Raw genomic sequence first — 104,814 nt, 5'->3', positions numbered from 1 at the left:
TCCCCGCGCGAGGTCCGCCGCCGTCCCCCGGGCGCCGCGCGCGGCGACCGGCCGGCGTTGCCGAAGCGCGTCCGGCAGGAGAACATGGCCGCTCAGCTGCGCGAGGAGCAGGGCGCCCGGCCCGCCCCCGAGCCCGCGCCGCGCGCCGGCCGCACCCCCGAGGAGCTGCGCTCGATGATGTCGTCCATCCAGCAGGGCACCCGGCGCGGGCGCGCCGAGGCCCTCGATACCGAGGACTCGTGAGCCCGCATGAGCGGTCCTGGGAGCGAATGGCTCGATGACGAGGCCGGGCCGATCGTCCGGTCGTACGCGCTCACCCGCGGGCGCGCCAGGCCCGCCACGGCCGAGGCGTTCGACATGATCACGATCGTCGCGACCGCGGCCCGGCCGCGCTCCGGGTCGCCCGGCATCGGCCCCGAGCACCTGGACATCCTGGAGATGTGCCTGCAGCCGCAGCCCGTCGCCGAGATCGCCGCCCGGATCCGGCTGCCGCTCGTGGTCGTCCGGGTGCTGCTCGGCGACCTGCTGCACCACCGGCTCATCACCGTCACCCGCCCGCAACAACAGGAGAGCACGCTCTCCAAGGAACGCCTGCTCAGGGAAGTGCTGCATGGTCTCCAAGCCCTCTGAAGCCGCGGGTCCGGCGCCCGCCGCGCCCATCGCGGTGAAGATCCTCGTCGCCGGCGGTTTCGGGGTCGGCAAGACGACGCTCGTCGGCGCCGTCAGCGAGATCCGGCCGCTGCAGACCGAGGAACTGCTCACCGACCGGGGCATCGGCGTCGACGACACCGAGGGCGTCGAGCAGAAGACGACCACGACCGTCGCGATGGACTTCGGCCGCATCACCATCCGCGACGGCCTCGTCCTCTACCTGTTCGGCACCCCCGGCCAGGACCGCTTCTGGTTCATGTGGGACGAGCTGTCGTACGGGGCGCTCGGCGCGGTCGTGCTCGCCGACACCCGCCGCCTCGCCGACTGCTTCCCCGCCGTCGACTACTTCGAGAACCGCGGGCTCCCGTTCGTCATCGCCGTCAACATGTTCGACGACGGCTACGACTACACCGAGGACGAGATCCGCGAGGCGCTCGACCTCGGCGACGCCACCCCGATCGTGCTGTGCGACGTCCGCGAGCGCGCGTCCGGCAAGGAGGTGCTGACCACGCTGGTGAAGCACCTGCTGGCGGTGCACGCGGCGGAGACGGCGAACGCCGGGGCCCTGTAGGCTGCGGGCGATGCACCGGACACGCGCGCGGCTCTCCGACGGCCGCGAACTCGTCTACTACGACGAGTCCCCCGGACGGGTCCCCGTTCCCGACCCCCGCGGCCTGCCGCCGGTCGAGCCGGTGTGTGAGGTCCGCCGCGACCCGCTGACCGGCGACCACGTCACGGTCACCGCGCACCGCAACACGCGCACGTTCCTGCCGCCGCCCGACCAGTGCCCGCTGTGCCCCGGCGGCCCCGCCTCGGAGATCCCCGACGACTCCTACGACGTCGCCGTCTTCGAGAACCGGTTCCCCTCGTTCGACACCCGGACCCCGGCGGTGCCGCCCGCGGTCGACGGCGCGGAGGTGTTCGCCCGGTTCGCCGGCGCGGGGCGCTGCGAGGTCGTCTGCTTCACCGACGACCACGACGCCGCGATGACGGACCTGCCCGTGTCCCGCGTCCGGACGGTCATCGACGCGTGGGCCGACCGCACCGCCGAGCTGTCGGAGATCCCGACCGTCCGGCAGGTGTTCGCCTTCGAGAACCGCGGCGTCGAGATCGGCGTGACGCTGCACCACCCGCACGGGCAGATCTACGCGTACCCGTTCGTCACCCCGCGGACCGAGCGCGTGCTCGCCATGGCGTCCCGGCACCCCGGCCTGTTCGACGACGTGCTGAAGGCCGAGCGGGCGGGGACCCGGGTGGTGCTGTCGGGCGAGCACTGGACGGCGTACGTCCCCGCTGCGGCGCGCTGGCCGGTCGAGGTCCACCTGATGCCGCACCGGCACGTCCCCGACCTCGCCGCGCTGGACACCGCCGAACGCGACGAGCTGGCCGTCCTCTACCGCGACCTGCTCCGCCGCTGCGACGCCCTGTACGGCACGCCGCTGCCGTACGTCGCGGGCTGGCACCAGGCGCCGACCGGCGAGGGCCGCGACCTCGTCCGGCTGCACCTGGAGCTGTTCTCCATCCGGCGCGCCCCCGACAAGATCAAGTATCTGGCGGGATCGGAGTCGGGCATGGCGGCGTGGATCAACGACGTGCCGCCGGAGGCCGCCGCCGCGCGGCTCCGCGAGGTCACTGCCGGCTGAGCGTCCGGGTGATCCCGGCGGCGATCGTCGTCGCGAGCACCCAGCCCGCGATGACCAGCGCGTAGGCCAGCCACTGGTGCCAGCCCGCGGGCTTGAACGCCTTCTCCTGCCCGAAGTCGATGATGGGCAGCAGCAGGTCCAGCGTGTAGAACAGCGCGTTGAACGGCGGATGCTCGTCGGCCTTCAGCGGCGCGGGCGGATGCGGCCCGAACACCGCCGTGCCCACCGCCAGCAGCCCCGCGAGCCACGCCGCCGCCCACACCGGACGGAACCCGTACCCGACCGTCACGTCCTGCAGATACCCCCACAGCCGCGCGTACCGGGGCCGCGTCGAGCGGTGCCTGCGCTGCTTGGCCAGCAGGACGTTCCGCGCCGCCCGGTCGTCGCCCGCCTGCCGGTACGCGGCGGCGAGCTGCTCGTACGCGTGCGGGACGTAGCCCTCCTCGTCCCGCTCCAGCATCGCGATGCGGACCTTGGCGGGGAGCCGCGGCGTGAGCGAACCGTACGTCAGGCCGTCCAGCCAGACCGTGCCGCCGAGCGCGCCGGGCGCCGCGTGCAGCAGCCCGAAGCGGCCGCGCAGCAGGTTCACCGGGCCGTCGACCCGCGCCTCCCGCAACCACACCTCCCCGATCACCGCGCTCGTCGCCCGCAGCGCGCAGGACGCGTCGGACAGCCGCGCGCTCGTCAGCACCAGCAGCCCGGGGATCGCGGCGCCGCGCAGGCTGACCTCGCCCTCCATGCGCGCGCCGGTGGCGACCAGATCCGATGCCACGGTGAGGTTCTCGCCGTCGAACGCCCGCCCGCCCGGGGTCAGCAGCACGGCGCCCCTGAGGTTCAGCGTCCCCGCGACGGACGCGCCGTTCAGCCGGATCTCCCCGCGCGCCTCCAGGCCGGGCGCCCAGAAGTCGTCCTCGATGACGGAGTGGTTGAGGTGCAGGACCTCCTTCCGCGCGCCGTCCTCCCCGAGCCGCGCGCGCTCCAGGAAGAAGGCGCCGGCCAGCCGCGCCCCGCCCAGGCGGACCTGCCCCGGGACGCGGCAGTCGGTCATGCGCAGCACCCCGTCCACCTTGAGGGTCTGCGCCACCAGGCCCGGCAGGAAGGAGCCGCTGAGGTTCAGCTGCCGCAGGTGCGCGCCGTACAGCTCCGGCGCCTCGTCGAAACGGCAGCCCGCCATCCGCACCGGATGCGCGACCGACGCGTACCGCAGGTCGAGCCGCCCCGAGATCCGCGCACCGCTCAGCCGCAGCGCTGCGATCTCCCCGTCGGCCGCCGGCCCCAGCAGCAGCTTGCGCAGCACGCCCGCCCGGACCGTCCGCTCGGCTCCCCACGCGGCGCCGTTCTCCGGATCGTCGTCGCCGTCGCGCAGGTCGACGGGGCGGCCCGTGGGGAACGCCCGCCACACGCGCCGCTCGACGGGGGTCAGATCGATCGGCTCCACAAGCCAGGAACCTACCGGCATCATCCGGTCCTTCGCCGAACGACCGGGCGAGAACGGTCACGCGCGGCACGCGGCCGCGTTCGCTGCGTTTTCGCGCACTTCGCGGAACGATCTCACCCCGGTGCCCTAGCCTCCCAGGCATGCCCGAAAGCGTGCTGGCGCAGGGAGCGTTCGACGGCGTCGCCGCCACGGCCGCCGGGCCGCCGCTGGCGTTCGCCTCGCGGACCGGCCAGGGCGCCAACATCGGCCAGGGCTGGGATCTGCGCACGCGCGCCGCGCTGGGCCCGCCGATCCCCGACTTCCCCGACCACCGCGCGGAATGGGCGTTCGGGCTGCTGCCGGACGGCGCGCCCGTGGTGGCCTGGACGCACCGCGACCGCGTGCACGTCCTCGACCTGTCCACCGGCGCCGAGGTCGCCGTCGACGGGCAGCCCGACCTGCTCGGGCTCGCCGTCCACGGCGGCCGCGGCGCCGTCGTCGCCGTGTTCGGCCCGGCCAGCGACGCCCGGGTCGCCGTGCTGGACGCCCGCACCGGCGACCTGCGCACCGAGTTCGGCGTCTGGCTCGGCCACTGGACGGCCATCGACCGCTGGATCCTGCACGCCGCACCGGCGAGCGGGCCCCTCGTCGGCCTCGCCTGCGACACCGAGCGGACCATCGGCCTCCTCGACGTGGAGCGGGAGGAGGAGGCCGCGTCGCTGCCGTCCTCCGGCTCGCAGGCGGTACTCGCGCCCGGCCCGGACGGCCCGCCGCTCCTCGTCCAGCCGTCCGGCGCCGAGGTGCTCACCCGGACCCTGGACGGCGACGCCGCGATGGCGCTGCCCGCCCCGGGCGGCATCGGCGCGGTCGCCGCCGCCGTCGCCGGCGGCCGTCTCCTGGTGGGCGCCGACGTCGGCGGCGAGCTGCTGGTGTGGGACGCCGCGTCCGTCACGCCGCGCCGCCGCGTCCCCCTGCCGGCCCGGGTGAACGACCTGGCGCTGAGCACGGACGGGACGCTGATCGCCGCCACGGACACCGGCCTCCGCCTCGCGTCCGCGTGACCACCCGCACTGCCGCCCGCACCGGTGGCCGCGCCGTCACCCGCGCTCGGCGAACGCGGCGGCGACGCCGTCCCTGCCGGCGCCCGCGGCGAGCATGACCCGCAGCAGGACGCGGGCCTTGTAGGGGTCGAGCATCCCCGCGTTGATCAGCCCGCGCCGCTGGAGATCGGTCTCGGAGCCGGCGGCGCCGTAGGTGTCGCGCAGCACCGGCCCGGCCCCCGTCCGCGACGCGAGCACCACCGGCACGCGCTGCGCGAGATCGCCCAGTACCGGCGCGAACGAGGCGGGCACGTGCCCCACCCCGAAGCCCGCCACGACGAACCCGTCGCACCCCTCCGCGTTCATCATCGACGGATCGTCGTCCAGCACGACGGTGTGGAGCCCCACCCGCACCCTGGCCAGCGCCGCCGCGTCGACCTCGACGGGCGCGCGGCGCGGCACTCCGCCGTGCACGCCGACCCGCCCCTCGTGGACGAACCCGATCGGACCGGCGTTCGGTGACGTGAACGCCCCGGTGCTCGTGCTGTGCGCCTTCCGCACCCACCGCGCCGCGTGGATCTCGTCGTTCATGACCACCAGCGCGCCGAGCCCGCGCGCCTGCGGCGCCGCGGCCACGTGCGCGGCCGCGAGCAGGTTGGCGGGGCCGTCCGGGCCCGCCAGCGTCGGGTTCCGCATGGCGCCCGTCATCACGAACGGCTCGTCATGGGGCCAGAGCAGGTCGGCGAGGAACGCCGTCTCCTCCAGCGTGTCGGTGCCCTGCGTGACCACGATGCCGAGCGCGCCGTCCCGCACCGCGTCCGACGCCCGCCGCACCAGGTCGAGGATCCGCGCGAACGTCAGCCGGGCGCTCGGGACGGCCTCGATGTCCCGCACCTCCAGCGGCACGCCCACGCCCGCCAGCCGGGGGACGGCGGCCATCAGGTCGGCGCCGCTCAGCCGCGCCACGACCGTCCCGCCGTCGCGGCCGGGACCGTGCCCCGCCATCGCGATCGTCCCGCCCAGCGTGAACAGCGCGACGCTCATACCGGCCTCCTCATTAAGATCAACTCGCCCGGCCCACGCTAGGGTCGCGCCCGCGCCGGGAAGAGGGCGGAGAGCCGGGGAAGGCGCCGGGCGATCTCCGCCGGGTCGTCGAAGTCCCAGGACGGGTCGGCGGGCGCGGTGTCGTACGGCGTCTCGTGGCCGCGGGCGAGCAGGGCGTCGCCCAGGCCGTCCTCGTCTCCGGTGACGCGCTCGTAGGCGGTGGCGGCCAGGTAGTTGAACGACTCCCATTCCGGCCATTCCGCGTCCGACCATCCGCCCATCGGGCGGCCCGCGAGGCGCCGGATGCCGGGCAGCTCCGCCAGCAGGTCGGGCGCCGCGGTGACGAGGTGGAACGTCCGGCGGCCCTGGCCGATCAGCCAGGGCTGGAAGTACCAGAAGGCGTCCATCGAGCACAGGCCGCCCATGATCCGGTACGCGGCGCCCCAGAGCGCGTAGGTGTCCGACCGCAGGCGGGTCTCGTCCTGGCGGACCTGGAAGTCGGCGATCTCCGCCGGCGGCAGGCGGACGAGCCGCTCTTCGAGCCAGGCCAGCCGGCGGCCCGGGTCGGGGGAGTGGCCGCGGGACCGCTCGACCAGGTCCCAGAACTCGTCCTCGGTCATGCGGCGCAGTCTGGCAGCCGGGTACGACAGGGCCGCCGGGTACGACAGGGCCGCCGGGTACGACAGGGCCGCCGGTGCGCGGAGCGCACCGGCGGCCTCGGGGTGGGGCTCAGCGTTTGGCGATGCGGTACTGAAGGCGCGCCTCGGCCGGGGTGATGGCCCGGTCGAGGAACATCAGGCCGTCCATGCGGCAGTTGCAGGGGTTCGCCTCCCGGGTGTTCTGCGGGAAGCTGCCGCCGATCTTGATGCCGCGCGGGTCGGTGGCGGAGGCGAGGTGCGGGCTCGGCGTGCCCTGGAGCTTCCAGGGGTCGCCCGAGACGGTGTAGAAGCCGTCGAGGGGCTCGCCGTCCTTGTAGAGGGCCATCTTGCCGGTGTCGTAGTCGAACGTGGCGGCGAGGTGCACCCAGGTGTTCTGCGGCAGGAGGGTGCGCCAGTCCGCGTTCGCGGCGAACGTCTGCGAGCTGCCGCCGTCGATGCGGCGGCCGAGCGCGACGAGCCGGAGCGTGCCGGAGACGTCGATGATCTCCAGCAGGGCGCGGACGGCGTGGCCGTCGGAGTCCCCGGTGAGGACGCCGATGAGGCCGACCGCGTTGTACACGTCGTCCGGGTTCGCGGTGCCCGAGTTGGGCGACGGGTTCGTGCCGGTCATCTTGAACCAGCCCGCGACGGTCGCGCTGCGCGCGGCGTTGAACGCGTGCAGGGACGGGACGCCGGTCGCGGAGTAGACGCCGGCCTTCCAGTCGTCGTTGCCCGCGGTGGACGGGTTCACCTGGCCGAGCTGGATCGCGTGCCGGCGGGCGCCGTCCCGGACGCGCATCGCGGCGCCGCCGTTGATGAGGCCGATGGTGGTGCCGGAGGGGCCGAGGTCGCGCTCCTGGGCCGCGTCGCCGCGGACCGGGTGCTCGAAGTCGTAGTACGAGACGAGGTTCTTCTTCAGGGACGGGGCGACGCCCGGGGCCGGGGACGCCTGGGCCGGGGCGGCCAGCGAGGCGGCGACGACGGACGCGCCGAGCAGGGCGGTCGCGGCCGTGACGCGGCGGCGGAGCAGCATGGAGGGTCTCCTTCTGGTGCCCCCGGGGCGGGCGGGTGAGGCCCGCCCGCCCCGGGGAGGCCGGTTACCGTGCCGGGTTCGCGTGGACGGTCAGGTCGCGGAGCCGTCCGATGTTGTCGAACGACCCGAAGCCGACGCGTCCGGACGTGAACGTCTTGTCGAGGGCGGTCATGGCGGGACGGGTGGAGCCGTCCACGTAGACCGCGATCTCGCCGGTGTCGGCGCAGTGCGCGACGCGGACGCGGTGCCAGTCGGCGTCGGTGATGGTCGGCGGGGCGCCGTGCGAGCGGTTGGCGTTCCACTGCTGGTCGATGCGCAGCCGGTCCGCGCCGTTGACGACGAAGATGCCGTTGTGCGGGTAGATGCTGTTGTCGGTGGACAGGTGCGCGTAGTAGAAGTGCGTGTCGTCCTGGTAGCCGAAGACGATGATGACGTCACGGTTGATGATGTCGACCGGGGTGTCGAGCCGCACCTCGGCGTCGATCTTGGACGAGCCGAGCACCGGGCCCGACTTCAGCACCGCGTACTCGAAGGGGCGCCGCGGGCCGGGCCGCTGGGTCCCCTCCTCCGCGAGGACGACCTCGTTGCCCGGGAACCGCCACTTCGACGGCGTGACGGGCGCCCAGTTGTCCGCCGCCATGAGGCGGCTCTCGCGGATGTCGTTCGGACGGCAGCCGGCGTAGCTCTTGGTGCCGACGACCTTCCAGATCTTGCCGTTGGCCTTGGAGAGCAGGTAGGGCTCGCCCTTGGCGTCCGATCCGTAGCGCAGGTCGACCCGGTTGTCCCCGGCGAGCTGCTTCATGGTGACCGGGTTGCCCTTGGTGTCGTAGGCCGCGAGCGAGTAGATCTGCGCGCGGTGCTTGCCGGCCGAGTCCCGCTTCATCTCCGACTCTTCGGTGTACATGAGCCGGCCGTCGACGATGTCGGTGAACAGGTACTTGCCGCGCAGGGCGGGGAGGGCGGCGCCGCGGTAGACGTAGCCGCCGGAGATCGCGTGCCCGGTGTCGCTGGAGCAGTCCCAGTTCGCGGGCGGGTCGTGGTCGTAGGCCGCGACCGGGTAGTCGTAGTTGTTCTTCGCGTCGTCCGCGGGCAGCGGGTACAGGTGGCAGCGGTCGTCCTTGCGGAAGGTGAACGCGCCCTCGCGCTCGCTCCAGCCGATGTTGTCGCCGGCCTTCACCTCGTGGATCGACTCGATCTCGTGCTCGCCGATGTGCGCGAGGAACATGCGGTGCGTGCCGCCCGTGTCCCAGCTGAACCGGTGCGGGTCGCGCATGCCGTAGGCGTAGATCTCGCCGACCTTGCCGGACTGGCCGGCGAACGGGTTGTCGGCCGGGATGCCGTACTTGCCGTTCGCGGAGTTGTTGCCGGACGGGTCGATCCGCAGGATCTTGCCCTGCGGGACGCCGAGGTTCTGCGGGTCGCCGCCGTTGTCGCCGACGTTGCCGTTGCCGCCGTCGCCGACGGACAGGTAGAGCTTGCCGTAGTCGGCGTCGCCGCGCTTGGCGTTGGGGTTGAAGTCGATCTGCTGCAGGTTGTGGATGCGTCCGGCGAAGCCGATGCGCAGCAGCTCGCGGTGGGTGCCGTGGAAGGTCTGCGCCTTCGGGTCGTCGGCGGTCCACTCGTCGACGACGCCGTGGTAGCCGGTCTTCGGCTGGGGCGTGAGGTCGGGCGTCTTCGTCTTGAGCGCGTCGCCCGACTCGACGTGCGTGGTGTAGAACTTCCCGTTCTTCTTGAAGTCGGGGTCGAACGCGACGAAGCCGAAGCCCTGGCCGAGGCCGGCGGCCGAGAAGAAGTCGGGGAAGGCGGCCTTGACGTCCAGGTAGACGTGCGACTTCCCGGACTTCTTGTCGAGGAAGTACAGGTTGCCGTTCAGGTCGGGGACGTAGAGCCGGCCCGAGTGGTCGGGCAGCTCACCGACGTGGTTGATGCGGTTCCAGCGCTGCAGCCGCGGGTCGGTGGGCGGTGCGGAGGGCTCCGACTTGGGCAGCTGGGCGACCTCCTTGAGGACGAGGCCGAGTCCGGACGGGGCGGGGTCGTCGGGGATGGGGTCGAGGATCGGGGCGTCGTCGCGCGCCTGCGCACCGGCCGGGAGCACGGTGATGAGGGCGGCGAGCATCGCCAGGGTCGTCAGCAGGCACCATCTCAGTTTTTTCATTCCGACCGTCCAAGGTGGGGGGGATGGGTGGGGGACGGAGTGGATTGGAAAGCGCTTTCTGGAAGCGCTTTCCCGAACGTACGACCGGCTCTCGCCCGCCGTCAAGAACGAATTCGGAGCCGGATCGGGAGGCCGGAGGCCGGCCGGGCGCGCCCCGACCAGGCATGCGCCAGCGTCGCGGCGGCCGACACCGCGAGCCCGACCGGAGCCGCCGCCGCGTGCCCGGCCAGCGTCAGCCCGACGGCCAGCACCGCGCCCGGCGCCCAGATCCACGTCCGGACGGGGCGCGCGGGACGTCCCCGCCGCCGCCGCGCCGCCTCGGCGGCCATCGGCGGGACGAGCGCGGGCAGCGCGGCGGCCAGCACCGTCAGCCAGTCGAGCAGCATCCGGTCGACGCGCAGCGCGGCGAGCACCGCGCCGGGCACCGCGACCGCCAGCACGCCCCACACCCGCGCGCCGGGCGGGCCGTCCGGCCCTCGTCCCGCGGGGAGGAAGCGGCGCACGGCTAGCGCCCCGGAGTGCACGGCGGCGAACGTCGGGGCGATCACCGACGCGGCGACGAACAGGTTCGCGGCGGGCAGCCCGTCCGGCCCGGCCAGCACCGCCACCACGTCGGTGGACCCGCTCGCCGCCGCGACGCCCGCCCCGACCACGGACGCGGCCAGCGCCGGGCCGACCAGCAGCGCGACGCACGCCGCGAGGTCGCGGCGGCCGCGCAGCCCGGCGGTGAAGTCCGGCGCCCGCACCGCGAACACCGACACGTAGCCGATGTAGCCGGCCAGGTCGGCGGCCAGCCCGGTGAACGGGCCGTCCCGCGCGAACGACACCGGCGACGCGGGCGGCGGCAGCCGCACCGCGACGATCCCGATCAGCGCGATGGCGGTCAGCGTGGTGGCGACCGCGATCGCGTTCCAGCGCCCGCCGCCGGCCAGCAGGACCGCGACGATCGGGACGGTCAGCAGGACGGCCCCGGCCGCGTCCGGCAGGCCGGTGAGCGCGGCGAGGGCGGCGCCGCCGAGCCCGACGTTGAAGCCGAACCAGCCGGCCATCGCGACCGCGAGCAGCGCGGTGAACGCCCGCTCGGCGACCGGCGGCAGGTAGCGCGGGGCGAGGACGGTCATGCCGGCCCCCTCGCCGGCGGGCGGGCGCAGGCCGAGCCGTCCCTGCGCGGCGAGCAGCGCGGTCATCACGACGCCGCCCGCCGCGAGCACGGCGACGGGCAGCGCGCCGCCGTGCCGCCCGCCGACCTGCGCGCCGAGGACGAGCGCGCCCGGCGCCGTCCCGATCCCGAGCCACGCCCCGGACGCGGCCCGCCACGTCCGCCCCTCGCCCTCCCCGCCCGCGGGCTCGCGGCGAGCGGCCGTCCCGCGCGCCGTCATGGCGACGGCTCGCCGCGGGTGAACGCCGTCCGGGGCGTCATGCCACGTGCTGGGCGAAGCGGGACAGGGCGAGGTCGAGGGCGGCGGCGCCGGGCATCGCCCAGAGCGCGTCGTTGAAGATCTCGACCTCGATCGGGCCGGTGTAGCCGGTGGCGTCCACGGCCTCGCGGAACCGGCGCAGCTCGATGCGGCCGTCGCCGAGCATGCCGCGGCCGGTGAGGACGCCCTCGGGCAGCGGCGTCACCCAGTCGGCGACCTGGAACAGCGCGATCCGGCCCTCCGCGCCCGCGCGCGCGATGCCGTCCCACACGTCCGGGTCCCACCACAGGTGGTAGGTATCGACCATGACGCCGACCTGCGCGGCCGGGAACGGCGCGGCCAGGTCGAGCGCCTGGGCGAGGGTGGAGACGACGCACCGGTCCGAGCAGTACATCGGGTGCAGCGGTTCCAGCGCGAGCTGGACGCCGTGCTCGCCCGCGTAGGGCGCGAGCTCGGCGAGCAGGTCCGCGACCCGCGCCCGGGCGCCGTCCAGGTCCCGGGAGCCGTCCGGCAGGCCGCCGCTGACCAGGCACAGGACCGGGGTGCCGAGCGCCGCGGCCTCCTCGATCGCGCGGCGGTTGTCGGCCAGGGCGTCCGGGTTCTGGAAGAAGCCGCCCCGGCACAGCGACGTGACCGTGAGGCCGTGGTCCCGGACGAGCTTGGCGGTGCGGCTCAGGCCGTACTCGGCGACGGGCTCGCGCCACAGGCCCACCCCGGCGCCGGCGGCCGCGCACCCGGCGAGCAGGTCGGGCACGGGCCAGTGCCGGGCCGTCCACTGGTTGAGGCTGAACCTGGTCATGCGGCTCCTTGGACGGTCAGCCAGGCGCGCATCCGGGTCGCGGCGAGGTCCGGGTCGGGCAGCAGCCCGGCCGCGTCGGCGAGCCGGAACAGCCGGGTCAGGTGCGGGACGGACCGCGCCGACTCCAACCCGCCGACCATCCGGAAGTGCCGCTGGTGGCCGGCCAGCCAGGCGAGGAACACGACGCCGGTCTTGTAGTAGAAGGTGGGCGTCTCGAAGAGGTGCCGGGCGAGCGGCAGGGTCGGCGCGAAGATCTCCTCGTACTCGTCCGAGCCCCGGTCGAGGGCGTGCAGCGCGGAGGCGGCGGCCGGGGCGATCGGGTCGAAGATCCCGAGCAGCGCGTCGCTGTGCCCCTCGGCGTCGCCCTTGATCAGCTCCGGGTAGTTGAAGTCGTCGCCGGTGTAGAGCCGGACGCCCGCCGGCAGCCGCCGCCGGAACGCGATCTCCCGGCCGGCGTCCAGCAGCGAGATCTTGACGCCGTCGACCGACGCGGCGTGCTCGCGGATCAGCGCCAGCACCGCGTCGGCGGCGGCGTCCAGGTCGGACGAGCCCCAGTAGCCCTCCAGCGCCGGGTCGAACATCGGGCCGAGCCAGTGCAGGACGGCCGGGTTCCGCAGCTGCGGCAGCAGCCGCCCGTACACCGCCGCGTAGTCCTCCGGCCCGCGCGCGGCGGCGGCGAGGTGGCGGCTCGCCATCAGCACCGGGACGGCCCCGGCGCCCTCGATGACGCCGAGCTGCTCCTCGTAGGCGGCGGTGATCCGCTCCAGGGTCGCCGGGCCGGGCGGGAGCTGGTCGGTGCCCGCTCCGCAGACGATCCGGCCGCCTGCTGAAAGCGCTTCCTCGCTGCTGCGCACGATGAGCTCCCGGGTCGTCGCCCAGTCCAGCCCCATCCCGCGCTGCGCCGTGTCCATCGCCTCCGCGACGCCCAGCCCGTACGACCACAGGTGGCGGCGGAACGCCAGCGTCGCGTCCCAGTCCAGCGAGTCGCCGAACGGATCGGCGACGACGTGCGCCGCCGCGTAGGCGACCCGCGACGACGGCGGCCCGGACGGCCGCGGGTAGGCGCGCGGCTCGCCCATCGTGTACGGGACGAGCGTCCCGTCCGGCTCCGGCAGCTCGATCTTCATCGCCGCAGCTCCGGCACCTCGAGGCGGCGCCCCTCGCGCCACGCCTGGAGCCCCAGCTCCGCGAGCTGCACCCCGCGCGCGCCCGCGTAGAAGTCCCAGGCGAACGGCGCGTCCTCGGTGACGTGCCGCAGGAACATCTCCCACTGCGTCTTGAAGCCGTTGTCGAACTCGGTGTTGTCGGGGATCTCCTGCCACTGCGAGCGGAAGTTCTCCGTCGCCGGCAGGTCCGGGTTCCACACCGGCTTCGGCGTCATCGACCGGTGCTGGACGCGGCAGCGCCGCAGCCCCGCGACCGCCGAGCCCTCCGTCCCGTCGATCTGGAACTCCACCAGCTCGTCGCGGAACACCCGGGTCGTCCACGACGAGTTGATCTGCGCGACGATCCCGCCGTCCAGCTCGAAGATCCCGTACGCGGCGTCGTCGGCGGTCGCCTCGTAGGGCTTGCCGTCCTCGTCCACCCGCTCGGGGATGTGCGTCGCGCCGAGCGCCTGCACGGACCTGACCGGCGCGATCGCGTCGAGCACGTACCGCCAGTGGCAGAACATGTCGAGGATGATCCCGCCGCCGTCCTCGGCCCGGTAGTTCCAGGACGGCCGCTGCGCCTCCTGCCAGTCGCCCTCGAACACCCAGTAGCCGAACTCGCCGCGCACCGACAGGATCCGGCCGAAGAAGCCGCCGTCGATCAGCCGCTTCAGCTTCAGCAGCCCCGGCAGGAACAGCTTGTCCTGCACGACGCCGTGCTTGATGCCCGCCTCGTCGGCGAGCCGGGCGAGCGCGAGCGCGCCCGCCAGGTCGTCGGCGAGCGGCTTCTCGGTGTAGACGTGCTTGCCGGCCGCGACCGCCGCGCGGATCGCCTCGACGCGGGCGCTGGTGACCTGCGCGTCGAAGTAGACCTCGGTGTCCGGACGGGCCAGCGCCTCGTCCAGGTCGGTCGTCCAGGCGTCCAGCCCGTGCCGTGCGGCGAGGTCCCGCAGCTTCGCCTCCGACCGGCCGACCAGCACCGGCTCCGGCCACAGGTCGGTGCCGTCCGCGAGCCGCAGCCCGCCCTGCTCGCGGATCGCGAGGATCGAGCGCAGGAGGTGCTGCCGGTATCCCATCCGGCCGGTCACGCCGTTCATGACGATCCCGATGGACTTGCGTGCCATCCCGTTCCTTCCCAGCCTTCGTGATGTGGGCAGTGTTGAGAGAGCCGGCGTCGGAAGAGCCGGCTCGTCGGTTGGAGGGGCCGGTTAGTCGAGCGCCGCGCCGGCGCCGAGCAGCTTGCGGATCCGGCCGGTGACGCGGGCGAACTCGGGCTGCGCCATGGTCTCGGCGTAGTCCCGCTCCGCGGGCAGGTCCACGTCGATGACCTCGGCGATCGTGCCGGGCCTGTCGGTCATCACCACGACCCGGTTCGCCAGGTACGCGGCCTCGGCGACCGAGTGCGTGACGAGCAGGACGGTGGTGCCGGTCTCCCGCCAGATCCGGTTCATCTCGATGTTGAGCTGCTCGCGGGTAAGCGCGTCGAGCGCTCCGAACGGCTCGTCCATCAGCAGGACGGGCGGTTCGTGCAGCAGCGCCCGGCACAGCGCGACCCGCTGCTGCATGCCGCCCGACAGCTCGTGCGGCAGCGCGTCCTCGAAGCCGGTGAGCCCGGTCATCTCCATCAGCTCGGCGGTGCGCCGCCGCGCCTGCTCGGCGGGCATCTTGCGCATCTCCGCCTGGAGCAGGATGTTCTTGCGGGCGCTGCGCCACTCCAGCAGCGCGGCCCGCTGGAACACGTAGCCGATGTCGGCGCGCGGCCCCGCGACCTGCTCGCCGCGCAGCCGGACGGTCCCGGTGGACGGCTTGAGCAGCCCCGCGACCAGCTTCAGCAGGGTCGACTTCCCGCATCCGGACGGCCCGACGATCGCGACGAACTGCCCCATCGGGACGTCCAGCGACACCTCGCGCAGCGCGGTGACGTCGCGCTTCTTGCTGCGGAACCGGACGGCCACCTCGTCGATCCCGACGGCGGAGGCCTGCTCCGCCGCGGCCTTCCCCGGTTGGCTCATGGTCTTCATCGCCCGTCCGCTCATCCCTGCGCCGCCAGCTGCGGCGACCAGTACTTCGACGGCTCCTCGGCCTTGCCGATGACCCCGGTCTGCTGGAACAGCGTGATCGTCCGCTTCCAGTCGTCCTCGGTGTTGACGCCGGGCGCCTTGCCCTGCGTCGCCTGCGTGTGCAGCAGTGTCAGCGTGGTCTTGAACTGCTCGGACACGACCGGGGTCGGCGGCAGCTGCTCGGACGCGCCGGCCATGCTCGCGACCGCGCCCTGCGGGTCGGACTCGGCGGCGCTCCACGCCTCGCTGGTGGCGGCGACCATGTCCTTGACCAGGTCGCCGTCGCTCTTCAGCTTCCGCTCGCCGACCAGCAGGCCGTTGGAGAAGAAGTTGACCCCGAAGTCGGAGTAGCGCAGGTACGACACCGGCTTGCCGGACTTGTTCGCGACCGTCGGGCCCTGGTCGTTGGCGAACCCGACGAGGCCGTCCGCCTTGCCGGAGATGACCGCGGCGATCTTCCCGGCCGGGTCGGTGTTCTGCAGCGGGACGTCGCTCTCCGACAGCCCGTTCTTCTTCAGGAACACCGGGAAGGTGCGCGACAGCGCGTCGCCCGCCGTGATGGCGATCTTCTTGCCCTTGAGGTCGGCGGGGGCCTTGAGGTTCTTGCTGCTGAACGCCTGCACCGACGCGGGCGTGGTCTGCAGGAACACCCCGATGCTCTTGATCGGCATGCCCTTGTCGACGGCGGCGAGCAGCGCCGGGGTGTCGGCCCAGCCGAAGTCGGTCTGCCCGGCGCCGGTCGCCTGGACGGTCTTCTGCGAGCCCTGGCCCGCCTTGATCTCCAGGTCGATGCCGTGCTTCTCGTAGATGCCCTTCTTCTTGCCGTAGTAGAACGGCGCGTGCTCGCCGTAGGGATACCAGTTCAGCGTGAGGGTGACCTTCTTCAGCTTCTTGCCCGAGGCGCCGGTGGTCTCGTCGGAGCCGCCGCCGCAGGCGGCGGCCGCGAGGGCCACGGCCGGGACGAGGACGGAGGCGGCGAGGATGCGGAGTTTCATGGGACGGTCCTCCATGGGTGGGGTGAGCTCCCGGCCGGACGGCCGGTTTCGTGGAGGCGGGTTCGGAAGGCGCCCGTCGCGGGACGGGCACCGGGTCAGTAGGTGGTGGTGACCGCCTCGCCGCGGCGGCTGGCGTGCCAGGGGAGCAGCAGCTTCTCGGCGATCTCGACGGCGACGAACAGCACGACGCCGATGGCGGACATCACCAGCAGCCCGGCGAACAGCATCGGGGTGTCGATGTTGCCGTTGGCCTGCAGGATCACGTAGCCGAGGCCCTCGTTCGCGCCGACGAACTCGCCGACCACGGCGCCGGTGACGGCCAGCGTCACGGCGACCTTCAGGCCGGAGAACAGGTGCGGCAGCGAGGCCGGGAGCCGGATCTTGCTGAAGGTGGCGAACGCGCTCGCGCCCATCGTGGACGACAGCTGCAGCATCTCCGGGTCGACCGCCTTCAGGCCGGCGACCATCGAGATCACCACCGGGAAGAACGCGATCAGCACCGCCACGACGATCTTGGGGCCGATGCCGAAGCCGAGCCAGACCACGAACAGCGGGGCGATGGCGATCTTGGGGATGACCTGCGCGAACAGCAGGATCGGGTAGAGGGTGCGCTCGACCGTGCTGGAGTACACCATGAGCACCGCGGCGAGGACCCCGATGACCACCGCGAGCGCGAAGCCGATGAGGGTCTCGTAGGTCGTCACCCAGGTGTGGTGCCAGATGTAGCCCCACTTGTCGCCCATGAGCTTCAGCGTCGTCCACGGCGAGGGCACCAGGTACGCCTCGACCAGCTTGAACGCGGTGATCGCCCACCAGGCGGCGAAGCAGGCCACGAGCAGCGCGACCGGCCGCCAGGCCGACTCCAGCGCGCCCGCGATCCGTTCGCCCGCGCCCGGCCGGGCGCGCTCGACGACCCCCGCGGCGTCCGCCGCCGGCTTCTCGTCCGACGTGCCGTGCCCGCGCGGGGGCCGGTTCGCCGAGCGCGGGGGGTCGTCCCCCCGCGAGAGGTGCTGACTCACCATGGTTCCTCCGGGACCGTGCCGAGAAAGCGCGTTCAGAAAGCGCTTTCTGAGGTACCGTAAGAACCTGCGCCGGGCGCGGTCAAGGGGGTCTTTCCGAACGGGCCCGCCGCGCGGCGGCCGGCGAGGGGCCGCGGGACGGCCGCGGTTCCCGCACGGGGGGCGCGGAGGACGGCTCCCACGAGGAGGACGCATGACCGAGGCGGCGGACGAGCCGCGCACCGGCGACCGGGCGTACGTGACGCTGCAGGACGTCGCCCGGCAGGCCGAGGTGTCGCTGGCCACGGCCTCCCGCGTGCTCAACGGGACGTCGCAGGTCAGGGCCGATCTGCGGGAGCGGGTGCTGGCCGCCGCCGCCGAGCTCAGCTACACCCCGAACGCGCACGCCCAGGCCCTCGCCAGCTCCTCCAGCAAGGCCGTCGGGGTGATCTGCCACGACGTCAGCGACCCCTACTTCGCCGCCGTCGCCCGCGGCGTGATGCGCACCGCCGCCGAGCACGGGATGCTCGTCATGCTGGCCAGCACGTTCCGCGACCCGTCCCGTGAGATCGAGTATGTGGCGATGCTGCGCGCGCAGCGGGCCCGCGCGATCCTGCTGATCGGCTCCGGCTTCGAGGACCGCGACTGGGAGCGCTCGATGGCCGGCGAGCTGGAGCCCTACCAGCGCACCGGCGGGCGCGTCGCGGTGCTCAGCCGGCACCGCAGCCTCAAGGTCGACGCCGTCCTGCCGCAGAACCGGGAGGGCGCCGGGGCGCTCGCCCGCGCGCTGCTCGACCTCGGCCACCGCGACTTCGCCGTCCTCACCGGGCCCCGCGCGCTCACCACCGTCTCCGACCGGCTCGGCGGGTTCACCGAGGCGCTCGCCGAGGCGGGGGTGCGGGTGCGCGAGGAGCACATCGTCGAGGAGTCCTTCACGCGCGACGGCGGGTACCGCGCGGCGACCGAGCTGCTGCGCCGCGCACCCCGTCCGACCTGCGTGTTCGCGGTGACCGACGTGATGGCGATCGGCGCGCTCGCCGCGCTGCGCGACCACGGCGTCGCGGTGCCCGGCGAGGTCTCCCTCGCGGGCTTCGACGACATCCCGATCGTCCGCGACCTGGCGCCGCCGCTCACCACCGTCGCGCTGCCGCTGGAGGCGATGGGCGAGCACGTCATGGGCCTCGCCCTCCGCGAGCCGGCCGCCCGCCGCAGCCGCATCGAGCGCGTCGCCGGCCACGTCATCCTGCGCGAGAGCACCGCCGCCCCGCGCTGACCCGCCCTCCTCCCGCAGCGGGCGCTTGTTCAGGGGTTGAGGACGGCGAAGACGATCTTGCCTGCCTTGCCGGCGACCGGCCGGACTCCCCAGCAGCGGCAGAACTGATCGACGATGAACAGGCCCCGCCCCGCCTCGCTGATGGTGTCGGCCCGCTGGACGCACGGCAGGTCACACGAGGCGTCCTGCACCTCCATCCACAGCGCGCCGTCCTCGTCCCGCCCGATCCGGAACGTCACATCGTCGTCGGACGCGGAGGCGTACCGCAGCGCGTTGGTGACGAGCTCGCTGGCCACCAGGCACGGCACGAAGTCGTCCATGCCCACTGACCGGTGACCAGCCGCACGAACCGCCGTACCTCAGCCACGACCGCGAGATCCTGCTTCACCGCCATCTCGCCCTCACCCCGCGCCGCCTCACCCATGATCCTTCTCCTCACTACGTGTGATGAACGCAACACAAGTAGCAATGTTGCGCAGTATCGTGGGGTTGCCAGATCACCTTGGAAACGACTGGCGACAGGCGTGTCCTCCTGGCGAGGTACCAAGGAAGGAAACTTCGCGTCATGCCCCCGAAACGGCAACGTCCCAAGGAGTCCCCCGCGCTAATCGCCTTCGGTGGCCAGATGCGCCGGATGCGCGAAGCGAAGAACATCACGCAACAGTCCATCGCCGATCACACGAAGATCAGCAAAGGCCAGGTGAGCCGCATCGAGAGCGGCACCAGGCGCGCTACCCGGTCCTTCGTCGAGGCTGTAGACCGCCTACTCGAAGCCGACGGAGCACTCATCAAACTCTGGGAGGACCTGAACAGGAATGGCCATCCGGTGCCGGTCTGGTTCGACTGGCCCAAGATCGAGGCGGACGCGGCAACGCTGGTCTCCTGGGAGCCCATGCTGATCGCCGGGCTGGTCCAGACCCCGGCCTACGCCTCAGCTCTCCTGCGCGGCAACCAGGAAGCGGTAGAGGCGCGACTCAGCCGTCAGTACATCCTCAAGAACAACGAGGAGCGGGTGCCGCCGGATCTGGTCCTTCTGGTGGATGAGCAGGCGCTCTACCGTCCCGTGGGCACACCCGAGACGACCAGGGGACAACTCGAGCACCTCATCGAAATGAGCATGTTGCCCAACATCACGGTTCAAGTAGTGTTGGCAAGCGGCGAGCATGACGGCAACATGGGCGCGTTCGTGGTCGCAACGATGGACGACCGCAGCGAAGTCGCCTACATCGAAACGGCCATACGAGCGATCACGACGGACGACCCCACGGACCTGTCGATGCTCACCCGGACCCTGATCGCGCTTCGTTCGCGGGCGCTCACCGAAGACATGTCGCGCGACCTGATGAGAAAGGTCATTCAGGAGAGATGGACCTGACGAACGCGAAGTGGCGCAAGAGCAGTTATACCGGCTCCAACGGTGGCAATTGTGTTGAGGTAGCCGGACTCGTGTGGCGCAAGAGTGCGCGCAGTGGCGAGAACGGCGGCAACTGCGTCGAGTTGGCGGACGCGGCCGGGGCGGTTGCTGAGGCGGTGGCGGTGCGCGACAGCAAGGACCCGGGCGGCCCCGTCCTGCTGGTCACCCGCGTGGCCCTGCGCAGCGCCGTGAACTCCGCCCGCGCGACCCGCTGACCGTCCCGCCACGCGTCCTTCTCCTCCACAGGCCGAGTCGGACGGGGCCGTCCGCACCGCCAGGCCGGGTACGTCCGCCTACCGGCTCGTTGACTTGCGGCGAGTCGCGGTCATGGACGCCGCCATAACAACGACTCGCCGCGACTCACCGGAGCGGGTGGGCGTGCAGGTCGGTGAACTCGAACTCGCAGTTGTCGGCGCGCAGGCCGATCGAGCCGGGCCGGACGATCGGCGGGCCGTGCCGGCCGTCGTCCACGGCCTCCAGCAACTCGCGCCCGTTCTGGCGGACGGCGACGGTCACCAGCGACCGCCCGTTGGAGATGATCCGGACGTCGAAGAACTGCCACGCGCCGGGCCGGAACGGGTGCCGGACCTGGGCGAGCGTCGTGTAGGTGCCGCCGTTCTCGGTGCCGCCGGCCAGCTTCTTCTTCACCACGAGCAGCCCGTCCCGCCGGGCCAGCGACGCGACGTACAGCTCTGTCTGGTCCTGGCGGCGCAGCATCAGGTGGACGCCGTCGGTCGGCTCGGTCGGCGCCCGGCCGCCGCCCGGCACGAGCCGCAGCACGCGGACCCGCAGCGTCACCCGGACGTCGCCGAAGTCGGCGCGGCGGGTGTTCATCCGGAACACGCTCGACCCGGTGCCGGTGGACGACCGGGCGTCCGGAACCGCCCGGTCGGGCGGCCCCGACCAGCCGGCGCCGTCCCGGACGAAGAGGGACCCGCTGGTCACGTCCCAGTCGGCGGACCGGTGCGCGTCGGGCGCGCGCGGGTTCCAGTGCGCGTACTCGTTGGTGACCAGGCGGTCGTGCCCGGACGTGCGGGACGTGAAGTCGCCCGTCCCGCCGCGCCCGGCCAGGGACCAGACGGCCGGGGGGATCGCCGCGACGGCGACGGCGCCCGCGATGAAGGTCCGCCGGGAGGCCATCGGCTACCCCGCGTCGGGCGCCGTGCACAGGCCCCGCGCCCGGAGCCCGGTGATGATCGCCGGAAGGGCCCGGATGGTGGCGGCGGAGTTGGCGACGCCGTCGTGCATCAGGACCACCGAGCCGGGGCCGGCCTGCGTGAGGACGGTGGCGGCGATGTCGGCGGGCCGGCGCCCGCGCCAGTCGTTGGTGTCGACCGACCAGCGGACGACCCGCAGCCCCAGCGCGCGCGCCTGCCCGTCCACGACGCCGTCGGTGTTGCCGAACGGCGGCCGGAACAGGGTGGGGCGCGGCGCGCCCGCCCGCATGATCGCGGCGGTCGTGTCGGCGAGCTGGCGGCGGATCGCGGGGGCGTCGAGATCGGCCATGTGCGGGTGGTCCCAGCTGTGGTTCTCGGCGAGGTGGCCGCCCGCGACGACCGCGCGGACGAGCGCGGGGCGCGCGGCGGCCTTCTTCCCCATGATGAAGAACGTGGCGCGCACGCCGTAGGCGCGCAGGACCTCCAGGATCTGCGGCGTGTAGACGTCGGGGCCGTCGTCGAAGGTGAGGGCGACGCGCCCGCGCCGGCACGCGTTGCCCGTGCCGGCGTGGCTGAGCATCGCGCGGGTGACGACGGTCTCGGCGCGCCCGGTGCCGGCGCTGCCGCGCCGCGGGACCAGCGCGTCCAGCGCCGGCGGGACGATCGCGGCGAGCGCGAGGACGCCGAAGGCGAGCTCGGTGAGGTGGCGGCGGAACCGCCGCGAGCGGCGGGCCGGGCGGCCGGGCCCCGCGGGCCCGGCCGCCTTCGTTTCCTCGGTCATGCGCCCTGGTCCGTGAGGGAGAAGTCGTCGACGACGAGGGTCCCGACGCCGGGCAGCGCGACACCGAAGCTGATGTTGGTGGCGCCCGCGGGGACGGCGGGGGTGGTGACGAGCGTCTGCTGCCAGGTGCTCGTCTGCGCGAGCGTCGGGCCGTTCGTCCAGAACGTCCAGGCGCCGGTCGCGCTGCGGTAGTAGATGCTCATCTTGGTGGTGACGCCGGCCGCCCAGGTGCCCTTGTACCAGACCCCGAGCTGGTAGGCATGGCCCGGTGTCGCGGCGGGCGCGCAGGTCCCGGCGTCCTGTTTCGTGACGAGCTTGCGGTCGCCGTCGGTCCGGGCGGTGACGTCGACGCGTTCGGCGTACTGCCCGGTGTGCGAGTCGTTGGTCCGCGTCCAGGTGAAGGTGTTCGTCCCGTAGCCGCCGAGCTGGAAGCAGTCGGGGACGCCTCCGGTCGCCGCCTCCAGCGACGGGTTCTGGACGGTCGCGGGCGACGGCGGTCCGTTGACGGGCGGCTGCAGGCTGCCGCCGATGACCTGGCCGACGGTCTTCACCGTCGTCCCGATCGCCGCCCGCGGCGCGAGCCAGGTCAGGAACGACGACAGCGTGGCCGGGCTGACGGCGTAGGTGTCGTCGCAGCCGTTGCAGACGTGGTGGATGACGAGCTGCACCCAGCCGCCGCCGTGCGTCTCGGCCTGCGTCACGTAGCCCTGGAGCTGCGCGAGCGTGGTGCCCGTCTTGACGGAGTCGGGGGTCTGGGTGAAGTAGGCGTCCGCCGGCGGGATCGTCTCGGCGTAGCCGCAGCCGCCGCAGTCGCCGGGCGACACGACGCCGCCGACGGTCCGGGCGCTGTTGTAGCCGCAGTCGTGCACGACCTGCTCGGACGTGCTGCTCGCGTTCCCGTACGGGTAGGCGAAGTTCTTGACGGTGAAGCCCATGTTCAGCAGCGCCACGCGGTCGTCGCAGACCTGCCGCTGCTGCTCGGCGGTGGAGAGGGTGGGCAGGTCGGCGTGCGTGATGGTGTGCCCGCCGATCTCGTTGCCGGCGGACTCCAGCGACGCGATCTCCGCCTGCGTCATGTAGCCGGACGTGCCGACCCGGGCGCTGTTGATGTAGTACGTCCCCTTCATGCCGTGGCTCGCGAGGGCCGGGCGGGCGTTGTCGTACTGGTCCTGCGACCCGTCGTCGAACGTCAGCGACACGACCGTGCCGGTGTCGGCGCTCGCCGGCACGGCGGCGAGGACGGCCGCCGCGCCGATCAGCGCGGCGGTGAGGAGGCTGAGAAGTCTTCGTGGAGACATCGGGGTACTCCGTGGGGGAGTCGTGGGGGTGGATTCAGCGCGCGAGCGGGACGAGCGCCGGATCGCGGAAGACCAGCGTGCGCTGGTCGCGCGCCGCGATCTCGAACGTGAGCCCTCCTTCGTTGAGCCGCGGGTCGATGGCGGCGCGCAGCGGCGCGCCGCCCGCCACGGTGACGGTGAGCCGGTGGCCGCGCGCCTCGATCCGGACGGGCCGGGCCCCCGCGCGCGCGGCGATCCGGGCCCGGCCGAGCACGACCGGGCCCGCGTCGCCGATCTGCTGCCGGACCAGGACGGACGCGGCGCCGACGACGATCTCGACGCGGCCGCGGTGGCCCGCGCCCGCGCCGTCGCGGATCGCGATGACCGCGCTGGTGCGCGGGTCGATTCCGGTGACGGAGGTGCTGACCCGGTAGTCCGTCCACTGGCTCGTGTTGACGCCGGTGAGCAGGCAGCTCCCGTAGACGTCGCTGGTGACGCGCAGGTCGGACGCGCGCCGCCGGCACGTGGCGAGGTCGCCCGTCCAGGGCAGCGCCGCCAGGTCGCGCGGCGGCGCGGTGGGGACGGCGGCGCGGATCATCTCCAGCAGGTCCGCCACCGACGTGGTGGACCGGACGCCGATCCGGCCGAGCGTCCAGCGCGGCGACCCGGCGGTGAGCGCGTCGACGTGGTCGGTCGGGACGTTCTCGCCGGTGAACGCCTCGCTGAACCCGGCGTGCCGGATCAGCACGGGCAGCTCCGCCGCGATCCGCGGGTCGTTGCCGGTCCCGCCGGACGCGCCGAACGGGTAGGAGAACGCGGTGGCCCGGCGCCCGAGCGTCCGCTCGAAGAACCGCTGGCTGCGGTCCAGGTCGCGGCGGACGCGGGCGCGCCAGTGCCCGATCGTCTCCGTCCGGCCGCGCACCTGGACCAGGTTCGGCATCGGCGCGGCGACGTCCCCCGGCACCCGGGTGAGGTCGTGCAGGTCGTCGCCGTGCGAGCCGAACTCCCACCGCCCGGTCGCGGCCAGGCCGCGGACCTGCCGGGTGGACAGGTAGTACGACGGCGTCCCCGGCTGGACGATCCTCCCGGTGGTGAGGAACCCGGCCGCGGTGAAGCCGTGCGCCTTCAGCACCGGGTCGGCGGTCGTCCAGTCGGTGAGCTGCCCGTCGTCGAAGGTGAGCAGCAGGGCGCGCGGCGGCAGCCGGACCGGCCGGTGCGCGAGCAGGTCCTCCACGTCCCGCAGCCGGACGGTCCGGTACCCGGCCGCCGCGAGCGCCGCCATGTGCTCGCCGAACAGCCGGCGCGACAGCGTGCCGCCGGAGTGGTCGCTGTCGGACACCCCGTGGTAGGTCAGGACGAGCACCGACCCCGGGTACCGGGGGAGCGCCGCCGCCGTCCGCGCCGACGCCGTGTCCAGCCGGACGGCGGGCGCCGCCTTCTGGCCCGGGTCGAACGGCCGGCTCAGCGTCACCCACGTCGTCAGCGCGAGGGCGAGCGCGCACAGGAACACCAGGCCGGTGACCGCCCGGACGGCCCTGGTGGACCGGCCGGGCGGCGGCCTTTCCCAGGGCGCGGGCTCCTCCCGGTCAGCCATCGCTCGCCGCCGCGCTGTAGAGCCGGACGGGGCGCGGCGCCGGCGGGGGCGGCGACGCGTCCCGGGTGCCCCACTTCCCGTCCCGGATCCGCGCCACCGCCCACAGCAGCTGCGGGGAGAACGCGACGTAGAAGAACGTCCCGACGAACGCGTAGATCCACATGCCGTCGTCGCGCAGCATCCGGTACGTCAGCGCGTACCCCATCGACACCAGGTAGAGGCCGAGGAAGTAGATCATCGGGAAGCGGCCGCCCGCGAGCGGGACCGCGAGGCTGTACAGCACCACGACCGGGCTGAGCAGGCCCGCGATGGTCTGGACGGCGATGGACGGCAGCGCGCGCGTCCGGCTCCGCCACACGTGCGCGAGCAGCAGCGGCCCTTCCCGGCTCCACGACTTCTTCCACCGCAGCTGCTGCCGGAAGAACTTGCGGTACCGGTCGGGCGCGTCCGTCCACGCCTCCGCGCGGGCGTCATAGCGGGTCGTCCAGCCGGACTTGATGACCCGGTTGGTGAGCGCGCGGTCGTCGCCGTAGGTGCATTCGACGCCGAGGAACCGCTGGTGCTCCCAGGCGTCCAGCAGCGGCGCGATCGCCGCCCGCCGGTACGCGGCGAAGCAGCCCGAGCAGCAGGTGACCGCGCCGAGCACCGACTCGGCGCTCTTGAGCAGCTGGAACGACACGTAGTACCGGGCCGCCTGCATCCGCGTCAGCACGTTGCTCTCGGCGTTGCGGACGTAGGTGAGGCCGGAGATCGCGCCGACCCTCCCGTCCGCGAACCCCTGCACGAGCAGCCGGACGGAGCCGGGCGCGGGCATCGAGTCGGAGTCGACGAACACCAGGATCTCCGCCGACGTCGCCCGGATCCCGGCCGCCATCGCCGCGCGCTTGCCCTTGTTGGCGCCGAGGTCGACGCAGCGCACCCGGCCCTTCGGGTAGCGCGCGGCGGCCTCGCGCATGTGGTCCCAGGTGTCGTCGGTGGAGCCGTCGTTGACCACGACGATCTCCAGCTTGCCGGCGGGGTAGTCCAGCCCCAGGCAGGAGTGGATCGTCCGGGCGACGGCCTCGCCCTCGTTGTAGGCGGGCACCACGATCGCGACGGACGGGGCGATGCCGGCGTCGCGCGGCGGGCGGTAGAACGCCGCGAGCACGAACCGGCTGATCACGTAGCTGCTGACGAGCACCGTGTACGTGGGGAGCAGCAGGTCGCCGCGCATGTACGCGACCTTCACCCCGACGTGCCAGACGATGACGCCGCAGATGACGGCGACGCCCGCCAGCGCCCCCAGCGAGACCAGGCGGGCCCGCCAGGGCAGGCCGCCGAACGGGACCGGCGACCTGCGGTCACGGCTCACAGCGCCACGCGCCGGGCCGGCCCGGAGAAGCGGTACGTCGCGTCCAGCAGCAGCTGGTCCTCCCGCAGCCAGTCCAGGTCCAGGCCCTGGTGCGGGGTGTGCGCGATCACCAGGTCGGCGGGGCCGGGCTCGGCGCTCGCCAGCTTCGTCCCGCCCTCGGTGACCAGCTCGGGGACGCGCGGGTCGTGGTAGCGGACGGCGGCGCCCGCCGCCAGCAGCCCGTCGATGATCTCCAGTGCGGGCGACTCGCGCAGGTCCTCGACGTCCGGCTTGTAGGCGACGCCGAGCACCAGCACGTCCGCGCCGGCCAGGCCGCGCCCGTGGTCCGACAGCACCTGCCGGGCGCGCTCCACCACCTGCCCCGGCCGCATCGCGATCGCGTTCATCGCCGCGGAGACCAGCGGCGTGTGCAGCCGGTCCCGCTTCAGCTGCCACAGCAGGTAGTGCGGGTCGCAGGGGATGCAGTGGCCGCCCGCGCCGGGGCCGGGGAAGAAGGGCATGAAGCCGTACGGCTTGGTCGCGGCCGCCTCGATGACCTCCATCACGTCCAGCTCCAGCAGCCGGCTCGCGTCCGCGAACTCGTTGACCAGCGCGATGTTGACCGCCCGGAACGTGTTCTCCAGCAGCTTGGTCATCTCGGCCGCCTCCGCCGAGGAGACCCGGTGCAGGTCGCCCGCGTACCGGCCGAGCAGCGCCATGGCCCGCGCCGCGCAGCGCGGCGTCACGCCGCCGACCACCCGCGGGACCTCCTCGTGCGGGTGCCGGTCGTTGCCCGGGTCGATCCGCTCCGGGCTGAACGCGACGAAGACGTCCGTGCCGACCCGCAGGCCGCGCGCGGCCAGCGGCCGGACGAGCAGCTCCCGCGTCGACCCGACGTAGCTGGTGGAGGTCAGCACGATGGTCTGCCCGGCCCGCGCGTGCGCGGCGGCCGTGGCGCACGCCTCCGTCAAAGCGCCGAGGTCGGGGACGAGGTGCCGGTTGACGGGCGTCGGCACGCAGATGATCAGGGCGTCGGCCCGGGCCGCGTCGGCCGGGTCGGCGGTCACGGCGAGGCCGTCCCGCGCCGCGCGCAGCCGGCGGTGGTCGCTGTCCAGCAGGTCCACGCGGCCGGCCCGGATCGCCTCCAGCCGGCCGGGGTCCCGGTCGACGCCGAGCACCCGCAGCCCGGCGGCGTGGAAGGCGAGCGCGGTCGGCAGCCCGACGTAGCCCAGCCCGATGACGGCGACGTCGTATGTGGATGAATCCGTGCGCCGGGCCCCGAGGGGCGAAGCAGCGGAGGACATGGCTCAGTGATCTCCCCGTGTGAGCTCCGGTCCGATGGCCGGAGTCCATCAGCCAATGGCAAAGACGGGGTAAAGCGTCTTTGGCAGCTGATTGACGGGGGACCGCACTTCAGCGGAGGTCATCTACGCCCGATGGCGGACGACATCTGTCCACCGGTTGGCGATCATGCCGGTGATCAGGTGAAAAGAGCAGGACCCGCCCGGTATGCGAGCGGGTCCTGAGCGCGGCCGAATCCGGCCGGTCAACGTGCGGCGAGGTCGTCCTCCGAGGAGGCCGCCTCCGCGTCCAGCGGACGCTCGGAGTCGCCGTCCGCGGGGCGGCGCTCCGGCCACGAGTTGATCCGGGTGCGACGAGGGTTCGCCAGAGCGTTGTCCATTTCTACTGCTGTCCTCCCGTTGACGACGGCCCGTGATTCTCGGCATCCGGGCCGACCGAAATAAGAAGATCTTCCCCGATGACCCACCCGGTTTAGCAAAATGGTCTAGACCGCGCGGCCCACCGGGTGACAACGCCCCGCCCGGGCGCCGCATTCCGCCCGCCCGAAACGGGCTCGCGCCGCGGGCCCGGCCCTGCCACCATCGTCGGCATGGACGTCCAGCAGCTCATCCGCCTCCACGAGGAGGGCACGCCGCCGAAGTACCTGTTCTTCTGGGGCCACCGGACGCCGGGCCCCGGCTATCTCAGCCAATGGTGGCCGTCGCCTTTCACCGTGGACGGAGTGACCTATGCCACGGCGGAGCATTACATGATGGCGGAGAAGGCCCGGCTGTTCTCCGACGAGGAAACGGCCGCCGCCGTCGTCGACGCGCCCCACCCGGGCGCCGCCAAGGACCTCGGCCGCCGCGTCCGCGGCTTCGACGAGGACGTCTGGACCGCCCATCGCACGTCCCTCGTCGTCGCCGGGAACCGGGCGAAGTTCACCCAGAACGCGGAGCTGCGCGACTACCTCGCCGCCACCCGTTCCCGCGTCCTCGTGGAGGCCAGCCCCCTCGACCGCGTCTGGGGGATCGGCCTGGCCGCCGACGACCCGCGGGCCGCGAACCCCGCCGAATGGCAGGGCGGCAACCTCCTGGGGTTCGCGCTGATGACCGTCCGCGACTCCCTCGGCGACTGACCCGCGTCCCCGACGTCAGCCGCCCGAGGCCCGCGCGGTGCGGCGCGCGGCGAGGGCGGCTTCGGTGAGGTCGGCCATCCGGCGGCACGCCCGCCGCTGGTACTCGAGCTGCGTCGGACGTCCGAACAGGGCGAACCCGAGCCGGACGACCGGGTCGCGGATGTCGGCGGCGCACGAGAAGGCGCGCAGGCGGAACTCCACCTCCCCGGTGTCGAGCCACTTGCGGACCTCCTGGTCCATCTGGCCGCGCTCCAGGTGCCCGTCCAGCGTCCGGTAGTTCCAGCCCCACACGCGCACCTGCCGGCCGTCCTGCTCGACGACCGTGTCGACGACGTCGCCGACCCGGACGCCGAGGTGGAAGCGGAGCCCGAAGAACCGCGCCTCGAGCAGCATGTCGGCGCCGGGCTCGGGCCCGCCCGTCCGGTACGCGCGCCGGATGATCCGCGGGTCGGCGAACTCGTAGTCCCTGACGAGGCGGCGCGCGACCTCCCAGCTGCCCTCCGGCTCCGGCGGGCCGGGGCGCTCCAGCGGGAGCGGCTGGCGGCGGTCGTCGATGCGCCAGCCGGACGGCCCGGCGCCCTCCGGCCGGTCCCGGACCTCGAAGTTCACGGGCCGGTCCCGCAGCCCCTCGAAGAGCCGCTGGAGCCGGCGGTGCTTCCGCGGACCGCTGGGCCGCGCGGTGCCCTTCCGGCGGCCGGTCGGGCTCGTGCCCCCGCCGGCCTCCTGGACGGCGTCGTAGGAGCGGCGCCGCACCTGCTGGAGCGGACCGGCAGGCCGCAGCCCCGGGATCGGATGCCGCGCCGGGTTGAAACGCACCGGCACGGGGTCGTCGGTGCGCACGGGCTGCGTGAGGACCAGTTCCCCGAACCGCTCCCACGGGCCGAGCTCGGTGGCCACGACCAGATCCATCGGGATCGGGCCCTCGCCGGCGACACGGGCCAGCGCGGCGGGGTCGCCCGGGAGGGCGCGCCGCGCGACCGCGCCCAGCAGGACGTGGCGGTCGCCCGCCGTGTACGGCAGCAGGCAGCCGTAGAAGCCCGGCCCCCAGCGCGCCGCCGGGCGGAGCAGGTGGCGGCCGAGCCGTCCATGGCCCGTCGTGGCCAGCAGCAGCTCGGCGGTCGCCGGTTCGCCGCCGTCCGCGCCCGCGGGCTGCCGCCAACGCAGCGCCAGCCCGAGGATGTCGGGGAACGGGGACGGCAGGCCGATCGCCCGGGACAGGCGCGCCACGCCCCGCAGCTCCGCCGTGTCGTCCAGCAGCGGGACGCCCCAGAAGCGGGAGGTGCCCGACAGCCGCAGCGTGGCGTCGAGGACGAGCCCGCGGGGATGCAGCGGCCGGCCGCCGCGCGCCTTCGCCAGCGCGGTGAACGCGCGGGCGAGCGCGCCGGCCACCGGTTCGGCGAGATGGCGCCCGTCGATCCGCGAGGAGTCCCCGGCGAGCTCGGTCCGCTCGGTGAGGACCTCGACGTCCCCCGCCGGCCGGCCCCCGGCCAGCTCGGCCACCCGGCAGCAGAAGTGCGTCCACATGTGGAGCTGCATCTCCTTGGCCATGCGCACCCGGTCGTAGAGCACGTCCGCCAGCCGGTCGCCGCTCCGCGTCCACGACTCGATGGTGAACCGCAGCCCGCCGTCCTCGGTGTCCTTCGCGCGGAACTCGATCTCGCCGGCCTCGATGTGCCCCTGGAGGGTCGCGAGCCGGAAGGACCGCGGCGTCCGCTCCACCACGCGCACCGGGAGGTTCCACGGGCCCGGCATGTGGACGTCGTACTCGTCCCCGAGCTCCAGCCGGGGCGAGGACCCGGAGGTCTTGTCGAAGACCGCGAACTCGACCGGCGACGCGGTGTTGACGTCGGCGCGCAGCCGGTCCATCAGCGCGGGCGCGTCCAGGTCGCTGCCGACGATCCGGACCGTGTAGCGCCGCTGGTAGACGGGGCCGACCCCCTGGCGCAGGCCCTGGACCCGGTCGCCGCCGTGCTGCGGGAGCCGCGCCGGGTCGAAGCCCGGTCCCGTCCGGAGCCGCTCCCGCCGCGCCGTGCGGGCCGTCCGGAGCCATCGCCAGAACGCGATGCCCGCCCCCGCCGGCCAGCGCGCGGTACGCGCACGCTGCCGCCACCGTCTCCGCACGGCGCCCCCCGATGACTCGCGCCTCCGTCGCCACGCCCTCACCGCGCGTGCCTACGTGCTGGTCAGGCCCTACCCGCGCCGCCGGTGCCCAACCAGCGCCCGCCGCCGGGACGCGCGTCCAGGGCCTCAGAGGGCGAGCATCTCGGCGAGGGTGCCGCCGAGGACCCGGTCGCGGACCTCGCCGGGGGACGTGACCCGCTCGACGGTCATGCGCGCGAGCACGGGATCGCCGTAGGGCGCGTTGGAGCCGAACAGGGTGCGGTCGGGGATCTCCGCGATCGCCACCCGGACCGCGAAGACGATGGACGCCGTGGACAGCTCCAGGTACATGTTCGGCGTATCGCGGACCAGCTCGATCGCGCGCATCCAGTGGGCCCCGCCGAGCTGGCTCACCACCAGCGGGACGCGCGGGTACCGGCGGGCGAGCCCCGCGAGCGTCTCCAGGTCGTCCCCGGTCGCGGGCGCCGACCCGTGCACCACGACGGGCAGGCCGCCGTGGTCGCGGGCGGCCCGCAGCACCGGTTCCACGAGGTCGGCGCGGCCCGGCGGCGGCGTCAGCTCGCCGATGCCGTGCAGGCCGGCCGCCACCACGTCGCGTTCCACGATCGCGGCGATCTCCTCGCCGCCCATGCCGAGCGGCACCGACAGGAACCCGATGAAGCGGTCCGGGCGCGCCGCGAGGGCGGCCGCGTGCTCCGCCCAGGCGGCCCGGTAGGAGTCGAGCGTGTTCGCCTGTCCGCCGAGGTTCCTGCCGAGGACGTCCATCTCCCGGCGCAGCGACGCCAGGTCGGCGGCCCGCTCGGGATGCGGGCGGGTCGCGAACAGCACGGCCCGGTCGGCCCCGGCGTCGTCCAGCAGGGCGATGTGGTCCTCGACGGGATCGTGGACGTGCCCGTGCGCATCGATGATCATCTTTTCCTCCGGTGCGGAATAGGGCCCCACTGTCGCTCCTTGACACCGTTGGAAGGTCAAGCCGAGGAGGACGCCCGTGCTGATCGGAGAGCCGTGCTGATCGGGGAGCTGTCGCGGCGCACCGGGGTGAGCGAGCGGCTGATCCGCTACTACGAGGACCAGGGCCTGCTGGAGTCGCGCCGCCGCGCCAACGGCTACCGCGAGTACGGCGACGACGCCGAGCTGACGGTGGCCCGGATCCGGGCGCTGCTCGCCGCCGGCCTGCCGACGCGGTCGATCGCGCGCCTGCTGCCCTGCGCCGCCGGCGTCGACGCCCTGCGCCCGTGCCCCGGCACGCTGGAGGTGCTGCACGAGCGGCTCGCGGAGCTCGACCGCCGCGCCGCCGAGATCGCCGAGGCCCGCGCCCTGCTCACCCGCACCATCACCCGCACCGAGGCCGTCGCAGCGCCGGACGGAGACACCGCGGGCTGACGGGTTCACGCCGGTCGTAGCGGGCGGTCTCGCGGTGCCATTTGAGGATGCCGGCCATCCAGTCGCGGAGTTCGGCCACGTAGGCGTCGAGGGCGGCGCGGGTGCCGGCGTCCAGGCCCATATCGTCGGCCAGGGCCGGGAGTTCCTCGGTGGCGAGCCGCTCGAACTGGCGGCGGCGGGACGCCATGAGGTCGTTGACGATCGGCAGGGCCTCGTCGCGTCCGCAGTCGAGGAAGTGCTGCACGGCGAGGACGCCGTTGTTCAGCTCGCCTTCGTACTCGATCTCCTTCTGGTAGGAGAAGACGTCGTTGAGGAGGCAGGCGTAGTCCATCGCGGACGCGTCGATCTCCTGGAGGGTGCGGGTGGCGAAGACCTCGGCGGGGATCTCGCGGAAGAGGCCGATGCGGGTCAGGGCCATCGTGAGCTCGGACCCGAAGGTGCGCCGGCGCATCTCGATGTAGTCGACGGGGTCGGGGACGCGGGACTGGAGGTGGTTGTGCAGCTCCCACAGCCAGCTGCCGACCATGTGCTCGACGGCGGCGCGGAACTCCCGGCGGCCCCGGCCGTTCATGGGGGACGCGGTGCGGTGCCAGAGGTCGATGAGGCCGGTCTCGAAGGGGTTCTCGGGGACGGGCGCGGGGCCGCAGTCCAGCGGCATGAACCCGGGGACGCGCGAGCAGAACCGCTTCGCGCCGGCGAAGTCGCGGTCGCGGTTGAAGACGGCGGGGAAGTAGTCGTCGCCGAAGGTGCCCCAGGCCAGCCACTGGGTGGCGAGGTCGAGGGCCTCGGGCGCGGAGTCGGGGTCGATGGACGCCGCGCAGACCGCGAAGTCGAACCCGGCGAGCTTCTCGGCCGTCCAGAGCGGGACGGGATGCCGGGGGAGCGGCGCGAGCATGCCCATGGCGGCGCACCAGGCGATGACGCTCTTCCGCGCCCTTTCCCGATGCGGGTTCACGCGGGCCTGGTACGGCATGTCGAATTCCGGGAGGGGCGTCGGCCCCACCTTCTGGTACGGGACGTGGGGACGGCTGAGGCGGGCCGCTCGGACCAGGGCGGGGACGCGCGTCGCCGACATTCCGATGGACTTCTCGTTCATGTAGCGGCTGGAGCGCAGGTGCCATTCGTGGCCGCCGGACTGCCAATCCTGCAGGCCCTTGGCGTAGGCGGTGACGGCGGCCCTCTCCGCGGGGGTGAGCGCGTGCTCCTCGTAGAGCGGGGGGAGTTCGGTGAGGGCGGTGTTCTCGAACTGGCGCAGCCGCGAGGTGAGCAGGTCGTTGACGGTGTCGGCGGCCTGCTGGGGCGCGACGCCGAGGAAGTGCTCGACGACCAGGACGCAGTTGTTGACCTCGCCTTCGGTCTCCGTCTCGCGCTGGTAGGAGAAGATGTCGTTGCGCAGGTGGACGCCGTCGGCGAAGGCGTCCTTCAGCACGCGCAGCGGGCGGGTGCCGACGACGCGGGCGGGGACCTCCGCCCCGGCGGCGTGCTCGACGAGGTCCGCCGACCAGGGGGCGCCGCCGACCTTGCGGCGCATCTGGACGTACTCGACGGGGTTGGGGACGCGTCCGGTGCTGATGTTGGACAACTCCCACAGCGACTCGCGCAGCAGCGCGCCGGTGCTCTCGGCGAAGCGGCGGCGCCAGGCGGGCGAGCGGGCGGGGACGGTGCGGGCCCACAGGTCGGCGAGGCCGCGCTCGACGGCGTTCTGCGGCTCGGGCGGGTCGAGCGGGTCGAGCGACATGAACGCGGGGAGCCGGTCGAGGTAGGCGCGGGCGCCCGCCTGGTCCCGCGGCCGCTTGAACACCTCGAGGAAGTGGTCGTCGAAGTAGAAGACCCAGACGTACCAGTCGGTGACGAGGTCGAGTTCGGGGCCGTCGCAATCGGGGTGGGTGTAGGCGCACAGCAGCGCGTAGTCCATCGCGTCGAGCGCGGCCTCGTCCCAGATCTCGGGGGTGCCGGGGTCGCGGGCGTCGTCGAGCATGCCCATCGCGCGGGCCCAGGCGGTGCTGTGGGCGCGCGCCCGCTCCAGGTGCGGGTTCAGCCGGGCCGGATGAGGGACGTAGAAGTCGGGCAGCTCGAACGGTTGCATCGACCGGACACGCCTTCCTGCTCGGGGACGCTTCGCAACCTACAGCACCCGTAAAGTCGCGCACAGTGACATCTTTCTCTCCTGAATCCTTCGCAATGCAACGGGTAAGCCGAGGTCATGGCGAAGTCGCGAGCCGCGGCGAAGATCAAGGACGATCCGGTGGAGGAGAACCTGGCACTCGTCCGGCAGGTCATCGATGCCGCGCAGGAGGAAATGATCACGAAGGCGCGCAAGCGGGTGCCCGCGCTGCGGTTCGGCGCGCTGGCGGGGGCGCTCGGGGTCATGGCGACCGCGGCGTCCTACCGGATGAACGTGCAGCTGCTGGAGCGCAAGCTGCCGCCGGAGCTGGCGTCGTTCGTCGCGGCGCTGGCGTACGGGGGCGGTGCGGGCGCGGCCGCGATGGCGGCGTCCCGCAAGTGGAAGGGGCTGCCCGCGCCGCTGCCGACGGAGACGGCCCGGCAGGTCGCGGAGATCATCACCGACTCCGGGTGAGCCGCCGCGCGCAACCCTGCCGACGGTGCCCGGCCAGCGGCGCCCTGCCGGCGGCGCCCGCGATTGACAGCCCGCCATGATCGTCAGCAGACTCGGCGGAATGCGCATCGGCGAGCTGACGGACGTCCGGGCCGCGCGGCCGGAGGCGGTCGCCGAGGCGGCGGCCCGCCGGGTCCGGCCCGCGTCCCTCCCCGACCGGCCGATGATCATCGCGGCGGACCATCCCGCGCGGGGCGCGCTGGCGGCGGGCGGCGACCCGGTCGCCATGGCCGACCGCGGCGACCTGCTCGAACGGCTCTGCACGGCGCTGGAGCGGCCCGGCGTGGACGGCGTGCTCGGCACACCCGACGTCATCGAGGACCTCGCGCTGCTGGGCGTGCTCGACGGCAGGCTCGCGATCGGCTCGATGAACCGGGGCGGGCTCGCGGGGACGGCGTTCGAGATCGACGACCGGTTCACCGCCTACGACGCGGACGCGATCGCGGCGTCCCGGCTCGACGGCGGCAAGATGCTGCTGCGCATCGACGACGCCGACCCGGCGACGGCCCGGACGCTGGAGGCGTGCGGGCGCGCCGTCACGGGCCTGGCGGGGCACCGGCTGATGGCGATCGTCGAGCCGTTCGTCGCGCACCGCGTCGAGGGGCGCCTCCGCAACCTGCTGACGCCGGAGGCGATGATCCGCGCGGTGTCGGTCGCGTCCGGGCTCGGCGCCACGTCGGCGTACACGTGGCTTAAGGTGCCGGTCGTGCCGGGGATGGAGCGGGTCGCGGCGGCGACGACGCTGCCGCTGCTGCTGCTCGGCGGCGACATCGGCGACGATCCGGGCCCCGTGCTGGACGGGTGGCGCCGCGCCCTGCGGCTGCCCGGCGTGAAGGGCCTGGTCGCCGGGCGCTCCCTGCTCTACCCGCCGGACGGCGACGTCCGCGCGGCCGTGGACGCCGCCGTCGAGCTCCTCTGACCCCGCCGTGGCCCGCCGCGGCCCGGCGCGGCGGCGGAGGTCACGAGTCGCTGAACTTCACGTTGCGGCCGGTCACGTGGAGCCCGACGCCGGCGCCCGAGACGGTGACGCTCTGGAACGTCAGCCCCATCGGCAGGCCGCTCACCGGGACGGTGAAGTCGAGGTCGTTGCCGATGTCGGAGCGCGAGAACCCCTCGATCGACTGGGTCCGCACCACGATGCTGTTGCCCTGCTTGGTGACGGTCGCGGTGGCGGTGGCCTCCGTGATGCCGAGGTCCATCTTCGCCTTGACCAGGTTGTTCCCGGCGGCCGTCAGCACCAGGTCGGGGTTGTCGCTGGCGCTCGCCAGGTCCTTGAAGCTGACGAACGCGGTGCCGTCCACGCTGCCGAGCGTGCCGCTGCTGAAGCCGGAATCGACCCGGACGTCCCGAGCGCGCACTTTGAGGTTCGTGATGCGCAAGGGGCCCTCGGTGATTCTGCTCGCCTCGAGCCGCACATCGCCGAAGTGGCGGGACACGACCTGGGTGAGGAAGGGGAATCCCTTGATCGTCACTTTCGGCGTCGCCGGGAATCCCTCCTTTTTGATCTGCACGGCCATCTCGTGCTGCGCGAAGACCACGCCGCCGCGGTCGGCCGCCACGAGGAGCAGCGCGAGCAGCACGACGGCGCAGATCAGGACGGTCAGCCACCGAGGCCGCCCGCGCCGCGGAAGGCGTTCGACACGGGTGACGGCAGCCGCGCCCGGCGGATTCGCCATGGCGTTCACTCAATTCCGTCGCCCGGACCATGTCAATGGGACCGGTGTCCCGTGAATGCCGGGCCCGAAAAACGGGCCGCGACATTTCCGGGGCGAGGACTTACACTCCCCGCATGACGGCCGGACCTTCCGCCGAATCGCTCGCCGCGCCCGTTCTCGTCGTCCGCACGCGGGACCGGGTGCACCGGCTGCGTCCCGGGGGCTCCTACCGCATCGGCCGCGACCCCGCGTCCGACATCGCGCTGTCGGACCCGCGCGTCTCGTGGTGGCACGCCGTGCTGCGGACGGGCCCCGACGGCTGGCTCATCGAGGACGTCGGCAGCAGCAACGGCACGTTCTGCCAGGGCGGACGCATCGAGCGGATGGAGATCGGCGGGCACCGCACGTTCCTGCTCGGCCACTCCACCGAGGGCGAGAGCCTGGCCTGCTTCCCGGAGAGCCCGCCGCCGAGCCGCCGGCAGGTGTACCCGCCGGCCGCCGGGCACGGAACGCCGCGGCCGGTTCCGGCCCCGCCCGGCCGCCCGGCCGGGAACCCGCGCCCGCCGTCGGGCACGGCGCCGCCCGTCCCGCAGCGGCCGCCGCTGCCCCGCACGGTGCCGCCGCCGCGGCCGGAACCGGCCGCGGCGTTCCGGCCGAGCGTCGACCGGAACCCGAGCCAGATCATCCGGGTCGCGCCGAAGACGCTGCGGATCGGCCGCGCCGCCGACAACGACATCGTCGTGCCGGACCTCGTGGTGTCGCGGCACCACGCGGAGCTGCGCAGCCTCGGCCCGGGACGGCACCGGATCGTCGACCTCGGCAGCCACAACGGCACCTACGTCAACGGCAACCGGGTCGAGTCGGCGGAGTTCACCGAGAACGACCTGCTCGGCATCGGGCACGCGACGTTCCAGCTGGTCGGCGAGGAGCTGCGGGAGTACGTCGACACCGGCGACGTGTCGCTGTCGGTGGAGGACCTCATCGTCCGGACGCCCGAGGGCAAGGTGATCCTGGACGGGGTCGGCTTCCCGATCCCCGAGCGGTCGCTGGTCGGGGTGATCGGGCCGTCCGGCGCGGGCAAGTCGACGCTGCTCGGCGCGGTCACGGGGACCCGGCCCGCGACGGAGGGCACGGTCCGCTACGACGGCCGCGACCTGTACTCCGACTACGACGAGCTGCGGCACCGCATCGGGCTCGTCCCGCAGGAGGACATCCTGCACACCCAGCTCGACACGCGGAAGGCGCTGCTGTTCGCCGCCGAGCTGCGGTTCCCCGGCGACACCCGCAAGCAGGAGCGCGAGCAGCGGGTGGACGAGGTGCTGGGCGAGCTGGGCCTGACCGCGCACGCCTCGACCCGCATCGACCGGCTCTCGGGCGGGCAGCGCAAGCGGGTCAGCGTCGCGCTGGAGCTGCTGACCAAGCCGTCGCTGCTGTTCCTGGACGAGCCGACGTCCGGCCTCGACCCGGGCCTGGACAAGACGGTCATGGAGATGCTGGCGGAGCTGGCGCACGACGGCCGGACGGTCATCGTCGTCACGCACAGCGTCGCGAACCTGGACGCCTGCGACCGGCTGCTCGTGCTCGTCCCGGGCGGGCGCCTCGCCTACTACGGGCCGCCCGCGGAGGGGCTGGAGCACTTCGGGAAGAAGTCGTGGGCGGAGGTGTTCCAGGCGTTCGACCGGGAGCCGGACCGGGACTGGGCCACCGAGTTCCGCGGCTCGCCGCGCCATGCCCGGTACGTGCAGAGCGGCCGGCAGGGCGGCGCCGTGCAGGCCGACACCGCGGTGCCCGCGCCGCCGCCCCGGCAGCAGTCCCGGTTCGCGCAGCTCAGCACGTTGTGCCGGCGCTACCTCGCGGTGATCGCGTCCGACCGCAGCTACCTGGTGCTGCTCGGGGTGATGCCGCTGATCCTCGGCGGGCTGAGCGCCGCGATCCCGGCGCCGAAGGGGCTGACGGGGCCCTCGCCGAACGCCGACGCCGCGTCCAAGCTGATGGTGCTGGCGTTCGCGGCGTGCTTCGCCGGCACCGGCAACGCCGTCCGCGAGCTGGTCAAGGAGCGGACGATCTACAGCCGGGAGCGCGCGGCGGGCCTGTCGGCGGGCGTGTACCTGATGTCGAAGCTGCTGGTCCTCGGGGTGATCACGGCGCTGCAGGCGGTGGTGCTGGCGCTGATCGGGACGATCGGGGTGAAGCTGCCGTCCTCCGGGACGTTCACGGCGGTGCTGCCGGAGCTGATGCTGGCGATGGCGCTGCTCGGCGTGGTGTCGATGACGCTGGGGCTGCTGGTGTCGGCGTCGGTGAACAGCTCGGAGAAGACGCTGCCGCTGCTGATCGTGCTGTCGATGGGGCAGCTCGTGCTGTCCGGCGGGCTGGTGCGGCTCGCGGGCAAGCCGGGCCTGGAGCAGCTGGCGTGGCTGTCGCCGTCCCGCTGGGGGTTCGGCGCGGCCGCCGCGACCATCGACCTCGACTCGATCATGCCGCACGCGGGCGGCGCCGACCCGGCGTGGAAGCACGCGGTGAGCGCCTGGGGGATGGACCTCGGCGTCGCGGCGGGTCTCGGCGTCCTGTTCTCCCTGCTGGCCTGGTACCGGCTGTACCGGCTGCGTCCCCGGCGCCGCCGCTGATCACGTGACGGCCGCCACGGGTTGGGCCTGGTGGGGCCGGGCATGCGGGCGGTATGAGCGTGAGGGGGATCGATCATGTCGGGGTGACCGTCCCGGACCTGGAGGCGGCCACCGCGTTCTTCGGCGCCGTGCTGGGGGCGCGGCCGCTGTACGACACGCTGCGCCGGGAGGACGGGCCGGTCACCGGGCCGGAGACCGAGCGGCGCCTGGGCGTGCCCGCGGGCACCGAGGAGGTCGCGATGCGGATGCTGCGGCTGCCGAACGGCCCGGGCCTCGAGCTGTTCGAGTTCCGCGGCACCGAGCGCCGGCCGCCCGCGCTGCCGAGCGACTTCGGCTGGCAGCACGTCGGCTTCTACGTGGACGACCTGGACGGGGCGGCGCGGAGCGTGGCGGACGCGGGCGGGGTGCTGCTCGGCGAACCGCAGCGGCTGCCCGGCCCCGAGACCGGCGACCGCAACCGGTACCAGTACGCGCGGACGCCGTGGGGCAGCACCTTCGAACTGCTCACCTACCCCGATCCGCAGCCGTACGAGAAGGACACCGCCGACCGCCGCTGGACCCCCTGACTGCCTGCGCCGATCCGGGGTAGGGCCCCGGGCATGGACAGCGAAGTCACTCCGGTACACGCCGAGATCGCGCTGGTCGTGAACGGGACCGAGCACCGGCTCCGCGTCGACACGCGCGCGTCGCTGCTGGACACCCTGCGCGAGGACCTCGGGCTGACCGGCTCGAAGAAGGGCTGCGACCACGGGCAGTGCGGGGCGTGCACCGTCCTGCTGGACGGCCGCCGGGCGAACGCGTGCCTGGCCCTCGCCGTCGCGCACGACGGCGCGGAGGTCGTCACCGTGGAGGGGCTCGCGCGGGACGGCCGGCTCAGCGCGCTCCAGGAGGCGTTCATCGAGCACGACGGGTTCCAGTGCGGCTACTGCACGCCGGGGCAGCTCTGCTCCGCGACGGCCGTCCTCGACGAGGCGGACAAGGGCTGGCCCAGCGCGGTGACCGAGGACCTCAGCGCCGACCCCGTCCTCGACGACGACGAGATACGCGAGCGCATGAGCGGCAACCTGTGCCGGTGCGGCGCGTACACGGGCATCGTCAAGGCGGTCCGGGAGGCGGCGCGCAAGACCGAGACGGAAGAGGCCAGGGCATGAGGCCCTTCGTGTACGAGCGCGCCGCGAGCGCCGACGACGCCCTGCAGATGCACAACGACGGGGCCTTCTACCTCGGCGGCGGCACCAACCTCGTCGACCTGATGAGGCTCGGCGTGGAGAACCCGGCGCGCCTGGTGGACGTGTCCCACCTGCCCTACGACGAGATCGAGCTGCGGCCCGACGGGAGCCTGCTCATCGGCGCCGCCGTCAGCAACAGCGCACTCGCGGCGGACCGGACGGTGCGCGAGAGCCACCCCATGCTGGCGCAGGCCGTCCTGGCGGGGGCGTCCGGGCAGATCCGCAACCTCGCGACCGTCGGCGGCAACCTGCTGCAGCGCACGCGCTGCTCCTACTTCCAGGACACCGACAAGCCGTGCAACAAGCGCGACCCGGGCAGCGGCTGCCCGGCCCGGGAGGGCGAGCACCACAACCTCGCGATCCTCGGCCACTCCGAGGCGTGCGTCGCGACCCACCCGTCCGACATGGCGGTGGCGCTCGCCGCGCTCGACGCGACCGTCCACGTCCTCGGCCGCGACGGCGAGCGGACGATCCCGCTCCGGGAGCTGCACCGGCTGCCCGGCAACGAGCCGCAGCGCGACACGGTCCTGGAGAACGGCGACCTCATCACGGCCGTGGAGGTGCCGCCGCTGGACATCCCGTCCCGGTACCGCAAGGTCCGCGAGCGCGCGTCGTTCGCGTTCGCGCTGGTGTCGATCGCGGCCGCGCTCGACGTCGAGGGCGGCACGGTCCGCGACGTGCGGATCGCGCTGGGCGGCGTCGCGCACAAGCCGTGGCGGGCGCGCCGCGCCGAGGAGGCGCTGCGCGGCGCGCCGGCGGTCGGCGAGGAGTTCCAGCGCGCCGCCGAGGCGGAGCTCGACCTCGCCGAGCCGCTGCGCGACAACGCCTACAAGGTGCCGCTCGCGCGCAACCTGATCGTCCGGACGCTGACCGAGCTGGGGGAGCAGTCATGACCGACCGGCTGGAGAGCCGCGAGAAGGTCACCGGGGCGGCCCGCTACGCCTACGAGTACCCGCTGGAGAACCCGGCCTACGCCGCGGCCGTGCAGTCGACCATCGCCAAGGGCGAGATCACGGCGGTGGACGCGGACGCCGCGCTGCGCATCCCGGGCGTGCTGGCCGTCCTGTCCTGCGAGAACGCGCCGCACCTGCACGAGGTGCCGGACAGGGAGCTGGCGCTGTTCCAGTCCCGGACGGTCGCGTACCGCGGCCAGTTCGTCGCCGCCGTCATCGCCGAGACGCTCGACATCGCGCGGGAGGCGGCGCGGCACGTCCGCGTCGACTACGTGTCCGAGCCGTTCGAGGCGCGGCTCAGCGCCGACGACCCGCGCCTGTACAAGCCCGACAAGGTGAACCCGGTGTTCCCCGCCGACACCGAGCAGGGCGACCCGGAAGGGGCCTTCGACGGCTCGGCCGTGCGGGTGGATGCCACGTACACGACGCCGGCCGAGCACAACAACCCGATGGAGCCGCACACGACCGCGGCCGAGTGGCACCCCGACGGCACCCTCACGCTCTACGACTCCACCCAGGGCTCCTCGCCGGCGCAGCAGACGATCGCCCAGGTGTTCGGCCTCGACCCCACGCACGTGCGCGTCATCGCCCCGCACGTCGGCGGCGGGTTCGGCTCCAAGGGCTCGCCGCGCCCCAACTCGGTCCTCGCGGCGATGGCGGCGGGCGCGGTGGGCCGCCCGGTGAAGTTCGCGGTGCCGCGCCAGCAGATGTTCGCCACCACCGGCTACCGGACCCCGACGATCCAGCGGTTCCGGCTCGGCGCCGACGCCGACGGCACGCTGAACTCGATCATCCACGAGGTGTTCGAGCAGTCCTCCACCGTCACCGAGTTCGCCGAGCAGACCGCGACGCCGACCCGCGTCATGTACCGGGCGGCCGACCGCCGCACCTCGCACCGGCTGGCCCGCCTCGACGTCCCGACGCCGTCGTGGATGCGGGCGCCCGGCGAGACGCCCGGCATGTTCGCGCTGGAGTCGGCGATGGACGAGCTGGCGTGCGCCGCCGGGATCGACCCGGTCGAGCTGCGGGTCCGCAACGACACCGACCGGGAGCCGGAGAGCGGGCTCCCGTTCAGCTCCCGCAACCTCGTCCTGTGCCTGCGCGAGGGCGCCGACCGGTTCGGCTGGGAGCACCGCGACCCCGCGCCCGGCGCCCGGTGGGAAGGGCGCAAGCTCGTCGGGACGGGCGTCGCCGCGGCCACCTACCCCGCCTACATGCGGCCCAACAAGGCCACCGCGCGCGCCGACGCGGACGGCACGTTCACCGTCCGGATCGCCGCCGCCGACATCGGCACCGGCGCCCGCACCGCCCTCACGCTGATCGCCGCCGAGGCGCTCAAGGCCGACGCCGACCGGGTGACCGTCGAGATCGGCGACAGCGCGCTGCCGCAGGCGACCGTCGCGGGCGGCTCCGCCGGCACCGCGAGCTGGGGCACCGCCGTCGTCCGCGCGTGCGAGTCGCTGCGCGGCAAGATGAACGGCTCCGTCCCGCCCGGGGGGCTGGAGGCGTCCGCCGACACCACCGACGAGATCCAGGCGCGCGACGAGTACGCCCGGCACGCGTTCGGCGCGCAGTTCGCCGAGGTCGAGGTGGACGCCGACACCGGCGAGGTCCGGGTCCGGCGGATGCTCGGCGTGTTCGCCGCCGGGCGGATCATCAACCCGAAGACCGCGCGGTCGCAGTTCATCGGCGGCATGACGATGGGGATCGGCATGGCGCTGATGGAGGAGAGCGTCATGGACCCGCGGTACGGCGACTACGTCAACCGCGACCTCGCCCAGTACCACGTCCCGGCCTGCGCGGACGTCCGCGACATCGACGCGGCGTGGGTGGAGGAGTCCGACCCGCACCTGAACCCGATGGGGACCAAGGGGATCGGCGAGATCGGCATCGTGGGCGCCGCCGCGGCCGTCGCGAACGCCGTGCACCACGCGACCGGCGTCCGCGTCCGCGACCTGCCGATCACCCCGTCCCGGCTGCTCCCGCTGCTCTGAGCGGCCTTCGGGCGGCGGCCCAGCGCGTATGGGGGCCGCCCCCGGAGGAACGCCGACTGATTGAAAAATTCACTATCAGATGTGAGGCGGGACACACCACGGGGTATTGATCGTCCAACTCGGGGGCCGCTCCTAACCGCGAGGTGATCTCGTGTACCGACAGGTCCTCGATCCCGTGGCCGACTCGCTCGGCTGGAGCTCGCTGGTCGCCGCGCTGCCGCTGGCGGTGCTGTTCGTCCTGCTCGGCGCCCTGCGAATGCGCGCCTGGCTGGCGTCCCTGATCGCGCTGGCGGTCTCCCTGGCCGTCGCGATCTGGACGTACGGGATGCCGGCCGGGCAGGCGTTCCTCGCCGGCGGCGAAGGCGCCGCGTTCGGCTTCTTCCCCATCCTGTGGATCGTCATCAACGCGCTGTGGGTCTACAACATCACGGTCGCGACCGGCCACTTCGACGTGCTGCGCCGGACGTTCGCGCGGGTCAGCGACGACCAGCGGCTGCAGGCGATCCTGATCGCGTTCTCCTTCGGCGCGCTGCTGGAAGCGCTTGCCGGGTTCGGCACCCCGGTCGCGGTCACCTCGGTGATGCTGATCGCGCTCGGCTTCGAGCCGCTGAAGGCCGCCGTCCTCGCGCTCACCGCGAACACCGCGCCCGTCGCGTTCGGCGCGATGGCCACGCCGATCCTCACGCTCGGGAAGGTCACCGGCCAGTCCAGCGACACGCTCGGCGCCATGGTCGGCCGGCAGACCCCGATCCTCGCCGTGTTCGTCCCGCTGATCCTGGTGCTGATCGCCGACGGACGGCGCGGCGTCCGCGAGACGTGGCCGACCGCGCTGCTCTGCGGCGCCGCGTTCGGCGTCGCGCAGTACGCCACCGCCAACTTCCTCTCGGTGCCGCTCGCCGACGTCGTCGCGTCGCTGGTGTCGGCCGCCGCGGTCGTCCTCGCCGTCCGGCTGCGCCGCCCGCACGCCCCGGCCCGCCCGGTGATCGCCGGCGGTGCCGCCGACGAGCCCACCCCGGAGTTCGCCGCCCGCGCCGGCCGCGGCGGAACCGCCGGCGCGGCCCCCGGCGACGCGCGGGCCGACGTCGTCCGCGCCTACGCCCCCTACGCGATCATCATCGCGGTGTTCGTCGTCTGCCAGATCGACCAGGTGAAGGAGTGGCTGAACGGCGCGACGCAGACGGTCGGCTGGCCCGGCCTGCACATCACGAGCGCGTCCGGCAAGCCGTCGACGCTGCCGACCTTCACCCTCAACTACTTCACCACGCCCGGCACCCAGATGCTCGCCGCGGGCCTCATCACCATGATCGCGCTGCGCGTCGGCGCGGCCCGGGCGCTGCGCGCCTACGGCACCACGCTCGTCCAGCTCCGCTGGGCGATCGTCACCGTGATGGCGGTGCTGGCCCTCGCGTTCGTGATGAACGCCTCCGGCCAGACCGTCACCCTCGGCACCTGGATGGCGGGCGCCGGCGGCGCCTTCGCCGTGCTGTCCCCGGTCCTCGGCTGGCTCGGCACCGCCGTGACCGGCTCGGACACCTCGTCCAACTCCCTGTTCGGCGCCCTGCAGATCACCGCCGCGAACAAGGCCGACCTGTCGCCCGTCCTGATGGCCGCCACCAACAGCTCCGGCGGCGTCCTCGGCAAGATGGTGTCCCCGCAGAACCTCGCGATCGCCGCGGCCGCCGTCGGCCTGGACGGCCGCGAGGGCGACATCTTCCGCCGCGTCGTGCTGTGGAGCCTGCTGTTCCTGGCCGGGATGTGCGTGCTGTCGGGGCTCCAGTCCACCGGGGTGCTGTCGTGGATGGTGCCGTGACGGCCCTACTGGCGGTAGCCCTCGACCTCGCTCGCCGGGCGCACGTGCGCGTCCTCGGGGTTCTGCCCCGCCTCGATCCGGGCGCGCCGCTGGCGCAGCAGGTCCCAGCACTGGTCGAGGGCCACCTCCAGCTCCCGCAGCCTCCGTCTCGCGTCCTCACCGGTGGTCTCGGAGCGTTCATGCGCCTGCCGGAGGGCGTGCTCCTCGTCGATGAAGTCGTTGATGCGGTCGAGGATCGCCTTCTCGTCCATGAAAAGCCTCCCGATGGCGGTTTTCCCGCGTGGTGGGGTCCACAAGGTGTCAACAGGTGAGATCGTGGCATATACGGGCGTCCCCACGGTAGGCGGCGCCCCGGTCCCGAAGGGCGAGGAGCGGATGACGGTCTGGCGGATCACCGGCGGCGAGGGCGGTCCCGGCGGGGCGCGCCCGGAGCGCACCGCTCCCCGTTACGACGTCGTGGAGCTCGACACCCCGCTGCTGCGCATCGAGGGCGCCGCGGACGCCCCGTGGCTGCGGATGGCGGGCGAGGTCGACGTCTCCAACGCGAGCGACCTCAAGCGCGCCCTGCGCGCCGCCCGCTCCCGGGTCGACGGGGACCTGCACCTCGACCTCGCCCGCGTCGACTTCATCGACGTCGCGGGCCTGCGCGCCCTCACCCTCGCGGCCCGCGACCTCGCCGAACGCGAGGGCCTGCTGATCCTGCACTCGGTCACCGCGCACATCGACAAGCTCGTCCGCCTGATCGGCTGGGACGCGGTGCCCGGCCTGGAGCTGCACTGCCGCCTGCGCCCCTGACCGGGCTCGTCCCGGCTCAGGAGTCCGCGAGGCGGGCTATGGCCGCGCGGCGCTCCGGCGGGACGAGGGGCGGCTTGCCGGTCGTCCACGTGACGTCGAGGGCGACGGCGCGGAATCGCCAGCCCTCGGGCGTGCGGACGGCCTCCGCGTCGTAGTGCCCGCCGGACACGAACGTCTCGCCGAGGCGGTCGGCGCGGGCCTCCTGCGTGGACGCGAGGTGCACATGGGTGTGGACGGCGCTCCAGCGCACCGCGGCCCGGTCGCCGTCCAGCGCGATCTCCGGGATGCCGGCGAGGTGCTGGGTCCGGCCGAAGTTGTCCATGGCCAGGTCCATCCCCTCGGAGGCATGGCCCTTGTACGCGCCGACGGGGTAGCGGAACTCGACGTCGTCGGTGAAGAACGCCCGCGCCCACGCCGCGTCGAAGGGGTGCGCCTCCGGGTCCCGCTGGCGGTCGTCGATCGAGCCGAAGAACCGGGCGACCAGCTCGGTGAGCTCCGCGCGGTCGGCCAGCGCCGACACCCGGTCCGCCAGTTCCTTGTCGTTCATCGTCTTCTCCTTCGTCCGGGAACACGATCGACGTTAGGAGCGGGCCGACCGGGCGGGCATCCGTCACCCGACCGGTCGGGCGGGGGTCACGCGGGTCCCGCCGGCCCCGTCGCCGCGCCCCGGTTGGGAGCCGGTGCCGGGCGGGCGCCGGGGCGCCGCGCGCGTGCGGGGGAGCGGCGCGCCGCCGCGGCGGACGCGAGCGGGACGGCCGGGACCGCGGGCGCCTCCGCCGCACCGGGCCCGGTCGGCAGCGACCGTACCCAGGCGGGCGTCCGCGTCTCCTTGACCGAGACGCGGACGCGCCGGTAGGCGGCGGCCTCGCAGGTGCGGTTCTGCGCGATGACCTCCCGGTAGAACCACTCCGAGGCGATCAGGGCCAGGGCCCCGGCGGAGCCGCGCAGGGCCTCCTTGAGGGCCCCGGCCTCCAGCAGCCGGAACGGCAGGTTGACCGCGCTGCCCGCCACGCCATGGCGGTCGTAGTGCACCTCCCCGGCGTGCACCGCGGCCCGCAGCCGGAAGCGGGCGCCGGGCGCGGCGGCGCCGTTGTGCCGTTCGAGGCACGCCGCGAGCCGCGCCGGGAACGGCCCGGCGAGGTGCTCCTTCGGCACCGCGGGGTCGACGAGGACCAGGGCCCCGTCGCCCCGGTCCTCGCAGGTGAAGTGCTCCTCGGGCACCCGCGACTCGGCCAGGGCCGTCTCCAGGGCGCGGAACATGGCGTCGCGGACGGTGAGCTGGTCCCAGTTCGCCCGGCCGCCGAACTTCTCGACGTCCACGCAGACGATGGACCGGTGCAGCGCGAACGGCACCTCGCGAGTACCGTGCATGTGCTCATGCTGATGCACAGTCTTATGCACGTGCATGAGGAGCATGGTAGGGCACGCGGTGCCGTCCGGCCCAGGGTTACCGGCGGGTCAGGACGCCAGCAGGGCGGTGAGGAGGCGGGCCCGGATCCCGTCGTCGCCCTCCCGCGCCGGATGCCACGGGCAGGCGATGTCGAGGGCGGCGAGGCGGCCGGTGGCCTTGACCCGACTCACGGCCGCCACGACGGCGTCGAACGACGGGCCGTTCCCGACCGGGAACCGCAGCCCCGGCAGCTCCGCCTTGTCGATCACGTCCACGTCGATGTGCAGGACGAGCGGGCCGTCCGGCAGGTCGACGTCGTCCACCGGGCAGCGGCGGACCCGGGACGAGGCGAGGAACTCGGCCTCCGCCGGGTCGAGGTCGCGGGCGTCCACGAGCACGGCCCGGTCCTCCGGCAGCGGCCGCAGCCCCAGCGGCGACGACAGCAGCTCGGGGTGGTCGCCGAGGATCTGCCGCAGCGGCATCCCGCCGATGTACCCGGAGGTGGTGGTCTCCGGCGTCTGGACGTCGCCGTGCGCGTCGAACCACACGATCGAGGCGTCCACGCCGGCGCGCTGCACCCCCGCGAGGACGGCCTCGGAGACCAGGCAGTCGCCCGACACCACCGACGGGACCCCGCCGTCCGCGACCTGCGCGGCGACCTTGGCGGCGACACGCTCGTACAGCGCGCCGATCCGCGCCCAGATGTCGCCGCCGGGAAGCTCCCTCGCGACCGTGACCACCTCGGCATCGGGGAGCGGGTACGACGTGCCGGGGAGGCGTTCGTCCTGGTGGTAGGGAACCAAGGTAATCGTCATGCGCACACAGTAGAGCGGCCCCGCCCGGAGAACCGGGCGGGGCCGTGGCCGGGGGCCGGCGCGTCAGCGCTTCTTGCCGCCGGCGGTCGCCTTCAGGTAGTCGCGGTTCAGGTTCCCGATCACGTCGAGCTTGATGCCCTTCGGGCAGACCGCGACGCACTCGCCGGTGTTGGTGCAGCCGCCGAAGCCCTCGTCGTCGTGGGTGTCCAGCATCGACACGACGCGGTCCCAGCGCTCCGGCTGGCCCTGCGGCATGAGGCCGAGGTGGGTGACCTTCGCGCCGAGGAACAGCGACGCCGAGCCGTTCGGGCAGGCCGCGACGCAGGCGCCGCAGCCGATGCACTCGGCGGCCTCGAACGCGCGGTCCGCGTCCGGCTTCGGCACGGGCGTGGAGTGCGCCTCCGGGGCGGTGCCGGTCGGCGCGGTGATGTAGCCGCCCGCCTGGATGATCCGGTCGAACGCGGACCGGTCCACCACCAGGTCCTTGACCACCGGGAACGCCTTGGCGCGCCACGGCTCGACGTCGATGACCTCGCCGTCCTTGAACTTGCGCATGTGCAGCTGGCAGGTGGTGGTGCGCTCCTCGGGGCCGTGCGGGGTCCCGTTGATGACCAGCGAGCACATGCCGCAGATGCCCTCGCGGCAGTCGTGGTCGAACGCCACCGGCTCCTCGCCGTCGGCGATGAGCTTCTCGTTGAGGACGTCCAGCATCTCCAGGAACGAGGCGTCCGGGGAGATGTCGTCGAGCTTGTACTCGACCATCTTCCCCTTGTCCTGGGGGCCGCTCTGGCGCCAGACGCGCAGTGTGAGCTTCATGATTACTTGTACGACCTCTGCGTCGGGTGGACGTATTCGAAGTTCAGTTCCTCCTTGTGGAGGACGGGCTGCTCGCCCTCGCCGGCCCATTCCCAGGCGGCGACGTAGCCGAAGTTGTCGTCGTCGCGCTTGGCCTCGCCGTCCTCGTCCTGGCTCTCGGCGCGGAAGTGGCCGCCGCAGGACTCGGTGCGGTGCAGGGCGTCGATCACCATCAGCTCGGCGAGCTCGAAGAAGTCGGCGACGCGGCCGGCCTTCTCCAGCTGCTGGTTGAGCTCCTCGCCCTTGCCGGTGACCTTGACGCGCTTCCAGAACTCGTCCCGCAGCGCCGGGATGAGCTCCAGGGCCTTGCGCAGGCCCTCCTCGGTGCGCTCCATGCCGCAGTACTCCCACATGATGTGGCCGAGCTCGCGGTGGAAGGAGTCGACGGAGCGGTCCCCGTCGATCGACAGGAACTTCTCGATGCGCGACGTCACCCGCTCCTCGGCCGCGGCGATGCTCTTCTCGTCGACCGGCGGGAGGGCGTTGCGGGCGATGTAGTCGTTGATGGTGTTCGGCAGCACGAAGTAGCCGTCGGCGAGGCCCTGCATCAGCGCGGACGCGCCGAGCCGGTTCGCGCCGTGGTCGGAGAAGTTCGCCTCGCCGATCACGAACAGGCCGGGGATCGTCGACTCCAGGTCGTAGTCGACCCACAGCCCGCCCATCGTGTAGTGCACGGCCGGGTAGATGCGCATCGGCGTGTCGTACGGGTTCTCGCCGGTGATGCGCTCGTACATCTCGAAGAGGTTGCCGTACTTGGCCTCGACCTTGTCGCGGCCGAGCCGCTCGATCGCGTCGGCGAAGTCGAGGTAGACGCCGAGGCCGCCGGGGCCGACGCCGCGTCCCTCGTCGCAGACGTTCTTGGCGGCGCGGGAGGCGATGTCGCGGGGGACCAGGTTGCCGAAGGACGGGTAGATGCGCTCCAGGTAGTAGTCGCGCTCGTCCTCGGGGATGGCGGACGGCTTGCGGGTGTCGCCGGCCTTCTTCGGCACCCAGACGCGGCCGTCGTTGCGCAGCGACTCCGACATCAGGGTCAGCTTGGACTGGTGGTCGCCGCTGACCGGGATGCAGGTCGGGTGGATCTGGGTGTAGCACGGGTTCGCGAACAGCGCGCCGTGCCGGTGCGCGCGCCAGGACGCGGTGACGTTCGAGCCCATCGCGTTGGTGGACAGGAAGTACACGTTCCCGTAGCCGCCGGACGCCAGCACCACCGCGTCGGCGGTGTAGTGCTTGATCTCGCCGTTGATCAGGTTGCGGACGACGACGCCGCGCGCCCGGCCGTCCCCCATGATCAGGTCGAGCATCTCGTGCCGCGGGTACAGCTCCACGTTCCCGGCGTCGACCTGCCGCATCAGCGCCTGGTAGGCGCCGAGCAGCAGCTGCTGGCCCGTCTGGCCGCGGGCGTAGAACGTGCGGGACACCTGCGTGCCGCCGAACGAGCGGTTGTCGAGCAGGCCGCCGTACTCGCGGGCGAACGGGACGCCCTGCGCGACGCACTGGTCGATGATCTGCGTGGAGATCTCGGCGAGGCGGTGCACGTTGGACTCGCGGGAGCGGAAGTCGCCGCCCTTGACCGTGTCGTAGAACAGCCGGTGCACGCTGTCGCCGTCGTTGCGGTAGTTCTTCGCGGCGTTGATGCCGCCCTGGGCGGCGATCGAGTGGGCGCGGCGCGGGCTGTCCTGGAAGCAGAACTGGATGACGTGGTAGCCGGCCTCGCCGAGGGTGGCTCCGGCCGAGCCGCCCGCCAGGCCCGTGCCGATGATGATGATCTTCTTCTTGCGGCGGTTGGCCGGGTTGACCAGCTTCGCCTCGAACTTGCGGGTCGTCCAGCGGTCCTCGATCGGGCCCTTGGGCGCCTTGGCGTCGGCGATCGGCTCGCCGGACTTGTAGAAGCTGTCGCTCATGTCAGCTCACCCATCCGAAGGTGACGGAGATCGGGACGGCGATGAAGCCGAGGGTCACGACCCCGGCGACGCCGCCGGCGAGGAGCCGCAGCGTGCCGTTGCTGCGGGGGCTGCGCAGACCCAGGGTCTGGAACGCGCTCCAGATGCCGTGGTTGAGGTGCAGGCCGACCAGCAGGACCGCGAGGACGTACCAGACGGTGATGTACCAGCGGGAGCCGTCGAAGTCGGCGATGACCCGGTCGTAGGGGGTGGCGTCGGACCCCAGCGGGTTCACCGCGAAGAAGGTGAGGTCCAGCAGGTGCCAGATGACGAACAGCGCGATGATGACGCCGCCGTACCGCATCGTGTGGGTGGCGTAGCCCTGCGCGTGCGACTTCTTCTTCGCCTGGTACTTGACGGGCCGGGCGCTCCCGGCGCGGCGGGCCAGCGACACCGCCGACCAGATGTGCAGCACGACCGACACCGTGAGCACGATCTCCAGGATCGTCAGCAGCGTCCGGTGCGGGACGGCGGGCTCGCCCATCGTGCGCAGCCAGTGCGCGTAGTGGTCGAAGTCGCTCTCACCGAGGAAGATCTTCAGGTTCCCGATCATGTGCGCGATCAGGAACAGCACCAGGATTGCGCCGGTCACGGCCATGACGGCCTTCTTGCCGACGGTCGATCGGTAGATCGCAGGTATCGCTATAGCCACGTCGCGAACGGTATGTCCAATTTGGACAAGAGCGCCAAGTCATCAGCGCACTCAATCCGATAGCCGCAGGCTATGAACCGAGCCGGGACGGGCCTCCCCGTGCCGCGGGCCCTCCATGATCGTGAGTGACGTCACAGAGAGTTCGGGAACCGGGCCGCGCAGTGACGCAGACGACATTGACCCCGGCGCCGCCGGTGTGCGGTCAGGACGCCGCCGTGGCGCGGATCACGACGCGGTGGCCTGCCGGGACAGCAGCAGCACCGCCAGGTCGTCGGTCAGGGCGTCCCCGTTGAGGCGCTCCACCTCGGTCACCAGCTCGTCGATCAGCGACCGCCCGGTGGCGCCCCTGCCGCGTGCCCCGCGCGCCAGCTCGACGAGGCCGTCGGTGCCGAGCCGGGTGGAGCCCGCGCCGACCCGTCCCTCGATCAGGCCGTCGGTGTAGAGCATCAGCCCCCACGACTCGCCGAGGTCGATCTCCGTCGTCGGCCACTCCGCGCCCGGCACCAGGCCGAGCGCCGGGCCGTGCGCGTACTCCGGCAGCGCCGCGACCTCGAAGCCGCCGTCCGGCTCGTCGCGGAACAGCAGCGGCGCGGGATGCCCGGCCAGGTGCATCCGCGCGGTCCGCCGGGACGGCGCGATCGTGATCATGCAGAGGGTGGTGAAGATCTCCTCGCTGCGCCGCTCGTGCCCGAGGACGGTGTCGAGGGTGCCGAGCAGCTGCTCGCCGGTGTGCCCGGCCAGCACCAGCGTCCGCCACGCCATCCGCAGCTGGACGCCGAGCGCCGCCTCGTCCGGGCCGTGCCCGCACACGTCGCCGATCATCAGGTGGACGGCGCCGCCCTCGGTCTGCACCGTGTCGTAGAAGTCGCCGCCGAGCAGCGCCCGCCGCCGGCCCGGACGGTAGCGGGTGTGGTGCCGCAGGGCGGGGTCGTCGATCAGCGGGACGGGCAGCAGCCCGCGCTCCAGCCGCGCGTTCTCGCGGCCCAGGATGCGCGCCTCCACCAGCCGCCGCTCGGTCTCCTCCGACCGCTTGCGCTCTATGGCATAGCGCACCGCGCGGGCCAGCAGCGGGCCGTCGACCTCCTGCTTGACCAGGTAGTCCTCGGCGCCGGCGGCGACCGCGCGGACGCCGAGGCCCGCGTCGTCCAGACCGGTCAGCACCACCACCGCGGCCGTCCCGGACATGTCGAGCACCTGCCGCAGCCCGTCCAGCCGGTCGATCCCCGGCGCCGACAGGTCCACGACGATGCACTGCGTGCGGCGGGTCAGCCGGCGCCGCGCGGTCGGCAGGTCCGCAGCGACGGTGATCAGCGCGTCCAGGCCGCTGTCGGCGAGCATCTTCTCGACCATCAGCACGTCGGCGGGGTCGTCGTCGATGAGGAGCAGGTCGACCCTGTCCTCGGCCCCTGGCGTGAAGGGATGCGTCTGGTGACTGATAGTGCTCACTAAGCTTCCGGAAAAGTCGGGGCTGGCGACGGCACTGGCAACGGCCGGACCGTTCCGGTTATTCCTGCGGTGGCAGGACGCAAGGACCGGACCGCACCGGGGGAGCGGCATCTGCCTAGCCGCCGCGGTCCCGGCTCGGGGAGCCGAGGAACCTCGCTCCCATGCCCTCCGACCTTAGCGTGTCCCCGCGTTCCCGCGCACCCCTGTGATCGTCCGCGAGGCGGGTCCCGGACGGCCCGGAACCCCTCCCCGGCGCGCTGACCCCGGGTCCCGCCGGACCCCGGCGCGGGCAGAAAATCGTTCGAACTTCCGGGGGGTCGCCGCATATCTTCGTCCGGTGAAACCGTTGCCGGAGAAAGATCCAGGCAGCCCCGACCACCGATCTCCCGCCCGCTACCTGCTCTGGCTGCTGCGCGCCGAATGGCGCGGCGTACTGGCCGGGGGCCTGCTCGGGGTCGGCTGGATGCTCAGCCAGGCGCTGATGCCCGCCGCGATCGGCCGCGCCATCGGCGAGGGCGTCGCCGGCCGCGACGACCGCGCGCTGCTGGTCTGGACGGCGGTGCTGCTCGCCCTCGGCGGCGCGCAGGCCGCGACCGGGATCCTCAGGCACCGGCGCGCGGTCTTCCTCTGGCTGTCGTCGGCGTACCGGACCGTCCAGATCGTCACCCGGCACGCGACCCGGCTGGGCGCGACGCTGCCGAGGCGGCTCGGCGCGGGCGAGGTCGTGAGCATCGGCCTGTCCGACGTCGCGCACCTCGGCGACGTCGTCGACATCGTGTGCCGCGGCTCCGGCGCCGTCGTCGCGATCGTCGTGGTGGCGGCCGTGCTGCTCGCGACCGCGCCGCAGCTCGGCCTGGTCGTGCTGGTCGGCGTCCCGCTCGTGCTGCTGCTCGCGGCGCCGCTGCTGCGCCCGTTCCGCGAGCGCGAGGAGGCGCACCGCGAGCTGGTCGGCGAGCTGAACGGCCGCGCCACCGACCTCGTGGAGGGCCTGCGGATCCTGCGCGGCATCGGCGGCGAGCGGCTGTTCTCCGGCCGGTACCGCGCCCTGTCCGGCCGGGTCCGCGACGCCGGCGTCGCCGCGGCCCGCGCCGAGTCCCGGATCTCCGGGGCCGAGGTGCTCCTGCCCGGCCTGCTGATCGCCGCCGTGACCTGGGCCGGCGCGCACTACGTGGCGCGCGGCGAGATCGGCGTCGGCGACCTGGTGGCCTGCTACGGATACGCGGTCTTCCTGATCGTCCCGCTGCGGACGATCGGCGAGGCCGCCGGCAAGATCACCAAGGGGCTGGTGGCGGCGCGGCGCGTCGTCCGGCTGCTCGACCTTGAGCCCGCGCCGGACGGCGGCACCGTCCGCCCGGCCGGGCCCGCCGAGCTCGTCGACATCGCGTCCGGCCTGGTGGTGCGGCCCGGGCGGGTCACCGCGATCGCCGCCGCGCAGCCCCGCGACGCGCAGGCGATCGCCGACCGGCTCGGCCGGTACGCGCCCGGCGACGTCGACTTCGCCGGCGTCCCGCTGCGCGAGGTCGCCGGGATCCGCCGCCGCGTGCTCGTCGCGGTCAACGAGGACCGGCTGTTCGCCGGCACGCTCGCCGAGGCCCTCGCGCCGCCCGGCACGCCCGCCGCCGCGCTCGACGGGGCGCTGCGCGCGGCGTCCGCCGAGGACATCGCCGCCGCGTCCGGCCTGGACCGGCACGTCGCCGAGGCGGGCCGGGAGTTCTCCGGCGGGCAGCGGCAGCGGCTCCGGCTGGCCCGGGCGCTCGCCGCCGACCCCGAGGTGCTGGTCCTCGTGGAGCCGACCAGCGCCGTCGACGCGCACACCGAGGCGCGCATCGCCGAACGGCTCGGCGAGGCGCGCGCGGGCCGCACCACCGTCGTGTGCACGACCAGCCCGCTGATGCTGGACCGCGCGGCGCACGTCGCGTTCGTCGAGGACGGGCGGGTCGTCGCCGAGGGCACCCACCGCGACCTGCTGCGGACCGAGCCGCGCTACGCCGCGGCCGTCACCCGCGGCGAGGCCGCCCCGCGCCACTGACCGGACGCCCCCCCACCGACACCCACCGACCACCCGACCACCGGACCGCTGTACGGAAGGGCCCGAGAACCGTGAGCACCGAGATCCTGCCGGTCGCGGAGCCCGCGCAGGTGCGGGCATACGCGCGCCGCGTCGCGCTGCGGCACCCGCGCGCCCTCGCCGGGACGCTGGCGCTGCACGGCCTCGCCGCCGTCGCGGGCCTCGTCGCGCCCCGGCTGCTCGGCGAGCTGGTCGAGGGCGTCCGCGACGGGACCGCCCACATCGACACCACCGCGCTCGCCATCGCCGGCTTCGTGATCGTCCAGGGCGTGCTGACCCGGTACGCCTACTTCACCTCCGCCCGCCTCGGCCAGCGCGTCCTCGCCGAGCTGCGCGAGGAGTTCGTCGACCGGCTGCTCGGCCTGCCGCTGTCGGCCGTCGAGCGGGCCGGCACCGGCGACCTCGTCACCCGCGCGTCCCGCGACGTCGACACGCTCGGCACCTCGCTGCGCGAGGCCGTCCCGGAGACCCTCGTCGCGATCGTCGTCGGCGCGTTCACCTTCGGCGCGCTGCTGGTCAACGGCCCGCTGGTCGCGCTGCCGTGCCTGGTCTCCGTCCCCATCCTGTGGGGCGTCATGCGCTGGTACCTGCCGCGCTGCCGGGACGGCTACCTGCGCGAGAACGCCTCGTGGGCGCTGATCGCCGACGGCCTCGCCGAGACCGTGCACGGCGCCCGGACCGTCGAGGCGTTCGGCCTCGCCGAGCGCCGGCACGCCCGCGGCGACGCCGACATCGCCCGCTCCTACGCCGCCGAGCGGTACACGCTGCGGCTGCGGACCGTGCTGTTCCCGGTCGCCGAGTTCGGGTTCGTGCTGCCGGTCGCGACGACCCTGCTGTTCGGCGGCCTGTTCTACGCGCACGGGATGGCCTCGCTCGCGCAGGTGACCGCCGCGACCCTGTACGTCCAGCAGCTGATCGAACCGGTCGACATGCTGCTGTCCCGGCTGGACGAGCTCCAGCTCGGCGGCGCGTCCCTGGCCCGGCTGCTCGGCGTCGGGAGCGTCCCGCCGGACCGCGAGGCGGGCACCCGCCGCCCGGACGGCGAGCGGCTCACCGCGCGGGACGTCCGCTACTCCTACCGGGCGGGCCGCGACGTCCTGCACGGCGTGGACCTCGACCTGCGGCCGGGGGAGCGGCTGGCGATGGTCGGGCCGAGCGGCGCGGGCAAGTCGACGCTGGGCCGCCTGCTCGCCGGGATCGACGGGCCCCGCTCCGGCGCGGTCACGGTCGGCTCGGACGCGCCCGTCCCCCTCGTCGAGCTGCCCCTCGACGAGCTGCGCGGCCACGTCGCGCTCGTCACGCAGGAGCACCACGTGTTCCGGGGCACGCTCCGCGAGAACCTGGCGATGGCCCGCCCGGACGCCTCCGACGCGCGGATGCGCGAGGTCCTCGCGACCGTCGACTGGGACGGCCCCGGCCTGGACGCCGAGGTCGGCGAGGGCGGCGCGACGCTGTCGCCCGCGCAGGCGCAGCAGCTCGCGCTGGCCCGGCTCGTCCTCGCGGACCCGCACACGCTGGTGCTGGACGAGGCGACGTCGCTGCTCGACCCGCGGGCCGCGCGGCGGCTGGAGAGCACGCTCGCCGCCGTCCTGGACGGCCGGACCGTCGTGGCGATCGCGCACCGGCTGCACACCGCGCACGACGCCGACCGCGTCGCCGTCGTCGAGGACGGCCGGATCACCGAGCTCGGCACCCACGACGAGCTGCTCGCCGAGGACGGCTCCTACGCCGCCCTCTGGGACTCCTGGCACGGCCCGGAGTCCCGCACCCGCACGCCGTGAGCTCGCGGCGGGCCGCCGTCATGGCCTGCCCAAGACGGCGGCCCGCCGCGGCTCAACCAGCCAGGGCGGACTTGAGGTACTCGACCTGGACCAGGAGGAGGTTCTCCGCCACGACCTCCTGCGGGGTCATGTGGGTGACGCCCGACAGCGGCAGGACGGTGTGCGGGCGGCCGGCGGCCAGCAGCGCCGACGACAGCCGCAGCGTGTGCGCGGCGACCACGTTGTCGTCGGCGAGCCCATGGATGATCATCAGCGGGCGCCGCAGCTCGCCGGCCATCTCGATCAGCGAGTGCGCGGCGTACGCCTCCGGCTCCTCGTCCGGGTGGCCGAGGTACCGCTCGGTGTAGTGGGTGTCGTACAGCCGCCAGTCGGTGACCGGCGCGCCCGCGATGCCCGCGTGGAACACGTCCGGGCGGCGCAGCACCGCCAGCGCCGCGAGCCAGCCGCCGAACGACCAGCCGCGGATGCCGACCCGGTCCAGGTCGAACGCCGCCGGATGCAGCCGCGCCGCCTCGATCAGCGCCGTGATCTGGTCCTCCAGCACCGGCTCGACGAAGTCGCCGCGGACCGCGCGGTCCCAGACCGGGCCGCGGCCCGGCGTGCCGCGGCCGTCCGCGATCACCACGGCGAAGCCCTGGTCGGCGAGCCACTGCGCCTCGCAGTACGCCCGCTGGACGGCCAGCACCCGCTGCGCGTGCGGGCCGCCGTAGGGGTCCATCAGGACGGGCAGCCGCCCGTCGCCGGGCTTCCAGCCGGTCGGCAGCACCACGGCGGTGCGGATCTCGCGGTCCCCGGCGCGCAGCAGCTCGACCCGCGGCGTGATCACCGGGGTCTCGGCGAGCGACGCGACCGGGTGGATCCCGGACGGCCCGCGCACCTCCACCTCGGTCCCCGGACGGTCCAGCCGCGCCCCCGTGACCACCGTCACACCGCCGGCCCGCGCCCCGCCGAACACGCCCTGCCCCTCCGTCAGCCGGAGGACCTCCCCTGCGTCGTAGGAGTACAGGTGGACCTCGGTGGGCTCCTCCGACGCGGTGAACAGGATCGACTCGCCCTCGACGCCGAGGATCGAGCGGACCTGCAGCCCGCCCGGCGTGACCGGCTTCCCGCCGATCGTGATGCGGCGCGTGTCGGTCTCGCGGTCCTCGGTGACCCAGACCAGCTCGCCCGTCCCCGTGTGCGCGGGCAGGCCCGGCACGATGTCGGTCCACACCGGGTCGTGCTCGTTGTGCACCAGCGACGTCTCCCCGTTCGACGGGTCGACCCGCAGCACCCGCTGGGACCGCTGGTCCCGCGGCTGCACGACGATCAGCAGGCCGTGCCGGTCCCAGGACGCGGTGACGACGTAGGGGAACATGCCGCGGTCCCAGGCGACGCCGAGCCGGCCGCCGTCCACCTTCACCAGCGCCAGCGACACCAGCGCGTTCGGCGTGCCCGCCGCCGGGTAGGCGATCTCGGCGGGCGTCCGGTCCGGGTTCGCGGGGTCGGCGATGTGCCAGCGCTGCACCGGCGTCTCGTCCACCCGCGCGACGAGCAGCGTCCCGCCGTCCGGCGACCACCAGTGGCCGCGCATCCGGCCCATCTCCTCGGCCGCGACGAACTCGGCGAGCCCGTAGGAGATCTGGTCCGACTCCGGCTGCACGACCGCCCGGTCGTCCGAGCCGTCCATCTCGATCACCCGCAGCGTCCGCCCGGACACGTAGGCGACGCGGCGGCCCGCCGGGTCGGGGCGCGGGTCGAACACCGGCGCCTGCGCGGGCAGCTCGCGGACCAGCCCGCCCTCGATGTCGGCGACGTAGAGCCGTCCGCCGAGCGTGAACACGGCCTGCCGCATGTCCCGGTCGGTGGCGTACCCGACGATGCCGCCGGCCTGCTCCCGCGCGCGCTCCCGGCGGGCCCGCTCCTCGGCGGGCAGGTTCTCCTCGCCCGGGACGTCCAGCGCGGCCGGGTCGGCGACGAGGCGCTCCTCGCCGGTGCCGGTGTCCAGCGTCCACAGGCAGGTCACCGGATCGTCGCCCGCCCTGGTGCGCAGGAACGTCACGCGCGTCCCGTCCTGCGCGATCTGGAAGGCGCGCGGGACGCCGAGGCTGAAACGGCGGGTGCGGGCGCTCTGCCGCGGATAGCTGATGCTCATGGCATCCGAGTCTGCCAGCCCGCGAGCCTCCCCGAACGGCGGCGCGGCGCCGTTGCCTGCCCCTATGATTCCGGGCGGTCATCGCGGCCGGGGAACGGCCCTTGGGCATGGCCCCGCTCGCGTAAGCTCAAGACCTCCCCAAGCTTTTGTCTCGCGGGCGTTGAAGGAGTGGTCCATGCCGGAGCTGCAGCCGGGCGATCCCCGGCGGCTGGGCTCGTACGAGATCGTCGAACGGCTCGGCGAGGGCGGCCAGGGGGTCGTCTACGCGGGCGTCGACGCCTCGGGTAACAGGGCCGCCATCAAGCTGCTGCGCACCGATCTCGCCGCCGACGCCGGCGCGCGCAACCGGTTCGTCCGCGAGGCGCAGGCCGCCAAGCAGGTCGCCCGCTTCTGCACCGCGCAGGTGCTGGAGGCGGACGTCGCGGGCGACCAGCCCTACATCGCCAGCGAGTACGTGCCGGGCCCGTCGCTGTACAAGCAGGTCACCGAGACCGGGCCGATCACCGGCGCGGCGCTGGACCGGCTGGCGATCGGCACCGCCACCGCGCTGGTCGCGATCCACCAGGCCGGGATCGTGCACCGCGACTTCAAGCCGCACAACGTGATCATGGCGCCGGACGGCCCGCGGGTGATCGACTTCGGCATCGCGCGGGCGCTGGACACCGGCCAGACCAACGCGACCAAGGCGATCGGCACCCCGTCCTACATGGCCCCCGAGCAGGTGGCGGGCGCCACCCTCACCGAGGCCGTGGACGTGTGGGCGTGGGCGACCACGATGGTGTTCGCCGCGACCGGGCACCCGCCGTTCGGCGACGACACCGTGGTCGCGGTGATCAACCGGGTGATGAACGAGCCGCCGTACCTGGAGGGCGTGCCCGCCGACCTGCACCGGCTGGTCGCGGCGTGCCTGGTGAAGGAGCCGGAGCGGCGGCCCACCGCGCAGCAGCTGATGATGGCGCTGATCGGCAGCGGGCCGGGCGGCGCCGGCCAGACCCGGATGGACGACCCCGGGCAGGCGACCACGATGCTCGCGGAGGGCTCCACGCTCGCCGCCGGCGCGGGCGCCGCCGCGGCCTTCGGCGCGCACCAGGGCGGGCCCCACGGCGGGCAGACGCAGCGGGTCTCGCCGGCGAACTACACCGGCACGCTGCCGCCCGTCCAGCAGCCCCCGTACCGCGGCGGCGGCCGGCACACCGGCTACGACGACTTCGAGCCGGAGCGCCGGTCCAAGTGGCCGATCTTCGCGGGGATCGCGGCGATCGCGGTGCTGGCGCTCGTCGTCGGCCTGTTCATGGCGAACCGCGGCGGCGACGACACCCCGGGCACGGGGACGTCCCCGACGGTCTCGGACTCCTCGTCGGTCTCCGACAGCCCGACCGAGGACCAGCCCACGCAGGACCAGCCGACGTACACCCGCCCGACCCGGCCCCGGCACACGGCGCCCACGCGCCTCCCGACGAGCGAGGCGCCGACCAGCGAGGCGCCGACCAGCGAGGCGCCGACCAGCGAGGCCCCCACGTCGCACTCGCCGACCACCAACCCGACGCACACCTCGGGCGGCGGCGGTGGCGGCGGTGACGGCTCCGGCGGTGGCGGCGGCGGTGGCGGCGGAGCGGGGACCGGCGGCTGACGGCCGCCCGCCGCGGCGCCGTGCCCGCGCGGGCAGGGCGGTCATCGCCGTGCCCGCGCCCCCTGAGTAGGCTCGTGACCATGAAGGAGCCGCGGATCCTGTTCGTCCATGCCCATCCGGACGACGAGTCCATCGGGACCGGGGCGACCATGGCCAAGTACGCCGCCGAGGGCGCCCACGTCTGTCTCGTCACCTGCACGCTGGGCGAGGAGGGCGAGGTCATCCCCGATGAGCTGCGCCACCTGGCGTCCGACAAGGAGGACCGCCTCGGCGAGTACCGGATCGGCGAGATGGCGGCGGCCGCCGCGGCGCTCGGCGTGCGCGACCACCGCTACCTCGGCGGTCCCGGCCGGTGGCGCGACTCGGGCATGATGGGCACCGCCACCAACGACGACCCGCGCAGCTTCTGGCAGGCCGACGTCGAGGAGGCCGGCGCGGAGCTCGCGAAGATCATCCGGGAGGTCCGGCCGCACGTCATCGTCACCTACGACGAGCGCGGCAACTACGGCCACCCCGACCACATCCAGGCGCACCGCGTCGCCTGGCGGGCGTTCGAGATGGCCGCCGACCCGTCGTTCACCGGCGGCGGCGAGCCGTGGCGGGCCGCGAAGTTCTACGCCTACGCCACCCCCCGCACCGTGCTGGCGCGGGCGATCGCGGTGATGCGCGAGGCGAAGCTGCCGTTCGCGCGGGTCGCCGGGCTGGACGAGCTGGGCTCCGGCGTCCCGGACGGGCAGGTCACCACGGTCGTGGACGCCCGCGCGCACCTGCCCGCCAAGCTGGCGGCGCTGCGCGCGCACCGCACCCAGATCACGGTGGCGCCGGAGGAGGCCGGGCCGTTCTTCGCGCTGTCGAACAACCTCGGGCAGCAGGCGTTCGGCACCGAGTACTTCATCCTGCAGGCGGGCGAGCTCGGCCCGGTCGGCCCGGGCCGCCGCGAGACCGACCTCTTCGCCGGTCTGGACGACGCGGAAGGCTGACCGGCTGGATACGCTGAGGCCGTGGACGAGGACGACGAGGCGCGGGTGAGCCTGGCCAAGGACGAGCTTCCCGCCGACGCGGCGGGCGGCGCGTCCGCCGCCGGCGGCGCGGGAGGCCGCGGCGAGGGCCCGCTGGAGGCGCTGGTGACGGGCGCGGCGTACGCGGCGCTCGGGCTGCTCGGCGGGGTCTTCGGCCTGGTCGGCTCGTACGCCCAGGAGTGGACGGCCGGGGACGTGCCGGTCACCTCGATCGTGCTGGTGCCGCTGGTGTACGCCATGGTCCGGCTGGCGGGCCTGGGCATGGGCGGCAAGATCGGCGCGGCGGTGCCGGCGGTGGTGTGGGGCGCCGCGGTGATCGTGATGTCGATGCAGCGGCCGGAGGGCGACCTGGTCGTTCCGGGGACGCTCGCGGGGTATGTGTACATCGTCGGCGGCATGGTGGCCGCGGGAATCGCGGTGGCGCGGGTCCCGTCGCCCGGCCCGAGCGGGCAGTGGCTCACCGGGAGGGCGGCGCGCACCCGCGGGTAGGGGGATCGCTAGGGTGTGCGCGTTGTGAGCGGCGACCGTGTGGACCCGAGCGTGGATCCGGAGCTCTTCCGCCGGGTGGCGGGCAGGTTCGCGACGGGCGTCGCGATCGTGACGAGCGTGGTGGACGGCGCCGACCACGCCATGACGGTGAACGCGTTCGCCTCGGTGTCGCTGGACCCGCTGCTGGTGATGTTCTGCCCCGAGAAGATCGCGCGCTTCCACGACCTGGCGCTGGACGCCGGCGAGTGGGCGGTGTCGGTGCTGTCGGAGGAGATGCGGGACGCCTCGCAGTGGTTCGCGACCCGCGGCCGGATGCTGGACGGCCAGCTCCAGGGCTGGGACCACACGCGGGGCCCGGTCACCGGCGCCGCGATCTTCACCGACGCCGTCGCCGCCCTGGAATGCCGCACCCACGCCGTCCACGACGCCGGCGACCACAGCATCGTCGTCGGCGAGGTGCTGAGCCTGCACGTCCCGTCGCCCGACGCCCGTCCCCTGATCTTCTACGGCGGCGGCTACGGCCGCCTCGCCCGCTGACGCGGCGAGCCGCCGTCATGGGCACTGCCATGACGGCGGCTCGCCGCGAGTGAGCGTGCTTCGGGTCAGCTCTGCACGGTGGCGGGGGCGGGCTCGGCGGTGCCCGGCGCCGGGGTGGAGCGGTAGCCCTTCACGCCGAAGCAGGCGGCGGCGCTGGCGAGGACGACGGCGATCGGCAGGATCATCGTCGGCTTCATCGCGTGCACGAAGCCGTGCGAGAACACCTGGCCGGCGACCTGCTGGATCTGGTGCGCCACGCTCTGCGGGACGCCCGGCGGCAGCTTCTGCTGGGTGCCGGTCTGGCCCGCGCCGACCTCAAGGCCGCCCTTGGCGGCGCCGGCGAAGCCCTTGACGAACCCGGGCCGCACGTCCGGCGGGAGCGCCGCCGCGCGGGTCGCGGCCTGGTCCTTGAGCGACGAGGCGAGCTGGTTCTGCAGGACGGCGCCGACGGCGGCGCTGCCGAGGACGGAGCCGATCTGGCGGACGGTGTTGTTCACGCCGGACGCGGCGCCGGCCAGCCGGGGCGGCACGTTCCGGGTCGCCTCGGTGGCCATCGGCGCGAACACGCCGCCGATGCCGAACCCGGCGACGACGAGCGCGGGGATGAACGCGGTCCAGTCCGTGCCGACCTCGGCGACCAGCACCAGCCACAGCATGCCGAGCGCGTAGAGGGTGAGGCCGCCCATCAGGATGAACTTGCCGCCGATGCGGTCGGACAGCTTGCCGGCGACGGGCGCGAGGAACATCGACACGACCGAGGACGGCGCCATCACGAGGCCGGCCTTGAGGGCGCTGAAGCCGAGGACGGACTGCATGTAGATCGTCATCGGCAGGAACATGCCGATCATGCCGATGGAGACGGCGGCGCCGACGAAGTTGAGGATCGTGAAGTTGCGGTCGCGGAACAGCGAGAACGGCACCAGCGGCTCGCGGTCCTGCTGCGTCCGCTGGTAGACGTAGAAGATCACGAAGAGGCCGAGGCCGGCGGCGATGAGGCCCCAGATGCCCTCGTTCCAGTCGTACTTCTGGCCCTCGGTCAGCGCGAACGTCAGGCAGAACAGCCCGGCGGAGGCGAGGCCGACGCCGGCGATGTCGAAGCGGTGCTTCACGGTGGGCGTGTGGCCGGGCAGGATCGGCACGGCGAGCGCCAGCACGATGATGCCGATCGGCAGGTTCACGAAGAAGATCCACCGCCAGTCGAGGCTGGTGACCAGCAGCCCGCCGATGGTCGGGCCGGCGATGGTGGACACGCCCGCGACCGCGCCCCAGACGCCGAGCGCGGTGCCGCGCCGTTCCGGCGGGAACACCCCGATGATGATCGACATCGTCTGCGGCATCAGCAGCGCGGCGCCGAGGCCCTGCACGGCGCGGGCCGCGATCAGCTGGGCCGGGTCCTGCGAGATCCCGCACGCCAGGCTGGACAGGGTGAACAGCGCCACACCGGCGATGAACAGGTTCTTCTTGCCCCACAGGTCGCCGAGGCGGCCGGCGGTGATGAGCAGCACGGCCAGCACCAGGATGTAGGCGTTGACCACCCAGAGGACCTCGTCCAGCGAGGCGTTCAGCTTGTCGATCATGCTCGGGATCGCGATGTTCACGATCGTCAGGTCGAGCAGCGTCATGAAGAAACCGAGCGAGAGCGTCAATAGGATCGCCCACGGGTTCCCGCGCCACTTGCTCATGGTGCCCCCTTGTCGTTACGGCTTGCGTGGTAGTCGGTGCGGTGGTCGTGCTGGTCGGGCGGGTGGCAGGAGGTCACCCCGGTCTCGCCGGTCCAGGTGATGCGCCCGGTCTCCAGGTCGTCGGCCAGGTTCTGGACGAACTCCAGCTCGCCGCGGAACCGGGCGATGGCCCATTCCTGGTCGAGCAGCTTGTGGCGCTCCAGCCCGCGCTTGCGGAGCGAGTCGTTGACCGCCTGGTTCCCGACGAGCAGCGCCTCCAGCGCGATGGCGCGGTGCCGCAGCTGCCGGGCGACCTCCGCCTCGGGCAGCAGGTTGATGAACGCCAGGCCCGTGCCGAACAGCGGGAACTCCTCGACGGGCTTGGCGAGCAGCTCGGCGAGGCGGATGTGCGCGGCGTCGCGTCCGGCGCTGGTGACCGCGTAGACGGTCCGCTCCGGGCGGCGGCCCTCGCGCGCGGTCTCGAGCGGCTCGATCAGGCCGGCGGCCGCGAGCCGCTCCACCGAGTGGTAGAGCGAGCCGTGCGTGACCTTGACGGCCTGGTCGTAGGCGTGGTCGCGGATCCGCTGCTGCATCTCGTACGGGTGCATGGGCCCGCCGCACAGCATGCGCAGGACGGTCAGCGCGAGCGGTGTGAGGGGTCGGGACATGGAGCGACCTTCGTGGTCGACGTCGATTAGTCCACTTAGACTAATCCATCTAGACCTCTGTCGTCACATTCTTTTGATGCCCGACTTATCCGTACAGGTCACACCCGGTTTCAGCGGACGGTGCCGACGCTGTTCGCCGCGCCGTTGCGGGCCACGAAGTCGCCGACCCGGTCGCCGCGGACGTCGGCGAACAGCTCGTCGCCGGCGGCCGCGTCCAGCAGCACCACGCTCTGCCCGCCCCGCGACGCGAACCGGTCGACCGGGGCCGTCAGGTACTCCATCAGCGGCGTCTTCAGCAGCCGCGCCGCCAGGCCGCGCAGCGTGCCCGCGGTCACCGAGTCGTCCACGGTCACCGAGTGCGTCGCGGCCCGGATGAACCGGTCGATCTTCAGCGGGTTGCGGGTGTCGAGGGCCTTGTCGGCCAGCGCGTGCAGGAACGCCTGCTGCCGCTTGATCCGGTCGAGGTCGCCGCCGGGCAGGTTCCACCGCTGCCGGACGAAGTCGAGCGCCTCGACGCCGTTCAGGTGCTGGTGCCCGGCGGGCCAGGTCCGCTTGTGCATCGGGTCGTACGTGCGCTTCTCGACCGTCACGTCCACGCCGCCGAGCGCGTCGGTCATCTTCACGAACCCGCCGAAGTCCAGCGCGGCGTAGTGGTCGACGCGCACCTTCGTGAGCTGCTCGACCGTCCGGATCAGCAGCTTCGGGCCGCCGTAGGAGAACGCCGCGTTGATCTTCCCGGCGCCGTGCCCGGGGATCGGCACCCAGCTGTCGCGCGGGATCGCGATGACCGACACCCGGCCGTCCCGCCCGGACAGGTGCACCAGCATGATCGTGTCGGACCGGGCGCCCATGGACGGCATGTCCGAGCGCCGGTCCGACCCGATCAGCAGCCAGTTCTCGCCGCGTCCCGTCGACACCGGGCGGCCGCTGCGCTCCGGCATCGCGCCCGCGATCCGCTTCACGCCGTCGTTGTAGGCGTTCTCCAGCAGGTAGGCGCCGCCGCCGAGCAGCACCAGCGCGCCGGCCGCGAGCACGCCGCAGCCGATGAGGACCCGCCGCCGTCGGCGGCCGGTCGGCTTCTCCTGCTCCGGGCTGTCCTGCGGGGACGGGTTGCGCTGCATGCGCACACCCTCTCCCCGGGCGCGGCGCGCCCCGCGCGGACAGGCGGGTCGCGGGTAACTCTTTACCGGCCGGGGCTCAGCCCTTGAGAGCCGCCTCCAGCTGGTCCAGCGCCCAGTCGAGGTCCTCCCGCTCGACGACGAGGGGCGGGGCCAGCCGGAGCGTCGTCTCGTGCGTCTCCTTGGCCAGCACGCCGAGCTCCATCAGCCGCTCGCTGACCGGACGGGCCCGGCCGTACAGCTCGACGCCCGCCCACAGGCCGCGGCCGCGCACCTCGCGGACGAGGTCGCCGGGCAGCCGGCCGAGCCGGTCGTGCAGGTGCGCGCCCAGCGCCCGGGACCGCTCCTGGTACTCGCCGGTCCGCAGCATCGCGATCACCTCGCGGCCGATCGCGCAGGCCAGCGGGTTGCCGCCGAAGGTGGAGCCGTGCTGGCCCGGCTTGAACACGCCGAGCACGTCCCGGTCGGCGACCACGGCGGACACCGGCATGATGCCGCCGCCGAGCGCCTTGCCGAGGATGTAGACGTCCGGGACCACGTTCTCGTGCTCGACGGCGAACGTGGTGCCGGTGCGGCCGAGGCCCGACTGGATCTCGTCGGCGATCATCAGCGTGCCGTTCGCGGTGCACAGCTCCCGCACCGCGCGCAGGAACCCGCTCGGCGGGACGTTCACGCCGGCCTCGCCCTGGATCGGCTCGACCAGCACGCCGACGGTCGAGGAGTCCATCGCGGCCTTCAGCGCGTCGACGTCCCCGTACGGCACGGTCCGGAACCCCGGCGTGTAGGGGCCGTAGGAGTCGCGGGCGTCGGGGTCGGTGGAGAAGCTGACGATCGTGGTGGTGCGGCCGTGGAAGTTGCCCTCGAACGTGATGATGTTCGCCTCCCCGGAGGGGACGCCCTTCACCTCGTAGCCCCACTTGCGGGCGGTCTTCAGCGCCGTCTCGACGGCCTCGGCGCCGCTGTTCATCGGCAGCACCATGTCCTTGCCGCACAGCTCGGCCAGCTCGGTGACGAACGGGCCGAACTGGTCGTGGTCGAACGCGCGGCTGACCAGGGTGACCCGCTCCAGCTGCCGCTGGGCCGCCGCGACGAGGCGCGGGTTGCGGTGCCCGAAGTTGACCGCCGAGTAGGCCGCCAGCATGTCCAGGTAGCGGCGGCCCTCGACGTCGGTGAGCCAGGCGCCCTCGGCGTCGGCGACGACGATCGGGAGGGGGTGGTAGTTGTGCGCGCTGTGCTCCTCGGACATCGCCCGCAGCTGTTCGGTCGCCGTCACGACGCTCCTTCTCGCGTTCGGGTCCGGCCGGTCGGGCCGGGCATCGCCGGGACACCGGACGGGGGTGCCCGGTGCCGAGGGGGGAGGAGCCGGGAGCGGCGGGTGGCCGCCCGGTCCATATCCAGCGTATGTTCGGGTGTTACGGGCGACCAATGACGAAAACCGACTTTGGGGGTGCTGTTTGTTGCGTCTTGACGATCTGGACCGTCGAATCGTTGCGCGGCTCCTGGAGGACGGCCGCGCCTCCTACGCGCAGATCGGCGACAAGGTGGGGCTGTCCGCGCCCGCAGTGAAGCGGCGGGTCGACCGGCTGCGCGCGGACGGTGTGATCAACGGGTTCGCGGCGGTGGTCGACCCGGCCGCGCTCGGCTGGACGACCGAGGCGTTCATCGAGATCTTCTGCACCGGGGCGACGTCCCCGGAGGAGATCTACTCCAGCGTCCGCGGCCACCCGGAGGTGGTCGCGGCCTACACGATCAGCGGCGACGCCAGCGCCCTGGTGCACGTCCGGGCCCGCGACATCCAGCACCTGGAGCAGGCCCTCGAACGGCTGCGCCGGGAGGAGAACATCACGGCGACGAAGACCGCGATCGTCCTGTCCCGCCTGATCGGCCGCCCCACCGACGCCCCCTCGGCCTGACGCCCGGGCGCGGACGGCGGGCGCGGGGCGGGCAACCGCGAACCGATGGTTACCGGGCAGTAGGCTGCCGGGCATGGACTTCGCGACCGCTGACCTCATCGACGACTTCGGGGACGAGCTGCGCAGCTGCGAGACGCAGTTCCGGCAGTACGGCGGCCGGACGGTGTTCGCGGGGCCGGTGTCGACGGTGCGCTGCCACCACGACAACGGCCTGGTGAAGCGGGTGCTGAACGCCCCCGGCGAGGGCCGGGTGCTGGTCGTGGACGGTGCCGGGTCGCTGGCGTCCGCGCTGATGGGCGACATGATCGCGGCGTCCGCGGTGGCGAACGGGTGGGCCGGCGTGGTGATCAACGGGGCCGTCCGCGACGTGGTGGCGCTGCGCGGCCTCGACCTCGGCGTCAAGGCGCTCGGCTCCAACCCGCGCAAGAGCGCCAAGGACGGCGCCGGCGAGGTGGACGCGCCGGTGGCCTTCGGCGGCGTGGAGTTCCGCGCGGGCGACTGGCTCTACAGCGACGAGGACGGCATCGTCGTCGCGACGCGTTCGCTGCTGTAAGGACCGTCGCAGCTAGACGAGCCTGTAGCGAGCGGTACGGAACAGGCCACGGCGTGACATGCCAGGGCGAACGCCGCAAGGTCGTATAAGTAGGCCGTAGCGCGGCGGAACGGTGCTCCTTACGTTCTCAGTGACCACCTGAGACAGGGGAGACATGCGCGCCAAGAAGACGCTGCTGGTGCCCGTGACGGCGACGGTGCTGCTCGCGGGACTCGCGGCCGTGCCGGCCGCCGCGCAGACCAAGCCTCCGATCCCGAAGCCCACCGCGAACCCCTGGCAGATGCGCCACTGGCCGCAGACGCAGCCGTGGCAGCGGAGCCGGCCGTCCGCCCGCACCTACGCGGCCGGCGGCCCGCGCCCGATCGACCCGCAGAACTACGAGCTTCCCGACACGATGACCTGGGACGACTACGCCTCGGTCCCCGGCACCTCGTGGGCCGATCCGTCCCACCAGGGCTCGATCAAGAACTTCAAGGGCGCGGTCGTCCTGGTCGACTACCCGAACCAGCCGTTCGTGGTCACGCAGCCGAAGAACTCCACCATCTTCGGCAACCCGAACGCGGTCGGCGACGTGCCCCGCGACCGGGTCGCGAAGTTCTACCAGGACTTCCTCAACAAGCCCGAGGACCTCAACCACGGCCACACGCTGCACGAGTACTGGATGGAGGACTCCGGCGGCCGCTACGGCGTGGACCTCACCGCGTTCGGCGCGTACCGGATGCCCGCCAAGGACCACGAGTACGGCGTGGACGGCATGCAGGGCGGCACCGGCTGCCCGGCGGGCGACACCTGCAACCGCGACCTGCGCACGGACGCGCGCGCCGCGTGGATCGCGGACGTCGGCGAGGAGACGGCGAAGAAGTTCGACTTCGTCTTCTTCCTCAGCGCCGGGCAGGACGAGTCGTCCACCTGGCAGGAGTTCGGGCAGATGAAGTTCCAGACCAAGGAGGACGTCCCGGCCGAGTGGGGGCCGGGCGACCCGGCCCTGCCCAACTGGGTGAAGACCCGGTACGTGGACTGGACGTCCTGGCAGGCGGGCGCGACGATCTGGCCGAACGCGATCACCGGCAGCTCCACGCAGGCGGAGAGCTCCGGGATGGCCGTGTTCGCGCACGAGTTCAGCCACATCCTCGGCATCGGCGACAACTACAACAACCCGTACGGGGTGCCGCCGCGCCGCTCGTACAGCGGTCCGTGGGACATGCTGAGCCGCGGCAGCTTCAACGGCCCCGGCGGCCCGCACAGCCGCTGGACGATCCCGGCGGTCGGCGGCGCGTCCATGGGCGCGGAGCACATGCTGCGCAACAAGCTGAAGCTCGGCATCGTCGACGCGGCCAAGGTGCTCCAGCTCGACCGCGACACGCTCCCGCAGGACGGCACCGTCGTCGCGACCATCACGGCGCGGTCCGCCGAGCCGGGCGAGGGCGGCCTCGCGGGCGTCAACCTCAAGCTCGGCACGGGTGGCGACAAGGAGCCGGCCTGCGACACCGGCGCCGACCCGCTGTGCGACGGCGGCAAGTTCGACAACTACACCCTCGAGGTCGTCGACCGGATGGGCATGGACTCGTTCACGCCCGACTCCGGGGTGCTGCTGGCGAAGACCAAGGACCAGGACCGGGCGCCGTTCATCTGGGTCCAGGACGCGAACCCGCAGGACATCGACAAGACCGACTTCGTCCTGCCGGACGGCACGCCGCAGAAGATGACGATCGGCGACTACCGCCAGCTGTCGGACGCGCTGTTCCATGCCGGGACTGATTCCGGAAGCGAGTTCGAATACGTCGACAAGGCGAACCGGCTGCACTTCTACGTGCTGAACCTCAAGCGCGACAAGAAGGGCGTCCTGGAGTACACGGTCGCCATTCGGTCGCTGGACGGGTCCGGCCCGCAGCGGCGCGGGGTGAAGGTCGACTCCGGGAAGGCCGTGCCGGCCGGATCCGGCTGGATGAAGTGCACGATGCGCGTCGGCAACCGCGGTAAGGGCGGCACCGGCGTCTACGGCTCCGACGTCTTCCGCCTGAAGGCGACCGTCGACGGCGCGGGCTGGACGACCTGGCTGCCGAACGAGCTGGCCACCGCGAAGGCGGGCGGCGGCACCGACGTGGTGGTGTGGGCGAAGGCCGGGCCGGGCGCCGAGCGCAAGGCGAAGCTGAAGCTGACCGGCACCTCGGAGAGCGACCCGTCGAAGTCCGACTACGGCACCTGCCGCCTTCCGTAATACCGATATCCCCGCAGACGGGACGGTTTCCTGTGAGGAAGCCGTCCCGTCCGCTTCGGGTGGCCGGACGCCCGCGGCGCGGTTCCGGTTCACCCGGCCGGTGCAATGGTCATTTGCCTTTCCGTCGACGGTGCGGGGGGTTTTCCGCGATACGGCGCCGGAAAGGAGGGGCGTCGTGATGATCATGAAATGGAGAGCGAGCGGGCGGCGGCCGGCCGCCGCCGCCCTGGCGGCCGGCGTCCCGCTGGCCGCGCTGGTGGCGTCCGTCCCCGCCGTCGTCGGACCCCAGCCCGCGGCGGCGTCGACCTCGGCGCGGGAAGCGGCGCCGCGCAAGGCGGACTTCGGCCTGCGGCGCGGCGCGAACCTCGACCGTCCGCTGCGCGCGCTCGGGCAGAGACTGACCAAGAGCGGCGTCCAGGCGCTGATCAACGGCTCGGGGCAGCGCCGCCTCACCGGCGGCTGCGCCGCGGCGGCCAAGGTGCCCGCCGGGGCGCGCGCCTACTGCTTCGACAAGCAGGACTCGGCGACCCGCAAGTGGTACCCGCAGGGCGTCACGACCGTCTCGGACGCGGCGGTCGACGGCCGGTGGGGGGCCGGCCGCCCGATCCTGGTGTCCTGGCACAACGACGGCGCCGTCCGGCTCACGTTCGTGAACCCGGACCGGCGCACCTACCGGCACGTCCTGCTCGTCTACCCGGCGATGCGGGACGGGAGGGTCTCCTACGGCGACATCGACCTGCACGCCGGCGGCATCGCCTGGTTCGGCGACAAGCTGTACGTCGCCGACACCCGCGCGGGCCTGCGCGAGTTCGACATGCGGCAGATCTACGACCTCGGCCGCAGCCGGAACGGGTCCACGGACCACGCGGAATGGGTCGGCCTGCGCGGCGGCAAGTACTACGGGCACGGGTACCGGTACGTCATGCCACAGACGGGCAACTGGCAGTACGCCCACGGCTGGGCCGGCGCCAGGTGCGCGGGCCACGGCGCGCCGCGCGTCTCGTGGATGTCGGTCGACCGCACCACCCGCGGCCCGTCGCTCGTCGCGGGCGAGTACTGCAAGGAGCGGGAGCCGCGCGGGCGCGTCGCGACGTGGCCGCTGCGGAACGGCACCGGCCTGGTCGCCGGGTCCGGCGGCGTCGCCTACCCGAACTGGGTCGCGAGCCTTCCCGGCGACCGCGTGCAGGGCGGCGTCCGCGCCCACGGCCACTGGTGGTTCACGCAGAGCCACGGCTCCGAGCGCGGCACGATGCTCCAGGCCGACCAGCGCGGGCACGGCTGGAGGCACTTGTCCAAGCGGACCATCTCCTATGGTCCCGAGGACCTGAGCTGCTACCGCGCCGAGCACCGCGTCTGGACGCTCGCCGAGTACCCGGACAAGCGCGCTCTCTGGGGCCTGCACGCCCCGCAGTGCCGCTGGTAGCCGACGTATGCGGGACGGGCCGGCGCGGACGCCCGCGCCGGCCCGTCCCGTCCCGTCCGGCTCACGCGTTGACGGCGACCTTCCGCTCCTCCTGCCGGACCGTCCGCCGGCCCGCCCGGCCCAGCGCCACCGTCGCGAGCGCCGCGACGCCGAGCCCGGCGCCGATCCACGCGGTCGACGCGTATCCGGCCCCCGCGTCCAGCGCCAGCCCGCCCAGCCACGGCCCCGCGGTGATGCCGACGTTGAACGCCGAGGTGTTCGTCGCCGCGACGAGCGTCGGCGACCCGTCCGTCAGGGCGAACACCCGAGAGTTCAGCGCCGGGTTGGTCGCGAACCCGAACGCGCCGAGCAGGAACACCAGGGCGACGGCCGGCGCCGGCGAGCCGAGCGTCAGCGCCAGCGCGGCCGACACCGCGACGAGCCCCGCGATCCCCGCGTACAGCAGCGGGACGGTCCGCGCGTCCGCCAATCGCCCGCCCAGCGTGATCCCGATCAGCGAGCCCGCCCCGTACAGCGCCAGCACGCCCGGCACCCACCGCTCCGGGATGCCCGTCGCGTCCTCCAGCATCGCCCCGAGGTAGCTGAACACGACCAGCAGCGCGCCCGTGGCCAGCGCCGTCGTCGCGTAGGCCAGCCACAGCCGCGGCCGCGCCATCGCCCGCAGCTCGTCCCGGACGCGCGGCGCCGTCCCGGTCCGGGAGCCGCCCTTCACCGTCGCCGCGACCGCGGCCATCGCCGCCGCCGACATCGCCGCGACCGCCCAGAACGCCGACCGCCAGCCGAGGTGCTGCCCGAGCACCGTCCCGGCGGGCAGCCCGACGATCGTGGCGAGCGTGAGCCCGCCCGCGACGATCCCCATCGCGCGTCCCCGCGCGTCCGCCGGCACCAGCCCGATCGCCGTCGCCGCCGCGACCGCCCAGAACCCCGCGTACACGAACGCGCCCGCGACGCGCGTCGCGAACAGCACCCCGTACCCGGGCGTCAGCGCGCCCGCCGCGTGCATGACCGCGAAGACCGCGAGGAACGCCAGCAGCGCCCGCCGGTGCGGCCACCGCAGCGTGAGGACGGCCAGCACGGGCGCCCCCACCAGCATCCCGGCCGCGAACGCCGAGATCAGCAGCCCCGCGTCGGGCACGGACACGCCGAGGTCCGCCGCCATCTGCGGCAGCAGCCCCGCCAGCATCATCTCCGAGGTGCCCTGGGCGAAGATCGCCAAGCCCAGGACATAGACCGCCAGTGGCATCGCACGCCCCTCTTTTGGATTGATCAGTTCAAAATTCGGCCGAGAAAAAAGGCGGCACCGCCGCCGCCTCCGTCAGATCGCCGCCATGGCCGTGTCGGCGATCGCCCGCAGCGTCCGCCCGTCCGCGCCGCCGCGCGCCGCGACCCGCATCCCGGCGATCGCCGCCACCACGAAGTGCGCCAGAGCGCCCGCGTCCTTGCCCGCGTCGATCTCCCCGGACCGCTGCCCGGCCTCGATCGCGCCCCGCAGCGCCGCGAGCCGCTTCTCCTGGTCCCTGCGCAGGTGCCCGGCGACGTCCTCGTCCCGCGGCGCCATCTCGATCATGGTGTTCACCACGAGGCAGCCGACCGGATCCTCCGCCGGCGCCTCCACGGCCCACCCCAGCACCGTCCGCAGCCGTTCCCGGACGGGCCGCCCCGCGTCCTCCAGCACCTCCACGGCGTTCGCCGTCCGGACGTCCATGTACCGCGTCAGCGCCCGCGTGAACAGGTCGTGCTTGCTGCTGAAGGTGTTGTAGATGCTGCTGCGCCCGAGCCCGGTCGCCTCGCACAGCTCCTGCGTCGACGTCGCCTCGTACCCGCGCTCCCAGAACGCCCGCATGGCGGCCTCCACCGCCCGCTCCTCCTCGAACTGCCTCGGTCTCGCCATGCGCCGACCCTAACACGTTATGGACAGCTCGATCCAATACCCCTCACGGCGCCTCCGCGACCTGCACGATCACATGGTCGGCGCCCTGGCCCAGCACCCCGCGCCCCGGGACCGTCCGCCCGGCGGAGTCGGCCACTCCCATCCGCAGGGTCGCGAATCCCGGCTGACCCAGCATGAGCAGCGGGTCCGGCTCCTCTCCGGTGCGCACGTCCGTACGGGCGAGCACGAGATGCAGCCGCGGCCTCCGCCGGTCGAGATGGGGGTGGAGCGCGACGAACATCTCCGCGGACAGCAGGTCCTGGTCGTCGACGACCAAGTACGCCTCCTGCCCCCGCTCCTCCTCGTCCAGCAGTCGCGCGACGCCCAGCACCAGGTCCCTGCCCTGCGAGGACGTGGTGGCATACGTCTCCGGCAAGGGCCGTCCGGCGCTCCGCTGGGACAGCACGGTCTCGCGCAGCCCGCCGGCCGGGTCGATCACGAAGCACGGTGTCCGCCGCTCTCGCCCGAGCGCCTCCAGGATGAGGCGCAGAACGTTCGTCTTCCCCGTACCGGCGCTTCCGTAGACGGCCAGGTGCGGCCGAACGTCAAAGTCCAGCGCGACCGTTTCCCGTCCGTCGCCCTGCACGCCGATCGGAATGCGCCCTCCGGACACCATCCCCAGTTCGTCCCGCCCGAGACGCTCCGGCAGCCCACCGCCTGCGGAAGGCGGGGCCGCCGGTCGGGCCCACGCGGCCGCCTGCTCGGCGAAGGCGGCGATGGCGCGTTCGGGCGGCAGGGGGGCCGGGGTGAACCGGCGCGGTGCGTCGCCGGTCGCCACGAAGTAGGCGTCGCCGTCGGGGAAGGGAAGGCTCGCCCGGCCGAGGACGGTCCGGAGTTCGGCGGGCGGCAGGCGGTTCGCGGCTATCCGCCAGTCGAGCAGCGGCAGGAACCGGTTCCAGATCGTGGTGTTCTCGACGGTGGACGACGCCAGGATCAGCTTCACGCCGAGCGTTCTGCCGCGCTGCGCGAGCTGGAGGAGCGTTTCCCCTAGCTCGCGCTTGCCGGACGGGAACGTCAACGACAGGTCCGCCATCACCACCAAGTGCGGCAGCTCTTCGGGTGACGCATGGCCCCTGCGCGTGTCCAGCTCGGCCGACAGGAAGTCGAGGAACTCCTGCAACTCGCGCGGCCTGCCCAGCAGCTCCTCTTCGGAGTGGAGAACGTGCGGGAGGGGGAGCACGTCGCCCAGCGGATGCTCGCCCAGCCCGGCGAAGGCGAACGTCATCTGGGAGGGCGGGTACTTGGCGGCGAGCGCGAGCGCGATCACTCGCAGGACATGCCGCCGGGCGTGGACGTCGCCTACGACCAGGCCCGAGCCGCCGGCCGCGAGATCGAGAGAAGAGGCAGCGAACTCGTTCCCCTCGGGGTCATGCCCGATGCGCGGCGGCCTGGGGACCGAGACGGGCAGTCTCCATGCGTTGGTGAACGCCGCCCCAAGGCCGGCCCCGTTCAATGCGAGGACGTCGTCCGCTGCGGAGAGCTGGGGCGGCGAGGACGGTCCGGCGCCGGAAGGCGGCTCCGCGGGTGCGGGGGGTACGGCGGGTTCGTCGGGCCAGGGGAGGCGCGGGGGGCGGGGGCCGCGTCGGCGCATGCGCTCGACGATCGGGTCGCTGTCGGAGAGCGGGATGTGCGCGGGGCGGAAGGTCACCGGCGTGATCCCGTCGTGCGTCAGGGACGCCGTGCCGCCGCCTTCCGGGCCGGGGACGGTGATCCGCCATCGCGGCGGGAAGGGGAGATCGGTTTCGTCCGGCGAGCAGAACACGAACCGGATTCCTTGGGACGGCCCCTCCTCGCACAGGCGGAACAGGGGGTCCTGCAGCTCGGGGCGTGCGCCGAGGAGGGGCCCGGCGTTGTCGATGACCACGACGAGGACGGGGAACGCGGCGGGGGCCTCGTCTCCCCGCGTTCGCGACCGCAGGGCCTCGCGGCGGGACCGCTCGGTTTCCAGGGCGGTGAGCAGGCGGGGGAAGAGCGGGGAGTCGATCGACATGCTGTGGACGGCGGTGACGACGTGCGGGAGGCTCCCTAGCCCGACAAAGGACGCGCCGCCGGAGAAGTCGGCGAACGCGAGGGCGGCCGTGGCGGGGGAGTGGCCGAGAGCGAGGCTGAACAGCAGTGTCCGGAGGACGCGGTCGCGTTCGGCGCGGGGGCCGACGATCGTCCCGTGCGGCGTGCCCCGGCCGTCGCGCAGGAGGTCGACCCAGACCGTCCTGCCGGTGCCGTCGACGCCTACGGCGGTGGGGTGCCGGGGGCGGTCCCAGTCGTCGCCGATCAGGTCGTCCACCGGTGTTCCGAGGACGTCCAGGAGGTGCGGAGCGGGCGAGGCCGGCGCCGGCGGGGCCGCCGGCGCGGGGGTGGTGACCAGCGCGAAGTGGGGGGTGTCGGCGGTGAGGGCGAGCGGGCCGTCGGCGGTGGCGAGGAGGGCGCGGAAGGTCTCGGCGGTGCCGCCGGCGCGCCGCTCGATCTCGGCGGAGACGGCTTCGAGGACGCGGCGGGTGTGCTGGGCCTCGGGGCGCGGGAGGGTGTCGAGGAGGGCCTCGCGGGCGCCGGGGACGAACTCGTAGCGGACGTCGTCCAGCGGCCGGAGCAGCCCGCTGAGCAGGACCTCGGCGAGGCGGCCGGGGTCGGAGCCGCCGAGGACGCCGTGCTGGATGAGCCGCATCACCGGCAGGGACGGCACGGAGACGGCGACGTGGGCGGCGAGCTCGGCGGCGTCGGCGGAGGCGGTGCGCAGGAAGCGGCGGACGCGTTCGGCGACGGGGACGTCGCGGTCGGAGGGGGCGGGGCCGGACGGCCCGGACGGCAGGGCCGCGATCGCGGCGGGCTGCGGGCCCGCGCCGGAGACGAGCCGGGCCCAGGCGCCGAACCAGCGGGGCGCGACCTCCAGGACGGGGACGGGCACGCCGGGCGGCGGGGCGCCGTCGAGGGGCGTGAAGCGCAGGCCGGTGTTGGGGCCGCCGGGGCGGGGCAGGACGGCGACGCCGGGGGTGGTGGGGGCGGCGGTGCGGCGCCAGAGGCTCTCGGCGAGGGGCTGGAGGATCGCGGTGGGGCCGGCCTGGGCCCAGCGGCGGACGGCGGGGGCGGCGCGCCCGTTCCACCAGTGCGGTCCGGAGCAGTCGCTGAGGAGGAGGACGGCGTGCCGTCCGGACGCGTCCTGGAGGGTGCCGGGGGCGCGCGGGGACGACCCGGGGGCGGAGGAGACGCGGCCGGTGGCGGTGAGATAGGCGACGCCGACGTTCTGGAACGCGCCCTGCCTCAGCAGCGCCTCGGTGAGCTCGCGGGCGAGGGGGCGCCACAGCCGCATGGTGGGGCCGGTGTCGACGACGAGGGTGAGCGTCAGCCAGCGTTCGGACTCGGGGACGAGGACCGGCGTCCACAGGCGGGTGTCGGCGATGCGCTCGGCGGTGGCGTCCTCGTCGAGTTCGCGGCGGTGCCGGGACGGGACGCGCCGCTTGACGGGGCGGAGCGCGCGCTGCACGCCGAGGGGGTCGGACAGCATCGGCGCGGTCGGGACGAGCACTTCGGCGGCCGTCCCGGCGGGCGGCGCGGTGCCGGTGGCGGGACGGTGGTGCAGCGCGGTGCGGGGTTCTTCCGGTGCGGGTCCGGGCGGCTTCGCGAGGCCGTCGGGCCCGGCCGGCGGCGGATCGGGCACCGCGGGCGGGACCGGATCCGGGGCGGGGTCGGCGGGCTCGTCCGGCGCGGGCGCGATGTGGGCGGCGAGCCACAGCAGCTCGCTCAGCTCGCGCGCGTCGGGCGCGCCGTGCGGGGAGACGGCGCCGAGGACCTCGCGGAGCCGGTCAATCATCGTCGAGGGGACCGCCGAGCCGCCGCATGATCCGGTCGGCGAGGGCGGCGCGGTCGGCGGCGCCGGCGTGCCGGCACAGGTAGACGGCGTTGAGGAGCTGGTCGGTGGCGAGGGTGCCGGACGCGGAGCGCTCGAAGAACCGGCGGACGAGGTCGTCGCTGCGGTCGGCGAGGTCACCGAGGTGCTCGCGGACGATGGCGGACAGCTCGGCCTCGTCGGCGGGCTGGCGGAGCTCGACGGTGACGCAGCGGCGCAGGAACGCGGGCGGGAACTCGCGCTCGCCGTTGCTGGTCATCACCACGAGCGGGAACGCGTTGCAGCGGACGGTCCCGGCGGTGACGGCGACCCGGGAGCCGGGGCCGTCGGCGGTCATGACGTCGGCGGACGGGTCCGCGCGCCGGGTCAGCTCGGGGATCTCGTACTCGCCCTTCTCGAAGATGGTGAGCAGGTCGTTGGGCAGGTCGATGTCGCTCTTGTCGATCTCGTCGACGAGCAGGACGCGCGGCCGGGCGTAGGGGAGCAGCGCGGTGCCGAGCGGGCCGAGCCGGATGTAGCGGCCGATGTCCTCGTCGGTGGCGGGCGCGTCGCCGTCGCGGGCGGCGTACAGGCGGGTGAGGGGGTCGTACTGGTAGAGACCGTCGCGGAGGGTCGTCCGGCTGGTGATGGGCCAGTGCAGGACGGGTCCGAGGCCGAGTTCGTGCGCGACCGCGTACGCGAGCGTCGACTTGCCGGTGCCGGGCGGGCCGGTCACGAGCAACGGGCGCCGCAGGTACAGGGCGGCGTTGACCTGCTGGACGGCGTCGTCCGAGGGCCGGTAGGTCGTGGCCTGGTGGGCGTTGCCGGAGCCGCCGGACGGCGGGGGCAGCAGCGGGCCGCCGTCGAAGGCCCGCCAGGGCGGGGGCGGCGGCAGCCTGTCGATGCCGTCGTGCCGGCTTCGGCTACCGGTGTAGAGCAGCCAGTCGGGCATCTATTCCTCCATGGCGAGCCGGGGGTCGGCGGGCAGCCGGGACGGGTCGTCCCACAGCAGGGTGAGGTCGCGCCCGCAGTGCGGGGCGTCCTTCGGGGCGCCGAGGGCCTTGCGGCGCAGGTCGAGCGCGATGTGGGGGAGCTCTTCGGGGCGGGCGTCGCGGACGGCGGCGGCGAGCGCCTCGCCGAGGCGGTGGCCCTGGCAGTCGTCGTGCGCGGGACCGCTGCAGGTGGTCCGCGTCCACAGCATCACGGGGACGCCGTTGCCGAGCGCGGCGGCGAGCCGGGCCTTGGACGGGGACGTCGTGTAGACGAGGGCGCAGTGGTCGGGGTTGGCCTCGAGCCAGTCCTGGAAGGCGGCGGCGCCGCGGTGGTCGTCGCACCCGATGACCCGCGGGTCGGTGCGGCCGCGCTCCTTCAGGACCCGCCAGCGCTGGTGGGCCTGGTCGCGCCGGATCGAGCCGGGCCGCAGCCGTTTCACGTCCCGGACGACCAGCGGGTACCGCCGCATGGGCGTCCTGTCCTCGACGTCGATGTACCACCGTTCGAACGGCTTGCCGAGCCAGCCCTCCGGGACCGCGAACTCGATCATCCAGCGTCCGCCGACGAGGGCGCGGCTCGCGAGGGCCACCGCGTCCTGGACGGCGCCGCGGACCTCGCTCTCCGGGACGCGGACGGTGGCCTGCGCGGTCTGGTCGGCGTCGTTGAACCACGTGTGGACGGTGAGGTCGTACTCCTTGGGGAAGGTGGCGTGCTCGAGCCGGACGATGACCGAGGCGGGCGCGGGCGCCTCCCGCGCGGGCTCGACGCCGGGGAGGTGCCACCGGGCCCAGGCGGCGAACCGCCGCCGGTGCGGTTCGGGGAGCCGCCCGCCGAGGGCGCCGAGGTAGCCGGCGAGCCGCTGCTCCGGGAAGCCCTCGGCGACGTAGCGGACGGACGCCCACGCGGAGCCGAACCGTTCGCGGGGGCGGCGGCCGACGGCGCGTTCGAGGTCGGCGGTGAGCGCCTCGGTGAACGGCACGTCCTTCAGCAGCGCCCGCAGGTCGCTCCGGGCCGTCCCGGTGAGCCAGCGCAGCGGCAGCAGGTCGTCGAGCGGCTCCCAGTGGGCGCGGAGGCGGGAGAGGGGGAGCATCCAGCCGATCCCGGCGCGGCCGCCGCGCAGCTCGGCGTCGGTGACCATGCCGATGACCTCGCCGGTCGCGATGTCGTACACGGCGGACCCGCTGTACCCCTTCTCCAGCGGGACGCCGTGGACGGTCCGGATCTCCCACCACTCGTTGCGGGTCAGCAGGTGCGGACCGGTCGTGACGGTGGCGTGCCGCTCGTTGTCGTCCTTGCGCGCGGGGAACCCGTACACGCCGAACTCGCGGCCGCCCGCGGCGAGCCCGCCGGCGTCGTCGGGGTCGGCCAGTGCCGCCGGCTCGAACGGGACGGGCTCCTCCAGCTCCAGCACCGCGACGTCGCCGACGTCGCCGGGGCCCCGCCAGCCGCCGGACGCGACGACCCGGGCGGGCAGGTCCTCGGCGAGGCCGGGGAACCCGACGCGCGGGTCGTCCAGGCCGGTGACGGTGTGCGCGCAGGTCAGCAGCCGGGTCGGGGTGACCAGGAACGCCGCGCCGAGCTTGCCCGCGCCGGGCGTCCCGACCCAGGCGCGCCACTGCCAGTCGCCCACCTACTCCTCCCCGGCGGCGGCCTTCGGCTCGCCCCAGGTCATCTTGACCTTCAGGTGGCCCTCCACGGTCGTCTTCGCGATGACGGCGCCGGCGGCGGCGTTCAGCTTGACCCCGAACTCCAGCTCGACCGAGTCGGGCTTGAGGTCGCCGCCGCGCAGCGCGGCGAGCGCCGCCTCCGCCGCGTCCCGGACCTGCTGGAACGAGTCCTCGAGCTTGGCGGTGGCGGTGCCGATCAGGTCGCCGCCGCGGGAGACGGCGTCCATGCCGGGGTCGTCGTCGTCGCTCTCGACGACGATGCTGCCGTGCTCGGTCTGCCAGCGCACCAGTTCGCTCACGTTCCCCGTCCCCTCGCCGTCGGGCGTCGCGCCGCCCCGCCAATGTAACAAGATCATCAAGTGCGGGGCGGGGGTCGGTGATACTTTTCCGGCGATGGCCATGGGAGGTCAACGTGATCACGGTCGGGCAGGTGCGGGCGCTGGCGGTGACGCTGCCCCGCACGTCGGAGCACCTCATCAGGGACCGGGTGAAGTTCCGCGTCGGCTCGATCGTCTACGTGGCGTTCTCGCGGGACGAGACGGTGATGGGGTTCGCGTTCCCGAAGGAGGAGCGGGCGGCGCTGGTCGCGTCCGAACCGGGCAGGTTCCGGCTGCCCGGCGAGTCTGACCTTCGGTTCAACTGGGTCGAGGCGTGGACGGCGGCGCTGGACGAGCCCGAGATGCGCGAGCTGGTCATGGAGGCGTGGCGGATGGTCGTCCCGAAGAAGGTCGCCGCCGCCCGCCTCGGTTCATGACGTGACCGAAGCGCCGAGCGGCGTGTCGAGCGGCGTGTCGAGCGGGGCCGCGAGCGCGGTGCGGAGCGCCGCGAGCCAGTGCCGGGTGGTGCGCCGCGCCAGGCCGGTGTCCGGTGCGGACGCCTCGAACAGGTGCCACGCGCCCGGCACGTCCTTCACCTCGACCGGGACGCCCGCCTCCATCAGCCGCCGCGCGTAGTCCAGGCCCTCGTCGCGCAGCGGGTCGAGCCCGCAGGTCAGGACGTAGGCGGGCGGCAGGCCGGACAGGTCGCCGGCCCGCGCCGGTGCGGCGTAGGGGGAGACGGCTCCGGGCGGGAGGTAGGCGTCCCACATCGCGCGCAGCTTGGCGCGGTTGGTCAGGCGCGGGTCGGTGATCCGGTGGGCGGACGGGGTGTCGAGCCGGTCGTCCAGGCAGGGGATCAGCAGGGTCTGGAACGCGAGGGCGGGGCCGCCCCGGTCGCGGGCCGCGAGGGACAGCGCGGCGGACAGGCAGCCGCCCGCCGACGCGCCCGCCACGGCGATCCGCGCCGGGTCGGCGCCCAGGCGGGCGGCGTTCGCGGCCAGCCAGCACAGGACGGCGTAGCAGTCCTCGAACCCGGCGGGGAACGGGTGCTCCGGCACCAGCCGGTAGTGGACGTTCACGACGAGCGAGCCCGTCTCGGTGCAGGCGTCGCGGGCCATCGGGCTGGGGCCGTCCAGCTCGCCGTAGCTGAACCCGCCGCCGTGGATGTAGAGGACGGCGGGCAGCGGACCGGGCGCGGCGCCGGCGGGCCGCAGGATCTGCACGGGGACCGTGTTGCCGTCCGGCCCCGGGACGGTCGTCTCCTCGATGAGGACGGTGCCGTCGGCGGGCCGCGCCAGCGGGGCCATCAGCGCCTTGAACCCGGCGCGCGTCGCCTCGATGTCGGCGAGCGGGTCGTCCGGCCTCGGCGCCATCCCGGCGAGGATCCCGGCGAGTTCGGGGTGGACGTCCATGCGGTCTCCCATGGTCTCAGTGATACCGTCTCAATGGTATGGACGATATGGTCTCGGTGAGACGGTGTCAAGGCGCCGGCGATCGAGGGGAGGGCGCATGGAGGAACCCGGCGTGCAGGCGTGCGCGGTGCTCGGGCTGATCGCCCGGCACGGCCCGATGACGCCCTACGAGCTGAAGGCGCGCGTCGAGGAGAGCGTCGAGCCGTTCTGGCCCATCCCGCACGCGCAGCTCTACCGCATCCCCGCCCGCCTCGCCGAGGACGGGCTGCTCCGCGAGGAGACCGAGGAGGGCGGGCGCCGCCGCCGCGTCTTCCACCTCACCGACGCCGGCCGCGCCGCGCTGCGCCGCTGGCTCGCCGACCCCGGCGGCCCCCGGATCGAGACCCGCGACCCCGCGCAGCTGAAACTGTTCTTCGCCGACCTCGGCGACCCCGCGGACGTCGTCGCGCTGGCCCGCGAGCAGGCCGCGCTGCACCGCCGCTGGCTCGCGGACTACCGCGAGCGCCGCGCCGCCCTCGACCCGTCCGACGAGGTCAGGCTGACCTCACGGGCCCGCATCCTCAAGCTCGGCATCATGCACGAGCGGGCCTACGTCGAGTTCTGGGAGCACCTCGCCGAGCACCCCGACGACCTCGACCTCTAGTGCGGCGGCGGCTGCGGGTGGATCGCGCTCCCCGCGTCGCAGCCGCCCTCGCCCGGCATCCGCTGCGCCCGGCTCGGCGTCCACGTGCTGGTCCGGCCCGGCGCGACGCGGGCGAGCGTGCAGGCCGGCGCGTCGTCCAGGTAGGGGTGGGGACGGGCGGTCAGCGCCACGCCGACCACGTTCCCCTCCTTGCGGACGTCGACGCCGATCTTCGGGTCCAGGCGCAGGGACGCGACGGCCGCGCGGACCTCCGCCTCGTCCACCGTGCCGCCGGACGGCACGCGCGGCAGCGCCCTCGCCAGCCGTTCGTCCGGGATGCGCGGGGTCTTCGGCCAGGGCTCGAACGCCATCGGCGCGCCCGGCGGGCAGGCCACCTCGCGCGTCCCGTAGCGGTGCCATTCGGTCGTCGTGGAGAACGACAGCTCGAAGCAGCGCGTCACCGTCACCGGCTCGCTCTCCCCCCAGGCCGAGCCGGTGCCCGAGGTGCGCAAGACCAGCCGCATGCCCCTGCCCGCGGTCGACGTGCCGGTCACCTTCATGACCTCGACGCCGTCGAGGCCGGCGGCCCGGTGCGCCACGTCCCGGGCCGGCCAGACCCGCGAGCTGTAGAGCCTGTCGCCCGCCTTGTCGGCGGCGTCGCGCGCGCCCTCCACCGCCCTGTCCTCGGCACTGGCGCCGGACGCGGGGAACGGCGCCCCGCCGCAGCCCGCCAAGGCGAGGGCGGCGGCGGGCAGGACGATCACGAGTCGGCGCATGCGCTCATGCTCGTGGCCCGGCGGACGCGGCGGCATCCGCTCAGGTACTCATTTCACGTCGAGGGTGACCGCGATCGGGCGGTGGTCGGAGTAGGCCACCGGCTCGTTGACCTGGTCGCGCCCGGTCAGCCCCGGCGTGACGAGCACCTGGTCGATCTGCTGGACGGGACGCGGCGCGGCGGGGAACGTCGCGAACGGCCGCGCCGCGGCGAGCGCGTCGGTCAGCCCCGCCCCGAGCAGGACCCGCCACGGCGCGCTGCCGGGCTCCAGGTTCATGTCGCCCGCCATCACGACCTGCCGGCCGCCGCGCGCCGCCTCCCGGGCCAGCCGGGCGAGCTGCTCGGCCTGCCCGAGGTCCGTCCAGCCGTCCGGCGGCTGCGTGTGCGTCGCGATCACCGTGAGGTCGCGGCCCTTCCACCGCACCCCCACGCGCAGCGCCTCCGCGCCGGTCGGGCCGCCCTTCACCAGCGGCGTGCTCCGGACGGACGTGACCGGCAGGTCGGTGAGCACCGCGTCGCCCCACACCTCGTCGCCGGCGGGCGCCCAGACCGCGCGGAGCCCGAGCCGCTCGGCGATCAGCCGGAGCGAGTCGCGGCCGCCGTTCAGCATCCACGCCCGGTCCACCTCGCTGAGCACCACGATGTGCGGACGCAGCCCGCGGAGCGCGTTCGCCTGGTCGGTGACGGTCATCGTGCCGTCCAGGCCGTAGCCCATCCGCAGGTTGTACGCGGCGAGCCGCAGCCCGCCGTCGTCCACCGGCCGCCACTTCGGCCCGGTGTCCCGCCACAGCGGGACCACCGCGACCGCGACGACGGCGACCAGCGCCGTGCCCGCCGCCCACACGCCGACCCCGCGCGGTTCCGCGGCGCGGGGCGCCCGGACGGCCAGCGCCGCCGTCCCGAGCGCGGTCACGACCGGCACCCAGCGGTTCGGCGTGCCCAGGTCGTAGGCGGAGTAGTAGGCGAACATCAGCACGACGAACAGCAGCCAGCCGCCCGCCATCGCCGTCCCGCGCCGGCCGGGACGGTCCGGGCCGGGGACGCGCGCCGCCCAGCCGAGGCAGCCCGCAAGCCCGAGCTGCCCGAGGACCTGCGCGCCGACCGTCCAGCCCGGCGAGACGCCGTGCACGCCGTCGACCGTCGCCCGTCCCGCCGCGAACCCCAGCGCCGACAGCACGAGCCCGGCCGCCGGGACGAGCGGGTGCCGCGTCCAGAACCGCGGGCGCGCCGCCACCGCCACCGACAGCACCGCCACCGCGGCGATCAGCGCCGCCGCGACCCCGCCGGACCAGCCCGCGCTCGCCTGCGCGTGCCCCGGGTTGCCCGTGTAGACGCCCCAGAGCAGCACGGACAGCCCGGCGCCCAGCCACACCCGGGGCGCCGCCGGCTCCCCGTCCGCCTCCCGGTGCCGCGCCAGCGCGACCGCGAACAGCGCGAGGTAGACCAGCAGCGGGATCCACGGCACGACGCCCGCCCGCCACACGAGGTCGATGCCCTCGATCGCCGCCTGCAGCGCCGTCGCCACCGCCAGGCCCGCCACGAAACCCGTCATCGCGGGCGCCGTGTCCCGCGCGGTCATCGCGGTGGCGACCAGCCAGACCAGCCCGGCGAGCAGCCCGATGCTCGCGGTGTAGAGCTGCGGGTCGCCGCCGTCGGTGGCCTGCAGCGCGATTCGCGCGACGATCAGCGCCGCGCCGCCGCCGAGCGCCAGCCGCCGCGCCGGGACCAGCCGCGCCAGCGGCACCGTGAGGAACGCGGCGACGAACCACGACAGCGCGTACGCGCCCATCACCTCGGCCGGCGTCTCGCCCGCGCTGCCGACCAGCGTGATCAGCGACGGCAGGAAGACCCGCAGCACGTCGGCCAGGACCAGGACGCCGAACAGCACGTCGAACCGGATGCGCGCCACGGGGCCTCCCTCAGCAAGAATGTGAAGGAGTCTCACGTATAGCCCGGTGCGGGCGCAATACCCGCGACGATCTTCGTGCGGCCGTCAGGCCTTGGCCGGCTGGACCTCCGCCTCCTCCGACTCCGCCCGCGTCGCCCCCGGCCCGTCCGGGGCCTTCCGCCGCCCCCACGCCAGCGCCGCCGCGAAGCACGCGAACGGCACCGCGGGCAGCATGTACCGGTAGTCGAAGTCCACCGTGACCGGCGGGATCGCCAGCAGCGTCACCGACGTCACCCACAGCAGCGCGATCTCCCGCCGCCGCCCGCGCCGCCGCAGCAGCAGCCCCGCGAGCCCCGCCAGCAGCACCGCGCCGAGCATCGTCCCGCGCACGAACACCTGCTTCTGGTACGCGCGCAGCCAGCCCGCGAACGGATCGACGATATGCGTCCGCCCCGACCCGTGCCCGTACTCCCGGACCACCGAGACCCGGTCACCGCCGCCGATCAACGGCAGCGGCTTCTCCCCCTGCGCCCAGGGCCGCGTCGGGAAGTGATACCGCGCCTCCGTCCCGACGGTCGGATAACGGTGCCGCTTCCACGAGAACGTCCGCACGAAGAAGTCGTAGGAAACGGCCTTCGCATAATCGAGCGGCTGCGTCCGGATCGCCCACAGCGCGAATTCCTGCGCCTGCTCGTTGGTCCTCTCGTCGAACGGCTTCCCGTTCGTCCAGCCCGTCGGCGAGTTCTCCACCCAGATCTGGTGCGACGCCGCGGGGCGCTCGTCCGGCGACCCGTACGGGCACAGATGCGCCAGGTCCGCCGGCGGCCTGTGCCTGTCGCAGTCCGCGAACGTCGACGTCCGCCCCCACAGGAAGATCCCGTCCACCCCGGTCATCCCGAACCGGCCGTAGTCGGAGTGGAACCACACCGCGTACCCGCCCAGCGGCAGCACGAACGCCGCCGCCAGCGCCGCGAACGACGTCCACCGCACCCGCCTCAGCAGCAGGTACAGCAGCGCGATCACGAACAGCGGAACCCCCACCGTCCGGGTGACCGCCGCCACTCCCAGCAGCGCCCCCACCAGCCCGGCCCGCCGCCACCCGGCCCCACCCGGCCGCGCCAGCAGCAGCATCGCCCCGAGGATCAGCACGGTGAACACCGTGTCCGACAGGACGAGATGCTCCAGCTCCGCCTGGTAGGCGTCCAGCAGCAGCGGCGCCACCGCCAGCGCCGCGACCCACCGCCGGACCCCGAAGTTCCGGACCAGCGCCGCGTACCCGACGACCGCGATCCCCACGATCGCCGCATGCTGGACCGCCGTCACCAGCGCCAGGCTGTGGAACGGCTTCAGCCCCCACAGGAACAGCCCGTAACCGGACGGCCGCAGCGGATGCGGGAACGGGCCGTCCGCGATCCGCAGGAAGTCGAAACTGTCGTTGAACCACAGCGCCGGCGGGAACCCCAGCACCACGAACACGCGCAGCACGATCCCCGCCAGCAGCAGCACCGAGAACGACCGGTTGCCCGCCACCGCGGCGCGCACCGGCCCGAACCTGAGGCGGCCGAGAACAGGGGAGAGCAACACCGGGACCCTAACTGTGGACGTCCGCGCCACGATAGCGCCTGTCCCGCGAGCCACCACAACGATCATCGACCCGCGTCCCCGCCCCGAAGCCCGCCCCCTGAAGCCGGGCCCGCCCGATCACCCGTCCAGCACTTGGATCACGGGTGCGGACCCTTCGTTGACCGTCCCCATCGCCTCCTGCGACACCCCGGCCCTCGTACCGGTGATCCGCATCGGGCCGATCGGCGTGACCAGGTACCTCCCAGGCGCGAGGACGTCCTTCCTCGGCACCTTGAGCGTGAAGGTCTGGGTCCACCGGCTGAGGAACGAGCACTCGGCGGGGACGTAGGGTTCCGCCCTCGCGGTCATCCTGCTCTTCGCCGGAATCGGTACGGCACCGGTTCCGGTGGGCAATTCGTGCCGGCTCGCCGGTGGGATTCTGTAGAAGTAGAGGACGTATCCGTCGGTCGAAGGGTTGTCGCTATGCCACCCGAAACTGTAATTTCCGGTGACATCGCTGCGTTTCGTCTTCTCGCCGAAACATTGCCGCCGGCCGTTGGGAAGGTATTTGCCGCCTGACGGACTGCGGGCGCGGAACTGTTCCACGAGGCGGAGTGTGGTGCCGGCCTTCATCCGCGCCGGCCTGACGGTGAGGGTGAGATCCATGTACGGAGTCTCGGAGGCCGGCATGTACGGCTGCCCCGTGAGGACCCCGGGGTGCGTCCAGTACGCGTGGATGCCACCGTGGCTCACGCCCCCGACCTCGGGCCCGGCGGGCCAGAGCACCCAAGCCGCGATGGCTCCCCCGACCCCTACCCCGGCGATGGTCGCCGCGCCTTTCGTTCCACCGATCTTGGTGAGCACGCCCTTGGACGTCGAGGCGCCGGCCTTGGCCGCGAAGTCCGCTGAGGCGGCGCTCTGCATGTACCCGGCCGCGGCGTGCCCGGCCGCTCCGGAGGCCATCGCGCCCACGCCGGTGGAGGAGGCGCCCTGAGCGAGCAGCCCGCCACCGAGCACGGCGAGCGGGATCGCGGCTCCCACCGCCGCTGCGACGGCGCCGAGCGCGATGACCCCTCGCCGCTCCCAATCCGGCCCGTACTCCCGGACGGCGAGCGCCTCGAGTTCGCTGACGAACTCATGCGCGTTCCACATGCGCTCCGCGGGATTCTTGGCCAGGCCATGCTCAACGAGCGGTCGCAGTGCCTCGGGCACCTGCTCCAGAGGAGCCGGCGCACTGGTGTGCTGGGCTCGGAGCGCTTCCATGGTCGTGCCCTGGAAGGGCTTCTCGCCGGTGACGCATTCCACGAAGACGCAGGTCGCCGCGTAAAGGTCCGTGGCCGGAGTGGCGGGTTCCCCTGCCCACTGTTCGGGTGCCATGTACGCGGGCGTTCCGGCCCGGTCCCCCTGACCGGACAGGACGGCGATGCCGAAGTCGATCAGCTTGCTCTGGCCGTCGTCCTGGACGAGCACGTTCGCCGGCTTGTAGTCGCGGTGGACGACACCCACCGCATGTGCCGCCGCCAAACCGAGCAGCGAGCCCTTCAGCATCGCCAGCCCGGCTTCCGGTGAGAGAGGCTCACCGCGTTCGTCCAATACCCGCCGCAGCGACCGTCCGGGGACCGCTTCGAGGACGATCGCGGCTCCCTGCGGCGATTCGACGTAGTAGAACAACCGCGCCACATGCGGATCGACCACGCGCCTAAGCAGTTCGGCCTCGCCGCGGAAGGTCCCCCGCGCGACGGTGTCGCCCAGCAGTCCGGGAGCCAGGTACTTGATCGCTACCGCGGGGCCGCCCGTCTGGTGCCGCGCGAGGACGACCGTGCCCTGCGCCCCCGAGCCCAGTTCTTCCAGCCGGACGTAGCCGGGTACCTCCCAGCCGGGCGGCTGGTCCGTCACTGGCTCGTGGTGGTCTGGATCTCGCCGACGACCAGCGGCGTTGCCGGGGACGGCACCGGGTGGGGCGGAAGGTCGCCGCCCGCGCTGTCGCAGTCGGCGCCCTCGCAGGTCCAGTGGACGTTCCAGGTGATGGTGGCGGTGATCTCATAGGCGCCGCCCGGCTGCGAGGCGGAGGATCGCTGGTACGTGTAGCTGCAGGTCTTGCCGTCTTCGCTGCCCGCGTTGTCGCACGTCAGGCTGATCGCGTCCTGGCCCTCGGGCTTCCCCAGGTTCCAGGTGACGGACACCGGCGTCGCGACCGCCTGCACCGTCTGGGCTCCTACCGTGATCGGCTCGGTCTTCACGACCTTGAAGCCGTCCACCCAGAGAGCGGTCTTCAAGCGCACGAAGGTCTTGCCCTTGGGAGCCGTGTAGACCTTGGGCACGGGGAACTCCGCCGTGTCCATCGCGGATGCCAGGAGATCGGCCGTGGCAGGCGCCGCGGGCTGCAGCGGAGCCTGGTTCCCGGGAACCTGGACGAACCCCGCCCCCTGGTTGGGGTTCAGGCCGACCGGGTCGGGCGCCACCACCGGGCCGCCGTCACCGCCACCGGACCCTCCGCCCGATCCGCCCCCGCCACCCGGCGAGCCGGGCTCGTGGACGGTGATTCCGCAACTCAGCTGGCCGGGATCATCGCAACCGCCCGCATGAGCGGGAGATGCGGCGAGGAACGGGGCGAGCAGAACCGTCATCGCGACGGCGCCGGCGAGCGTGCGGCGGCCGGCGAGGGTGTGGACGGACATCGCGTGTCCTTCACTGCGGGAGGTCAGCATGAGCGGTCCCGGGTGGTCGCGGCGACCTTCCAGGTACCCGAGTCGTACTGGACGGTCGTCCTGTAGACGTAGGCGCCGCCCGGCCCGCCGCCCGTCCGCTTGCCCGTCCTGGCGGAGTAGCGGTAGCCGGCGAGGGTCTTCACGCAGTCGAGCACGTAGACCTTGGTGCCGTCCTTCGACTGGGCGTAGACGCGCGGGTTGAGCGTGTTCGTGAACCGCCAGATCTCGCCCTTGGCCTTGGTGGACTCGATGTCCTTGGTGAGCTGGGCGAGGAGGGGGTCCATGGCGACGGCGGGGAGGCCGCTGGGGTCGTTGGTGGCGTAGGCCTGCTTGTAGGCGGCCTGGTAGGCGCGGTAGCGCTCGATGACCGTCTTGTAGAGCTGCGCGGTCGGCACAGCGGACGGGACGGGCGCGGTGGTGGCGGGGGCGGTGCCGCCGGTGTCGAAGGTGCCTTCGGGGCTGAGGGCGCCGGACGACGGGTGGGACGCGCCGCAGCCGGTGAGGAGCGCGAGCGGGACGGCGGCGGCGAGCGGAATCGCGGCGCGCTGGAGCCGTGGCGGGGAGGAACGGACCAACCGGGCGCGCATCGCCATCCCTGAGCGGCAGCCGACAACGGGGCGGAATACGCGCGAAAGCTTACAGAGATGGGTGTGGCGAGAAAAGGGATTCGTTGCGGGGCGTTGACCTCGATCTTGGTTGAGGTTGCATGCTGGAGGGAGGAATCGTGAACGGAGGGGCGCTGTGCGTGCGGTGTGGCTGAGGGAGTTCGGTGGTCCGGAGGTGCTGGTGCCGGGGGAGGCGCCGGATCCGGTGCCCGGCGACGGGCAGGTGCTCGTCGCGGTTGAGTACGCGAATGTCACCTTCGTGGAGACGCAGATGCGGGCCGGGAACGGGCCGCAGCCGTTCGCGCCGCAGCTCCCGATGGTCCCGGGCAACGGTGTCGGCGGGACGGTGGCGGCGGTGGGTCCGGGGGCCGATCCGAGGCTGGTCGGGCGGCGGGTCGTGAGCAGCCTGAAGGGCAGCGGCGGGTACGCGGAGCTGGCGGTGGCGGACGCGGAGGGCCTGTTCGAGGTGCCGGACGGGCTGCCGCTGGACGAGGCGGTCGCGCTGCTGGCCGATGGGCGGACGGCGACGCTGATGATGCGGGCGGCGCGTCCGGCGAAGGGGGAGCGGGTGCTGGTGGAGGCGGCGGCGGGCGGGGTCGGGACGCTGCTCGTCCAGCTCGCGAAGGCGGAGGGCGCGGTGGTGGTCGCGGCGGCCGGGGGGCCGCACAAGACGGAGACGGCGCTGCGGCTCGGCGCGGACGAGGCGGTCGACTACCGGGAGCCGGGCTGGAGCGAGGGTGTGGGCCCGGTGGACGTGGTGTTCGACGGTGTCGGCGGGGACGTGGGGCGGGAGGCGTTCACGCTGCTCCGCGCGGGCGGCCGGATGGTCAGCTTCGGGCTGGCGAGCGGCGAGTGGGCCGGCGTCCCGGAGGAGGCGGCGCAGGCGCGGCAGGTCGCGCTCGTCCAGCCGAAGCCGTCGCCGCAGGAGATCCGCGACGCGGCGCGGAGCGCGTTGCGGGAGGCGGCGGCCGGACGGCTGCGCCCGGTGATCGGGCAGCGGTTCCCGCTCCAGAACGCGGCGGACGCGCACGCCGCGATCCAGTCCCGCGCGACCACGGGGAAGACGCTGCTGGTGGTCAGCGGACCTTCGTGAGGAAGAGGCGCAGGGCGGTCTCGTAGGCGGACGGGTCGACGTTCCACGCCTCGGTGTGGTCGCCCTGCGCCGCGATGTGCGTGACCATGCCGGGCGGCGCCGTGCGGGCGAAGGTGAACGCGGGGCCGTTGGCGACGGTGGCGTCGTCGGCGGTGGTGAACAGCAGGGTCGGCGTGCGCAGCTTGGGGGCGTAGCGGCGCTGGTCGTAGTCCTTCAGGTCGATGCCGATGCGCCGTTCGAGGACGGTCTTGGCGACGCTGGTGACGAACGCCGGCAGGTGGCGGGCGTCGCCCTGCTTGTCGAGGGTCGCGTTCCAGTCCATGACGGGGGAGTCGAGGACGACGCCGCGGACGAACGACGGGGCGTGCCGCAGCGCCGTCATCACCATCGCGCCGCCCATCGACCATCCGTACAGGACGACGCCGGTGGCGCCGTTCGCGCGCGCGTACGAGACGGCGGACTCGACGTCCTTCCATTCGGTGTCGCCCAGGTGGTTCTTGTGGTCGCGGGACTTCGGCGCCCCGACGTCGTTGCGGTACGCGATCGACAGCATGGGCAGGCCGAGGCCCTGGACGGTCCGCATGGCGCGGAACGTCTCGGCCTTGTCGGCGTTGCGGCCGTGCACGGCGATGACCCAGGTGTTCTTGGGGGACGACCCGGGCAGCAGCCACGCGGGCATGGCGCCGAGCTCGGTCGGGTAGGTGACGTCCTTGAAGTCGAGCCCGAGCGCCGATCGCGGGTCACCGGAGTACACCCAGTGGTCGATGCCGGCCGCGGCGCCCTTGACGGGCGTCCCGTGGGAGACCGACAGCACCTTCCGGACGACGTGGTCCTCGCCGCCGCCCACGACGGGGCCGAGCAGGGCGCGGCCGCCGTGCTTCCAGACGAGCGCCCACGTGCCGGGGCGCTCCGTCTCGGGCTCGCGGGGGAGCGTGACGGTGCCGTCCGAGACGTCCTCGATGGTGAACGGGTACTCGGCGGAGTGGTCGACCTCGGTGGCGACGCCCGCGAAGTACCAGCCGACGCCGCCGACCGCCGCGCACAGCAGTACGGCGACCGCGGTGATCGTCGCCATCAGGACACGGGCGCGGCGGCGGCGCCGCGCGGCGGCCGGCCGGCCGGGCGGCGCGGGGGCCGCCGATTCGGGGGCATCGGTGGACACGACATAGGACGTTAGCCCACGTCCCAGGGGACTCCGGGCGCCTCGACGGCCATGCACCCGAGCGTCCGTGACGCCGGGTCCCGCCGCAATGGACCGATCCGTGCGGTTAACCTGCCGCTCAGGTTCCATCGGGATCACATGAGGGGACGCGCGGGTGACGGGGCAGAGCGAGCGGATCGCGGAGATCGAGGAGCGGATCGTCCGGTTCGCGCGGCAGACCGCGCCGCCGCGCTGGCGCCGCATCGACCTGCGGTGCGCGGCGACCGTGGTGGCGAGCGACGTGACCCTGACGATGCTGACCGGCGAGAACGCGGTGGTGCCCGCCGAGGTCGTCCCGGACGAGCTGTCGGCCCTGCTGGTGGAGCTGCGGCGCGCGCACTACCTGTCGGAGCAGGGCACCTGGTTCTCGATGCTCGCGATCGTCGAGCCCGCCGCGTCGCTGTTCCTCTACAACGACGCGTTCGACCCGGGGTGGGACCCGCCCGCGCCCGTGGAGGCGTGGCGGCGCGACCAGATCGTGATGCCGCGCGACGGCGCGAACGTCCCGGGCTGGCTGCGCGACCGGCTGGAGGGCCGGGAACCGGCCGAGCCCGCCGAGCGGCCCGTCCCGGCGCCGCTGGACCCCGTCGAGCAGACGGAGCTGCTGGCGGGCCCGTTCACGGTGCTGGTCGCCGACCACGCGCCGCCGTTCTGGGAGCGGATCTCCGGCCACTACCAGGCGGTCGGCGGGCATGTGGAGTTCCCGCCGATGACGGTGCGGAAGGCGGACGGGACGACCGCGTCCTGGGCGCCGCCCGGCGCCGCGGCCGGGCTGCTCGACCGGCTGCGCGCCGGGACCCACGCGTTCCAGGGCGCCACCTGGTCCCGGATCGACGTCGAGGTCGTGTACGGGGACGGCGACGTGCGGTGCCGCGCGAGCTTCACCTATGACGAGGAGCCCCGCTGGGCTTCCGAGCCGTCCGCGGACGACGTCCGGCGCGAGCTGGAGCGGCTCCCGCGCCGGGACGTCCCGGAGTGGATGACGCGGCGCCTGGGCCCCGCGCCGGTCGCGCCCCCGCAGCCGACGCGGTTCGAGAGTCCGGTGCGGAAGGCCCGCGTGTTCGACCGGGCCGGGACGGACGGCGGCCCGCCCGAGGTGTCGCGCCCGCCCGTCCCGCCGGAGGAGGCCGAGCGGGTCGTCCGGTACCTGGAGGACGCGCCGACCGTCATGGCGGCCCGGTCGAGCGCACCCGACCTGCTCGATCCGGCGCGCGGCGAGCGCGTCCCGCTCACCTTCCACACCGACGGCGCGTGGGTGTGGTCGGGGGCGGTCGGCTACTACCTGCGCGAGCACGGCGTCCCGCCGGAGCCGGACCTGGTCGCGCACATCCGCGCGCGCCGGTTCGCGGTCCCGGCCGTCGGCGACGACGCGATGGACGCGGCGAGCGCCGCCGCGATGGGGCGCACCGTGCCGCGCGGCATCCGGACGGAGCCCGAGCCGGAGCAGTGGCTCGCCCTCCTCCAGAACCGTCTGGACGCCCTCCAGGTCGATCGTGCGCGCTACCGGCTCCGCGGCGAGGAGGACGGGGCGTGGTGCCTCGTCCAGGAGAAGGCGGGCTGGACGGTCTTCCACCTCGACCATGGTGAAAGGACCCGGCAGGCCGCTTTCGACGACGGGGAACAGGCCGCCGCGTATCTCCTCGGCAGCCTGCTCATGGTGGTGCCGCAGCAGCAGACCATCGAGATTCCGAAGATCCAGCCGTTGAAGGGGGAGCCGCCGCTCTCTCTCCTGCGCGACCGTCAGATCACCGAGCTTTCCGCAGGAACCGAGGTGGACCGCTACGGAGGCCACGGCGGGAACACCGCCTACGCCGCGCGCACACCGTTCCCACAACGCTCGCTGCCCGCAGACTGGCAGGAACGCGAGTACCACGTGTACCGGCTACTGCGCCCCTTGCAGGCCCTTACCGGAACCGCGGTGCCGTGGTTCGAGCAGCCCGGTGGCGGGACGGCGTACGTGTTCGAACGCTCGATCGCCTACCTCCTCGCCGACGGCACCCTCCTGGAGGTGCACGACTGAGGGCGGTGCCGGTGTGCGGCGGTTCCGGTGTACGGCGGGCCGGTCTGCGACGGTGCCGGTGTACGGCTCGGCTAGGCGGCGCCGATGGCGGAGACCAGGCCCAAGGCCAGCGTCAGGTCGAGGTGGATGAACGTCTCCAGCTTCGCGCCCGGCGGGACGTCCGGGTCCGCGGCGATCTCGTCGAGGACGGCCAGTGCGGCCGGGCTGTCCAGGTCGTTGCCGAGCGCGCGCTCCGCCTTGCGGGCGTAGTCGCGGTCCATCGGGCGCCCCGGGCTGCGCGCCCACCCCGCGACGAGGTTCCGCCACGCGTCCAGCCGCGCGGCGGCGGTCATGAACCGGGTCGCCGTCAGTACGAGCGGGTCGCGGTACGGCGCCTCCAGCATCGCCAGCCGCGCCGCGAGGGGGTCCATGGACGCGTTCGCCATGACCGAGTACCAGTCGCCGGTCTCGTGCGGGACGAGCACCCAGTGCCCGGCGACGTCGACGTTCGTCGAGGAGGCGATGTAGAGGTCGGCCTCCGGCGGCGGCGCGTCCCAGCTGAGGAGCTCGAACGGCGCGATGTTGTAGTCCGTCCAGTCGCGGTCGTGGACGGACAGGTCCGGCGAGCACGCCACCGGGACCCCGCGCCCGGCGCGTTCGGCGACCCGCCGCAGCAGGTCGGCGACCACGAGGGCGCGGTGCCCGGCCCCTTCGAGGACCTGGACGCGCAGGACCCGCCCCGGCGGGACCTCTTCGGCCTGCCCGGTGCGATGGTCGTAGAGGCGCATGCCCCCAACCCTAAGCAACCCGCCCGAACCGCCCGCCTTCCGGCCCCCGGTCGACCGGGCCGCCGGTCAGCGGGCGGACCCGTCCGGCGCCCCCGCAGGGGCGGGCGCGGGCCCCGGCACCGGCCCTGGTGCAGCCCCTGGCACAGGCCCTGGCACAGGCCCTGGAGCGGGGCCGGGAGCGGGCGGCGCGGGCTCGGGCGCGGAGGCGGCCGACGGGTTCGGCGGGACGGGCGGAGGCTCGGGCATCGGCGGGGCGTCCGGCTTGCGGACGGCCGCGAACCGCAGCCGCACGTAGTCGGCGACCCAGCCCGACTCGCGGCGCAGCGCCGGCGCGGCCAGGTCGTTCACCCGGCTGAGCAGCGGCTCGACCAGCTCCGGCGGGACGTCGGCGAGGGCCCCGGCGGCGTAGGCGCGGACCCAGTCGGCGGCGCCGTTCGGCCCCTCGGTCATCTGGCTCGGCCGCTCGGCGTGCTCCAGCAGCCGCAGCGTGAAGCCGGCCTCCTCCAGCTTCGTCGCGTACTCGGCCGGGCTCGGGAAGTACCAGGGCAGCTCGGGCTCGCCGAGGCCGAAGACGCGCCAGGCGGTCTGCATGGCGGCGACCAGCTCGGCGCAGTTGCCCTCGCCGCCGAGCTCGCCGACGAACCGGCCGCCGGGCCGCAGCGCCGCGTGCACCTGCGCGATCACCGCGTCGGGGTCGCGGGTCATCCAGTGCAGCGCGGCGTTGGAGGCGACGGCGTCGCAGGCGTCGGTGATGGTGAAGGTGTGCGCGTCGCCCAGCATGAAGGAGATGCCCGGGTTCAGCGCGCTGGCCTGGGCGACCATGTCGGGGTTCCCGTCGATGCCCAGCACCTCGGCCCCCCGGGCGGCGATCTCCGCGCTGAACGCGCCGGTGCCGCAGCCGAGGTCGATGATCCGTTCGCCTGGCTGCGGGTCGAGCAGGTCGACCAGGGGCGCGCCGTGCGCGGAGACGTACCCGAAGGCGGAGTCGTACGTCACGGCCCAATTCACTGTCGTAATTTATCGGACATGTGATCGGCGGGTGCGCGGTTCCCCCCGCTCAGGCCCTCCGGGTGACCCGCGTCACGAGCGCCCGTCCCGTATCGTCCGGGCCATGGACAAGCCCGATGTCGTGCGGATCGTCGGCGCCGAGCGGCCGGACGGCCTCGCCCTGCGCACCGCCGGGCTCGGCGAGCGCGGGCTGCCGGAGCTGCGTGCGGACGGCCTGCCGCCCTACCTCGGGCAGGGCTGGGCGCGCGTCCTCGGCGAGGCGGCGCGCGTGCTCGCCGCCTCCGGCGGCCGTCCGGCGGAGCTGGCGCTCGCGCCGGACGTGACGGTCCGGCTGCGGCCGGAGGAGGACGGCGCGGTCACGCTGCTGCCGCCCGCCGGTCACGAGGGCGGCCTGGACGAGTGGCGCCGCGACGTGGTCCTGCGCATGTTTCCGGCCGCCCGGGTCTGACGCGCCCCCGCCGGACTTCCTAGAATCGCATTCGGAAATCCGCCGGCGCGAGAAGGGGACGCACGTGGCCTACGCCGAGATCGAGTACGAGGTTCAGGACGGGATCGCCACGGTCACCCTGAACCGCCCCGACAAGATGAACGCCTACACCTTCACGATGCGCAACGAGATGCTCGACGTCTTCGACCGCATCGACGCCGACGACGACGTCCGCGCCGTCGTGGTGACGGGCGCGGGCCGGGCGTTCTGCGCGGGCGCCGACCTCAGCGGCGGTGGTGGCACCTTCGACAAGGAGAAGTCGAAGGACATGTTCGCCGGCGAGGACGACGTGCTGGAGGACGGCACCCCGCGCGACGGCGGCGGCACGGTCGCGCTGCGCATCGCCCGCTGCCTCAAGCCGGTCATCGGCGCGTTCAACGGCGCCGCGGTCGGCGTCGGCGTCACGATGACGCTGCCGATGGACGTCCGGCTGGCCAGCGAGAAGGCCAAGTTCGGGTTCGTGTTCGCGCGGCGGGGCATCGTCACCGAGGCCGCGTCGAGCTGGTTCCTGCCGCGCCTGGTCGGCATCGCGCAGGCGATGGAGTGGGCCGCGACCGGCCGCGTGTTCGACGCGCGGGAGGCCCTGGACGGCCGCCTCGTGTCCCGCGTGTACGCGCCGGACGAGCTGCTCCCGGCCGCGTACGCGCTCGCCCGCGAGATCGCCGACAACACCTCGGCGGTGTCCGTGGCGACGATCCGGCGCCTCATGTGGTCGGGCCTGTCGGCGCCGTCCCCCTGGGACGCGCACGCCGCCGACTCCCGCCTGATGGCCGAGCTGGGCGGGGGCGCCGACGCCGTCGAGGGCGTCACCTCGTTCCTGGAGAAGCGTCCCGCCGCGTTCCCCATGCGCGTCAGCAAGGACCTGCCGGCGAACGTCCCCGACTGGCCCGTCCGCTAGCACCGCCCTGCGCGCCGCCCCCGCCTGCCGTCCGCGGTCCGCGAGGGCGGCGCGCCGCGCGTCAGGGCCGCCGCCCCGCGCCGTCGACGATCGCGGACACCTCGACCGCCTGCTCGTTCATGACGGTTCCGGCACGGATGATCTCGGGGCCGCCCCGCTTTCCGGGGAGCTTCGGAAGGCGCTGCTCCTCGGCCTGGACGATCCGCCGCCCGAGGTAGTCGTACGTCCCGAGGGCCAGCACGAACTCCAGCCGCTCCCCATCCCGGCCGGTACGGGAGACGGTGGTGCCGGGACGTCCGAGCGCGTCCCTCGTCCCCTCCTTCACCTGCACGCCCGGGATGCGGGCCAGCGCACGGAAGACGGCGGCGCGCCGCGAGTCCGGCGTGGACGGCCCCTGCCCGAGGAAGTCCGCGAGCCGGCCGAACACCCACTGGTCCCGGCCGTCCTCGCCGGTGTAGAGCCGCCCGCCGTTCTCGGCGTTGTAGGACGCAGCGCGCTGGTCGATTTTCGCCAGCAGCGCGGCCGGGTCGTCCGGCAGCGCGCGCAGGTAGTCGTACCACTGCGCGGGCGAGCGCTCCTCGGCGTCGCCGTCCCGGACCGTCCGCGAGACGACCAGCCGCGGCTTCCTGCCCGGCCCGGCGTCGTACCGGGCGGTCTCGCGGCCGTCGAAGCGGACCCAGCTCTCCAGGTGCCGCATGGCGGACGGAGCGCCCTCCATGCCCGCCTGATACGTCCTGGTGTAGACCCACTGGTGCGGCGCCGGGCGCCGGTCGGGGCGGCCCGCGACGGTCTCCGCGGCGCGTTCCAGGATCCGCGTCGCGCTCACCGGACGCGCGGCGACCGGCGGCGACGCGGAGTCCGTGCCGTCCAGGGCGACCGCCGCGACGGCCGCCGCAGCGGCTGCGGCGACCCCGGCCGCCAGCCCCGCCCGCCATGCCGCGACGAGCACGCGGCGCCGGCCGCGGGCCTCACGGACGAGCCGGTCGCGGCCGGTCGCCAGCCGCTCGGGCCCCGGTTCGGGCACCTGCGCGCGGAACGCGCCCAGTTCTTCGAGGTCGTTCATTCGCCCGTCCCTTCCTGCACGTTCGTCGGATCGGTCCCTCCGAGCGCCTCCCGCACCTTCCGCCGCGCTCGGTGCAGCCGGGACCGCACCGTCCCGACGGGGATCGACAGCGCCTCGGCGACCTGGTCGTAGGACAGGTCCGCCCACGCGACGAGCAGCAGCACGTCCCGGTCGCCCCGCGGCAGGCCGGCCAGCGCGCCGGCGAGCGGCCGGGAGGCGGCCGCCGCGCTCACCCGCGCGTCCACCCGGTCCATGGCGTCGGTCACCGGGTCGGCGCCGGTGCGGGCCAGCGCCCGCAGCATCCGCGTCTCCGCCCTGCGGTGCTTGCCGATGAGGTTCGCCGCGATCCCGTACAGCCACGGCCGCGCGTCGGGGCGCCCCGGGTCGTAGCGGTCGCGGCGGCGGAACGCGGCCAGGAACGTCTCGGCCACGACGTCGTCGGCGGCCTGCTCGCCGAGCCTGCGCGCGACGTACCGGTGGATGGAGGGCGCGTGCCGGTCGTACAGGGCCGCGAACGCCTCGGGGTGCCGCCCGGACCGCTCGATGAGGCGCGCGTCGTCCTCCGGCGGCGTGAAGCCGGCCGGCGGCGTGGTGGTGTCCGGTGGCGTGGTGCCGTCCGGCGGCGCCGGTGCGCGTGGACTGACGGTCATACGGCTCCGTCCTCTGCGGTGGGTCCGTGCGGGACGCCGCACGGTCACCCGTCATCACCCGCAGGGGCGGCGGGAGTTCACGGCCGCCGGGGAGGGCGGTGGAACCGGAGGGCGACACTTCTCTCACCGGGGGTGGCGCGGGGGGCCGGTACCGGCTGCATCATGGGGCTGCGTCCCCCCGTCGCGCCCCAAGGACGATCTTGGTAATCCGGACCTTGGTGACGTGTGTTGCGAGTGAGGCGCAGGGTAAGAAGCGGCCCGAGGCAACACGTTACGGGGGTGCGTGGTGCGGATCAGGACATTCGCCATCATCGCGGCCGGTCTCCTGCTCGTCTCGGGATGCGGCCACGCGGAGAAGCGGCAGGCGCGGACGGCCGGCCACCAGGTCGCGGCCGGGAAGAAGGCGCGGACGGCGCCGCACCCGCAGCAGCCGCCGGCCCAGCGGAAGATCGACTGCGACCGGACCAAGTGCGTCGCGCTGACGTTCGACGACGGTCCGGGCCCGTACACGAACGGGCTGCTCGACGTGCTGAAGAAGGAGGGCGTGCGCGCCACGTTCTTCCTCATCGGGCAGAACGTCGCCGCGTTCCCGGCCGCCGTGCGCCGCGAGGTGATGGAGGGGCACGAGATCGGCGACCACAGCTGGAACCATCCGCAGCTCACCGCGATGTCGCCGCCCGCCGTCAAGACGCAGATCCAGCGCACCCAGGACGCGATCACCAAGGCGTCCGGCGGGATCAAGCCGACCATCATGCGCCCGCCGTACGGCGCGACGAACAAGCGCGTCGGGCAGACCATCGGGATGCCGCTGATCCTGTGGAGCGTCGACACCGAGGACTGGCGCTACCTGAACACCGCCCGCGACACCCGGGTCGGGATCAAGGAGCCGCAGGCCGGCGGCATCATCCTGTTCCACGACATCCACAAGCCGAGCGTGAAGGCGATCCCGGCGGTCATCGCGGGGCTGAAGAAGCGCGGCTTCACGTTCGTCACGGTGTCGGAGCTGTTCCAGAACCGGCAGCTGAAGCCCGGCCAGACCTACTCCGAGCTGCTGCCGCCCAAGACCGCGTCCCCGGCGCCCGTCACGGCCAGCCCGCCGCCTCCCGGCTCGCCCGCCGGCCCCGCACCGTCGAGGTCCGGGCCCGCGCCGTCCAAGTCCGGCCCCGGGCAGCAGCAGGCCGAAGGCCACTGACGCTCCGGGGAGGCGCTCCGGCCCGGTCGCGCCGGCCTTCGCGCGAACGCCGTCAGACTCCGCGGCGCTTCGGCGGGGGCATGGGCGGGACGACCTTGCCCGCGACCACGATCTCCTCGGGCACCTCGACCAGCTCGCCGTTGCGACGGCGCACCTGGAGCGTCTTGTCGGACCAGGATTCGAGTACGCCGACCACGTCGCTGTACTCTCCCGTTGGCAGACGACGGCGCAGCGAGACCCGCTGACCCACGTCCGCGCTACTGATGGACACCACCAGGCGCGCGGCAAAGCGGCCAGACATGTGAGGACCCCCATGTCGAATCGACTGCGCGGTGGTGGCCATACTATTCACAGCGAGCTTGCGGTGAGCCGTGACGTGCGGCGGGGCCGGAAACCCGAGAGGAGTCACTGACGTGACCTACGTCATTGCGCAGCCCTGCGTGGACCTGCTCGACAAGGCATGCATCGAGGAGTGCCCGGTCGACTGCATCTACGAAGGGAAGCGTCAGCTCTACATCCACCCGGACGAGTGCGTCGACTGCGGTGCGTGCGAGCCGGTTTGCCCGGTTGAGGCCATCTACTACGAGGACGACGTCCCCGACCAGTGGAAGGACTTCTACAAGGTGAACGTGGAGTTCTTCGACGACCTGGGCTCGCCCGGCGGCGCCTCCAAGGTGGGCAAGATCGACAAGGACCACCCGATCGTCGCGGCGCTGCCCCCGCAGAGCCAGGACGACTGATAACGGGCTGAAACCGGCCGGTGCGGCGGGTCGCGACCTTTCGGGAGCGTCCCGGCGACGGTCATTGCGGTTCAACGCATCCGGGCCGTGGTCTACCGCGCATTCCGCGGGAGGCCACGGCCCTGCTGATTCGGGGCGCCCGCGCGTCCCGGCGAGGAGGGCTGGGTCTTGTTCACGCTGCCGGACTTTCCGTGGGACCGGCTGGAGCCGTACAAGAAGCGCGCGGCCGAGCATCCGGACGGCATCGTCGACCTGTCCGTGGGCACGCCCGTGGACCCGACGCCCGACGCCGTCCGCAAGGCGCTCGCCGAGGCGTCCGACGCGCCCGGCTACCCCGCCACCTACGGCACGCCCGAGCTGCGCGAGTCGGTCGCCGGCTGGCTGCGGCGCCGCGCGGGCGTGACCGGCGCCGACCCGGCCGCGGTGCTGCCCGTCATCGGCACCAAGGAGCTGGTGGCGTGGCTGCCGACGCTGCTCGGCGCCGGCCCCGGCGACAAGGTCGTCTTCCCCGAGCTGGCGTACCCGACCTACGACGTGGGCGCCCGGCTGGCGGGCGCGGAGCCCGTCGCGACGGACGGCCTGCTGAAGCTCGGCCCGGTCCGGCCGAAGATCGTGTGGGTGAACTCGCCGTCCAACCCGACGGGGAAGGTGCTGCCCGCCGAGCACCTGCGCAAGGTCGTCGCGTGGGCGCGCGAGCGCGGCGCGATCGTGGTCAGCGACGAGTGCTACCTGGAGTTCGGCTGGGACGAGGAGCGCCCGCCCGTCTCGGTCCTGCACCCGGACGTGTGCGGCGGCTCCCACGAGGGCCTGCTCGCGGTGAACTCGCTGTCCAAGCGGTCGAACATGGCGGGCTACCGCGCCGGGTTCGTCACCGGCGACCTCGCGATCGTGAAGCGGCTGCTGGAGGTCCGCAAGCACGCGGGGATGATCGTCCCGGCGCCGGTGCAGGCGGCGATGGTCGCGGCGTTCGACGACGACGGGCACGCCGACGAGCAGCGCGCCCGGTACGCGCGGCGCCGCGCCGGCCTGCGCGCCGCGTTCGAGCGGCACGGGTTCCGCATCGACCACTCCGAGGCGTCGCTGTACCTGTGGGCGACGCGCGACGAGCCGTGCTGGGAGACCGTCGGGCACCTGGCGTCGCTCGGCATCCTCGTCGGCCCCGGCGAGTTCTACGGGACGGCCGGCGCCCGGCACGTCCGCATCGCGTTCACCGCCACGGACGAGCGCGTCGCCGCGGCCGCCGCCCGCCTCTGACCCCGCCTCCGCAAGCCCGGAGACCACGTACGACCGGAACCCGGATCCGCCCTCGCGGATCCGGGTTTTCCACATGAAACCGGATCTTTCTCCTTTGCGTCTGATCGCGGTATGGGCGTGGACCGCCACAATCGGTAGGATCCGCAGGTCTCCGCCCGCTTTTCCGGGCGCGTCGATGGAGGGATGTCCGTGGGTGGTCCCGAGCTGGTGCTCGCGATAGCGCTGATCGTCGCCGCGGTGGCGGTGGTGGTCGCGGTGGTCGTGCTCGTCGTGGTGCTGAGCCGGCGCCGGTCGTCCCCGCCGCCCGCTCCGGCGGTGCCGCACGACCCGTTCGCGCCCGAGCAGAGCGTCGCCGGCGACCCCCGCACGCTGAAGGCCGGCGACATGGTCGAGTACCTCGGCACCCGCTACTTCGTGCGCGGCTCGCTGCGGCTGCGCGAGGGCGGCTTCACCTGGTCGGAGCACCTCCTGGACGCCGACACCATCGAGGGCCAGAAGGTGTGGCTGTCGGTGGAGGAGGACCCGGACCTCGAGGTCGTCTTCTGGACCGAGTACGAGATCGGCGACCTGCGCCCCGGCGACCGGACGGTCACCGTCGAGGGCGTCGAGTACCGCCGCGACGAGCACGGCACCGCCGACTACACCAGCGAGGGGACGACCGGGGTCGGCGTCCGCGGCCGCGTCGAGTACGTCGACTACGAGGGGCCGGGCGGCCGCTACCTGTCGTTCGAGCAGTACGGCGGCGGCCAGTGGGAGGCCGGGCTCGGCGAGCGCGTGCCCGCCGGCACCATGACCATCTACCCGGGCAGCGGCTGAATGCTGACCGTCCTCGACACCCCCTACCAGGACGCGCGCGCCGACGGGCTGTCGTACGCGCTCGGCCTGCCGCCGCTGGACGCGCTCGCCGTCCTGCCGGTGGAGCGCGGCGGGCTGACCGTCCAGCTGCGCCTGCTCGGCGCGTCCCACCAGGTGATCGCCGGGCCGCTCAGCGAGACCGTGGCGTGCCTGCCGGGGACCGATGCCGAGCCGCTGCCGGGCAGCGCCGCGACGACGCTGCCGGGCTGGTCCTACGCGTTCACCGCGACGACGGCCGTGCACCCCGACGACGCGGCGTTCGGCCGGGCCGTCGAAGGGATCTGCGCGCGGCTCGCCGACCGCGGCGACGCCCTGACCGGCGCCTTCCCCGGTTCGCGGTACGCCGTCACCGCCCTCGCCCTGGACGGCGCGGCCCTGGACGGCGCGGCCCTGGACGCCCTGGACATGCGCCCGGACGGCGCGGCCGCCGGCGGCGGGACGGGCGCGGAGAACACCGAACAGCGGGCCGGGATCGGCTGGCGCACCTGGCACGCCTACCCCCAGACCCGGGAGATCGTGATGACGCGGAGCCGGTTGGTGAGACCTACATGAACAGCACGCACCGGGCCGCGGCCGGCGGGGCGGCCGCCGTCCTGCTGGCCGTGGCGCTCGGCGGCTGCGGCGACTCGCAGTCGTCGTGGCTGGCCAAGAAGTACCACAAGATCGGCTACAACACCTTCCAGTCGTCGCAGTCCCCGCGGACGGTCGCGTCGGCGATCAACCGCAAGTTCAAGGCGATCGACCGCGTCGACGACCTCGCGACGTACGGCAACGGCGGCGGGGTGTTCCTGCGCTACCCGAAGCTGGTCGTCGGGGTGACGCCGTACGGCGGCGGCAGCCACATCACCCTCGACAAGCCGTCCGGCGGCTACAACCGCTACTACTCCCATGTCGGCCACCGCTGGAGCGCGCCCGGCAGTGGCGGCTGGAACAAGCACGGCATCGCGTCCTTCCGCGGCGGCGGTCCAGGGTCGGGCAAATGAGGAGCAACGGATGAATGACATGGCTCATGACATCGGCGCGACCTTCGCCTACGGCGCGGTCGGCATCGCGCTGATGGCGATCGGCTACCTGGTGGTGGAGGTGACGACGCCCGGCCGCCTCGGCCACCAGATCTGGACCGAGGGCAACCGGGGCGCCGCCCTGCTGCTCGGCGAGAAGCTCCTCGGCATCGGCGCGATCGTCACCACCGCGATCGTCACCAGCGACAACGACCTGAGCAACGGCCTGGTCGACACCGCCGTGTACGGCGCGATCGGCATCGTGCTGATGGTGGTGGCGTTCTACTTCCTCGACATGATCACGCCGGGCAAGCTGGGTGCGACGCTGGTCAACGGCGAGGCGATCCATCCGGCGGGCTGGGTGGTCGCCGCCGCCGACATCGCCGTCGCCGCGATCGTGGCCGGGGCGGTCTCCTGACCTCCCGCGACCTCGACCGGACGGCCCCGCCGCCGGCCGCCGCCCCGGACGCGCCGGCCGCGCCGGCCGCCGGCGCCGTCGGCGCGCCCGCC

At 73.7% G+C, this 104,814-nt stretch carries 97 protein-coding genes and 1 pseudogene; 42 read left to right on the top strand and 56 right to left on the bottom strand.

What is annotated here, in order from left to right; all coding sequences use genetic code 11:
• The 4 genes from amrb99_RS27125 to galT form a co-directional block, all read left to right on the top strand.
• The coding region (locus tag amrb99_RS27125; RefSeq protein ID WP_206700117.1) for a hypothetical protein at nt 1–243 on the top strand (243 nt) is incomplete at its 5' end.
• A gap of 6 nt (nt 244–249) precedes the next feature.
• On the top strand, nt 250–630 hold the full coding sequence (locus amrb99_RS27120) for a DUF742 domain-containing protein (RefSeq protein WP_151545489.1): 381 nt from the start codon (nt 250–252) through the stop codon (nt 628–630).
• Nucleotides 611–1,222 carry an ATP/GTP-binding protein gene (locus tag amrb99_RS27115; RefSeq protein WP_190861132.1) on the top strand — a complete coding sequence of 204 codons (612 nt, stop codon included), beginning with the start codon at nt 611–613 and terminating at the stop codon, nt 1,220–1,222. The genes amrb99_RS27120 and amrb99_RS27115 overlap by 20 nt, the downstream gene beginning before the upstream one ends.
• Before the next feature lie 10 nt (nt 1,223–1,232).
• On the top strand, nt 1,233–2,294 hold the full coding sequence (galT, locus tag amrb99_RS27110; protein ID WP_190861129.1) for a galactose-1-phosphate uridylyltransferase: 1,062 nt from the start codon (nt 1,233–1,235) through the stop codon (nt 2,292–2,294).
• On the opposite strand, the gene amrb99_RS51470 is transcribed toward galT, so the two are convergent.
• The gene (locus amrb99_RS51470; protein WP_190861126.1) at nt 2,281–3,732 is read right to left on the bottom strand and encodes a membrane-associated oxidoreductase; all 1,452 of its coding nucleotides are present in this window, start codon (nt 3,730–3,732) and stop codon (nt 2,281–2,283) included. The genes galT and amrb99_RS51470 overlap by 14 nt on opposite strands.
• 140 nt (nt 3,733–3,872) lie before the next feature.
• Between amrb99_RS51470 and amrb99_RS27100 the strand changes: the two genes are divergently transcribed.
• Nucleotides 3,873–4,772 (top strand): hypothetical protein, encoded by a 900-nt coding sequence (locus tag amrb99_RS27100; RefSeq protein WP_190861124.1) that lies wholly within the window; start codon nt 3,873–3,875, stop codon nt 4,770–4,772.
• 36 nt (nt 4,773–4,808) lie between these two features.
• Here amrb99_RS27100 and amrb99_RS27095 read toward each other — a convergent pair whose 3' ends face one another.
• The 11 genes from amrb99_RS27095 to amrb99_RS27045 all read right to left on the bottom strand — a co-directional run bounded on the left by amrb99_RS27095 (nt 4,809) and on the right by amrb99_RS27045 (nt 17,060).
• Nucleotides 4,809–5,795 (bottom strand): asparaginase, encoded by a 987-nt coding sequence (locus amrb99_RS27095; protein WP_190861122.1) that lies wholly within the window; start codon nt 5,793–5,795, stop codon nt 4,809–4,811.
• Nucleotides 5,796–5,833: 38 nt separating this feature from the next.
• Nucleotides 5,834–6,415, bottom strand: a complete 582-nt coding sequence (locus amrb99_RS27090) for a DUF4240 domain-containing protein (protein ID WP_190861120.1) — start codon at nt 6,413–6,415, stop codon at nt 5,834–5,836.
• Between the two features lie 109 nt (nt 6,416–6,524).
• On the bottom strand, nt 6,525–7,466 hold the full coding sequence (locus amrb99_RS27085; protein ID WP_190861118.1) for a LamG-like jellyroll fold domain-containing protein: 942 nt from the start codon (nt 7,464–7,466) through the stop codon (nt 6,525–6,527).
• 64 nt (nt 7,467–7,530) lie between these two features.
• Entirely contained in the window at nt 7,531–9,621 is a 2,091-nt protein-coding gene (locus tag amrb99_RS27080; protein WP_190861116.1) for a PQQ-dependent sugar dehydrogenase, read from the bottom strand.
• Nucleotides 9,622–9,722: 101 nt separating this feature from the next.
• Nucleotides 9,723–11,000: a hypothetical protein gene (locus amrb99_RS27075; protein WP_190861114.1), complete on the bottom strand. Its 1,278-nt coding sequence runs from the start codon at nt 10,998–11,000 to the stop codon at nt 9,723–9,725.
• A gap of 37 nt (nt 11,001–11,037) precedes the next feature.
• Nucleotides 11,038–11,838 carry a sugar phosphate isomerase/epimerase family protein gene (locus tag amrb99_RS27070; protein ID WP_190861112.1) on the bottom strand — a complete coding sequence of 267 codons (801 nt, stop codon included), beginning with the start codon at nt 11,836–11,838 and terminating at the stop codon, nt 11,038–11,040.
• Entirely contained in the window at nt 11,835–12,965 is a 1,131-nt protein-coding gene (locus amrb99_RS27065; protein ID WP_190861110.1) for a dihydrodipicolinate synthase family protein, read from the bottom strand. The genes amrb99_RS27070 and amrb99_RS27065 overlap by 4 nt, the downstream gene beginning before the upstream one ends.
• Nucleotides 12,962–14,110, bottom strand: a complete 1,149-nt coding sequence (locus tag amrb99_RS27060) for a Gfo/Idh/MocA family oxidoreductase (RefSeq protein ID WP_190861108.1) — start codon at nt 14,108–14,110, stop codon at nt 12,962–12,964. The genes amrb99_RS27065 and amrb99_RS27060 overlap by 4 nt, the downstream gene beginning before the upstream one ends.
• 84 nt (nt 14,111–14,194) lie before the next feature.
• Entirely contained in the window at nt 14,195–14,998 is an 804-nt protein-coding gene (locus amrb99_RS27055) for an ABC transporter ATP-binding protein (RefSeq protein WP_241755957.1), read from the bottom strand.
• 20 nt (nt 14,999–15,018) lie between these two features.
• Nucleotides 15,019–16,041 carry an ABC transporter substrate-binding protein gene (locus amrb99_RS27050; protein ID WP_190861103.1) on the bottom strand — a complete coding sequence of 341 codons (1,023 nt, stop codon included), beginning with the start codon at nt 16,039–16,041 and terminating at the stop codon, nt 15,019–15,021.
• A 95-nt stretch (nt 16,042–16,136) separates the two neighbouring features.
• Nucleotides 16,137–17,060, bottom strand: a complete 924-nt coding sequence (locus amrb99_RS27045; RefSeq protein WP_347256880.1) for an ABC transporter permease — start codon at nt 17,058–17,060, stop codon at nt 16,137–16,139.
• A 193-nt stretch (nt 17,061–17,253) separates the two neighbouring features.
• On the opposite strand from amrb99_RS27045, the gene amrb99_RS27040 reads away from it, so the two are divergent.
• Nucleotides 17,254–18,312 carry a LacI family DNA-binding transcriptional regulator gene (locus amrb99_RS27040; protein ID WP_190861098.1) on the top strand — a complete coding sequence of 353 codons (1,059 nt, stop codon included), beginning with the start codon at nt 17,254–17,256 and terminating at the stop codon, nt 18,310–18,312.
• A 29-nt stretch (nt 18,313–18,341) separates the two neighbouring features.
• Here amrb99_RS27040 and amrb99_RS27035 read toward each other — a convergent pair whose 3' ends face one another.
• Nucleotides 18,342–18,632, bottom strand: coding sequence for an ATP-binding protein (locus amrb99_RS27035; protein ID WP_190861097.1), 291 nt, complete (start codon nt 18,630–18,632; stop codon nt 18,342–18,344).
• A 245-nt stretch (nt 18,633–18,877) separates the two neighbouring features.
• Between amrb99_RS27035 and amrb99_RS27030 the strand changes: the two genes are divergently transcribed.
• Nucleotides 18,878–19,687: a helix-turn-helix transcriptional regulator gene (locus tag amrb99_RS27030; protein WP_277820029.1), complete on the top strand. Its 810-nt coding sequence runs from the start codon at nt 18,878–18,880 to the stop codon at nt 19,685–19,687.
• Nucleotides 19,678–19,941, top strand: coding sequence for a DUF397 domain-containing protein (locus amrb99_RS27025; protein ID WP_190861093.1), 264 nt, complete (start codon nt 19,678–19,680; stop codon nt 19,939–19,941). The genes amrb99_RS27030 and amrb99_RS27025 overlap by 10 nt, the downstream gene beginning before the upstream one ends.
• Nucleotides 19,942–20,086: 145 nt before the next feature.
• Here amrb99_RS27025 and amrb99_RS27020 read toward each other — a convergent pair whose 3' ends face one another.
• From amrb99_RS27020 to amrb99_RS52620, 7 genes are all read right to left on the bottom strand, one after another.
• Nucleotides 20,087–20,866 carry a hypothetical protein gene (locus amrb99_RS27020; RefSeq protein WP_190861090.1) on the bottom strand — a complete coding sequence of 260 codons (780 nt, stop codon included), beginning with the start codon at nt 20,864–20,866 and terminating at the stop codon, nt 20,087–20,089.
• A gap of 3 nt (nt 20,867–20,869) precedes the next feature.
• On the bottom strand, nt 20,870–21,664 hold the full coding sequence (locus tag amrb99_RS27015; RefSeq protein WP_190861088.1) for a polysaccharide deacetylase family protein: 795 nt from the start codon (nt 21,662–21,664) through the stop codon (nt 20,870–20,872).
• A complete protein-coding gene (locus amrb99_RS27010; RefSeq protein ID WP_190861086.1) occupies nt 21,661–22,962 on the bottom strand; it encodes a polysaccharide deacetylase family protein in 1,302 nt (433 codons plus the stop codon). Before amrb99_RS27010 ends, amrb99_RS27015 begins: the two co-directional genes overlap by 4 nt.
• A gap of 34 nt (nt 22,963–22,996) precedes the next feature.
• Nucleotides 22,997–24,535: a polysaccharide deacetylase family protein gene (locus tag amrb99_RS27005; RefSeq protein ID WP_190861084.1), complete on the bottom strand. Its 1,539-nt coding sequence runs from the start codon at nt 24,533–24,535 to the stop codon at nt 22,997–22,999.
• Nucleotides 24,528–25,886, bottom strand: coding sequence for a glycosyltransferase (locus amrb99_RS27000; RefSeq protein WP_190861082.1), 1,359 nt, complete (start codon nt 25,884–25,886; stop codon nt 24,528–24,530). Before amrb99_RS27000 ends, amrb99_RS27005 begins: the two co-directional genes overlap by 8 nt.
• Complete coding sequence (locus amrb99_RS26995) at nt 25,883–27,169, bottom strand: nucleotide sugar dehydrogenase (RefSeq protein WP_190861079.1); 1,287 nt, start codon at nt 27,167–27,169, stop codon at nt 25,883–25,885. The genes amrb99_RS27000 and amrb99_RS26995 overlap by 4 nt, the downstream gene beginning before the upstream one ends.
• 242 nt (nt 27,170–27,411) lie before the next feature.
• Nucleotides 27,412–27,546, bottom strand: a complete 135-nt coding sequence (locus tag amrb99_RS52620) for a hypothetical protein (RefSeq protein ID WP_277820028.1) — start codon at nt 27,544–27,546, stop codon at nt 27,412–27,414.
• Nucleotides 27,547–27,756: 210 nt separating this feature from the next.
• On the opposite strand from amrb99_RS52620, the gene amrb99_RS26990 reads away from it, so the two are divergent.
• A complete protein-coding gene (locus amrb99_RS26990) occupies nt 27,757–28,284 on the top strand; it encodes an NADAR family protein (RefSeq protein ID WP_190861072.1) in 528 nt (175 codons plus the stop codon).
• Between the two features lie 15 nt (nt 28,285–28,299).
• Here amrb99_RS26990 and amrb99_RS26985 read toward each other — a convergent pair whose 3' ends face one another.
• Both amrb99_RS26985 and amrb99_RS26980 read right to left on the bottom strand, forming a co-directional pair.
• A complete protein-coding gene (locus amrb99_RS26985) occupies nt 28,300–30,405 on the bottom strand; it encodes a DUF1990 family protein (protein WP_190861069.1) in 2,106 nt (701 codons plus the stop codon).
• A 126-nt stretch (nt 30,406–30,531) separates the two neighbouring features.
• Entirely contained in the window at nt 30,532–31,317 is a 786-nt protein-coding gene (locus amrb99_RS26980; protein ID WP_190861067.1) for an amidohydrolase family protein, read from the bottom strand.
• A 93-nt stretch (nt 31,318–31,410) separates the two neighbouring features.
• On the opposite strand from amrb99_RS26980, the gene amrb99_RS51465 reads away from it, so the two are divergent.
• The gene (locus amrb99_RS51465) at nt 31,411–31,788 is read left to right on the top strand and encodes a MerR family transcriptional regulator (protein WP_190861065.1); all 378 of its coding nucleotides are present in this window, start codon (nt 31,411–31,413) and stop codon (nt 31,786–31,788) included.
• Here amrb99_RS51465 and amrb99_RS26970 read toward each other — a convergent pair.
• Complete coding sequence (locus amrb99_RS26970) at nt 31,739–33,874, bottom strand: germacradienol/geosmin synthase (protein ID WP_190861063.1); 2,136 nt, start codon at nt 33,872–33,874, stop codon at nt 31,739–31,741. The genes amrb99_RS51465 and amrb99_RS26970 overlap by 50 nt on opposite strands.
• Before the next feature lie 117 nt (nt 33,875–33,991).
• Between amrb99_RS26970 and amrb99_RS26965 the strand changes: the two genes are divergently transcribed.
• Together amrb99_RS26965 and amrb99_RS26960 are read left to right on the top strand one after the other, a co-directional pair.
• A complete protein-coding gene (locus amrb99_RS26965; RefSeq protein ID WP_190861062.1) occupies nt 33,992–34,366 on the top strand; it encodes a phage holin family protein in 375 nt (124 codons plus the stop codon).
• Between the two features lie 76 nt (nt 34,367–34,442).
• Nucleotides 34,443–35,324 (top strand): aldolase, encoded by an 882-nt coding sequence (locus amrb99_RS26960; protein WP_241755956.1) that lies wholly within the window; start codon nt 34,443–34,445, stop codon nt 35,322–35,324.
• Nucleotides 35,325–35,364: 40 nt separating this feature from the next.
• On the opposite strand, the gene amrb99_RS26955 is transcribed toward amrb99_RS26960, so the two are convergent.
• A complete protein-coding gene (locus amrb99_RS26955; RefSeq protein ID WP_190861060.1) occupies nt 35,365–36,081 on the bottom strand; it encodes a DUF2993 domain-containing protein in 717 nt (238 codons plus the stop codon).
• A gap of 113 nt (nt 36,082–36,194) precedes the next feature.
• On the opposite strand from amrb99_RS26955, the gene amrb99_RS26950 reads away from it, so the two are divergent.
• From amrb99_RS26950 to amrb99_RS26925, 6 genes are all read left to right on the top strand, one after another.
• Nucleotides 36,195–38,684 carry an FHA domain-containing protein gene (locus tag amrb99_RS26950; protein WP_190861058.1) on the top strand — a complete coding sequence of 830 codons (2,490 nt, stop codon included), beginning with the start codon at nt 36,195–36,197 and terminating at the stop codon, nt 38,682–38,684.
• Between the two features lie 53 nt (nt 38,685–38,737).
• Nucleotides 38,738–39,250, top strand: coding sequence for a VOC family protein (locus amrb99_RS26945; protein WP_190861056.1), 513 nt, complete (start codon nt 38,738–38,740; stop codon nt 39,248–39,250).
• A gap of 33 nt (nt 39,251–39,283) precedes the next feature.
• Nucleotides 39,284–39,835, top strand: a complete 552-nt coding sequence (locus amrb99_RS26940) for a 2Fe-2S iron-sulfur cluster-binding protein (RefSeq protein WP_190861054.1) — start codon at nt 39,284–39,286, stop codon at nt 39,833–39,835.
• The gene (locus amrb99_RS26935; RefSeq protein ID WP_190861052.1) at nt 39,832–40,806 is read left to right on the top strand and encodes a xanthine dehydrogenase family protein subunit M; all 975 of its coding nucleotides are present in this window, start codon (nt 39,832–39,834) and stop codon (nt 40,804–40,806) included. The genes amrb99_RS26940 and amrb99_RS26935 overlap by 4 nt, the downstream gene beginning before the upstream one ends.
• Nucleotides 40,803–42,860 (top strand): xanthine dehydrogenase family protein molybdopterin-binding subunit, encoded by a 2,058-nt coding sequence (locus tag amrb99_RS26930; protein WP_190861050.1) that lies wholly within the window; start codon nt 40,803–40,805, stop codon nt 42,858–42,860. The genes amrb99_RS26935 and amrb99_RS26930 overlap by 4 nt, the downstream gene beginning before the upstream one ends.
• A 151-nt stretch (nt 42,861–43,011) precedes the next feature.
• Nucleotides 43,012–44,670: a lactate permease LctP family transporter gene (locus amrb99_RS26925; RefSeq protein ID WP_190861048.1), complete on the top strand. Its 1,659-nt coding sequence runs from the start codon at nt 43,012–43,014 to the stop codon at nt 44,668–44,670.
• A 5-nt stretch (nt 44,671–44,675) separates the two neighbouring features.
• Here amrb99_RS26925 and amrb99_RS26920 read toward each other — a convergent pair whose 3' ends face one another.
• On the bottom strand, nt 44,676–44,921 hold the full coding sequence (locus amrb99_RS26920) for a DUF2630 family protein (protein WP_190861046.1): 246 nt from the start codon (nt 44,919–44,921) through the stop codon (nt 44,676–44,678).
• 64 nt (nt 44,922–44,985) lie between these two features.
• Here amrb99_RS26920 and amrb99_RS53320 point away from each other — a divergent pair, with 64 nt between their 5' ends.
• Nucleotides 44,986–45,465 carry an STAS domain-containing protein gene (locus amrb99_RS53320; protein ID WP_190861044.1) on the top strand — a complete coding sequence of 160 codons (480 nt, stop codon included), beginning with the start codon at nt 44,986–44,988 and terminating at the stop codon, nt 45,463–45,465.
• A 16-nt stretch (nt 45,466–45,481) separates the two neighbouring features.
• Here the strand turns inward: amrb99_RS53320 and amrb99_RS26910 are convergent, their stop codons facing one another.
• The 7 genes and pseudogenes from amrb99_RS26910 to amrb99_RS26880 all read right to left on the bottom strand — a co-directional run bounded on the left by amrb99_RS26910 (nt 45,482) and on the right by amrb99_RS26880 (nt 52,563).
• Entirely contained in the window at nt 45,482–46,012 is a 531-nt protein-coding gene (locus amrb99_RS26910) for a nuclear transport factor 2 family protein (RefSeq protein WP_190861043.1), read from the bottom strand.
• 86 nt (nt 46,013–46,098) lie between these two features.
• Nucleotides 46,099–46,836, bottom strand: a complete 738-nt coding sequence (locus amrb99_RS26905; RefSeq protein ID WP_190861041.1) for a hypothetical protein — start codon at nt 46,834–46,836, stop codon at nt 46,099–46,101.
• An 87-nt stretch (nt 46,837–46,923) separates the two neighbouring features.
• Nucleotides 46,924–47,688: pseudogene (locus amrb99_RS26900) on the bottom strand (arginase family protein); the annotation flags it as partial.
• Nucleotides 47,689–47,733: 45 nt separating this feature from the next.
• A complete protein-coding gene (locus tag amrb99_RS26895) occupies nt 47,734–48,486 on the bottom strand; it encodes a succinate dehydrogenase/fumarate reductase iron-sulfur subunit (protein ID WP_190861036.1) in 753 nt (250 codons plus the stop codon).
• Nucleotides 48,487–48,488: 2 nt separating this feature from the next.
• Nucleotides 48,489–50,426 (bottom strand): fumarate reductase/succinate dehydrogenase flavoprotein subunit, encoded by a 1,938-nt coding sequence (locus tag amrb99_RS26890; protein ID WP_190861034.1) that lies wholly within the window; start codon nt 50,424–50,426, stop codon nt 48,489–48,491.
• Between the two features lies 1 nt (nt 50,427).
• A complete protein-coding gene (locus tag amrb99_RS26885) occupies nt 50,428–51,117 on the bottom strand; it encodes a succinate dehydrogenase cytochrome b subunit (protein WP_190861032.1) in 690 nt (229 codons plus the stop codon).
• 225 nt (nt 51,118–51,342) lie between these two features.
• On the bottom strand, nt 51,343–52,563 hold the full coding sequence (locus amrb99_RS26880; RefSeq protein WP_347256879.1) for a SpoIIE family protein phosphatase: 1,221 nt from the start codon (nt 52,561–52,563) through the stop codon (nt 51,343–51,345).
• A 337-nt stretch (nt 52,564–52,900) separates the two neighbouring features.
• Between amrb99_RS26880 and amrb99_RS26875 the strand changes: the two genes are divergently transcribed.
• Nucleotides 52,901–54,592, top strand: coding sequence for an ABC transporter transmembrane domain-containing protein (locus tag amrb99_RS26875; RefSeq protein WP_190861029.1), 1,692 nt, complete (start codon nt 52,901–52,903; stop codon nt 54,590–54,592).
• Nucleotides 54,593–54,663: 71 nt separating this feature from the next.
• Nucleotides 54,664–56,412, top strand: coding sequence for an ABC transporter transmembrane domain-containing protein (locus tag amrb99_RS26870; protein WP_190861027.1), 1,749 nt, complete (start codon nt 54,664–54,666; stop codon nt 56,410–56,412).
• Nucleotides 56,413–56,464: 52 nt separating this feature from the next.
• On the opposite strand, the gene amrb99_RS26865 is transcribed toward amrb99_RS26870, so the two are convergent.
• A complete protein-coding gene (locus tag amrb99_RS26865) occupies nt 56,465–58,546 on the bottom strand; it encodes a prolyl oligopeptidase family serine peptidase (protein ID WP_190861025.1) in 2,082 nt (693 codons plus the stop codon).
• Between the two features lie 175 nt (nt 58,547–58,721).
• Between amrb99_RS26865 and amrb99_RS26860 the strand changes: the two genes are divergently transcribed.
• From amrb99_RS26860 to amrb99_RS26845, 4 genes are all read left to right on the top strand, one after another.
• Nucleotides 58,722–60,176: a serine/threonine-protein kinase gene (locus amrb99_RS26860; protein WP_190861022.1), complete on the top strand. Its 1,455-nt coding sequence runs from the start codon at nt 58,722–58,724 to the stop codon at nt 60,174–60,176.
• An 80-nt stretch (nt 60,177–60,256) separates the two neighbouring features.
• On the top strand, nt 60,257–61,156 hold the full coding sequence (gene mshB / locus amrb99_RS26855; RefSeq protein ID WP_190861020.1) for an N-acetyl-1-D-myo-inositol-2-amino-2-deoxy-alpha-D-glucopyranoside deacetylase: 900 nt from the start codon (nt 60,257–60,259) through the stop codon (nt 61,154–61,156).
• Between the two features lie 21 nt (nt 61,157–61,177).
• Nucleotides 61,178–61,684, top strand: coding sequence for a DUF6113 family protein (locus tag amrb99_RS26850; protein ID WP_190861019.1), 507 nt, complete (start codon nt 61,178–61,180; stop codon nt 61,682–61,684).
• Nucleotides 61,685–61,708: 24 nt separating this feature from the next.
• Complete coding sequence (locus amrb99_RS26845; RefSeq protein ID WP_347256878.1) at nt 61,709–62,221, top strand: flavin reductase family protein; 513 nt, start codon at nt 61,709–61,711, stop codon at nt 62,219–62,221.
• Between the two features lie 65 nt (nt 62,222–62,286).
• Here the strand turns inward: amrb99_RS26845 and amrb99_RS26840 are convergent, their stop codons facing one another.
• From amrb99_RS26840 to rocD, 4 genes are all read right to left on the bottom strand, one after another.
• Nucleotides 62,287–63,903, bottom strand: a complete 1,617-nt coding sequence (locus tag amrb99_RS26840) for a DHA2 family efflux MFS transporter permease subunit (RefSeq protein WP_190861017.1) — start codon at nt 63,901–63,903, stop codon at nt 62,287–62,289.
• The gene (locus tag amrb99_RS26835; RefSeq protein WP_190861015.1) at nt 63,900–64,550 is read right to left on the bottom strand and encodes a PadR family transcriptional regulator; all 651 of its coding nucleotides are present in this window, start codon (nt 64,548–64,550) and stop codon (nt 63,900–63,902) included. The genes amrb99_RS26840 and amrb99_RS26835 overlap by 4 nt, the downstream gene beginning before the upstream one ends.
• A 110-nt stretch (nt 64,551–64,660) precedes the next feature.
• A complete protein-coding gene (locus amrb99_RS26830) occupies nt 64,661–65,671 on the bottom strand; it encodes an LCP family protein (RefSeq protein ID WP_190861013.1) in 1,011 nt (336 codons plus the stop codon).
• Between the two features lie 76 nt (nt 65,672–65,747).
• Entirely contained in the window at nt 65,748–66,941 is a 1,194-nt protein-coding gene (gene rocD, locus amrb99_RS26825; protein WP_190861011.1) for an ornithine--oxo-acid transaminase, read from the bottom strand.
• A 184-nt stretch (nt 66,942–67,125) separates the two neighbouring features.
• Between rocD and amrb99_RS26820 the strand changes: the two genes are divergently transcribed.
• The 4 genes from amrb99_RS26820 to amrb99_RS26805 all read left to right on the top strand — a co-directional run bounded on the left by amrb99_RS26820 (nt 67,126) and on the right by amrb99_RS26805 (nt 71,775).
• Nucleotides 67,126–67,581 carry an Lrp/AsnC family transcriptional regulator gene (locus tag amrb99_RS26820; protein ID WP_190861009.1) on the top strand — a complete coding sequence of 152 codons (456 nt, stop codon included), beginning with the start codon at nt 67,126–67,128 and terminating at the stop codon, nt 67,579–67,581.
• Nucleotides 67,582–67,654: 73 nt separating this feature from the next.
• Complete coding sequence (gene rraA, locus amrb99_RS26815) at nt 67,655–68,134, top strand: ribonuclease E activity regulator RraA (protein ID WP_190861007.1); 480 nt, start codon at nt 67,655–67,657, stop codon at nt 68,132–68,134.
• Between the two features lie 154 nt (nt 68,135–68,288).
• Complete coding sequence (locus amrb99_RS26810) at nt 68,289–70,352, top strand: M6 family metalloprotease domain-containing protein (RefSeq protein ID WP_190861005.1); 2,064 nt, start codon at nt 68,289–68,291, stop codon at nt 70,350–70,352.
• A gap of 175 nt (nt 70,353–70,527) precedes the next feature.
• On the top strand, nt 70,528–71,775 hold the full coding sequence (locus tag amrb99_RS26805) for a hypothetical protein (RefSeq protein ID WP_190861003.1): 1,248 nt from the start codon (nt 70,528–70,530) through the stop codon (nt 71,773–71,775).
• Nucleotides 71,776–71,836: 61 nt separating this feature from the next.
• Here the strand turns inward: amrb99_RS26805 and amrb99_RS26800 are convergent, their stop codons facing one another.
• The 6 genes from amrb99_RS26800 to amrb99_RS26775 all read right to left on the bottom strand — a co-directional run bounded on the left by amrb99_RS26800 (nt 71,837) and on the right by amrb99_RS26775 (nt 80,484).
• Nucleotides 71,837–73,018, bottom strand: a complete 1,182-nt coding sequence (locus amrb99_RS26800; RefSeq protein ID WP_190861001.1) for a Cmx/CmrA family chloramphenicol efflux MFS transporter — start codon at nt 73,016–73,018, stop codon at nt 71,837–71,839.
• A gap of 72 nt (nt 73,019–73,090) precedes the next feature.
• Complete coding sequence (locus amrb99_RS26795) at nt 73,091–73,666, bottom strand: TetR/AcrR family transcriptional regulator (protein WP_190860999.1); 576 nt, start codon at nt 73,664–73,666, stop codon at nt 73,091–73,093.
• 43 nt (nt 73,667–73,709) lie between these two features.
• Nucleotides 73,710–77,510, bottom strand: a complete 3,801-nt coding sequence (locus tag amrb99_RS26790) for an SAV_2336 N-terminal domain-related protein (protein WP_190860997.1) — start codon at nt 77,508–77,510, stop codon at nt 73,710–73,712.
• Nucleotides 77,503–78,477: a MoxR family ATPase gene (locus tag amrb99_RS26785; protein WP_190860994.1), complete on the bottom strand. Its 975-nt coding sequence runs from the start codon at nt 78,475–78,477 to the stop codon at nt 77,503–77,505. The genes amrb99_RS26790 and amrb99_RS26785 overlap by 8 nt, the downstream gene beginning before the upstream one ends.
• Nucleotides 78,478–80,148: a trypsin-like peptidase domain-containing protein gene (locus amrb99_RS26780; RefSeq protein WP_190860992.1), complete on the bottom strand. Its 1,671-nt coding sequence runs from the start codon at nt 80,146–80,148 to the stop codon at nt 78,478–78,480. It lies immediately after the preceding gene.
• Entirely contained in the window at nt 80,149–80,484 is a 336-nt protein-coding gene (locus amrb99_RS26775) for a CU044_2847 family protein (protein WP_347256877.1), read from the bottom strand.
• Nucleotides 80,485–80,597: 113 nt separating this feature from the next.
• On the opposite strand from amrb99_RS26775, the gene amrb99_RS26770 reads away from it, so the two are divergent.
• Nucleotides 80,598–80,939, top strand: a complete 342-nt coding sequence (locus amrb99_RS26770; protein WP_190860990.1) for an MmcQ/YjbR family DNA-binding protein — start codon at nt 80,598–80,600, stop codon at nt 80,937–80,939.
• Here amrb99_RS26770 and amrb99_RS26765 read toward each other — a convergent pair.
• Nucleotides 80,934–81,926: an alpha/beta hydrolase gene (locus amrb99_RS26765; RefSeq protein ID WP_190860988.1), complete on the bottom strand. Its 993-nt coding sequence runs from the start codon at nt 81,924–81,926 to the stop codon at nt 80,934–80,936. The genes amrb99_RS26770 and amrb99_RS26765 overlap by 6 nt on opposite strands.
• A gap of 85 nt (nt 81,927–82,011) precedes the next feature.
• Here amrb99_RS26765 and amrb99_RS26760 point away from each other — a divergent pair, with 85 nt between their 5' ends.
• Nucleotides 82,012–82,557, top strand: a complete 546-nt coding sequence (locus amrb99_RS26760; RefSeq protein WP_190860986.1) for a PadR family transcriptional regulator — start codon at nt 82,012–82,014, stop codon at nt 82,555–82,557.
• Here amrb99_RS26760 and amrb99_RS26755 read toward each other — a convergent pair.
• From amrb99_RS26755 to amrb99_RS26730, 6 genes are all read right to left on the bottom strand, one after another.
• Nucleotides 82,554–83,312 carry a translation initiation factor IF-2 gene (locus amrb99_RS26755; protein WP_190860984.1) on the bottom strand — a complete coding sequence of 253 codons (759 nt, stop codon included), beginning with the start codon at nt 83,310–83,312 and terminating at the stop codon, nt 82,554–82,556. The genes amrb99_RS26760 and amrb99_RS26755 overlap by 4 nt on opposite strands.
• Before the next feature lie 48 nt (nt 83,313–83,360).
• Nucleotides 83,361–85,220 carry an endonuclease/exonuclease/phosphatase family protein gene (locus tag amrb99_RS26750; protein WP_190860982.1) on the bottom strand — a complete coding sequence of 620 codons (1,860 nt, stop codon included), beginning with the start codon at nt 85,218–85,220 and terminating at the stop codon, nt 83,361–83,363.
• Nucleotides 85,221–85,304: 84 nt separating this feature from the next.
• A complete protein-coding gene (locus amrb99_RS26745) occupies nt 85,305–86,780 on the bottom strand; it encodes a hypothetical protein (protein WP_190860980.1) in 1,476 nt (491 codons plus the stop codon).
• Nucleotides 86,781–86,900: 120 nt separating this feature from the next.
• Entirely contained in the window at nt 86,901–88,658 is a 1,758-nt protein-coding gene (locus amrb99_RS26740; protein WP_190860978.1) for a serine/threonine-protein kinase, read from the bottom strand.
• Nucleotides 88,655–89,440 (bottom strand): hypothetical protein, encoded by a 786-nt coding sequence (locus tag amrb99_RS26735; protein WP_190860976.1) that lies wholly within the window; start codon nt 89,438–89,440, stop codon nt 88,655–88,657. Before amrb99_RS26735 ends, amrb99_RS26740 begins: the two co-directional genes overlap by 4 nt.
• 23 nt (nt 89,441–89,463) lie before the next feature.
• The gene (locus amrb99_RS26730) at nt 89,464–90,057 is read right to left on the bottom strand and encodes a hypothetical protein (protein WP_190860974.1); all 594 of its coding nucleotides are present in this window, start codon (nt 90,055–90,057) and stop codon (nt 89,464–89,466) included.
• A gap of 154 nt (nt 90,058–90,211) precedes the next feature.
• Here amrb99_RS26730 and amrb99_RS26725 point away from each other — a divergent pair, with 154 nt between their 5' ends.
• Nucleotides 90,212–91,168, top strand: a complete 957-nt coding sequence (locus amrb99_RS26725; RefSeq protein ID WP_190860972.1) for a zinc-binding dehydrogenase — start codon at nt 90,212–90,214, stop codon at nt 91,166–91,168.
• Here amrb99_RS26725 and amrb99_RS53315 read toward each other — a convergent pair.
• Nucleotides 91,152–92,330 carry an alpha/beta fold hydrolase gene (locus amrb99_RS53315; protein WP_190860970.1) on the bottom strand — a complete coding sequence of 393 codons (1,179 nt, stop codon included), beginning with the start codon at nt 92,328–92,330 and terminating at the stop codon, nt 91,152–91,154. The two genes, amrb99_RS26725 and amrb99_RS53315, sit on opposite strands and share 17 nt — an antisense overlap.
• 154 nt (nt 92,331–92,484) lie before the next feature.
• Here amrb99_RS53315 and amrb99_RS26715 point away from each other — a divergent pair, with 154 nt between their 5' ends.
• Nucleotides 92,485–94,389, top strand: a complete 1,905-nt coding sequence (locus amrb99_RS26715; RefSeq protein WP_347256876.1) for a TNT domain-containing protein — start codon at nt 92,485–92,487, stop codon at nt 94,387–94,389.
• 71 nt (nt 94,390–94,460) lie between these two features.
• On the opposite strand, the gene amrb99_RS26710 is transcribed toward amrb99_RS26715, so the two are convergent.
• Both amrb99_RS26710 and amrb99_RS26705 read right to left on the bottom strand, forming a co-directional pair.
• Entirely contained in the window at nt 94,461–95,156 is a 696-nt protein-coding gene (locus amrb99_RS26710) for a hypothetical protein (protein ID WP_190860968.1), read from the bottom strand.
• Nucleotides 95,157–95,222: 66 nt separating this feature from the next.
• Nucleotides 95,223–96,152, bottom strand: coding sequence for a methyltransferase domain-containing protein (locus tag amrb99_RS26705; RefSeq protein WP_347256875.1), 930 nt, complete (start codon nt 96,150–96,152; stop codon nt 95,223–95,225).
• 115 nt (nt 96,153–96,267) lie between these two features.
• Between amrb99_RS26705 and amrb99_RS26700 the strand changes: the two genes are divergently transcribed.
• Both amrb99_RS26700 and amrb99_RS26695 read left to right on the top strand, forming a co-directional pair.
• Nucleotides 96,268–96,612 (top strand): hypothetical protein, encoded by a 345-nt coding sequence (locus tag amrb99_RS26700; protein WP_190860964.1) that lies wholly within the window; start codon nt 96,268–96,270, stop codon nt 96,610–96,612.
• 64 nt (nt 96,613–96,676) lie between these two features.
• Nucleotides 96,677–97,549: an enoyl-CoA hydratase-related protein gene (locus amrb99_RS26695; protein ID WP_190860962.1), complete on the top strand. Its 873-nt coding sequence runs from the start codon at nt 96,677–96,679 to the stop codon at nt 97,547–97,549.
• A gap of 61 nt (nt 97,550–97,610) precedes the next feature.
• On the opposite strand, the gene amrb99_RS26690 is transcribed toward amrb99_RS26695, so the two are convergent.
• Together amrb99_RS26690 and amrb99_RS26685 are read right to left on the bottom strand one after the other, a co-directional pair.
• Nucleotides 97,611–98,612 carry a CU044_5270 family protein gene (locus amrb99_RS26690; RefSeq protein ID WP_190860961.1) on the bottom strand — a complete coding sequence of 334 codons (1,002 nt, stop codon included), beginning with the start codon at nt 98,610–98,612 and terminating at the stop codon, nt 97,611–97,613.
• Complete coding sequence (locus amrb99_RS26685) at nt 98,609–99,262, bottom strand: RNA polymerase sigma factor (protein WP_190860959.1); 654 nt, start codon at nt 99,260–99,262, stop codon at nt 98,609–98,611. The genes amrb99_RS26690 and amrb99_RS26685 overlap by 4 nt, the downstream gene beginning before the upstream one ends.
• Before the next feature lie 286 nt (nt 99,263–99,548).
• On the opposite strand from amrb99_RS26685, the gene amrb99_RS26680 reads away from it, so the two are divergent.
• Nucleotides 99,549–100,454 (top strand): polysaccharide deacetylase family protein, encoded by a 906-nt coding sequence (locus amrb99_RS26680; protein ID WP_347256874.1) that lies wholly within the window; start codon nt 99,549–99,551, stop codon nt 100,452–100,454.
• Nucleotides 100,455–100,506: 52 nt separating this feature from the next.
• Here amrb99_RS26680 and amrb99_RS53310 read toward each other — a convergent pair whose 3' ends face one another.
• A complete protein-coding gene (locus amrb99_RS53310) occupies nt 100,507–100,650 on the bottom strand; it encodes a hypothetical protein (protein ID WP_347256873.1) in 144 nt (47 codons plus the stop codon).
• 217 nt (nt 100,651–100,867) lie between these two features.
• Between amrb99_RS53310 and fdxA the strand changes: the two genes are divergently transcribed.
• The 6 genes from fdxA (at nt 100,868) to amrb99_RS26645 (ending at nt 104,722) form a co-directional block, all read left to right on the top strand.
• Complete coding sequence (fdxA, locus tag amrb99_RS26670) at nt 100,868–101,194, top strand: ferredoxin (protein ID WP_190860953.1); 327 nt, start codon at nt 100,868–100,870, stop codon at nt 101,192–101,194.
• A gap of 168 nt (nt 101,195–101,362) precedes the next feature.
• A complete protein-coding gene (gene dapC, locus amrb99_RS26665; protein ID WP_190860951.1) occupies nt 101,363–102,448 on the top strand; it encodes a succinyldiaminopimelate transaminase in 1,086 nt (361 codons plus the stop codon).
• 183 nt (nt 102,449–102,631) lie between these two features.
• Nucleotides 102,632–103,264, top strand: a complete 633-nt coding sequence (locus amrb99_RS26660) for a DUF4178 domain-containing protein (RefSeq protein ID WP_190860949.1) — start codon at nt 102,632–102,634, stop codon at nt 103,262–103,264.
• Nucleotides 103,265–103,855, top strand: coding sequence for a DUF2617 family protein (locus tag amrb99_RS26655; protein ID WP_190860947.1), 591 nt, complete (start codon nt 103,265–103,267; stop codon nt 103,853–103,855).
• Nucleotides 103,852–104,286, top strand: a complete 435-nt coding sequence (locus tag amrb99_RS26650; protein ID WP_190860945.1) for a DUF4247 domain-containing protein — start codon at nt 103,852–103,854, stop codon at nt 104,284–104,286. Before amrb99_RS26655 ends, amrb99_RS26650 begins: the two co-directional genes overlap by 4 nt.
• A 10-nt stretch (nt 104,287–104,296) precedes the next feature.
• Nucleotides 104,297–104,722, top strand: a complete 426-nt coding sequence (locus amrb99_RS26645) for a DUF350 domain-containing protein (RefSeq protein ID WP_190860943.1) — start codon at nt 104,297–104,299, stop codon at nt 104,720–104,722.
• Nucleotides 104,723–104,814: the final 92 nt, after the last annotated feature.

This window comes from Actinomadura sp. RB99 (assembly GCF_014706005.1).
Classification (GTDB): domain Bacteria; phylum Actinomycetota; class Actinomycetes; order Streptosporangiales; family Streptosporangiaceae; genus Spirillospora.
This window is presented reverse-complemented; position numbering and strand designations above follow the sequence as displayed.

Coding starts and splice junctions, on each gene's coding strand:
- amrb99_RS26645 (WP_190860943.1), top strand. CDS start 104,297: ATGAATGACATGGCTCATGACATCGGCGCGACCTTCGCCTACGGCGCG.
- rraA (WP_190861007.1), top strand. CDS start 67,655: ATGGACTTCGCGACCGCTGACCTCATCGACGACTTCGGGGACGAGCTG.
- amrb99_RS26660 (WP_190860949.1), top strand. CDS start 102,632: ATGTCCGTGGGTGGTCCCGAGCTGGTGCTCGCGATAGCGCTGATCGTC.
- amrb99_RS27060 (WP_190861108.1), bottom strand. CDS start 14,110: ATGGCACGCAAGTCCATCGGGATCGTCATGAACGGCGTGACCGGCCGG.
- amrb99_RS27075 (WP_190861114.1), bottom strand. CDS start 11,000: ATGACGGCGCGCGGGACGGCCGCTCGCCGCGAGCCCGCGGGCGGGGAG.
- amrb99_RS26860 (WP_190861022.1), top strand. CDS start 58,722: ATGCCGGAGCTGCAGCCGGGCGATCCCCGGCGGCTGGGCTCGTACGAG.
- amrb99_RS27015 (WP_190861088.1), bottom strand. CDS start 21,664: ATGACCGAGGAAACGAAGGCGGCCGGGCCCGCGGGGCCCGGCCGCCCG.
- amrb99_RS27120 (WP_151545489.1), top strand. CDS start 250: ATGAGCGGTCCTGGGAGCGAATGGCTCGATGACGAGGCCGGGCCGATC.
- amrb99_RS26895 (WP_190861036.1), bottom strand. CDS start 48,486: ATGAAGCTCACACTGCGCGTCTGGCGCCAGAGCGGCCCCCAGGACAAG.
- amrb99_RS27035 (WP_190861097.1), bottom strand. CDS start 18,632: ATGGACGACTTCGTGCCGTGCCTGGTGGCCAGCGAGCTCGTCACCAAC.
- amrb99_RS26835 (WP_190861015.1), bottom strand. CDS start 64,550: ATGTCCCGACCCCTCACACCGCTCGCGCTGACCGTCCTGCGCATGCTG.
- amrb99_RS26995 (WP_190861079.1), bottom strand. CDS start 27,169: ATGTCCTCCGCTGCTTCGCCCCTCGGGGCCCGGCGCACGGATTCATCC.
- amrb99_RS27070 (WP_190861112.1), bottom strand. CDS start 11,838: ATGACCAGGTTCAGCCTCAACCAGTGGACGGCCCGGCACTGGCCCGTG.
- amrb99_RS26905 (WP_190861041.1), bottom strand. CDS start 46,836: ATGCACGGTACTCGCGAGGTGCCGTTCGCGCTGCACCGGTCCATCGTC.
- amrb99_RS26890 (WP_190861034.1), bottom strand. CDS start 50,426: ATGAGCGACAGCTTCTACAAGTCCGGCGAGCCGATCGCCGACGCCAAG.
- amrb99_RS26700 (WP_190860964.1), top strand. CDS start 96,268: ATGGACAAGCCCGATGTCGTGCGGATCGTCGGCGCCGAGCGGCCGGAC.
- amrb99_RS26970 (WP_190861063.1), bottom strand. CDS start 33,874: ATGCAACCGTTCGAGCTGCCCGACTTCTACGTCCCTCATCCGGCCCGG.
- amrb99_RS27030 (WP_277820029.1), top strand. CDS start 18,878: ATGCCCCCGAAACGGCAACGTCCCAAGGAGTCCCCCGCGCTAATCGCC.
- amrb99_RS26980 (WP_190861067.1), bottom strand. CDS start 31,317: ATGATCATCGATGCGCACGGGCACGTCCACGATCCCGTCGAGGACCAC.
- amrb99_RS26685 (WP_190860959.1), bottom strand. CDS start 99,262: ATGACCGTCAGTCCACGCGCACCGGCGCCGCCGGACGGCACCACGCCA.
- amrb99_RS27095 (WP_190861122.1), bottom strand. CDS start 5,795: ATGAGCGTCGCGCTGTTCACGCTGGGCGGGACGATCGCGATGGCGGGG.
- amrb99_RS26810 (WP_190861005.1), top strand. CDS start 68,289: ATGCGCGCCAAGAAGACGCTGCTGGTGCCCGTGACGGCGACGGTGCTG.
- amrb99_RS26795 (WP_190860999.1), bottom strand. CDS start 73,666: ATGGCGAGACCGAGGCAGTTCGAGGAGGAGCGGGCGGTGGAGGCCGCC.
- amrb99_RS26910 (WP_190861043.1), bottom strand. CDS start 46,012: ATGAACGACAAGGAACTGGCGGACCGGGTGTCGGCGCTGGCCGACCGC.
- mshB (WP_190861020.1), top strand. CDS start 60,257: ATGAAGGAGCCGCGGATCCTGTTCGTCCATGCCCATCCGGACGACGAG.
- amrb99_RS26945 (WP_190861056.1), top strand. CDS start 38,738: ATGAGCGTGAGGGGGATCGATCATGTCGGGGTGACCGTCCCGGACCTG.
- amrb99_RS26930 (WP_190861050.1), top strand. CDS start 40,803: ATGACCGACCGGCTGGAGAGCCGCGAGAAGGTCACCGGGGCGGCCCGC.
- amrb99_RS27040 (WP_190861098.1), top strand. CDS start 17,254: ATGACCGAGGCGGCGGACGAGCCGCGCACCGGCGACCGGGCGTACGTG.
- amrb99_RS27090 (WP_190861120.1), bottom strand. CDS start 6,415: ATGACCGAGGACGAGTTCTGGGACCTGGTCGAGCGGTCCCGCGGCCAC.
- amrb99_RS26865 (WP_190861025.1), bottom strand. CDS start 58,546: ATGAGCATCAGCTATCCGCGGCAGAGCGCCCGCACCCGCCGTTTCAGC.
- amrb99_RS52620 (WP_277820028.1), bottom strand. CDS start 27,546: ATGGACAACGCTCTGGCGAACCCTCGTCGCACCCGGATCAACTCGTGG.
- amrb99_RS27085 (WP_190861118.1), bottom strand. CDS start 7,466: ATGCTGCTCCGCCGCCGCGTCACGGCCGCGACCGCCCTGCTCGGCGCG.
- amrb99_RS26765 (WP_190860988.1), bottom strand. CDS start 81,926: ATGGGAGACCGCATGGACGTCCACCCCGAACTCGCCGGGATCCTCGCC.
- amrb99_RS26690 (WP_190860961.1), bottom strand. CDS start 98,612: ATGAACGACCTCGAAGAACTGGGCGCGTTCCGCGCGCAGGTGCCCGAA.
- amrb99_RS26955 (WP_190861060.1), bottom strand. CDS start 36,081: ATGGCGAATCCGCCGGGCGCGGCTGCCGTCACCCGTGTCGAACGCCTT.
- amrb99_RS27025 (WP_190861093.1), top strand. CDS start 19,678: ATGGACCTGACGAACGCGAAGTGGCGCAAGAGCAGTTATACCGGCTCC.
- amrb99_RS26935 (WP_190861052.1), top strand. CDS start 39,832: ATGAGGCCCTTCGTGTACGAGCGCGCCGCGAGCGCCGACGACGCCCTG.
- amrb99_RS27020 (WP_190861090.1), bottom strand. CDS start 20,866: ATGGCCTCCCGGCGGACCTTCATCGCGGGCGCCGTCGCCGTCGCGGCG.
- amrb99_RS27115 (WP_190861132.1), top strand. CDS start 611: ATGGTCTCCAAGCCCTCTGAAGCCGCGGGTCCGGCGCCCGCCGCGCCC.
- amrb99_RS26990 (WP_190861072.1), top strand. CDS start 27,757: ATGGACGTCCAGCAGCTCATCCGCCTCCACGAGGAGGGCACGCCGCCG.
- amrb99_RS26755 (WP_190860984.1), bottom strand. CDS start 83,312: ATGCGCCGACTCGTGATCGTCCTGCCCGCCGCCGCCCTCGCCTTGGCG.
- amrb99_RS26960 (WP_241755956.1), top strand. CDS start 34,443: ATGATCGTCAGCAGACTCGGCGGAATGCGCATCGGCGAGCTGACGGAC.
- amrb99_RS26800 (WP_190861001.1), bottom strand. CDS start 73,018: ATGCCACTGGCGGTCTATGTCCTGGGCTTGGCGATCTTCGCCCAGGGC.
- amrb99_RS27010 (WP_190861086.1), bottom strand. CDS start 22,962: ATGTCTCCACGAAGACTTCTCAGCCTCCTCACCGCCGCGCTGATCGGC.
- amrb99_RS26940 (WP_190861054.1), top strand. CDS start 39,284: ATGGACAGCGAAGTCACTCCGGTACACGCCGAGATCGCGCTGGTCGTG.
- amrb99_RS26785 (WP_190860994.1), bottom strand. CDS start 78,477: ATGCCCGACTGGCTGCTCTACACCGGTAGCCGAAGCCGGCACGACGGC.
- amrb99_RS27065 (WP_190861110.1), bottom strand. CDS start 12,965: ATGAAGATCGAGCTGCCGGAGCCGGACGGGACGCTCGTCCCGTACACG.
- amrb99_RS27050 (WP_190861103.1), bottom strand. CDS start 16,041: ATGAAACTCCGCATCCTCGCCGCCTCCGTCCTCGTCCCGGCCGTGGCC.
- amrb99_RS26830 (WP_190861013.1), bottom strand. CDS start 65,671: ATGCAGCGCAACCCGTCCCCGCAGGACAGCCCGGAGCAGGAGAAGCCG.
- amrb99_RS27005 (WP_190861084.1), bottom strand. CDS start 24,535: ATGGCTGACCGGGAGGAGCCCGCGCCCTGGGAAAGGCCGCCGCCCGGC.
- amrb99_RS26655 (WP_190860947.1), top strand. CDS start 103,265: ATGCTGACCGTCCTCGACACCCCCTACCAGGACGCGCGCGCCGACGGG.
- galT (WP_190861129.1), top strand. CDS start 1,233: ATGCACCGGACACGCGCGCGGCTCTCCGACGGCCGCGAACTCGTCTAC.
- amrb99_RS26735 (WP_190860976.1), bottom strand. CDS start 89,440: ATGTCCGTCCACACCCTCGCCGGCCGCCGCACGCTCGCCGGCGCCGTC.
- amrb99_RS27055 (WP_241755957.1), bottom strand. CDS start 14,998: ATGAGCCAACCGGGGAAGGCCGCGGCGGAGCAGGCCTCCGCCGTCGGG.
- amrb99_RS27080 (WP_190861116.1), bottom strand. CDS start 9,621: ATGAAAAAACTGAGATGGTGCCTGCTGACGACCCTGGCGATGCTCGCC.
- amrb99_RS26710 (WP_190860968.1), bottom strand. CDS start 95,156: ATGCGCCTCTACGACCATCGCACCGGGCAGGCCGAAGAGGTCCCGCCG.
- amrb99_RS26950 (WP_190861058.1), top strand. CDS start 36,195: ATGACGGCCGGACCTTCCGCCGAATCGCTCGCCGCGCCCGTTCTCGTC.
- amrb99_RS26790 (WP_190860997.1), bottom strand. CDS start 77,510: ATGATTGACCGGCTCCGCGAGGTCCTCGGCGCCGTCTCCCCGCACGGC.
- amrb99_RS26920 (WP_190861046.1), bottom strand. CDS start 44,921: ATGGACGAGAAGGCGATCCTCGACCGCATCAACGACTTCATCGACGAG.
- amrb99_RS26650 (WP_190860945.1), top strand. CDS start 103,852: ATGAACAGCACGCACCGGGCCGCGGCCGGCGGGGCGGCCGCCGTCCTG.
- amrb99_RS26760 (WP_190860986.1), top strand. CDS start 82,012: ATGGAGGAACCCGGCGTGCAGGCGTGCGCGGTGCTCGGGCTGATCGCC.
- amrb99_RS26965 (WP_190861062.1), top strand. CDS start 33,992: ATGGCGAAGTCGCGAGCCGCGGCGAAGATCAAGGACGATCCGGTGGAG.
- amrb99_RS27100 (WP_190861124.1), top strand. CDS start 3,873: ATGCCCGAAAGCGTGCTGGCGCAGGGAGCGTTCGACGGCGTCGCCGCC.
- amrb99_RS26730 (WP_190860974.1), bottom strand. CDS start 90,057: ATGCGCGCCCGGTTGGTCCGTTCCTCCCCGCCACGGCTCCAGCGCGCC.
- amrb99_RS26840 (WP_190861017.1), bottom strand. CDS start 63,903: ATGAGCAAGTGGCGCGGGAACCCGTGGGCGATCCTATTGACGCTCTCG.